Here is a 113,959-nt window from a genome sequence, read left to right as displayed (position 1 = left end):
GGTCACCGCGCTTGAAGGCAGCGGCGCCGATGCGAAGGCGCAGGTGAAGTTCAAGCGGCACGGCGAAAAATGGCTCGCGCTGGCGGTCGCGAAACTGCAGGCGGTGGAATGATGAGCATCGACATGGTTGAAACGGTATCGACGCGTCCGCTCGGCATTCTGGCCGCGCTGCCCGAGGAACTCGGCGACCTGATCGCCGCGATGCGCGCCGACGGCGTGATGAAGACGATCACGCTCGGCCGCCGCGACTACCACGTCGGCACCGTGCACGGCGCGGCCTGCGTCGTCACGCTCGCGCGGGTCGGCAAGGTCGCGGCTTCCGCCACCGTCAGTGCGCTGATCCATGTGTTCGGTGTGTCCGGCGTCGTGTTCACCGGTGTCGCCGGCGGCGTGTCGCGCACGGTGCGTATCGGCGACGTCGTCGTCGCCGATACGCTGCTGCAGCACGATCTCGATGCGTCGCCGCTGTTTCCGCGCTACGAGGTGCCGCTGCTCGGCATCACGCGGTTCGCGACCGACGGCGCGCTGACGGCCCGCCTGAAGGCCGCGTGCACGCTGTTCGTCGCCGAGGAGGGCGCGCAGTTCGCCGCGCGTTTCGGGCTCGCCGGCGGGACGCTGCATGGCGGGCTGATCATCAGCGGCGACCGCTTCGTGTCGAGCGAGCGGGAAGTCGTCGCGCTGCGCGACGCGCTGCCGGACGCGCTCGCGGTCGAGATGGAAGGCGCGGCGATCGCGCAGGTGTGTGCCGAACACGACGTGCCGTTCGCCATCGTGCGCACGATCTCCGATACGGCCGACGATCACGCGACGCAGTCGTTCTCGCACTTCCTGTCGGCGATCGCGAGCAGCTATTCGTCCGGCATCCTCAAGCGGTTCCTGACGTTGCATGCGACGGAGAATGGTGCAGCCATCGTGTAGGCAAGTCCTGAAGTCGCAGGCCGGTGCCACGATTCCGGGCACCGGGATGACGTACTACGGTCGAGTGATCGTCCAATGAAAGTGCTTGTCCGCCTGCTTGCAGCGATCGTCTTGACGATCCCGGTCTATCTCGGCCTGGCGAATTCCCCGCTGGATGAATGGTTTCAAAGCGGGGCGGGGTGGCGAGCGTTCGAGCCGCTGTTCCGCGTGTTCGAAACGCTCGGTGTTCACGGCCAGGGCGACATCCTGATCAGCACCATGCTCGGCGTCAGCTTCGTGATCGCGATCGTGCTGGTCTGGCTGGGTGCGCGAATGTTCGGTCGCGGCACACGAGAACCCCGGCACTGATAACCGCTCAACGAAACGTTTCGCAAGGTTGTTGAGCCAACGGCCGCGGCACTCAAGCCGCGGCCGTTTCGTCACGCCTTCTTGCGCCGGCTGCTTTCGAGGTTCGGCAAGAACACCGTCAGCACGCCGATCAGCGGCAGGAACGAGCACACCTTGTAGACGAACGTGATGCTCGTCGCGTCGGCGAGCTGGCCGAGCACGGCGGCGCCCACGCCGCCCAGGCCGAACGCGAAGCCGAAGAACAGGCCGGCGACCATCCCGACCTTGCCGGGCATCAGCTCCGTCGCATAGACGAGGATCGCGGCGAACGCCGACGCCAGCACGACGCCGATGATCACGCTCAGCACGCTCGTCCAGAACAGGTTCGCGTACGGCAGCAGCAGCGTGAACGGCGCGACGCCGAGGATCGACACCCAGATCACGTACTTGCGGCCGATCCGGTCGCCGACCGGCCCGCCGATCAGCGTGCCGGCCGCGACCGCCGCGAGGAACACGAACAGGTGGATCTGCGCGGCCTGCACCGACAGGTGGAACTTGTCGATCAGGTAGAACGTGAAATAGCTGTTGATGCTCGCGAGATAGAAGTACTTCGAGAACACCAGCAGCACCAGCACGCCGATCGCGGCGAGCACGCGGCCCGGCGACAGCGTCGGATGGCCGGCCGGCGCCGCCTTCTTCTTCATCGACGGATGCTTCTTGTACCAGTGGCCGATCTGCGTGAGCACGACCATCGCGACGAGCGCGGCCGCCGAGAACCACGCGATGCTGTGCTGGCCGTGCGGGATGATCACGAGCGCGGCGAGCAGCGGGCCGAGTGCCGAACCGGCGTTGCCGCCGACCTGGAACAGCGACTGCGCGAGCCCGTGCTGGCCGCCCGACGCCATCCGCGCGACGCGTGACGATTCCGGATGGAACACCGACGAGCCGCAGCCGACCAGCGCCGCCGCCGCCAGCAGCGTCGCGAAGTTCGGCGCGGCCGACATCAGCAGCAGCCCCGCGAGCGTGAAGCCCATCCCGACCGGCAGCGAATAGGGCTTCGGCCGCTTGTCCGTATACAGGCCGACGAGCGGCTGCAGCAGCGACGCGGTGATCTGGTAGGTCAGCGTGATCAGGCCGATCTGCGCGAACGACAGCGCGAACTGGCTCTTGAGCATCGGATAGATCGCGAGGATCAACGACTGGATCATGTCGTTGAGCATGTGCGAGAAGCTGATCGCGCCGAGCACCGGATAGACGGTACGCGGGGCGCGTGGAGCAGACGGCTGGGCGGCGGCGGCGGTGCCGGCGCCCGTATCGAGGCTGGTTTCCATGTGAGCTGAGCGAGTTGAGGTGACGGGACGCGCTCTGATGGGGATCGGCGCGTTCGAATCGTTGTTGCGTCAAAGAAGTCTAATGTGGCGTATCGAGAATGTCCGGCCAAGTTTTGTCGCGATTCGGACATTGCTACGACGATTCGACCCATGGCCCCCTTTTTTGGCCGGGTATAACGCTGCGGCGTGTCCGCCTTTCGTCGCGCCGCGCGGGACCGGATCGGTGTTTGTCCGGACTCAAGGCGCGCCGATCGAGGCCGTAGAAGACGCAACGACAACACAGGCGCGCCGCGCCCGGCGCCGGCCACGAGCCGGACGGGGGCAGGACGCGCGGCATGACGGGCCATTGCGTGAATGCCGGCCGCCGGAACCGACCTTTCCGGCGGCACGATCAATACGGGGAAATATCGATGAAAGCAGCTTCATTGCATCCGCGGCCGGTTGCGGCCACAGCCGCGACCGACGCAGCCGCCAGGCCCGCCTCGCGGCACGCGCGCGCAGCCCGGCACGAACGCCGGACGTGGACCGTAAAAGCGACGTTGCGCGCCGCGTTCGCGATCCTGCTGGCCGGCACGCTCGCGATCGGCGTGTTCTCGCTGTGGCAGATCAGCCGGCTCAACGCGTCGATTGCGTCGGTCTACGAGCAGGGGCACGTCGCGAGCCGGGCGGCGGAGGAAGTGCGCGCCGAGGTGCTGCGCGCGAGCCGCGCGCAGAAGATGCTGCTGACCGCCACCACCGCGAAGGAACGCGACGACCTGGGCGCCGAAGTCGGCGCGGGGCTCGCGTCGATCGGCCAGGCGCTCGCGACGCTGCAGCATTACGCGGATCCGGCCGATGCGGACGATTCCGCACGACTGCGCGCGTTCTCGCTGGCGGTCGGCACGTGGAGCGGCCATCTGCGCGATTTCGTCGCGCTCGTGCAGGCGCAGCCGCTCGACCTGTCGCAGATGAACTGGCAGGTCGGCACGCAGGACGTGTCGCTGCTGGTCGAGACCGGCAAGCTCGAGAAGCTCGTCGCGATGCTCGTGAAGACGCGCGGCGCGAAGTCGAAGGCGACGCTCGATGCATCCGCAACGATCTTCTCGTCGTCGTTCGCGATGATCGCGGCGATGACGGCCGCGCTGATCGTGCTGGCGATCGCGATCGCCGAACGGGTCGTGCGCCGCCTCGCGTCGCAGCTCGGCGGCGAGCCTGCGGAGGCGAAGGCGATCGCCGCCGACATCGCGCGCGGCGACCTGACGCGGCCGATTCCGCTCGGCCGGCACGACCGCGACAGCATGGTGCGCGCGCTGTCCGACATGCAGTCCGGGCTTGCGGCGACCGTCGGCGAGATCGCCGTCAGCGCCGAGGCGATCGCGGCCGCGTCCGGCGAGATCTCGACCGGCAACCTCGACCTGTCGCGGCGCACGGAGCAGCAGGCCGTCGCGCTCGAGCGCACCGCGGCCAGCATGGAAGAGCTCACGTCGACCGTGCGGCAGAATGCCGAGAACGCACGTCAGGCGAGCGCGCTCGCGGCCAATGCGTCGGCCGTCGCGGAGGCGGGCGGCGAAGTCGTCGGCCGCGTGGTCGCGACGATGAGCGAGATCGACGACAGCGCGAAGAACATTCGCGACATCATCGGCACGATCGAGGGGATCGCGTTCCAGACCAACATTCTCGCGTTGAACGCGGCGGTCGAGGCGGCGCGCGCGGGTGAGCAGGGGCGCGGTTTTTCGGTGGTCGCGGGCGAGGTGCGGCTGCTCGCGCAGCGCGCGGCGACCGCGGCGAAGGAGATCCGTGCGCTGATCGGCGCGTCGGTCGAGCGCGTCGCGAACGGCGCGGCGCTCGCGCGCGATGCGGGCAGCACGATGGACGACGTGGTGCGGGCGGTCAAGCGCGTGACCGACATCATCGGCGAGATCTCGGCGGCGTCGGACGAGCAGAGCGCCGGGATCGACGAGATCGGCCGCGCGGTCACGCAGATGGATGCCGGCACGCAGCAGAACGCCGCGCTCGTCGAGCAGGCCGCCGCCGCGGCGAATGCGCTCGACGAACAGGCGCAGGCGCTCAAGTCGCTGGTCGGACGCTTTCGCATCGCGGCGTAGGCGTCCGGCCGTCGACGATTACGACTTCTTCCGCTGGTCCGGATCGATGATGACCGTGCAGGTCGTGCCCGCCGACAGCACCACGTCGGCCGGCACCTCGTCGATGCGGATGCGCACCGGCACGCGCTGCGCGAGGCGCACCCAGTTGAAGGTCGGGTTCACGTCCGCGACGAGGTCGCGGCTTTGCGGGTTGTCGCGATCGTAGATGCCGCGCGAAATGCTCTCGACGTGGCCCTTCATCACGCCGCCGCTCATCAGCCGCATCTCGGCCGGCGCGCCGACCTTCACGCGCGGCAGTTTGGTTTCCTCGAAGTAGCCGTAGACCCAGAACGAATGGCTGTCGACGATCGCGAGCTTCGCCTGGCCGGCCACCGCGTAGTTGCCCTTGAACGTCTGCAGGTTCGTGATGTAGCCGTCGACCGGTGCGACCACGCGCGTGCGTTCGAGGTTGAGCTTCGCGGCGTCGAGCGCGGCGATCGCCTGCTGGTACTGCGCATCGGCGCTCGACGCGCTGTGCGCCGCGTTCTCGCGGTTTTCCTTCGATACGACGAGCGCGTCGAGGTCGGCACGACGGGCCGCGTCGTCGCGGCGCATCTGCAGTTCCGCGCGGCGGGCGGCGACGGCCGCCTGCGCCTGCTCGACCGCGATCTGGTAGTGCGACGGGTCGATCTGCATGATCAGGTCGCCCTTTTTCACGAGCTGGTTGTCATGCACGGGCAGCTCGACGATCGCGCCCGACACGTCCGGCGCGACGTTGACGATCTCGGCACGAACGCGCCCGTCGCGCGTCCAGGGATCGTCCATGTAGTGCACCCAGAGCGAGCGCCCGATCAGGATCGCGACGAGAAGGATGATGGCGGTCGCGACGAAGCCGAAGAGTTTTCTGAGAATCATGATGGTTCGGAATCAACGGTAAACGGCAAGACTCAGTCCGCCGCAAATGCAGACGAGAAGGCACGCGCGAAACAGCGACGGGTGCCAGACGAGACGGTAGAGGCCCGTGTAGGCGAGCAGGCGGTCGACGGCCCAGGTCGCGAGCGCGCCCAGGACGAACATCAGGACCACCGTGGGCATGTAGGCATCGAGAATGGCGATTTCACGCGGCATCATGACGAGGCTCCTTGTTGGGGACGCACGGGGCGGTTGCGGTTGAGCGGCTCGAGCGGCGATTCCGGATCGAGCAGCGCCGTGCGTACGAAATGCAGATGGCTCAGGATGCGCTGCAGCCGGTGGCGCTCCTCGCGCGACGGCGTGAACGCATCGAGCGTTTGCCGGGTCGCGTCGATCGCGGCGTTGACCGCGGCGAGCGCCGCGTCGAAGCGCGCCGCGTCCGGCTTGCGGAACAGCGCGGACAGCGCGGCGCGCAGCGTCTCGATCGCGCGGCGCCACGGTGTCGTCGGCGCATAGCGCGGGTCGGACGGCAGCGTCGCCAGCTCCGCGCGCAGGTCGAGCGCGGCATTGCCCGTTTCCAGCACCGCGAACATCCAGCGCAGCGCGTCGCGCTGCACGTCGGGCTGGTCGGCCGACAGCGTGTGCGCCTGGTACATCAGGTCGCGCGCGCCGCTCTCGAAGCGCGTGCGCAAGCCGGCGAGCCGTGCGTGGCACGCCGCGACCACCTGGTGGCGCAGGTCGGCGAACAGCCGCTTCTTGTGCCACGGCGCGGTCGGCGGGAACAGCACCGCGAACGCGATCGCCGAGACCAGCATCGACAGCACCAGCGCGAGCGCGTCGTTCATGAAGCTCGTCGGGTCGTAGTGCGTGATGTTGTCGGGGCCGGCGAGGAAGCTGAAGAAGATCAGGTAGCCCATCCCGTAGCCGGCGAGCTTCGGCTTCAGCGTCATGAAGATGCCGATCGCGAGCAGCGGCGCGAGGGCCACGCACAGCAGCGGGAAGCCGTCGATGTGCGGGTAGATGCCGAACGTCAGCAGGAAGCCCGTGCAGACGGCCAGTGCGGTACCCATGCCCATCTGTGCGGACATCGCGGTCGGGCGCGGCGTCGACGACGCGAGCGCGCAGGTGGCCGCCGCCGTCAGCGTCAGCGTCACGCCGCTCGGCCACGCGGTCGCGATCCAGAACGCGCCGAGCACGAGGATCACGGTCGCGGTGCGAATCGCGGCGATCACCATCGCCGTCAGGTTGGTGCGCGGCTCGTAGCGCTCGATCCAGCGCTCGCGCTCGTGCGTCGCGGTCGACAGCGACGCGTAGGTCGCCGCGTATTCGTGCAGGTCCGTGATGAAGCGATACAGCAGTTCGGTGGCCGTGTCGAAGTCGAGCAGCGGGAAATCCGGCTGCGTCTCGAGCGCGGCGCGCGTCGCGCGGATGCGGCGCGGCAGCGCGTCGCGCCACGCGAGCAGTTGCTCGGCGGCGAGCGCGGCGTCGGCCGACGAGCGCACCGGCTCGCCGTTGCGCGTCAGAAGCGGCGCGATTTCGCGGAAATACGGTTCGATCGCATCGATCGCGGCCTGCGCGCCGGCCGCGCGCAGCCGGTTCATCAGCTGGTGCAGCGCGTGGAAGCGGCTCGATACGCTCATGAACTCGCTGTTCAGGCGCGCGAGACGGCCGCTGCGCATCCGCGTGTCCGGATCCTCGAACACGGCCATGCTGCGCGCCGCTTCGAAGCCGACCACGTCCGCGACGAAGCGCGTATGGATGGTTTCGATGTGCGCGCGGTCGAGCTGGCCCGACAGTGCCGCCGCGACGTAGTCGACGAAGCTGCTGAAGCGCTTGCGCACCGTCGTGCGCATCTGCTCGCCGGTGTACTGCGGAAACACCAGCGCGCTGACGACGCCTGCCGACACGATCCCGACCATGATCTCGGCGACCCGCGTCATCGCGCTCATGAACGCGCCGTCGGGGTGTTGCGATGCCGGCAGCCCGATCAGCGCGGTCGTGTAACCGGCGAGCAGGAAGCCGTAGCTGCGGAAATTGCGGTTGCGCGCGGCGCCGGCCGTGCACAGCGCGACCCACAGCGCGACGGCCAAGAGGAACAGCTGCGGCTGCTGCGGGAACAGCCCGACGAACGTGAGCGTCGCGATCAGCCCGAAGATCGTGCCGGCGACCCGGTAGAAGCTCTTCGCGAGCACCGCGCCGCTTTGCGGCTGCATCACGATGAACACCGTGGTCATCGCCGTCTTCGGCGCGGGCAGGTCGAGCCGCATCGACACGCCGGTCGCGATGAACGCGGCGAGCAGCGCCTTGAACAGGTAGAGCCACGCGGCGCCGTCGCTGCGGGCCCAGTCGCCGAAGGCGGCGTACCAGGCCGCGAGCGGGCCGCCGGCGTGCGTGGAAGCGGGGGAGGAGGCTGACATGACGGTCGCTCCGCGTACCGTGCGCCGGCGTGCGCTGCACCGGCCGAACCGGCCGTCGCGACCTGCGCGGGTGCGCGGGTGCGCGGGGCGCGGGCCGCGGCGGTTTCGCACCCGATGCGGCGGCCGGCGCGGCGGCCCGCGGCGGACGCGTCCGGCCCGGATGACGCCGAACTCCGCATCGTTGCGTCTGCGCCCGTCTCGACGCCCCGCCGAGCGCGGCCATAACTGTGCGTGCGCGGCGAGGCGTTCCGCGTCGATGCGGGCGGCCGTCTCCTGCGCGCGCAGCAACTGCTGCTGCGCGACGAGCACGTTCACGTAATCGGTCAGCCCGCGGCGGAAGCCTTCGCGCGACAGCTGGTAACTGCGGTCGTTGGCGGCCACCGAGCGCGCGGCGTCCTTCTTCTGCGTGTCGAGCGAGCGGATCCGCACGACCTGGTCGGCGATGTCCTTGAGCGCGCCGACGACCGTCTGGTTGTAGCGTTCGACCGCCTGGTCGTAGCCGGCATCGGCCGCGCCGAGTTGCGCGCGCAGCCGGCCGCCTTCGAAGATCGGCAGCGACAGCGCTGGGCCGGCCGTCCAGCCGCCGTTCATCGCGCGCAGGAAGTCGGTGAACGGCGCGGTCACGCCGAAGCCGCCGACCGTCGCGAGCAGGTCGATATTCGGGTAGAACGCGGCTTTCGCGACATCGATGCCGCGAGCCTGCGCGTCGACCGTCCAGCGGGCCGCGACGACGTCCGGGCGGCGCCCGAGCAGGTCGGCCGGCAGCGCGGACGGCAGGCCGGCCGGCGCATCGAGCGACAGGCTCGGCCGCTTGATCGCGTCGCCGGCGCCAGGGCCCTTGCCCGCGAGCGCGGCGAGCTGGTGGCGCGCGAGCTGGATCGCTTCTTCGTAGCTGTCGATCTGGCGCTCGTAGTCGGGCAGCGTCGATTCGGCCTGGCTGACTTCGAGCTGCGTGCCGAGGCCGGCCTGCAGGCGCTTGCGCGCGAGATCGGCCAGCGAGCGCTGGCGTTCGAACGTTTCGTGCGCAAGGTCGAGCAGCGCGTAGTTCATCGACATGCCGACATACGCGCGCACGACGTTGACCTCGAGCTCGAGCTTCGCCGCCCGTGCGTCGGCCGCGGTCGCATGCGCGGTGTCGAGCGCGCGCTCGGTCGCGTTCTTGTCCTTGCCCCACAGGTCGAGGTGGTACGACAGGCCGAGCGTGCCGGTGTTGTTCCAGGTGTCGGTGTCGGCGAGCGGCCCCGGGCCGTAGTAGACGTTGTCCGGCCAGTGCTGGCGCATCAGCGACAGATTGCCGTTGATCTGCGGCAGTTCCGCCGAGCGCGCCACGCGCGCCATCGCCTGCGCTTCGCGCACGCGCGCCTCGGCGGCCGCCAGGCTCGGGTTGCCGGCCTGCGCGGCGGCAATCCACGCATCGAGCTGCGGATCGCGGTATGCGCGCCACCAGTCGGACGCGGGCCAGCCCGCATCGTGGTCCGCCGCGCGGATCGCGGCACCGGCGTCGAGCGTGTTCGCTTCGATGCGGGCGGACTGCGGCTTGTTGTCGCCCATGCTCGCGCATCCGGCCATTATTAATGAGACTGCAAGAACCGCCAGTGCCAGCGTCCCTTTTGTTGCCGGAGACCGCACGATTTTCTCCCTTTCGGATATAGATGAGTCGGATGCGATTATATTTTTCAGTGATTCCTGAATAAATGGACAACGGTGCAAGTCATTTTTACGAATCCTGAGATAATATTTGTTGGCCCCTGTGCAACAATCCCTCCGGATTCATACGGGTAATGGGATGGATACGTTACAAAACATGCGGGTCTTCGTCCGCGTGGTCGACGCGGGCAGCTTTACCGCGGCCGCCCAGCAGATGAATTCGACCACCGCCTATGCGTCGCGCGCCGTGTCGGATCTCGAGGCGCACCTGCGCACGCGCCTCCTGAACCGGACGACACGCCGGATCGCGCTGACCGAAGCGGGCGAGCGCTACCTGCAGCGCTGCGAGCAGATCCTCGCGTACGTCGACCAGGCCGAAGCCGAAGCGGGCGACGCGCACGCGCGGCCGTCGGGCAAGCTGAAGGTGCATTGCTTCACGAGCCTCGGGCAGCACTATCTGGTGCCGGCCATCGCGCGCTATCGGCAGCGCTATCCGGACGTGCACGTCGAGCTGACGCTCGCGCAGCGCATGCCCGACCTGCTCGACGAGGGGTACGACGTCGCGATCGTGGTCGGCCGCGACCTGCCGGATTCGGGGCTCGTGTCGCAGCGGCTTGGCGAGAGCTACAGCGTCGTGTGCGCGTCGCCGGGCTATATCGACGCGCACGGCGTGCCGCAGACCCCGGCCGATCTCGAGCAGCACGTCTGTCTCGGGATGGTCGCGCCCGGTTTTCATTTCGACGAGTGGTCGCTGTCGGGGCCGCGCGGCGACGAAGTGGTTCCGGTCACGGCGCCGCCGTTCCGCGTGAACGTCGCCGAGGCGCTCGCGGTGGCCGTGCGGGAAGGGATGGGAATCGGCGGGTTGCCGCTCTATTCGGCGATCGGCGGGCTGCGCAGCGGACACATCGTGCGCGTGATGCCCGAATACCGGTCGCACGTGATGAACATCTACGCGCTGTATCCGTCGCGCCAGTACCTCGACGCGAAAATCCGCACCTGGGTCGATTTCCTGCGCGACGAGCTGCCGGCCACGCTGGAAGCCGACGAAGCCGCGCTCGCGCAGTTCACGGCTGCGACATGAGCGCGCGGTCGAGTGCAATCTGACGAGATTTGTCCTTCACGCAACATTTTTTTACCAACGGACCGCGGACAGTTTGATACTGTTTCAATCATCGAGATTTGGAACTGCCCACACCCGGAGTCGCAATGGATACGCAACTGATGATCGGCCTTGGAGTTTTGCTTGGTGCGGCTGCTGCCGCCGCGGCGACGCGCGATCTGCTGCGCGCGATGAAGGCACGGATGAAGCCGGTGCCGGTGCGGGTGCGCCCGTCGTCGAACGGCTCGCGCCGCGCCGATCGCTGATCGGGCGGCCTTTCAGCTCGGGGAGGGCCGCATCGCGCGGCCCGATGGCTTGGCGCTCAGCCGAGCTCGACCACCTTGTCCCACGCAAACGCGGGATTCTCCAGTTCGCCGGTGCGCCGGCGGATATAGCCGCGCGGGTTGCACACCACGCGCGTGCCGCTGTCGGTCACGTAATCGAATGAAGTATGCGTGTGGCCGTGGATCCACAGGTCCACGGGCGGCCGCACGAGTTCCGCCATGTCCGTGACGAATCCCGCCGACGCCAGGTCTTCCGCATAACGCTCCGCCAGCGAGCGCAGGTGCGGCGCATGATGCGTGACGACGATCGTGCGGCCCGCGAACGGTGTCGCGAGCCGTGCTTCCAGCCACGCGCGGCCTTGCCGGTGCAGCGCGATCGCGTCGGCCGGCGTGAAGTCCCGCTCCGGGGCTGCCGCCGCATGCAAGGACGCATCGTGCGGCCACGTCACCTGGATCAATCCCTTGAAATCGAGCATCACGCGCATGGCCGCGTCGATCGCGCGCGCGATGCTCGCCTGGTCGGCGCCGAACAGCGAGAAATCAGCCCACAGCGTCGTGCCGAGCACACGAAAGCGCTGCGCCGGATCGACGTACACGCCGTTGTTCAGGTAATGCACGTGGTCGAGCGTATGCGCGGCGTCGCGCATCGCGGTTTCGAGCGCGCCGAATTCCCCGTCGTAGTACTCGTGATTACCCGGCACGTAGATCACCGGCACGTCGGGATCGAACGTCTCGGCGGCCCAGCGCAGGCCTTCCGCGTGATTGTGGATATCACCGGCCAGCACGACGAGATCCGCGTCGGCATGCGCGATCGTGTCGGGCTGGTTGCATTCGAGATGCAGGTCGGACAGGACGCGGACTCTCATGGGCATCGCTCCGGGACGGGGGCTTCAGTGCAGGACCTTGCCGGGATTCATCAGCCCGCGCGGGTCGAGCGCGGTCTTCAGCGTGCGCATGAGCGCCGTTTCGACCGGCGACTTGTAGCGCTGCGCGTCGTCGATCTTCAGCTGGCCGATCCCGTGCTCCGCGCTGATCGTGCCGTGGTGACGGTGCACGTTGTCGTAGACGATGCGGTTGATCGGCTTCTGGAATGCCGCGAGGAATGCCTTCGGGTCGCCGCCTTCGGGCGTCTGCACGTTGTAGTGCAGGTTGCCGTCGCCGAGGTGGCCGAACGTGACCATCCGCGCGCCCGGCGCGGCCTGCTGGATCGCCGCGTCGGTTTCGTCGATGAAGCGCGCGATCGACGAGATCGGCACCGCGATGTCGTGCTTGATGTTGAGACCTTCGTCGGCCTGCGCGAGCGGGATGTGTTCGCGCAGGTCCCAGAACGCGCGCGATTGCGCGAGATTTTCCGCGACGACCGCGTCGACCACGAGCCCGGCCTCGAACGCCTCTTCCATCAGTTTTTCGAACAGCGCGCGCGCATGCGTTTCGCTTTCGTTGTCCGACAGTTCGAGCAGCACCGTCTGCGCATGCGTGCGGTCGAACGGATAGCGCAGTTGCGGATAGTGCTTGCCGACCAGCTGCATGCAGAAGTCGGACATCAGCTCGAAGCCGGTCAGCAGCGGGCCGGCCGCGCGTTGCGCGAGCGCGAGGAAGTCGAGCGCCGCGTGCGGCGACTCGAGCGCGGCCAGCGCCGTGACCTGCGCGGCCGGCAGCGGATGCAGCTTCAGCACGGCGGCCGTGATGATCCCGAGCGTGCCTTCGGCGCCGATGAACAGGTCGCGCAAGTCGTAGCCGGTGTTGTCCTTGCGCAGCCCGCGCAGGCCGTCCCAGATCTCGCCCTGCGGCGTCACGACCTCGAGCCCGAGGCACAGCTCGCGTGCGTTGCCGTAGCGCAGCACCGCGGTGCCGCCGGCGTTGGTCGACAGGTTGCCGCCGATCGTGCAGCTGCCTTCGGCGGCGAGGCTCAGCGCGAACAGCCGGCCGCCTTCGCGGGCGCGCGCCTGCACGTCGGCGAGGATCACGCCGGCGTCGACCGTGATCGTGTTGTTGTGCGGATCGAGGGCCCGCACGCGGTTCAGGCGCGCGAGGCTCAGCACGGCCTGGCTGCCGCTCGCGTCGGGCGTCGCGCCGCCGGCGAGCCCCGTGTTGCCGCCCTGCGGCACGAGCGCGACGCCGTGCGCGTTGGCGAGCCGGACGAGCGCGGCGACTTCCGCCGTATCGGCCGGTTTCAGCACCGCGCACGCACTGCCCTTGTAACGGCGGCGCCAGTCGGTCAGGAACGGTTCGGTGTCGTGCGGCTCGGTCAGCACGTAGGTGGCGCCGATCGCGTCTCGGCAGGCGGATACGAAGGCTTCGGAAGAATTCATACGTTCGGTCGCGTAAGGGTCAGGACGCGGCGCGCTGCTGCTTCGCCGCGCGCTTGAACGGCGCGACGTAGGCCAGCGCGGCCACGAAGAAGCCGACGGCGAGCGCGGTCTCGCACCAGCCGAGCGTCGCGGACAATCCGCGGTCGGACATGCCGCGCACGATGCCTTCGGCGAAATAGACGAGGATCAGCATGCTCGCCCACTGCATCGTATAGATGTTACGCCGCCAGACGCCGGGCAGCGCGAGCGCGAGCGGCACGGCCTTGAGCATCAGCGCCGAGCCTCCCGGGCGCAGCGGCGCGAGCCACAGTTCCCACGCGAGCGACAGCGCGATCAGCGCGACGAGGCACGCGGCCGCGGCCAGCGCGTAGCGCGGCCGGGCGGCGACGGGGGGACGGGCGGGGCGGGCAGGCGCGTTCATGCGGCCTCGGCGGCCCGGGCGTCGGCGAGGGCCGCTGCCGCACGCGCGAGCCGCACGCCAAGCGCGGCCGCGAGCGCCTTTTCGTCCGCCGACAGCCCCGCGGGCCCGCTGCGATCGTGCTGCGACACGTGCGACGCGCCGTACGGCGTGCCGCCGGTACGCGTCGTGCTGAGCGCGGATTCCGTGTACGGGATGCCGACGATCATCATCCCGTGATGCAGCAGCGGCAGCATCATCGACAGCAGCGTCGACTCCTGGCCGCCGTGCAGGCTGCCGGTGGACGTGAACACGCAGGCCGGCTTGCCGGTCAGCGCGCCCGACAGCCATTGCGGCGTCGTGCCGTCGAGGAAATACTTGAGCGAGGCGGCCATGTTGCCGAAGCGGGTCGGCGAGCCGAGCGCGAGGCCCGCGCACTCCTCGAGATCGCGCAACTCCGCATACGGCGGGCCGTCGTCGGGGATGTCGGAGGCGGTGGCTTCGCAGACCGTCGAGACGGGCGGCACGGTACGGATGCGGGCCTGCATGCCGGGCACGCTGTCGATGCCGTTCGCGATTGCGAGCGCGAGATCGCGCGTGGCGCCGTGGCGGCTGTAATAGAGGACGAGGATGTCTTTCATGGGCGACGGGGCCGCATGCGGCCGCGCGGATGCCCGGTGCAGTCGGCCCCTGCTGGATCGAGCGGCTATTATAGGGGCTGAAGTCGTCGCGCAGCGCGGCGGCGGCGCGCCACCGGGCGCGCGGCGTCAGCAGAGAAGGAGAAGCCGTTTGCCGAAGTTGAGCGTCGATCTCGACACCCTCAAGCGCCTCGCGCAGTTCGCGGCCCGGCGCAGCGCCGAGGATCGCATCCCGCAAGTGGCGGGCAGCCTCACGTTCACGACGATGCTGGCACTCGTGCCGCTCGTGACGGTCGCGTTTGCGCTGTTTACCGCGTTCCCGATGTTCGCGTCGTTCCAGATCTCGCTGCAGGGGTTCCTCGCGGATCACCTGATGCCCGCGCAGTTCAACGTCCAGATCTTCAAGTACCTGAACCAGTTCGCGTCGAAGGCCAAGGGGCTGACGACGGCCGGCCTGATCGTGCTCGTCGTCACGTCCGTGATGACGATGATGACGATCGAGTCCGCGTTCAACCTGATCTGGCGGGTGCGCAAGCCGCGGCCGTTCGCGCAGCGCGTGCTCGCGTACTGGGCGCTGATCACGCTCGGGCCCTTGCTGTTCGGCGTGAGCCTGTCGATCTCGTCGTACCTGTTTACGCAATCGCTGGCGTTCACCGGCGCCGCGCCGTCGACGTCGATCGTCGAATGGCTGCTCGCGTTCGTGTCGCTGCCGCTGACCGTGCTCGCGTTCACGCTGCTGTACGTGTATCTGCCGAACTGCACGGTCGCATGGCGCGACGCGGTGATCGGCGGGCTGTTCGCGGCCATCGCGTTCGAGCTCGCGAAGCGCGGCTTCGGCTATTACGTGCGGCGCATTCCGACCTATACGGCCGTCTACGGCGCGTTCGCGGCGCTGCCGGTGTTCCTGTTATGGGTGTATCTGAGCTGGTTCATCGCGCTGCTCGGCGCGATGGTGGCGTCCGCGCTGCCGGCGATCCGCGTCGGCCAGTTCCATCGCATCCACTATGCGGGCAGCGACCTGCTCGACGCGCTCGAATTGCTCGCGCGGCTGGCCGAGGCGCGCGCGGTCGGCAAGGCGGGCTATACGGCGATGCGGCTTGCGGCCATGTTGCGCTGCGACATGGAAACCGCGCAGCGGCTGCTGTCGACGATGGAGGAGCGGGAGTGGATCGCGCGGCTGGACAGCGGCGAACGCGCGCCGTGCTACATCCTGCTGGCGAATCCGGAGCGGCTGACGCTGGCGCAGCTGTTCGACGTGCTGGTGATCGACCGCACCGAACTGACCTATCAGCTGCAGCGACGCAGCAGCCACGTCGAAGGCGCGGCATTGCTCGAGGTGCTGTCGAACGACCGGTTCGACGTATCGCTTGCGTCGCTGATCGCCGCGCACCGGCTTGCGGGTGCGCCGGCCGCGGCGTGCCCGGCCGGTGCCCGGCGGGCGCCCGACCCGCACGCGCGGCCGCCGAAAACGGCGTGACGCGGTGCCGGGCGGGCGTTACAGCGGAATCTTGCCGGTGCAGATGTCCTTGAACATCACCCAGTCGCCCATCAGGCTGTAGATCGGGTGCCGGAACGTGGCGGGGCGGTTCTTCTCGAAGAAGAAGTGTCCGACCCACGCGAATCCGTAGCCGCACACGACCGCCGCCGGCAGCCACGGCCAGTGGCCCGTCGCGATCGCCATCGCGACGCAGCCGATCACGCCGAGCGAGCCGATGAAGTGCAGCCGGCGCGACGTCAGGTTCTGGTGTTCGTTCAGGTAGTACGGGTAGAAATCGGCGAAGCTGGCGAATTGCTCCGTATGCGTATGTGCCATGGCCGTCTCCTCGGGCCGCCGTCCATGGAGTCATTGTGCGGCGGCCGGCCGGTGTCCGCAAGCGGCGACGGCCGCACCGCGTGGGGCTGAGCTTTCCTTTTGACAGGCTTTCCGATAGGATCGAAAGCGGTTTTGCATTCAAGCATGAGGGGACTACGATGCGCGTCAGCGATATTCTGAAAGTGAAGGGCAACACGCTGTTTACGGTGACGCCCGATAAGCCGCTGCGCGAAGCGGTCGATACGATGGCCGAACACGATATCGGTTCGCTCGTCGTGATGGAGTACGGTGATCTCGTCGGGATGCTGACGTTCCGCGAGATCATCCTGCGCCTGCACGTGAACGGCGGCGCGATCGGCGACGTGCAGGTGCGCAAGGTGATGGACGAGCCGCTCACGTGCACGCCGGAAACCGACGTCAACGAAGTGCGCCGGATGATGCTCGAGCGCCACGCGCGCTACATGCCGGTGCTCGACAAGAAGGTGCTGATGGGCGTCATTTCGTTCTACGACGTCGCGAAGACGGTCGTCGAGGCGCAGAGCTTCGAGAACCGGATGCTGAAGGCGTACATCCGCGACTGGCCGGAATCGGAAGCCGAAGCGCAGAAGCCGTGAATCGCGTCGCGCCCGGTGCCATGACGCGCGGGCGCTGCCATTCGGCGTACGGCGGCGCAGGTTCAGCCTGCGCCGCCGTTTTTTCGACAACAACCCAAGGCCCGCGCAGCTTCGCCCAGACGATGCGCGCGTATTCCGCATGAGCGATCACACGCAAGTCTCTTCCGCATCGCGCGGCGAACGGCGCGCCCACGCGTCGCAGTTCGACCTGTTGCGCCAGCGCCGTTTCGCGCCGTTCTTCACGACCCAGTTCCTGGGCGCGCTGAACGACAACGTGTTCAAGATCGGCTTCACGTCGCTCGTCACCTATCACACCGCGCGCTTCTCCGGCGTCGACGCGAAGACGGCCGCGTTCCTGATCTCCGCGATCTTCATCCTGCCGTTCGTGCTGTTCTCGGCCACCTCCGGCCAGATCGCCGACAAATACGACAAGGCGACGCTCACGCGCTTCGTGAAGTCCTTCGAGATCGTGCTGATGCTGGTCGGCGCGGCCGGTTTCGTCACGCACAGCGCGACGCTGCTGTATCTGTGCACGTTCATGATGGGGATGCACTCGACGCTGTTCGGCCCCGTCAAGTATTCGTACCTGCCGCAGCATCTCGGCGACCACGAACTGGTCGGCGGCAACGGCCTCGTCGAGATGGGCACGTTCATCGCGATCCTGATCGGCACGATCATCGGCGGCGCGGCCGCGGGCATCGAAGGCAGCGGCGAGCGCGTGCTGGCGGTGAGCGTCGTCGTCATCGCGCTCGCGGGGCGGCTCGTCGCGCAGCGCGTGCCATCGACGCCCGCGCCGCAGCCCGATCTCGTGATCAACTGGAACCCGTTCAGCGAAACGTGGCGCAACCTCGGGCTCGCGCGGCAGAACCGCACCGTGTTCCTGAGCCTGCTCGGCATCTCGTGGCTGTGGTTCGTCGGCGCGACGTTCCTCACGTCGTTCTTCAATTTCGCGAAGGACGTGCTGTCCGCGAGCCCCGACGTCGTCACGGTCCTGCTCGCGACGTTCTCGGTCGGGATCGGCCTCGGCTCGCTGCTCTGCGAGCGGCTGTCGCAGCGCCGCGTCGAGATCGGCCTCGTGCCGCTCGGCTCGATCGGCATCAGCGTGTTCGCGATCGAGCTGTATTTCGCGAGCCGCTCGCTGCCGTCGCCCGGGCATCTGCTGTCGGTCGGGGAATTCCTCGCCGGCGCGCGTCACTGGCGCATCCTGGCCGACCTGTTCCTGCTCGCGATGTTCGGTGGCTTCTACAGCGTGCCGCTGTATGCGCTGATCCAGAGCCGCAGCGCGCCGACCCACCGTGCGCGGATCATCGCCGCGAACAACATCCTGAACGCGCTGTTCATGATCCTGTCGGCCCTGATGGCGATGGGGCTGACCAAGGCCGGGGTCGACATCCCCGGCCTGTTCCTCGTCACCGCGCTGCTGAATGTCGTGGTCGCGACGTACATCTACCTGCTCGTCCCCGAGTTCCTGCTGCGTTTCGTCGCGTGGGTGCTGGTGCACACGTTCTACCGGATTCGTCTCGTCCATGCGGAGCGGATCCCGGAAGAGGGCGCGGCCGTGCTCGTATGCAACCACGTGAGCTACGTCGATGCGCTCGTGCTGGCGGCTGCGAGCCCGCGGCCGATCCGGTTCGTGATGGATCACCGGATCTTCAAGGCGCGCTTCGCGAGCTGGGTGTTCCGGCATGCGAAGGCGATTCCGATCGCGCCGCGCCACGAGGATCCCGACATGCTCGCGCGCGCGTACGACGCATGCGAGGCCGCGCTGAAGGACGGCGAACTCGTGTGCATCTTCCCCGAGGGCAAGCTGACCAAGACGGGCGACATCAACACCTTCCACCACGGCATCACCGAGATCCTGGGCCGCACGCCGGCGCCCGTGATCCCGATGGCGCTGCGCGGGCTGTGGGGCAGCTATTTCTCCCGTCATGCCGATGCGCGCATGCCGCGGCCGATCAAGCGCGGCGTGATGAGCCGGCTGACGCTCGCGGTCGGCGAGCCGATCGCGGCCTCGGTCGCGACGCCCGAGGCGCTGCAGGCGGCGGTGACCGAGCTGCGCGGCGCGCGGAAGTAGGCAGGGCCGGCCCGGCGGCTTCGTATCGGGCAGCACACGGCTGCAAACCTGCCGGTTCGACCGGCAACGGCGCGGGTCGACGATTCTCGCGCCGGGCCGTCTGCGTGACCGGCCAGTATGGTCTGAACGGTTCACGCGGCCCGCGGGTCCGGGACGGCTGGCATAATAGCGGTTTACCTCTTTTCTCGACCGGCAAACGATCGGCCTGCCAGCGGCCCCGGCAGCGCATCGGTTTGTCCATTTCTCTTTGGGCGGTTCCATCATGTCCGGCAATACCCTCGGCACGCTTTTCACTGTCACGACCTTCGGCGAATCGCACGGTCCCGCGATCGGCTGCGTGATCGACGGCTGCCCGCCGGGAATGGGGCTGACCGAAGCCGACATCCAGGTCGAGCTCGATCGCCGCAAGCCCGGCACGTCGCGGCACGTGACGCAGCGCCAGGAAGCCGACGAGGTCGAGATCCTGTCCGGCGTGTTCGAAGGCGTGACGACCGGCACGCCGATCGCGCTGCTGATCCGCAACACCGACCAGCGCAGCAAGGATTACGGCAACATCGTCGAGACGTTCCGCCCCGGCCACGCCGACTACACCTACTGGCAGAAATACGGCATCCGCGACTACCGTGGCGGCGGCCGCTCGTCCGCGCGCCTGACCGCGCCGATCGTCGGCGCGGGCGCGGTCGCGAAGAAGTGGCTGCGCGAGCGCTTCGGCGTCGAAGTGCGCGGCTACATGAGCGGTCTCGGCGAGATCGACGTGCCGTTCGTCGACTGGTCGCACGTCCGCGAGAACCCGTTCTTTTCGCCGAACGCGGCGATCGTTCCGGAGCTGGAAGCCTACATGGACGCGCTGCGCAAGGACGGCGATTCGATCGGTGCACGCATCGACGTCGTCGCGTCGGGCGTGCCGGTCGGCTGGGGTGAACCGGTATTCGACCGGCTCGACGCGGACATCGCGAAGGCGATGATGAGCATCAACGCGGTGAAGGGCGTCGAGATCGGCGCGGGCTTCGACAGCGTCGCGCAGCGCGGCTCGGTGCACGGCGACGAACTGACGCCGGCCGGTTTCGTCGGCAACCATGCAGGCGGCGTGCTCGGCGGGATTTCGACGGGGCAGGACATCACCGTGTCGATCGCGATCAAGCCGACCTCGAGCATCCGCACGCCGCGCCGTTCGATCACGAAGTCCGGTGAAGAAGCGACCGTCGAAACCTTCGGCCGCCACGACCCGTGCGTCGGCATTCGCGCGACGCCGATCGCCGAGTCGATGCTCGCGCTGGTGCTGATCGACCACGCGCTGCGCCATCGCGCGCAGTGCGGCGACGTCGAGACGCCGACGCCGAAGATCGCGGGCAGCGCGACCTGATGCAACGGAGCCGGCACTCGCCGCTTCGACCGATTTAGCCGATTCGATGCGAAACGGGGCGCCTGCGGCGCCCCGTTTTCATTGGGCCGGCGCGTCCGGCGGCGCGGCCGATTCGCGCACCCGCAGCTCCGGCAGTACCGCGCAACCGGGCCCGGCTGCGCCGTTTTCGAGTGCGTCGAGCAACGCGCGGGCGGCCTTGCGGCCGATCGCATCGGTGTCGACCCACATCGTCGTCAGCGCCGGCCGGATTTCGCGAGCCAGCGCGACATCGTCGAACCCGGTGATCGACAGCTGCGAAGGCACGTCGATGCCCCGTGCCTGCGCCTCGAGCAGGGCGCCGAGCGCGAGTGCGTCGTTGCCGCAGATCACGGCCGTCGGGCGCGTCGCGCCGCTGTCGGCAATCGCGCGCAGGCTCGCCCGCCCGAACGCGATCGTGGCCGCGCCCTCGTGCTGGTGGATCGGCCTGACCGCGAGCCCGCGCGCGGCGAGCGTCTCGTGAATGCCGCGCAGGCGGGCCTGCACGCGGTCGTTGTCGGCCGAAGGCTGCATGATGATCGCGAAATCGCGATGCCCGAGCTCGAGCAGGTGCGTGGTCAGTCGCGCGAATGCCGCGCGGTTGTCGAAGCCGATGCAGCAGTGCGGGCTGTCGTCGCGGTAAGCATAGGTGACGACATACGGCACCCGATGCAGGTCGAGCAGTTCGAATACTTCCGGCGGATAGGCTTCGCCGACCAGCGACACCGCTTCGACGCCGCGTGACAGCATCGCGCGCACCTGCGCGAGCGCTTGCGCCGGATCGTAATTCGAGCAGCCCAGGAACAGGGTGATGCCGTGCTCGGCCATGACCGCCTGCATGCCCGCTACCTGCGATGCGAACACCTGGTCGTCGAGCGTCGGAATGATCGCCCCGGTGATGTGGGTGCGCGTGGAGGCGAGTGCGCGGCCGGCTGCATTGGGAATCCAGTTCAGCGCACGTGCCGCGTCGCGCACGCGCTGCTGCACGTCGGCCGAGACCTTGCCGGGATCGTTGTAGACGCGCGAAACGGTCGCGGTCGACACGCCGGCGAGTTTCGCGACGTCGCCGAGCACCGACCGGCCGCTGCCGCGGCGCGCGCGCGCCGTGCCACCACCGGATGAAGGGCTACTCATCGGTCATCCCCGGGCGCGGCTACCCTGCAGGCTCCGCGTGTGGTCAAAAACGCCATCGTTTACCCTCGATTCATCGTGGTCCCGCTTGCAATCCCGGTCTCGCCTGTGAGAATGTAAGCGCTATCTTGATGCTACTCCGTATTATGTCAGACACAGATTTCAACCGCATCGTGAAGTTTTCGTCGACGAAGGCCGATCAGGCCATTTTGTCCGTCGAAAATGTAAGCGGTTACATTCGATGATGACCCACACCAGACCACCCCGAATCGCTGTCGTCGGCAGCGTCAACGTCGACCTCGTCACGCATGCGCCGCGGCTGCCCGTGCCGGGCGAAACGCTGCTCGGCACCACGTTCCAGACCGTTCACGGCGGCAAGGGGGCGAACCAGGCGGTGGCCGCCGCGCGCCTCGGTGCGTCGGTCGCGATGATCGGCTGCGTCGGCAACGATGCGTTCGGCGCACGTCTGCACGACGCGCTGGCGGCGGAGCGCATCGACGTGACGCATCTGCACCGGATCGACGGCGAGGCAACCGGGGTCGCGACGATCACGGTCGATGCGCACGGCGCGAACAGCATCGTCGTCGTGCCCGGTGCAAACGCGCGCCTCGATGCCGAATTGATCGACCGGGCGCGCGACGCGATCGCCGGCGCGGCGCTGATGGTGTGCCAGCTCGAGGTGCCGATCGAGACCGTCGCGCGCGCCATCGGCAGTGCGATCGCGCATCGCACGCCGGTGCTGCTCAATCCGGCGCCGGCCCGGCCGCTGTTCGACGCATTGCTGGCCCGCATCGACTATCTCGTCGTCAACGAAACGGAAGCGGAGTCGCTGACCGGCATTGCCGTCGGCGACGACGCCTCCGCGGTGCGGGCCGCCGAAGCGCTGCGCGCGAAGGGCGTCGGCAACGTGCTGGTCACGCTGGGCGCGCGCGGCGTCTGCTGGCGCGGAAGTGCAGGGAGCGGCCGCCATCGGGCGATGGCGGTGGTCGCCGTCGATACGACGGCGGCCGGCGATACCTTCGTCGGCGGCTTCGCGGCCGCCCGGGCGAGCGGCGCGTCGATGGACGACGCGATCGCGTTCGGACAGCGTGCGGCCGCGATCAGCGTCACGCGCCACGGCGCGCAGACGTCGATTCCGACACGCGAAGAAGTGGAGCGTGGGGCCGCATAGATTCCGCGAAGACGGAACAGACCGAGGCCCGGAAACCATTCAGGACATGGAGACAAACGCAATGAACGAGAATCATGCTGTTCCGACGGCGCCGCCACGTATCCAGCGCGGACAACGTATTGCGCTCGCGCTGCTGATGGCGAGCGGGATCGTCAACTATCTCGACCGCGGCACGCTGGCCGTCGCGAGTTCGGCAATCCGGGGCGATCTCGGGCTGTCGCTCTCGCAGATGGGCTTGCTGCTGTCGGCGTTCTCGTGGAGCTACGCGCTGTGCCAGTTCCCGGTCGGCGGACTCGTCGATCGCATCGGGCCGCGCCGGCTGCTCGGCATCGGGCTGATCGTCTGGTCGCTCGCGCAGGCATCGGGCGGCATCGTGTCCACCTTCGGCTGGTTCATCGTCGCGCGCATCGTGCTGGGCATCGGCGAGGCGCCGCAGTTCCCGTCGGCGGCGCGGGTGGTGAGCAACTGGTTTCCGTTGCGCGCGCGCGGTACGCCGACCGGCATCTTCAACGCGGCGTCGCCGCTCGGCACCGCACTCGCGCCATTGCTGCTCGCGGTGCTCGTCGCGTCGTTCAACTGGCGCTGGGCATTCGTCGTGACGGGCGCGCTCGGCCTCGTCGTCGCCGTCGTCTGGTTTGCGTTGTACCGCGATCCGGCGCGCGCGCAATTGACCGCGGCGGAACGCGCATATCTCGATACCGATGCGCAGACGGCCGTCGCGATGCCGAAACTGACCTTCGCCGACTGGCGCAGCCTGTTTTCGCACGGCACGACCTGGGGCATGCTGCTCGGATTCTTCGGTTCCGTGTATCTGAACTGGGTCTACCTGACCTGGCTGCCGGGGTACCTGACGATGGAGCGTCACATGAGCCTCGTGCGCACCGGGTTTGCGGCATCCGTGCCATTCCTGTGCGGGTTCGTCGGTTCGCTCGTTGCCGGCTGGCTCTCGGATCTGGTGACGCGCCGCAGCCGCTCGCCGGTCGTGAGCCGGCGCAACGCGGTGGTCGTCGCGATGCTCGGGATGGTCGCGTTCACGATTCCGGCCGCGCTCGTGCAGAGCAACACGGTCGCGCTCGCATGCATTTCGGTCGTGATCTTTCTCGCCAATGCGGCGTCGGCATGCTCGTGGGCGCTCGCGACGGCGGCCGCCCCGCCGAGCCGTGTCGCATCGCTCGGCGCGATCCAGAATTTCGGCGGTTTCATCGGCGGTGCGCTCGCGCCGATCCTGACGGGGGTCATCGCGCAGAGGTGGTCGTTCGTGCCCGCGCTGCTGACGGCGGCGGCAATCGCATTCGCCGGCGCGATGGCTTACCTGCTGCTGGTGCGCAAACCGATTCCCGAGCAGTCCGCGAGCGCCGCGCCCGGACCGCTGCCGGCCTGAGTCCGTCGGCTACACCCCCGTATTCACTGAAGGAAGGAGAAACAGATGCAACCACATCGGCAATCGAGCGCAACCATCGAGGGGATCGTACCGGTGATGCTGACGCCGTTCGACGACGCCGGCGCGATCGACTACGCAGGCCTCGAGCGACTCGTCGAATGGTATCTGGCGCACGGCTCGGATGCGCTGTTCGCGGTCGCGCAATCGAGCGAGATGCAATTCCTGAGTCTTGCCGAGCGTGCGGAACTCGCGCGTTTCGTGGTCGAGCGGGTGGCCGGGCGCGTGCCCGTCGTCGCGTCCGGGCACATCAGCGACGATCTGGATGCGCAGGTCGCCGAGCTGCGTGCCGCGGCAGAATCGGGTGCGCAGGGCGTCGTGCTCGTGACCAACCGCCTCGATCCGCAGCGCAAGGGCAGCGCCGCGCTTCTCGACCATCTTCACAAGCTGCTCGCCCGGTTGCCGTCGGATCTGCCGCTCGGTTTGTACGAATGTCCGGCGCCTTATCGGCGACTGCTGTCCGATGACGAACTGCGTGCGTGCATCGACACCGGCCGCTTCGTGATGTTGAAGGACGTGAGCTGCGATCTGGAGACGGTGAAGCGACGCGTCGCACTCGCCGCGGGGTCGCCGCTGAAGATCCTCAATGCGAACGCCGCGATCGCATGGGATGCGATGAAGGCGGGTTCGGCCGGTTTCAACGGCGTGTTCACCAACTTCCATCCCGACCTGTACCGATGGTTGCGCACGCAGGGCGGCTCGGATCCGGCGCTGGCCGACGAGTTGTCGACGTTCCTGGTGCTCTCGGCGGTGTCGGAAGCGCTGGGCTACCCGGCGCTTGCGAAGATCTATCATCAACGGATCGGCACGTTCGGATCGATTCGTTGCCGCGCGATCGACTACGACGTGCGCGAGCGCTTCTGGGCGCTCGACGCGGTGCTCGACAAGATCGTGTCCGGTACCGAGCATTTCCGTCGGCGGATCGCGGCGCGTTAGCGCAGCCGATGCGGGCGCGGTGCATGAGTCGCGCGCCCGATGGAGAGCCGGGCGGCGTCGAATGTCGAACGTCGAACCGACGAAAAAAACGCCGCGCGAGGCGGCGTTCTTCGGCAGTTACATGTTCGGATAATTCGGCCCGCCGCCGCCTTCCGGCGTGACCCACACGATGTTCTGCGTCGGGTCCTTGATGTCGCAGGTCTTGCAGTGCACGCAGTTCTGCGCGTTGATCACGAGGCGGTCGCTGCCGTCGTCGTTCTTCACGAACTCGTACACCGCCGCCGGGCAGAAGCGCGCCTCCGGTCCCGCGTAGGTCCGCAGGTTCACGTTCACCGGCACGTTCGCGTCCTTCAAGGTCAGGTGCGCCGGCTGGTTCTCCTCGTGGTTCGTGTTCGAGATGAACACCGACGACAATCGGTCGAACGTCAGCTTGCCGTCCGGCTTCGGATACTCGATCGGCGTGCATTGCGATGCCGGCTTCAGCATCTCGTGGTCCGCATGCTTGTGGTGCAGTGTCCACGGCACGTTGCCGCCCATCAACTTCTGCTCGAGCCCGACCATCAGCGTGCCGAGGTACAGCCCCTTCGCCATCCACTGCTTGAAGTTGCGCGCGCGGTACAGCTCCGTGTACAGCCACGATTGCTTGAAGGCGTCCGGATACGCGTGGAGCTCGTCGCTCTGGCGGCCAGCCTGCAGCGCGTCGAACGCGGCGTCCGCCGCCAGCATGCCGGTCTTGATCGCCGCGTGGCTGCCCTTGATCCGCGATGCGTTCAGGAAGCCCGCGTCGTCGCCAATCAGCGCGCCGCCCGGGAACACCGTCTTCGGCAGCGACAGCAGGCCGCCGGCCGTGATCGCCCGCGCGCCGTACGACACGCGCTTGCCGCCTTCGAGGAACGCGCGGATCGACGGGTGCGTCTTGTAGCGCTGGAATTCCTCGAACGGCGACAGATACGGGTTCGTGTAGCCGAGGCCGACCACGAAGCCGACCACGACCTGGTTGTTGTCCATGTGATACAGGAACGAGCCGCCGTACGTATCCGACTTCAGCGGCCAGCCGGCCGTGTGGATCACGAGGCCCGGCTTGTGCTTCGCGGGATCGATTTCCCACAGTTCCTTGATGCCGATCCCGTACGCCTGCGGATCGGCGTTCGCGTCGAGCTTGAACTTCGAGATCAGCTGACGGCCGAGGTGGCCGCGGCAGCCTTCGGCGAACAGCGTGTACTTCGCGTGCAGTTCCATGCCGAGCTGGAAGTTCTCGGTCGGCTCGCCATCCTTGCCCACGCCCATGTTGCCGGTGGCGACGCCTTTCACGGAACCGTCGTCGTTGTAGAGAATCTCCGCGGCCGGGAAGCCCGGGAAGATCTCGACGCCCAAGGCTTCCGCCTGCTGGCCGAGCCAGCGCGTGACGTTGCCCAGCGAGATCACGTAGTTGCCGTGGTTCTTGAAGTTGTCGGGCAGCGCCCAGTTGGGCGTCGTGACCGCGCTGCTCTCGGACAGGAACAGGAAGCGGTCTTCCGTCACCTCGACGTTCAGGGGCGCACCCTGTTCCTTCCAGTCGGGAAACAGCTCGGTGATCGCGCGCGGGTCCATCACCGCGCCCGACAGGATGTGCGCGCCGATCTCGGAACCCTTCTCGAGCACGCACACGCCGATCTCGGTGCCTTTCTCGGCGGCCAGCTGCTTGAGCCGGATCGCGGCCGACAGCCCGGCCGGGCCGCCGCCGACGATCACGACGTCGTATTCCATCGATTCGCGCGGGCCGTATTGCTCGATGAGGCTTGCGGGGGTCATTGGCGTTCCTCTAACCGTTAGAATGCTTTTATTCGGGAGCGTATTGTCTGCGAAACGAAACGCTTGCCGCAACAGCATGCGGATACATTAGCACGATCGTTCTATTTTATGTGCTAGGGTTATGCTGCGTGGGACAGGGCGCCCGCAGCGGCGAAACGACATCGAAAGGGGATGTGCAATGGGTCGATCGATCAATCTGGAAGGCAAGGTCGCGTTGGTCACGGGCGCATCGAGCGGCCTCGGGCAACGCTTTGCGCAGGTGCTGTCGCAGGCCGGCGCGAAGGTCGTGCTCGCGAGCCGCCGCGTCGAGCGCCTGAAGGAACTGCGCGCGGAGATCGAGGCGGCGGGCGGTGCCGCGCACGTGGTGTCGCTCGACGTCACCGACGTGCAGAGCATCAAGGCGGCCATCGCGCACGCGGAGACGGAAGCCGGCACGATCGACATCCTCGTGAACAATTCGGGCGTCTCGACGATGCAGAAGCTCGTCGACGTCACGCCGTCCGATTTCGAGTTCGTGTTCGACACCAATACGCGCGGCGCGTTTTTCGTCGCGCAGGAAGTCGCGAAGCGGATGATCATGCGCGCGAACGGCAACGGCAAACCGCCTTACCGGATCATCAACATCGCGTCGGTGGCGGGGCTGCGCGTGTTTCCGCAGATCGGGCTGTATGCGATGAGCAAGTCGGCGGTCGTGCAGATGACGCGCGCGATGGCGCTCGAATGGGGCCGCCACGGGATCAACGTCAACGCGATCTGCCCGGGCTATATCGATACCGAAATCAATCATTACCTGTGGGAAACCGAGCAGGGCCAGAAGCTGCAGTCGATGCTGCCGCGCCGGCGCGTCGGCAAGCCGCAGGATCTCGACGGGCTGTTGTTGCTGCTCGCGGCCGACGAGTCGCAGTTCATCAATGGCTCGATTATCTCCGCCGACGATGGCTTCGGCCTCGCCTGAGTGGATGACATTCAGCAACAAAGAAGACTGCAATGAGCGAATATTCCCCCGTATTTGAAATGTCGATGCCGATCCGCTGGGGCGACATGGATGCGTTCGGCCACGTGAACAACACGGTCTATTTCCGCTACATGGAACAGGCGCGGATCTCGTGGTTCGAGGAACTCGGCATCGCGGGCGGCAACGGCGAGGGGCAGGGGCCCGTGATCGTCACGGCGTCGATGGAGTTCCTGAAGCAACTGCACTATCCGGGCGACGTGATCGCGAAGATGTCGGCCGCGAAGCCGGGCCGCAGCAGCTTCGACACCGGTTTCGAGCTGACGCGCGCGGACGATCCGCAGCACGTCTATGCGCGCGGCAACGCGCGCTGCGTGTGGGTCGACTACGCGCTCGGCAAGTCGGTGCCGCTGCCGCAACTGCTGCGCGATACGATCGAGCGCGCGCTCGCGGCGCAGGTCGGCTGAGCGCGGCGGCGCCGAAGCCGGCGCCCGGTGTGTCGCCATTTCCCGATGATCTCCCGAATCGGCCGCTTCACGCGGCCGATTGCCATTCCGGCGCGCGTTTTACTGGCCGAGCAGGCGCTGCAGCAGCTCCGGCGTATTGTTCGTGCCGTACTTGCGCATCAGCCGCGCCCGATAGATGTCGACCGTGCGCGAACTGATGTCGAGCACGCGCCCGATCTGCTTGCTGGTCTTGCCGGTCGCGAGCTGCGCGGCGATCTCGCGTTCGCGCGGCGTCAGCTCGACGGCGACCCGGCGCGTCGCGCTCAAGTCCTCGAAGGTCCAGACGCCCGCCGCGAGCGGCGCGGTGCGGTCGAGCGCGCGGCCCGTCACGTGGCACCAGAACAGCTCGCCGTCGGCCCGTTTCATGATTCTGTCATCGGCGTAGGTGCCGTTCGCGATCATCACGCGCGAGATGCGCTCGCCGATGCGCTGGAATTCGTCCGGCGACGGATACAGCACCTCGTACGACTTGCCGATCAGGTCGGCCCGCGCGCAGCGGAAGATCGCCGCGAGCGCGTCGTTGCAGTCCTCGATCACGCGGTCGCGCGACATCACGAGGCCGAGCGGCGCGAGGTGAAAGGCAGTCTGGTAATCGAGAGCGGGCATGGCGCGGGCAAGCGGAGGCAAATGCTTATGTATTTTTGCGTATTGTGCCGTATCGGCGTCACATCGTACCCTTTCAGGCATCTCGCGGCGGTGTGCCGCGATATAAAAACAGCGCGCCTCGACGCAGGTATCGCCGTGCATGCATAGAATGATGCGGCGGGCTTGCGGCCCAGTGGGCGCGTGAACCGGTTTTGCTGGTTTCCATAGAGGAAGGGACATACAGATGAACAAAGTCTATCCAAGCGCGGCCGCCGCGCTGGAAGGGATCGTCCGCGACGGACAGACCTTCGCGGTGGGCGGCTTCGGCCTGTGCGGGATTCCCGAGGCGCTGATCGCGGCGCTGCGCGATTCCGGCGTCAAGGGCATCACCTGCATCAGCAACAACGCAGGCGTCGACGGCTTCGGTCTCGGCCTGTTGCTGGAAACGCGCCAGATCCGGAAGATGATCTCGTCGTACGTCGGCGAGAACAAGGAGTTCGAGCGCCAGTACCTGGCCGGCGAACTCGAGCTCGAATTCACGCCGCAGGGCACGCTCGCCGAGAAGCTGCGCGCGGGCGGCGCCGGCATCCCCGCCTTTTTCACGAACACCGGCTACGGCACCGTGATCGCGGAAGGCAAGGAAACGCGCCAGTTCGGCGATCGCCACTACGTGCTCGAGCCGTCGCTGACGGCCGACGTCGCGCTGGTGAAGGCATGGAAGGCCGACAAGTCCGGCAACCTGATCTATCGCCGCACCGCGCGCAACTTCAACCCGATGTGCGCGATGGCGGGCAAGATCACCGTGGCGGAAGTCGAGGAGATCGTCGAGAACGGCGAGCTCGATCCGGACCATGTCCACACGCCGGGGATCTTCGTGCAGCGCATCGTGCTGAACGCGACGCCCGAAAAACGCATCGAACAACGCGTCGTACGCGCGAAAGGAGACTGACATGGCCTGGAATCGTGACCAGATGGCCGCGCGCGCGGCGAAGGAACTGCAGGACGGCTTCTATGTGAACCTCGGCATCGGCCTGCCGACGCTCGTCGCGAACCACGTGCCGGAAGGCGTCGAAGTGTGGCTGCAGTCGGAGAACGGGCTGCTCGGCATCGGCCCGTCGCCGACGGAAGACGAGGTCGACGCCGACCTGATCAACGCCGGCAAGCAGACCGTCACGACGCTGCCGGGCTCGTCGATCTTCTCGTCGGCCGATTCGTTCGCGATGATTCGCGGCGGCCACATCAACCTCGCGATCCTCGGCGCGATGCAGGTCAGCAAGAAGGGCGACCTCGCGAACTGGATGATCCCGGGCAAGATGATCAAGGGGATGGGCGGTGCGATGGACCTCGTCGCGGGCGTGAAGCGCGTCGTCGTGCTGATGGAGCACGTCGCGAAGGGCGATCAGCACAAGATCCTCGACGAATGCAACCTGCCGCTGACGGGTGTCGGCGTAGTCGACCTGATCATCACCGATCTCGGCGTGATCGAAGTGACGCCCAATGGCCTGAAGGTGCTCGAGCTCGCCGACGGTGTGAGCGCGGAAGAGATCCAGGCGAAGACCGGCGCGCCGCTCGACGTGAGCGCGGTCGCGTAAGCGCCGGCCTTTCGTCTCGACGCTCGACGCCCCGCGTTCCCCGGTGGAACGCGGGGCGTTTTGTCATGACCGCATACGTCACCCGAATCACGCTAATCACGCGATCGCGCCGCCGCCGTCGACCAGCACCGTCGAGCCGGTTGCATAAGGCGTTGCCGCCAGATACACGATCGCATTCGCGACGTCCTCCGGTCGGCCCACGCGGCGTGCCGGGAGGCGCTGCGCGGCGCCTGCGTACATCGCGTCGCGCGCATCGGGGGCGAGCTTGTCCCACAGCGGCGTCGCGATCAGGCCCGGTGATACGGTATTCACCCGCACGGGCGACAGCTCGAGCGCAAGGCCGCGGGCGAGCGCCTCGAGTGCCGCGTTGATGGCCCCCTGCAGTACCGACGACGCGTTCGGTCGCACGCTGAGGTAGCCCGACACGAACGTCAGCGAACCGCCGGGTGCGATATCGATCGAGCGTGCGACGCGGTATGCGCCCCAGAACTTGCTGTCCATCGCGGCCTGCGCGTCGGCAAGCGGCAGTGCGCGGACCGGGCCCGTCGCTGTCTTCGCGGCCGAAATCACGACGTGGTCGAACTGGCCGGCGCGCGCGCAGAACGCATCGACGGCCGCCGTATCCGTGATGTCGAGCGCTTCGGTGCGTACTTGCGCGCCCGGCGCGGCATCTGCACCGACCCTGTCCGGGTTGCGCGATGCGATCGTCACGACAGCGCCGAGTCGTGCGAATGCGGTCGCGGCGGCGGCACCGATGCCGGAGCTGCCGCCGACGACGAGTACCTTCTTTCCGTGGAGTGAGTCGTTCATGGTGGTCCTTCCGAGGTGAGGGGGTGAGCAGGTGAGCGCAATCCGGTCAGATCGTTTCGGCTTCGCGCAACGTCGACGGGCTGCGCAGCGCAAAGCGGGCGATGTCGTCCTTGCGCATGAAGGCAACGCCCGGATGCGATCGAGCGTAGTGCAGGAATGCGTCCCAGGCGCGGACCATCTGCGGCGTGCCGCTGATCCGGTCGTGCGCGCTGATCGACATCAATCGCCGCCGCTGGCCGGCTTCCGCGTACAACTGGTCGAAATCGAGCTTGATCTGCTCGAGAAACATCGTCGGCGAGTAATTGCGGCCTTCGATCAGCAGGATGTCGTTGTTGCGCAACGTGTATGGAACGACCACGAAATCGCGGCCGTCGACGGTTTCGATGAAGGGCTCGTCGCGGCTGACGTCGTCGATGTGATACACGTAGCCGAGTTCCTGCAGCAGCGGCAGCGTGTGCGGTCCGCGCCGCAGCCAGTTGCAGTTGTAGCCGACCGGGCGCCGTCCCGTCGCCGCTTCGACCATGTCGCGGGCTTCGGTGAGGAAGCGGCGCTCGTCGTCGCGGCTCATCGCGAATTGCGACCGCCAGGTCGGGCCGTGCGCGGCCGCTTCGTGGCCGCGCGACACGATCTCGCGTGCCAGTTCGGGATGCCGGCGCACGGCTTCCCCGATCATGTGCGACGTGACCTTCACGCCATGCCGGTCCCACAGGTCGAGAAGACGCGGGATCCCTTCACGGTAGCCATATGCGAACCACGTGGCCGACGCGAGGTCGACCGGGACCGACGGTGGAAACTCGACGGACGGGAACGGGCTGTCCGCGCCCTTGGGCGGTTGTCCGCCGGCCTCGAACTGCATCGAGATCGAGATGACGAGTCGCGTGTTGTCCGGCCAGAACCCGCTGGCGTTGGTCCCGGCAGCATCCGATATCGGCGCGGCAGTTGCCGACCGGGAGGCGCCCGCGGCCAGCGCGATGCCGGCGGCCGCCCCGGCGCCTGCTTGCGCAAGAAACTTGCGGCGCGCCGGACGCACTGCCAAAGAATCGTAGTCGCTGTCAGTCATCGTCCCCTCCGTCAGCCGACGAGCCCGAGCTGACGCATCAGCGTCAGGTTGTCCTCGATGTGCCAGTTTTCCGCTATCCGGCCTTGGTCGATGCGGTAGATGTCGGTCGCGATGAAGTCGATCGCCTGTCCGCTTCCGGTCGTTCCGTTGAACGTGCCGGTGAAATGGCCGCGAAAGTGCAGGTGCACGACGACACGGTCGCCCGCCACGATCATCTGTTCGATGTCGCAATGCAGGTCCGGGATGGCCGTGCGCATCGTCCTGGACGCCGCGAGTGGCCCCGCTACGCCTTGTTCACGGCCGGCCGGCAACGTCCGGTCGACGAAATCGGCCGCGAGTGCGGCGCGGGCGAGGGTCGCATCACCGGTATCCCAGAACGTGCCGTAGCGACGCGCGGCGAGGATCTGCGCGCGCGCCTGCGTAGCCGGCACGTCGGTCGCGACGGTCAGGCCGTGTGGGTCGAGAAGGTCGGCGGCGCGGGCCGCGACAGGCGACAGCGCGGTGACGCAGGCCGCCGCGGCGATGACGCGGGTGAGCGGGCGCGCGATCGAAGGAAGGATCGACATGGTTTCGGATGTCCTGTGAATGGCGTCGCGGGACGACGCGGAACAGGTATGGTAGGTTTCCGTTCTGAACCCAAATACGGTCTGAAAGCGAATGGATTATTCGAAAAAAGGAAAGGTCGAGGCGAAGCGGGTGCCGCGATGCTGATCGACGATCTCCCGGCGCTCGATACCTTCGCGAGAATCGTGTCGGCCGGTAGCCTGTCCGCGGCGGCGCGCGAGCTGGACTTGTCGCTGTCCGTCGTCAGCAAGCGGCTCGCGCATCTCGAGTCGCAGCTCGGCGTGCGTCTGCTGCACCGGACGACGCGACAGCAGACGCTGACCGACGACGGTGCGCAGTTCCATGCGCAGGTGCTGCGCATCCTGGCCGAGGTCGATCGCGCCGAAACGCTGATGAGCGATCGTCGCGGCACGGTCAGCGGCGTGCTGCGCCTGACGGCGCCCGGCGAACTCGGCCGGCTGCGGATCGCGCCGCTCGTCGCCGCGTTTCAACGACAACATCCGGAGTTGACCGTGCACCTGATGCTGACCGACGCGATCGTGGATCTGCTCGCGCAGGACATCGACGTTGCCGTGCGGATCGGCAGCCTCGCCGATTCGACGATGATCGCGCGCGAGCTGGCGCCGAATCATCGCGTGCTGTGCGCGTCGTCGAGCTATCTCGCCGTGCACGGGCTGCCGGCCCATCCCGCCGAGCTTCGCATGCACCGATGCATCGTGATGGGCGACCAGCCGCGTGCGGAGTGGCGGTTCGACGGCGTACAGGGCGCGGTTGCGGTCGAGGTGACGGCCGCGCTGCTGACGAACGACGGCGGTGCGGCTCGTACGTTGGCGCTGGAGGGCGCGGGCATCGCGCTGAAGTCGATCTGGGATGTCGGTGCCGACCTCGACGCGGGCCGGCTCGTCCGCGTGCTGCCGGCATTCGCCGCACCCGCGGCACCGCTTCATGCGGTCTATCCCGGCGGGCGTCACGTGCCGTTGCGCGTGCGGGCATTCGTCGACTTCCTGCGCGAGCAGTTGCGCGCCTCGTGGCGCCGCGGCGCGTGAGCCGGTGCGAACGATGCGCCGGATGACCGCAGGCGCGTGACGCCCCGCCGTTAAGAAGCGGTTTACAATCGTTTGCATCGGGCGGTGCAAGCATTGCCCGCCGCACCGTCCACGTTCGACAGGATGCCAACGATGCCAACAACCTCAGCGAATCCTCCGGTTCCCCGTCAGCGACGCGTGCAGTGTGCGAGCGCCGCAGGCCTTCACCACGTCGCCTATACCGAATGGGGCGATCCCGCCAATCCGCGCGTGCTGGTCTGCGTGCACGGCCTGACCCGTTCGGGGCGCGACTTCGACCGGCTCGCCGCTGCGCTGTCCGATACGTATCGCGTCGTCTGCCCCGACGTCGTCGGGCGCGGGCGCTCCGACTGGCTCGCCGATCCGCGGCTTTATGCGATTCCGCAATATGTGGCCGACATGGTGACGCTGATCGCGCGGCTCGACGTCGAGTCGGTCGACTGGTTCGGCACGTCGATGGGCGGGCTGATCGGCATGGCGCTCGCGGGGCTGCCCGGTTCGCCGCTGCGCCGGATGATCGTCAACGACGTCGGCCCGCGCATCGAGCCCGATTCGCTGACGCGCATCGGCGAATACCTCGGCGTGCAGCCGCGCTTCGCGACGGAGCAGGAGGGCATCGACTATCTGACGTCGCTGTCGCTGCCGTTCGGCGCATTGAGCGGCGACGAGTGGCGCGAGATCAACGGGCCGTTGCTGCGCGAGCTGCCCGACGGCGGCTGGACGATGCGCTACGATCCGCGCATCGCGGAGCCGTTCAAGGCGACGACGCCCGAACTGGCCGCGCTCGGCGAGGCCGCGCTGTGGCGCGCGATCGAGACCACCGACGCGTCGCTGCTGGTCGTGCGCGGCGAGCGTTCCGACCTGCTGTCGCGCGACACGGCGGCCGAGATGGTGCGGCGCGGCCGGCACGTGACGCAAGCCGAGATCCAGGACGCGGGCCATGCGCCGGCGTTCATCAGCGCCGACCAGATTGCGCTCGCCCGCCGGTTTTTCGTCGAAGGCGGCGCATAAACGCGTCATAATATGCGGTTCGGCGGCACGCGGGCCGTGTCGTCGCCGATTCTTCACCCACTCACACGACCGGAACATTCCATGGCAGTCATTCGTCACCACGTCGGGGCCCGTCTCTCCGAAACCGCGATCCACAACGGTACCGTGTATCTGGCCGGCCAGATTGCCGAAGACACCACCCAGGACATCAAGGGCCAGACGCGCGAAGTGCTCGGCCACATCGACCGCCTGCTCGCCGAAGCGAACAGCGACAAGGCGCATCTGCTGTCGGTGCAGATCTACATTTCGGATCTCGCGAACTTCGAAGGCATGAATGCGGAGTGGGACGCGTGGGTCGCGCCCGGCAATACGCCGCCGCGCGCGACCGTCGAGGCGAAGCTCGCGGATCCGGCGCTGCTCGTCGAGATCGTCGTCGTCGCCGCGCAGCGGAGCTGAGCGAAGCATCACGATGACCGCAATACGCCAGGCCGTGCAATGACCGAGTCCGTTTCCGCTTCTTCCGTCGCGGCGCCGTCGTTCGACGACGTGCTCGCGTTCGTGCGCGAGCGGGCCGGCGACGCGCGCCTGTCGACGGGCGAATTGCTCGCCGATCATTCGGCGGGCACGGCGTCGATCATGCGCACGCTGAACGTCGACCCGCACGCGATGCAGGCGGCTGCGCTGTTCGTGCTGACGCCGCACCTGAACGACCCGGAGCGGGAGTTGACCGAACGCTTCGGCGAAGAGGTTGCGCGGCTCGTATCCGACGTGCGCAAGCTGCTGCGGCTCGGCACCGTGAGCCTGCGCGCCGCGCAGAACGCGATGCCCGACGCCGGGCGCGACGCCGCGGAAGAGCGGCGCACGCAGATCGAGGCGCTGCGCAAGATGCTGCTCGCGTTCGCGCAGGACATCCGCGTGGTGCTGATCCGGCTGGCGTCGCGGCTGCAGTCGCTGCGCTACTACGCGGCGGCGAAGATCGACCCGCCGCCCGACGTCGCACGCGAGACGCTCGAGATCTATGCGCCGCTCGCGAACCGTCTCGGTATCTGGCAACTGAAGTGGGAGCTCGAGGACCTCGCGTTCCGCTTCGAGGATCCGGTCACCTACAAGCGCATCGCCAAGCTGCTCGACGAGAAGCGCATCGAACGCGAGGCGTACGTCGCGCAGGCGATCGAGCGGCTGCAGCACGAACTGGCGGAAGCGCACATCCCGGCCGACGTGAGCGGTCGGCCGAAGCACATCTACAGCATCTGGCGCAAGATGCGCGGCAAGGAGCTCGACTTCTCCGAGCTGTACGACGTGCGCGCATTTCGCGTGATCGTGCCGGACATCAAGGATTGCTACGCGGTGCTCGGCATCGTGCATCACCTGTGGCAGCCGGTGCCGAAGGAATTCGACGACTACATCTCGCGCCCCAAGCCGAACGGCTACAAGTCGCTGCATACGGTCGTGATCGGCGACGACGGCCGCGCATTCGAAGTACAGATCCGCACTCAGGAAATGCACCGCTTCGCGGAGTACGGCGTCGCCGCGCACTGGCGCTACAAGGAAGCGGGCGCGCGCGGCTATGGCGGCCAGTTCTCGGCGAGCGACAAGTACGACGAGAAGATCGCGTGGCTGCGCCAGCTGCTCGCATGGAAGGACGACGTCGAGGACGGCACCGAAGTCTCGGGCGACAAGGCGTGGGCGCAGCTGCGCGAGACGTCGCTCGACGACGACCATATCTACGTGCTGACGCCGCAGGCGCGCGTGATCGCGCTGCCGCAGGGCGCGACGCCGGTCGATTTCGCGTATCACCTGCACAGCGAGCTCGGCCATCGCTGCCGCGGCGCGCGCGTCGACGGCGTGATGGTGCCGCTGAACACGTCGCTCGCGAACGGCCAGACGGTCGAGATCGTCGCGGTGAAGGAGGGCGGGCCGTCGCGCGACTGGCTGAACCTGCAGCTCGGCTACCTGAAGAGCCCGCGCGCGCGACAGAAGGTGCGTGCGTGGTTCAATTCGATCGAGCAGGAAGAGAACATCGCGCACGGTCGCGCGCTCGTCGAAAAGACGCTGCAGCGCGAAGGCAAGACGTCGGTCAACCTCGACAATCTGGCCGCGAAGCTCGGCTTCAAGTCGCCCGATGAGTTGTTCTCGGTCGTCGGCAAGGAGGAATTCAGCCTGCGCAACGTCGAGCACGCGCTGTCCGATGCGCCGCCGCCCGACCATGCGCCCGAGGCGCCTGCCGATTTCGAGAAGCGCAGCAGCGGGGCGAGCGTCGCGCACGGCGCGTCGACCGGCGTGCTGGTGGTCGGTGTCGATGCGTTGCTGACGCAGCTTGCGCGCTGCTGCCGTCCGGCGCCGCCCGACCCGATCAGTGGTTTCGTGACGCGCGGCAAGGGGATGTCGATTCACCGCAGCGACTGCCCGACGTTCCGGCGGATGGCCGAGCGGGCGCCGGAGCGCGTACTGCAGACGACCTGGTCGGCCGACGTGCTGGGCGGCCGTGGCGTGTCCGTCTATCCGGTCGACCTGATGATCGAGGCGAGCGACAGGCAAGGCTTGCTGCGCGATATCTCCGAAGTGTTCGCGCGCGAGAAGATGAACGTGGTGGGCGTGAAGACGCAGAGCCGCCGCAATGCGGCATTCATGCAGTTCACGGTCGAGGTGTCGAATTCCGCGCAGGTGCAGCGGGCGTGCACGCTGCTCGGCGAAGTGCCGGGCGTCGTGCGGGCGGGGCGCAAGGCTTGATGTCCCTGTAATGGGGTTGGAGCCCGATCATTTTGCTGCGGCCGCATAAAAACGCTTGCCAAGTCTGCGTTAGCTCCATATAATCTTAGCTTCTCTAGGCTCGTAGCTCAGCTGGTTAGAGCACCACCTTGACATGGTGGGGGTCGTTGGTTCGAGTCCAATCGAGCCTACCAACGAATTGAGAATGCCCGGTTTTTTCGGGTGTTCGATGCAGTAAATAACTCAACGCGAACAAGGCGAATACGGTTATGACACCGCGAACGTTGACCGAAACCTTTTCGGAGCGACGCTAGTCGAGGAACGTTTTCGCCCTTTCAGTTTGAGTGAAGTATCGAATGCGGCCCCTCGAAAGCGGGGCCGCATTTTTTTTGTCGCGAAATTTTCGCGCGTGACTTTGATATCGCGTGTTTGGTTTGCCGCCCACTGTCGGCATCACGGAGATTGCTATGGTTTCGATACGCTTGCCTGACGGCTCAGTTCGACAATACGAGCATCCGGTGACAGTTGCCGAGGTTGCGGCCTCGATCGGTCCCGGCCTTGCGAAGGCTGCGCTTGGTGGCAAGCTCGATGGCGAGCTGGTCGATACGTCCACGGTCATCGATCGCGACGCATCGCTCGCGATCGTCACGGACAAGGATGCCGACGGTCTCGACATCATTCGTCACTCGACCGCGCACTTGCTCGCCTATGCGGTGAAGGATCTGTATCCGGATGCGCAGGTGACGATCGGTCCGGTGATCGACAACGGCTTCTACTACGACTTCTCGTACAACCGCCCGTTTACGCCTGAAGATCTGGAAAAGATCGAAAAGCGCATGCAGGAACTCGCGAAGAAGGACGAGCCGGTGACGCGCCGCGTCGTGTCGCGCGACGAGGCGGCCGGCTATTTCCGCAGCCTCGGCGAGAAGTACAAGGCCGAGATCATCGAATCGATTCCGCAAAGCGACGAAATCAAGCTGTACTCGCACGGCGGCTTCACCGACCTCTGTCGTGGCCCGCACGTGCCGTCGACCGGCAAGCTGAAGGTCTTCAAGCTGATGAAGGTCGCGGGCGCGTACTGGCGCGGCGACTCGAAGAACGAGCAGCTGCAGCGCATCTACGGGACGGCCTGGACGAAGAAGGAAGACCAGGATCAATACCTGCACATGCTCGAGGAAGCGGAAAAGCGCGACCACCGCAAGCTCGGCAAGCAGCTCGACCTGTTCCACATGCAGGAAGAGTCGCCGGGCATGGTGTTCTGGCATCCGAAGGGCTGGGCGCTGTGGCAGCAGGTCGAGCAGTACATGCGCCGCCGCGTGAACGAAGCCGGCTACCTCGAGATCAAGACGCCGATGATCATGGACCGCTCGCTGTGGGAAGCGTCGGGTCACTGGCAGAACTACCGCGAGAACATGTTCACGACGGAGTCGGAGAAGCGCGACTACGCGATCAAGCCGATGAACTGTCCGGGGCACGTCCAGGTGTTCAAGCACGGCCTGCGCTCGTACCGCGACCTGCCGCTGCGCTACGCGGAATTCGGCTCGTGCCATCGCAACGAGGCGTCGGGCGCGTTGCATGGCCTGATGCGCGTGCGCGGCTTCGTGCAGGACGATGCGCACATCTTCTGTACGGAAGACCAGATCATTGCCGAGTCGATCGCGTTCAACAAGCTCGCGATGAGCGTGTACGGCGATTTCGGCTTCGAGCACATCGACATCAAGCTGTCGCTGCGTCCCGAGCAGCGCATGGGTTCCGATGAAACGTGGGACCGTGCCGAGCAAGGGCTGCGCGAAGCGCTGACGGCCTGCGGCCTGTCGTGGGAAGAGCTGCCGGGCGAGGGTGCGTTCTATGGCCCGAAGATCGAGTACCACATCAAGGATGCGCTCGGCCGTTCGTGGCAGTGCGGCACGCTGCAGCTCGACATGATGCTGCCGGAGCGCCTCGGCGCCGAGTACGTTGCGGAAGACAACAGCCGCCGCCGGCCGGTGATGCTGCACCGCGCGATCGTCGGTTCGATGGAGCGATTCCTCGGCATTTTGATCGAGCACCACGCCGGTGCAATGCCGGTCTGGCTCGCGCCGTACCAGGCAATTGTGCTCAATATCGCCGAAAGTCAGGCCGAATATGCACAATCTCTGACCCAAACGTTGCAAAAACAAGGGGTTAGAGTGGTGGCCGATTTGCGCAACGAGAAGATTAGCTATAAAATACGCGAGCACACGCTGGAAAAGGTGCCTTATCTCCTCGTCGTGGGCGATAAGGAGCGTGATGCGCAAACGGTAGCCGTGCGTGCCCGTGGCGGCGTCGATCTTGGCGTTATGCCGATCGAAGCCTTCGTTGAGCGTCTGCAGGAAGACCTGCGCTCGTTCAAGTAACCGCCCTGGCAGCGCGGCTCGTTTTTTTAATTTTTAGAGGAAACGTAACATCGCTACTGATAAGTCGTCGCACCGCATCAACGGTGAAATCACTGCGCCGGAAGTGCGTCTGGTCGGGATCGAGAACGAACCGCTCGGTATCGTAAAACTCGCTGATGCTTTCCGTAAATCGGAAGAACTGGATGTTGACCTGGTGGAAATCGCGCCGCAAGCGGTTCCGCCGGTTTGCCGTCTGATGGATTACGGCAAGTTCAAGTACCAGGAATCGAAGAAGCAGCACGAAGCGAAGCTGAAGCAAAAGGTCATCCAGGTGAAGGAAGTCAAATTCCGCCCGGGTACCGATGACGGTGACTACAACGTCAAGCTTCGCAACCTCGTGCGCTTCCTCGAAGAGGGCGACAAGACGAAGATCACGTTGCGTTTCCGCGGCCGCGAAATGGCTCACCAGGAGATCGGCATGCGGATGCTTGAGCGTCTGCGCACGGATCTCGAGGAAGTCGGCCAGGTCGAGCAGATGCCGAAGATGGAAGGGCGCCAGATGATCATGGTGCTCTCGCCGAAGAAAAAGAAGTAACGGGCCCGCGCGCCACGCGCGCAGGTTCGAAAGTGGTTCGGTGCGTGGCCCGCTCAGGGCGGCGCACCAACAATGACGGCGGCTGCGCAAGCGGTTCGCCGTACACAAGTGGACTGGGTTTCGAAGGGCGGGTCAAGGGCGCAAGCCAACCGCACACCCATCGCCATCAAATAAACTGGAGTTGTTCGTCATGCCTAAGATGAAGACCAAGAAGAGTGCTGCAAAGCGCTTCGTGGTGCGTCCGGGCGGTACCGTCAAGCGCGGTCAAGCCTTCAAGCGTCACATCCTGACCAAGAAAACCACGAAGAACAAGCGTCACCTGCGCGGCGCAACGGCAGTTCATGATTCCGATCTGAACTCCGTCCGCGCGATGCTGCCGTTCGCGTAACCCCTCAACTGATACTCTAAGGAGAGAAACATGCCTCGAGTCAAACGTGGGGTAACCGCACGGGCCCGCCACAAGAAGATCATCAACCTGGCCAAGGGTTATCGCGGCCGTCGCAATAACGTCTACCGCATCGCCAAGCAGGCGGTGATGCGCGCTGGTCAGTACGCGTACCGCGATCGCCGCAACAAGAAGCGTGTGTTCCGCGCACTGTGGATCACGCGTATCAACGCGGCAGTTCGCCAGCACGACATGACCTACAGCGTGTTCATCAACGGCCTGAAGAAGGCGTCGATCGAACTCGACCGTAAGGTCCTGGCCGACATGGCGGTGTTCGACAAGGCTGCTTTTGCTGCGATCGTCAAGCAGGTGAAAGCCGCCGTTGCAGCCTAATTGCGAAATTAGCACTGCGTGGTTAGTTGCAGCGACGTTCCGGTAGTCTCGGCCGCTGCAGCGAAAACGGGGCTCTTCCGAGCCCCTTTTTTGTTTGGTGGAGCAGTTTCGCTCGCCAAGACCGAATGACGTTGGAAATGATGGGATCTATGGATCTGGACCAGATTGTCGCCGACGCGCAGCAGTCCTTCGAACAGGCTGCCGACATCACCACGCTCGAAAACGAGAAAGCACGCTTTCTCGGCAAGTCGGGTGCGCTGACCGAGTTGCTCAAGGGCCTCGGCAAGCTCGATCCCGAAGCACGCAAGACCGAAGGCGCACGCATCAACGTCGCGAAGCAGCAGGTTGAAGCCGCGCTGACCGCACGCCGCCAGGCGCTCGCCGACGCGCTGTTGAACCAGCGCCTCGCCGCCGAGGCGATCGACGTGACGCTGCCGGGCCGCGGCGCCGGCGCAGGCAGCCTGCACCCCGTGATGCGCACGTGGGAGCGCGTCGAACAGATTTTCCGCTCGATCGGCTTCGACGTGGCCGACGGTCCCGAAATCGAGACCGACTGGTACAACTTCACGTCGCTGAACAGCCCGGAAAACCATCCGGCGCGTTCGATGCAGGACACCTTCTACGTCGAAGGCAAGGATGCCGACGGCCGCCAGCTGCTGCTGCGCACGCACACGAGCCCGATGCAGGTGCGTTACGCGCGCATGAACCGCCCGCCGATCAAGGTGATCGCGCCGGGCCGCACGTATCGCGTCGACAGCGATGCGACCCACTCGCCGATGTTCAATCAGGTCGAGGGGCTGTGGATCGACGAGAACATCAGCTTCGCCGACCTCAAGGGCGTCTATACCGACTTCCTGAAGAAATTCTTCGAGCGCGACGACATCCTCGTGCGCTTCCGTCCGTCGTATTTCCCGTTCACGGAACCGTCGGCCGAGATCGACATGATGTTCGAGCACGGCAAGAACGCCGGCAAATGGCTCGAGATCTCGGGCTCGGGGCAGGTGCATCCGACCGTGATCCGCAACATGGGCCTCGATCCCGAGCGCTACATCGGCTTTGCGTTCGGCAGCGGCCTCGAGCGCCTGACGATGCTGCGCTACGGCGTGCAGGATCTCCGGCTGTTCTTCGAGAACGATCTGCGTTTCCTGCGCCAGTTCGCATAACGCACGCGCCGCGCCGACATGTGCCCGCGCATGCCCCGCCGGACGTTTCCGACGGGGGGCCGGGCGCCGATCTAACCTGTTTCGAACGTAGACATCCATGCAATTCCCTGAATCCTGGTTGAGAACCTTTGTCGACCCGCAGCTGACGACCGACGAACTGTCGCACGCGCTGACGATGGCGGGGCTCGAAGTCGAATCGCTGAGCAAGGCTGCGCCGCCGACGTCGAAGATCGTCGTCGGCCGCGTGCTCGAAGTCGTCAAGCATCCGGATGCGGACAAGCTCAATGTCTGCCAGGTCGACGCCGGCACCGGCGCGACGCTGAATATCGTGTGCGGCGCACCGAACGTGGCGCCTGGCATCAAGGTGCCGGTCGCGCTGGTCGGCGCGGAACTGCCGCCGGCGGAAGAGGGCGGCAAGCCGTTCGCGATCAAGCTGTCGAAGCTGCGCGGCGTGGAGAGCCAGGGGATGCTGTGCTCGGCGCGCGAACTGAAGTTGTCCGAGGACCACAGCGGCCTGCTGATCCTGCCGGAAGACACGCCGGTCGGCCAGGACATCCGCGATACGCTCAATCTCGACGACACGATCTTCGAAATCAAGCTGACGCCGAACAAGGCCGATTGCCTGTCGGTGTTCGGCATCGCGCGCGAGACGGCCGCGATCACCGGCGCGCCGCTGACGCCGGTCGATATCCGTCCGGTGCGCGTCGAGCTCGACGAAACGCTGCCCGTGCGCATCGCTGCGCCCGATCTGTGCGGCCGCTTCTCGGGTCGTGTGATCCGCGGCGTGAACGCGCATGCGAAGACGCCGCAATGGATGGTCGAGCGCCTCGAGCGCTCGGGCCAGCGCAGCGTGTCGGCGCTCGTCGACATCTCGAACTACGTGATGTTCGAGCTCGGCCGTCCGTCGCACGTGTTCGATCTGGACAAGATCCACGGCGGCATCGAAGTGCGCTGGGGCAAGCGCGGCGAGTCGCTGAAGCTGCTGAACGGCAACACGGTCGAACTCGACGAAACGGTCGGCGTGATTGCGGACGACCGTCAGGTCGAAAGCCTCGCGGGCATCATGGGCGGCGACAGCACGGCCGTCACGCTCGATACGACCAACATCTACCTGGAAGCCGCATTCTGGTGGCCGGACAGCATCCGTGGCCGCGCGCGCAAGTACAACTTCTCGACCGATGCGGCCCATCGGTTCGAGCGCGGCGTCGACTACGCGACGACCGTCGAACACGTCGAGCGCATCACGCAGCTGATTCTCGAAATCTGCGGCGGCAAGGCCGGCCCGGTCGACGACCAGGCGGTGAACCTGCCGCAGCGCGCGCCGGTGAAAATGCGCGTATCGCGCGCGAACCGCATCATCGGCGTGAAGATCGATGCCGACGAGATTGCGAACATCTTCACGCGCCTGCGCCTGCCGTTCGAGCGTGACGACGACGCGTTCCTGGTCACGCCGCCGTCGCACCGCTTCGACATCGAGATCGAGGAAGACCTGATCGAGGAAGTGGCACGCATTTACGGTTTCGAGAAGATTCCCGCGCGTCCGCCGGTCGCAACGAGCGAGATGCGCGCGACCAACGAGACGCGGCGTTCGATCCACGACATCCGTCATGCGCTCGCGGCGCGCGACTATGCGGAAACGGTCAACTTCAGCTTCGTCGATGCGGAGTGGGAGCACGACTTCGCCGGCAACGACAATCCGATCCGCCTGCTGAACCCGATCGCGAGCCAGCTGTCGGTGATGCGCACGACGCTGTTCGGCAGCCTGATCTCCGTGCTGCGCCACAACCTGAACCGTCGCGCGGATCGCGTGCGCGTGTTCGAGACGGGCCGCGTGTTCCTCGCCGATTCGTCGGTGAAGGCCGGCGAGCTGACCGTCGAAGGCTACACGCAGCCGAAGCGTGTCGGCGCGCTCGCGTACGGCCCGGCAGTCGACGAGCAGTGGGGCGTCGCGACCCGCGCGGTCGATTTCTTCGACGTGAAGGGCGATCTCGAGGCGCTGCTCGCGCCGGCCGCCGCGCGCTTCGTGAAGGCCGAGCATCCGGCCCTTCATCCGGGCCGCAGTGCGCGCATCGAAGTGGATGGCCGCGCGGTCGGCTGGATCGGCGAGCTGCATCCGCGCCTGATGCAGAAGTACGAGCTGCCGCACGCGCCGGTGATGTTCGAAATCGACGCGGATGCGCTGATCGCGCGTGCACTGCCGGCGCCGACCGACGTGTCGAAATTCCCGCCGGTACGGCGCGATATCGCCGTTGTCGTCGATCAGGCGGTCGAGGTTCAGGCACTTTTCGACGAAATGAAGAAGGCGCTGGCCGAAGACGCCTGCCGATTCGTTCAGAAGGTTGTACTCTTCGACGAATTTCGTGCAAAATCAAATACTTCCGGTGGTCTTGCCGCGCACGAGAAGAGCCTTGCCTTCCGCGTGACGCTGCAGGATACGGCTGGCACGCTACAGGACGAGGTCGTCGATCAGGCGATCCAGACGCTGGTCGAGCGGATGGCTCGTGCGGGTGCCCGCCTGCGCGGCTAAGGAGAGGGGCCGCCCGTTCGCGGGTGGCGCTTCCCCATCGTAAGTTTTGGTTTAACGCGCTGTATGGCAGATATGAACGACATGACCTCGAGTGAATTCGAAGCCCTCCTGACGGCGCAACGCAGCGCCATGAACCGCGACGCTTCGGCGCCGGCGTCCACCGAGACGCCGACGCTGACGAAAGCGGAGCTGGCGGAGCTGCTGTTCGACAGCGTCGGGCTGAACAAGCGTGAAGCGAAGGACATGGTCGAGGCGTTTTTCGAAGTGATCCGCGACGCGCTCGAAAACGGCGAAAGCGTCAAGCTGTCGGGGTTCGGCAACTTCCAGCTGCGCGACAAGCCGCAGCGTCCGGGCCGCAACCCGAAGACGGGCGAGGCGATTCCGATCGCGGCCCGCCGGGTGGTAACCTTCCACGCGAGCCAGAAGCTGAAGGCGCTGGTCGAAAACGGCGCGGAGTAACGCCCGCGCGCCGAAGTCTCCGCGCGGCCGCCGCGCATTCTTTACCGACGGTTAACCGACGATGACCACTACGGTTGAGAAAGTCGTCTTGCCTCCGATTCCCGCGAAGCGCTATTTCACGATCGGTGAAGTCAGCGAACTGTGCGGGGTCAAGCCGCACGTGCTGCGTTATTGGGAACAGGAATTCACGCAGTTGCGGCCGGTGAAGCGGCGTGGCAATCGCCGATACTATCAGCACCACGAAGTGCTGCTGATCCGGCGGATTCGCGAGTTGCTGTACGAACAGGGATTCACGATCAACGGCGCGCGCAACCGGCTCGATTCGCCGGGCGGCGAGCGCGCTGCCGCGGCGCCGGCCGAGCCCGATGTGCCGGCCGGCGACGCGCGAGTATCGGGCAAGCCGGGTGCAACGGTCGACGTGATCGCGTTGCGGCAGGCGCTCCTCGACGTGATCGACGGACTCAAACACGACTGAGCGCAACGCTCGAATCAACAAGAAACCCGGTCGGCGATGCGCCGCCGGGTTTTTTTCATGCACGCGGGCTCGTGCTCGGCGGGTCAGCGCGATGCGAGCGGGTTCGGCTTGCCCATGTCGACGACCAGCGTGCCGTCCGGCAGCATCCGCACCGAGCCCTGCGCGACCTGGCTGCGGTAGCCGTACAGGTCGAAACGCATTGGGCCGGCCTCGGCCGAGTTCCGGATCAGCGCGCGCACGTTAAGTTCGAGCACGTTGAACATCTTCATGTCGCCGCCTTCCATCCACATGTAGCTCGGCGCGTCGATCTGCGGCCGCTTCGTCGCGGGCGCGTCGGCGGCACGCCGGAACGTGAGGCGCAGCCCGTCGCGTTCGACCGTCGCCTGGCCGAGTTTGCCGTTCAGGACCGGCGGCGGAAACACGGTGTACTGGTCGAGCACCAGCGTGTCGCCGCGCAGCTCCGCGCCGCGGCGCTGCAGCGGCGTCAGCGACGCGAGCTCGATGCCGAGCGAGCGCAGCAGCTTCGCCTGCGGGATGCCGAGCACCGATACCTGCGCCGGCTTGAACGCGAGGTGCCGGTCGTCGAGTACCGACAGCGTGCCCTTCATGTCGGTCGGCAGCCACACGCCGGGCACGTGATTCCAGAGCTTGATGCCGCCCTGGACGCGCAATTCCTGGCCATCCGCGCTCAACTGCAAGTCGTTCAGCGAGCGCGGGGAGTAGTCGAGCAGGTAGTTGTTGAAGAGCGCCGACATCGCCTTCCACGATTCGACCACCGTCCCGCCGAGAATGCGGATGTCGTACTGGTTCGGATCGTCGAGATCGACCGGTTCGCCCGGGCGTTTCGCGATCAGCTGCACGTCGAGATCCTCGACATGGAAGCCGATGTCGCCGGACAGGTTGAAGTCGACGTTGTGCAGGTGGATCGTCGGGTTGCGGTTCGACACGTGCCGTTCGTTGAACGGGGCGGTCGACGAGCGCCGCATCGCGACTTTCTGCATGCCGGGTTGCGGCGCGCTGGCCGCGAGTGCAAACGCTTCCCAGTGCTGGCGCGAGTCGCGCAACGCATTCTGCTGCGCGGCGAGGAAGCTGTCGTTCAGGCGAGCGGCCGCATTGCCGAGCGCGGCGCCGCTCGCGGGGCCCGCGTACGACGGCATCCGGATCGCCATCGCGCCGCTTTCGTCGAAATTGAAATAGCCGGCCGAAACCTGGTCGCGATAGTGGTACAGGTCGAACACGAAGTGCTGGTCGCGCTTCGTCGGATCGACCGGGCCGATCAGGATGTCGGCGTTCATCGGCATCGAGCGCATGAATTTCACGTCGCCGCCGCGGATGTACATCGCCTGTTGCGGCGCGTTCGCGGGGAGCGCGAAGCCGGCATGCGAGCCGTCGTCGAGCGTCAGGTCGAGGCCGGCCGGTGTTACGCGCAGCGCGGTGATCCGGATCTTCAGCCGTGGCGGCGGCATCAGCTTGTCGACCGACATCACGAGGTCGTCGCCGGCGAGCCGCGCGATCGGTGTTTCCACCTTCAGCAGATCGGCCATCTTCACGTTGGCCGCGCGCATGACCGGCTGCGCGTTGATGCCCGACACGCGCACGCCGGTCGGGTGGAATACGAGCTGGCTGCCGTCGCGGATCGCGAGCGTGCCGGTCAGCGAGAACGGCACCCAGCCGTCGCGCTGCATCTCGCCTTGAAGATGGATCACGCCGTCGCCGGCCGATACGGCGAGCTTGCGCAGCGGCGCGTTGCGGTAACCGAAGATGTAAGTGTCGAAGAGCGCGGTCAGCTTTGCGTTGTCGAGCGTGACCGCGCCTTCGTGTACGTCGATCTCGAAGCTCGTCGGGTCGTCGAATACGATGGGGGCGCCGGCCTGCGTCGGCACGAGCGTCGCGGACAGTTGATGGATGAAGAAGCCGAGGTTGTTGACGATGCGGAAATCGACGTCGCGCAGGAACGTCATCGCGCCGTTCTGGCCCGAGTCGCGCAGCGTGAAGGGGCGCGGTTGCGTGAGCTTGATCGACGCGAGCGACGGCACCGTGCGGGCGATCTGCTGTTCGTGAGCGAGGCGTTCGGCTTTGGCGCGCTCGATCTTCGTCGATGCGACCGACGCGTTGCCGTCGCGCTGCGCGGCCGGTTCCGCGCAGCCGGTGCAGAGCAGCGCGAGCGCAAGCGCACCGCAGCCGAATGCGCGAGCGGTGCCGTGTGAAACCGGGGCGGCCGCGCGTCGCAGGCCGGCCATCCAGTCGAAACTTGCCAAGGGCGTGCGATGGCCGCGCCGGACCGAATTCCGCATCGTCTGTCTCCATGTCTTGTCGTGACCGGCGAGGGCGCGCGATCGATGCGCGGCGCAGTCGTCGATGCCGTGCAGTGTGGCATAGCGCGCTAGAGCGGCGTTACCAAACAGCGGGCGTGCGGGCAACATCGGTCGGCGCACGACAGGGCAAAGGATTCGCGGCGTCGGGGCGGCGATATCAAACGCTCGTTTGGTTTTGCGGTCGAGGCGGGCGGCGCGCATTGAGCCGGATCGGCAAACCCGGCGTCGGCGTGGGTTGACGCCGGGTCACTTGCCGGATGAAGGCCGTGTCCGATCCGTGCGCGGCGGCAGCGCGATGACAGCCGCGCTGTCGCCAGTGCCGCCTGCATGGTCGGTCAGACCAGCATGCGCTGCCGGATCGCATTCTGCGTCGACGCGTCGAGCTGCAGGCCGTTCTCGATGTATGACGTCATCGAGCCATACGACGCGACGACCTGATCGAACGCCGCCTGCAGATAGGCGGCTTGCGCGCCTTGCAGCGCGGCCATCATGTCGGCCGCATCCTGCCCGCCGCGCTTTTGCGCCTGCGCGACATAGGCGGCGATTTCCGACGCGCTGTAGACGTTGGTCAGCAGATAGTCGGCGAGAATCGTCTGCGGGCGGACACCGAGGATCGTGTGCAGGATGGCCGTCGCCCAGCCGGTGCGATCCTTGCCGGCCGTACAGTGGAAGACCAGATTGCCGCCGGATGAGGCGAAGCCGGCAAACAACGCGTGGTAGCTCGTGCGTGCGGTTTCCGACGTCACGAACGCCCGATACATGCTCATCATGAAGGCCGTAGCCGTCGCGCCGCTGGTCGGCAGCGGACCGAGATTGGCGGCGCCGAGCACGTTGAGGTTCTGCCAAATGGCGCCCGCCAACGGTACATCCGGCTGCGCTTGGATCTCGGAGGTCGTGCGCAGGTCGCACACCTGCGTGATGCCGAGCGTATCGACCGTTGCGACGTCGGCCGCGGACAACGTGAGCGCGGACGACCGGTAGATCACGCCTTTTTTCATCGCTGCGCCGCTCGGGGTGGCATAGCCCGTTCCGTCCGGTCCTGCGGTATCGCGAAAATTCGCTACCGAGGCGAGCCTGGGCGTCGTGACGGGGGCGATCGCGATCGAATCGCCGCCGCACGCGGACAGAAACGACGCGCTTCCCAGCGCGATGCCGAACGTGCCGGCGCCCAGCCGGAGAAAGTGTCGTCGGGAAATTTCGTTTTTCTGATGCATTCACTGACCTTTGTCGGAGACTGTCACGGGAAGTTGCGACCGCCGTTGCGATCGAAGTCGCTGCCGGCCCGGCCCGGCCCGGCGCGCCGCGCGGCAACGCGCAGATCTGCGATCTCGATCGGCCTGCAGTCGGACGATGCGCCGGGCGCGTCGATCTCGCGCCGGGTAAGCGCACGGTAGCGATCCGCGGCGAAACGGCCATCGTCCTTTTCGACTAGGACGCGATGCGGGCGCGGTGCAATTCGCGCAACTTGCGATGCGTGCGACGGCTGCGGCGCGGTAAGATCGGCGTCAGTGGCTTGATGATCGAAGCATGGTGGCCGACACGGGGGAGGCGTCATGGATCTGAAGGAACTCGACGTATTGGGAGCGGACGTCGGCGATCACTGGTACTACGCGTCGAAGGCGAGCGCGATTCGCCGGTTTCTGGGCGCGGCGGATGCGAACCGGATACTCGATGTCGGCGCGGGCTCGGGTTTCTTTTCGAAACATTTGCTCGAGCGCACGCAGGCGACGGAAGCGTGGTGTGTCGACACGAGCTACGCCGACGATACCGACGGCGAGGCGGCAGGCAAGCCCGTCCATTTTCGCCGCGCCGTCAATCGGCTCGATGCCGATCTCGTGTTGCTGATGGACGTGCTCGAGCACGTCGACGACGATGTCGGGCTGCTTGCACAATATGTGGCCGGCGTGCCGAAGGGCAGCCGCTTCCTGATCACCGTTCCCGCGTTTCAGTTCCTCTGGAGCGCGCACGACGACTTTCTTGAACACAAGCGCAGGTATACGCTCGACGGCCTCGAAGACGTCGTGCGCCGTGCGGGGCTCGAGGTCGAGCGCGGCGCTTACTACTTCGGCTTCACGTTTCCGCTCGCGGCGGCATTGCGACTGAGCGAGCGGGCGCGTCGCCAGCCACGCGAACCCGCGTCGCAACTGCGTCGGCACCATCCGGTAGTCAATGGTTTGCTCAAGCTGATCTGCCGCGCCGAGCTGCCGATGTTCCGGTTCAACCGGTTGGCGGGGCTCACGGTGATCTGTGTCGCGCGCAGCGCGTGAGCGTCAGGCGGATCGTGTGGACGGACGACGGACCGGCGGGGCGTCATGTGCGTCGCCGTTCGTGTCGAATCCGTCACGCCACGGTGCGCCACAAAAAATTTCGGCAGGGACATGCACAAAATGCATGCGACCCGTTCTAAATCGGCCAACTCTCTGTTATAATTTTTTTCTTTCGGGGCGTAGCGCAGCCTGGTAGCGTACCTGCATGGGGTGCAGGTGGTCGGAGGTTCAAATCCTCTCGCCCCGACCAGATAAGAACCCGCGTCAGCTCAGGCTGACGCGGGTTTTTTCTTGCCCGTCGCTTTTTTGCACATCCCGGCGCGGCCCCGGTAAAATGCAAGGTTGATCCACGGAAAGCGCCGTGATTTAGCGGAAGAGGATTCCCCGAACATGACTGATCTTCGTCTTACCATGCGGTTCGCTGCAGTGCTCGCCACCGGCGCGCTCGTCGCCGGTTGCGGTACGTCGTCGCCCACGAAAGTGGACTACAAGAGCGATTCGAAATCGAAGGAAGCGTCGCTCGCAGTGCCGCCCAACATGCTCGACGAGACGGCCGATCAGCGTTCGCTGCCGCCGCAGGGCGGTGCGACTTCCCTGTCCGCGCTTCAGCAGGTCCAGCACACGGCGCCCGCGACGGATACCGTCGCGCCCGCCGTGGCCGGCATGCATATCCAGCGCGACGGCACCGAGAGCTGGCTCGTGATCGACGGCAAGAAGCCCGCCGACATCTGGCCGCAAGTGCGCCGCTTCTGGCAGGAGCAGGGCTTCCTGCTGGTCGTCGACCAGCGCGACAAGGGCGTGATGGAAACCGACTGGAACGAGACCCATCCGCAGATCAACGACGGCCTGATCCGCAGCGTGATCTCGAAAGCGATGGGCAATTCGTACGTGACGGCCGAGCGCAACAAGTACCGCACGCGCCTCGATTCGGCGCCGAACGGCGGTACCTATGTGTTCGTCAGCCAGAAGGGCATGCGCGAGGCGATCACCGGCGCGAACAACGATTCGAGCAAGTGGGAAGCGAAGCCGAACGATCCGGCGCTCGAGACGGAATACCTGAAGCGGCTGATGGCGGTGCTCGCGCAGAACGAGCAGCGTGCGAAGAACGGCGAGCCGCCGGTCGCGAACATCAACGACAACACGGTGCCGAAGGACAAGAAGGCCGATACCGACGCGTCGAAGGCGGCCGCCGCGGCGATCGCTGCGCAGAACGTCGCGCGTACGTCGTCGCAAGCGAACGACGTCGACACGAGCGCGGTGCCGTCCGAAGTCACGCTCGGCGAGCCGTACGACCGGTCGTGGCTGCACGTCGGCCTCGCACTCGATCGCGCGAACTTCACGGTCGACGATCGCGATCGCACGAAGGGTCTGTATTTCGTGCGTTATGTCGATCCGAAGGATCTGAGCGCGGCCGAGCAGGGCTTCTGGAGCCAACTGTTCCACGGCAAGAAGGAAAAGCAGGCGAAGCAGTATCGCGTCAACGTGAAGGCGCTGACGGCCGACCAGACGCGTGTGGCAGTCGTCGACGATTCGGGTGCGATCGATTCGTCGTCGCCGGCCCGGCAGATCATGGGGCTGCTCGTGAATCAGCTGCGCTGATCGCGGTACGATCCCGCTCGTCGAACAAGCCCGCCGCCCGGCGGGCTTTTTTTATGGTCGCGCGCCGTGACGTCGGCGTGTGCGGGACGTTCGGCTGCTCCGCCTTGTGACGTTACGTAACATCCGCGCGTTACGGCGGCGGAACGGGTGTTACATCGTCATGGTCCCAGAAAATATCCTTATGGATCAATGACGTGCTTTCGAAAATGCACCTGGCACGCAAACTGCTTTACTAGTTCGAATCGTTAGGACAGGGAGGGTGGTGCCAGAGACCGGGCAGGCGTCGAGAACGCCCGACCAACGGTTTCGACGTCCCCAGATGCCGGCGCTGCGAGCGCGGGCACAACCGATGATGATCCGCGCCGCGCGCGGGTCCCGGTGGCCCCGTCGCCTATCCTCGTAGGGCGACGGTTTCGCCCGCGCTTCGTATGAAGCGCGGGCAATTTTTTTGGTGGGGCCGCAATGCGAGGGCGCCGATCCGGCCTGTGCGGGATTCGGTGATTCGCAATCAATTCGAGTGGGGGCGGCGTGGTTCGCATCCGGCGAGCGCCGGTAGGGCGAGGTCGCGTTGGCCGCGTGCGAGCGTTCCGCTCACACGCCGCTCAATCGCGAAACGGACGCGGACCGGCTCGATCGGCCCGGGATTCGCGTGCCGTCGCAGCGCGTGCGAGCAGGGCGGTGCGGCCGGACGCGTTGCCGGCCGCCGCGACGCGTCAGTGCGACGCGCTGGGTACGTCGAGGATCAGGATGATCGTCCAGTCGGCATCGCCGTCGTGGTGATACTGGCGTTCGGCGACGATGAACGGTTGCTGCTTGCCTTGCGGGCCGAGGAAAAGCACGTCGCCCTCCATCGGCAGGCACTCGATCGGCGGCAGCGCGAGAAAGGCGTCGTCCGAGCCGCGCGGCATCAGTTGCTTGATCTTGCGAGTGGCTGCTTCGGTCCACTCGATGTCGAGTTGAATGTTGCTCATGCTGTCCTCCGCACCGGGGTGCGCACGGGTGGAAAATTTCGGTGCGCGACTTTAGCACAGCGCGCAGGCGCCGCAACCAAAAAAGCCGAACCCGGTTGCCCGGATTCGGCTTTTCGCTTGTGCGGTGCCGCCGAACTTACTGGCTGGCAGCGTCTGCCGGAGCGGCCTTGGCGGCCTTCTTGCCAGCCTTCTTGCCAGCCTTCTTCGCTGCCTTGTGGTGAGCAGCCTTCTTGCCGTGGTGCTCTTCCTGCGCCGCCGGCTGTGCAGCCTCGGCTGCTTGCTGCTGTTGCAGTGCCTGTGCGCGCTGCTCGATCTCGGCGATCTTCGCCGGGTCGGTGATGGTCTGGATTTGCGTGCTCTCTTGCGCATACGCTGCGCCAGTCAGCGCCGACATCGCGACCAGAATAGCCAGGGACGTCTTCTTCATTGCTTTACCTCCGCTAAGTGGTGATGAACCCGAATGTTGCCGTTTTGTCTGGCGACTGCAATCGAGTGCGTGTCGAGTGTAACAAAAGTGACGGATCAATGTGCACCGGATCGAGGCACAGCGCAAGGCCCCGTTGAAGTCGCGCAACACTTCGTGCATTCCGTCATGCGCATGCCATCCCGGGGCGGCACCGTCGCGTTCGCCGCCGGTGCAAGCGTCGCCATCAAAACCAGCCGAGCCATCGGTAGACGTGGAACTGTGCGATGCCGATCAGTTCGTGCAATGCCTGATTCGCGTCTTCCAGGTTGTGCCAGCGGGGCAGCCAGCCCGTTTGCGCGCGCCGGCGGTTCGCATAAACGGGTTGCGGATCGATGCCGAAGCGGCGGAAATCGAGCAATGCGCGGCGCATCTGATAGGACGACGTGACGAGAATGCGCGTGTCGTCATGTTGTGAGCGTAGTATAGATGCAGTGAATTTCGCATTTTCGTAGGTGGTACGGCTGTTCGGCTCGAGGACGAGGTCGCTGGAAGCGACACCCGCCGCGACCAGCAGGCGCCCGTAGACGGCCGCCTCGGTTTCGCCGTGACGTTGCGGGTCGCCGCCCGACATCACCACGGTGCAGCGGGCGGCCTGCTGCCGGCACATGCGGTAGAGCGCCGCGGTCTCGCGGATGCGTGCTTCCCCGTCGGGAGGCGGTCGAAGGCCGGTGTCGCTGCGCCGCGTGCCGGCGCCGATGATGATCAGTGTGGTCCGGCCATGCATGTCGGGGCGCTCGACCGGCGTCACGCCCGCCTCGGTCCACGCGATGAGCGGCGCGGCGAGCCAGCCTGTCGCGAGCAGCCAGAACAGCGCGACGCTCGCGATCGCGGTGAGTCGCCGCCGCTTGCGGCAGAGCATGAAACCGATGAAGAGAAGTACAAATGAATCGAACAGAATCAATTTGATTGGGGTATGGTGTCTTTTTATGGACGGCTGACGATCCGGCCCTGACGCGACGCCGAACGTCGGCCCCCAGAATCGGTGGCGGTATCGGCGGGCGGAGCTCCCGCCCGGCGCGCCGCTTCGCATTGTCGCTGCACTTTAAGAAAGAATCGAGATGACCACGTATTCCAACGAAGCGGTGCTCGACGCATTGAGACGAGTGCAGTACCGCCAGGTACCGTGGGCGCGCCGCCCGGGCGTGTTCGAGTATCTCCGGTCGCTGGGGCTGATGGACACGGTCAGGCAGAAGACCGTTGCTCCCGCACCGGGTTTCCATGCGCCGGTCGACATCGCGGTGCTGACCGACAACGGTCGTGCCGAATGCGCGCGCCTCGAGCGTGACGAGAAACTGCTTTCCTGGACCGATCGCCGTATGGACGACTACGCATTGAGCGAAGCGAGCGCCGTGGCGATTCTCGAAAGCCGCCTGTAGCGGCGCACTCCCGTTCTCGCGCGCCGTCCACCGGCGACGCAAAAAAAAGCCCGTATCGCGAGGATACGGGCGTACCGGATACTTTTGCTGTTGCCACGCTGTGCTCATGGCAACGAATGTGACTCGTCGCATGTCGGGCAGTTCCCGAATCCGGTAATTTTCTTTGACGAATTCCTGCGGACTACGGATGACGCGGCAGGTCGGACGGCTGCGAGCCAGTGCGCGCGCGCGCGTTGCTGGCGATGTCGCCGCGCAAATCGCCGCGCGGCACGGTCTGCCGATTGGGCGGCGCGGCGGGCGGTTGCTGGCGAAGGGTGTTCCGATGATCCTGCTGGTGGTGAGGCGGCTTCGCGCGATCGTCCGCGCGAGCGGGGGCGGTCAGCGCCAGCGAAATGACAATGCCGCATGCGACGAGCAGTGACATTGGTTTCATGGCGGGGCTCCCTTCAAGCCACCGGCGCGGCCTGTTGATATTTCGCTAAGGTAAGCGTGGGAGTGCAGGCTTGCTGTAAATAATCGTAAATAGATGTATCGCCGCACGACAGGCGTAATCGACGGCGACGCGAGCGCCGCGCAAAAGCGCGTGGCACTGAAAGAAACCGGGCGGCCGAAGCCGCCCGATCGAGCATGCGTTACGCCATCTTCACGGGGGCGCGCCAGGATTCCGGGTTGGTCCAGAAGGCGCCGCGCAGCCGGTCGCGGCTCGGCGGTGCTGGCGGCTTCGTCGCGCTCGCCCCGATGCGCCCGCGCAGCGAGATCTGGCGGCCGCTCGTGCCGAGTCGCTTGACGATTTCGGCGAGCGTGCCGTCTGCCTGCCATTCGTCGAAGCGACGGCGGCAGGTCGGCGGCGACGGATAGCGGCCCGGCAGCTTCGACCAGCCTTCACCCGTCGACAGTACCCACAGCACGGCGTTTACCACCGAACGGGCCTCCACGCGGGGACGGCCGCGCCGTTCACTGCGTGCGGGTTCCGAGCAAAACAGACCTTCGACCAGCGCCCACTCGTTATCTCTCAAATCGTCGAACAGCATCATGTCCTCACCTCAGCGAAGCTAACTCCGGTGCGCTGCCCTGCGCCGCGCACTCTTCAAGCACTCGAGCGTCGAGTGCCGGGTGGGGGCTTCCGGTTGGCCGGCAGCGGCGTTTCTGCCCTCTGTCCGACTCGACCTGCGCCCTGTACGTCAGATAAAGCACGATGTGTGCCATGTCTGAGGCGATTCCCGCGAGAGCCGCTTGGCAGCGGGCTGACGGCTAAGTCAGCTAGGGGCGTATAAGACGCCAAAATAACCCGCCAGCAAATCAGGACAATCACCAATCTTGTGCAAGTCGCCCGTGCTACGTGCGTTTGCGTCGATATTGCACCGCAGCGAAACATGTGCTGCCGGTGCCGGATTCGCACATCGAAGACGATGGCGCGCATTAAAATCGCGCATCGGTATCGACGATTGATGAGGAGAGGGGATGAACGTTACGCTGCGCCAGCTTCGCGTATTCATCGAGGTTGCGCGGCTCCGGAGCTTCAGTCGCGCGGGCGACGAGATCGGGCTCACGCAGTCCGCGGTTAGCCGTTGCGTGCGCGAACTCGAGACCGAGCTCGGACTGAAGCTGATCGACCGGACGACGCGCGACGTGCAGTTGACCGACGTCGGGACGAACCTGATCGCGAGCGTGTCCCGCCTGATCGCCGATCTCGACGACACGCTGCGCGAGATTCGCGAGATCGGCGAGCAGCGGCGGGGGCGCGTGATCGTCGCTGCGAGCCCGACGATCGCGTGCCGGCTGATGCCGCGCGTCGTCGCGTCGTGCGAGCGCCAGTTCCCGTTCGTCACGCTCGGCCTGCGTGACGACGTGCAGAGCGACGTCCTGCGCAAGGTGAAGTCGAGCGAAGTCGATTTCGGCGTCGTCATCGGGCCGCTCACCGTTGCCGATCTCGTGTGCGAACCGTTGATGACCGACTCGTTCTGCCTGGTCGCGCGCGCCGATCATCCGCTCGCGGCGCGGGCCGAGGTGCCGTGGACGGCGCTCGACGGCGAGCGTCTCGTGCTGCTCGACCATGCGTCCGGAAGCCGGCCGCTGATCGACGCTGCGCTGGCCGCCCATCGGGTCAATGCGACGGTCATGCAGGAGCTCGGGCATTCGGCGACGGTGTTCGGGCTCGTCGAGGCCGGCGTCGGCGTGAGCGTGCAGCCGTGGCTGTCGCTGCCGCTGCCGGCCGGATCGACGCTGGTCGCGCGGCCGCTGACGCCGCGTACCGAGCGCACCGTCGAACTGGTGCGCCGCCGCGACCGCTCGCTGTCGCCGGCCGCGCAGGCGATCTGGGAACTCGTGCGCCAGATGCCGGCGCGGGCGGAGGATCTCGACTGAAAGGGTGCGGATCGGGCGCGCACGCCGGTACACTACGCGGATCGTGTTCCTCGGTGGCGGTTCTCGATGACGCATTCCGCAGATGTCGGCCCGGCGACGGGCGAGCCGGCGGCGCGCAGCGCAGTTCAGGCGCTGCGTCCGTCGCTGATCCGGGAAGTGGCGAACGCCGGCTTCGGCGTACCCGACGTGCTGCCGTTCTGGTTCGGCGAGTCCGATCGCGTGACGCCCGCATTCATTCGCGACGCGGCTGCCGCCGCACTGCGCGACGGTGCGACCTTCTACACGCACAACCTCGGCACCGTGCCTCTGCGCAACGCGATTGCGACCTATGTTGGTGCGCGTCACGGTGCGACGGCGGCCGATACGATCGCCGTGACGAGTTCGGGCGTGAGCGCGCTGATGCTGGCTGCGCAGTTGCTGGTCGGCCCGGGCGACCGCGTCGTCGCCGTCACGCCGCTCTGGCCGAATCTCGTCGAGATCCCGAAGATCCTCGGTGCACAGGTCGAGTGCGTGTCGCTCCGCCATGGCGATGCGGGCTGGCGGCTCGACGTCGACCGGCTGATCGCGGCGCTGACGCCCGGCACGCGGATGCTGTTCGTCAACTCGCCGAACAATCCGACCGGCTGGGTGATGTCCCGCGACGACCAGCAGGCCGTGCTCGCGCATTGCCGGCGCCACGGCATCTGGGTGGTCGCCGACGAGGTGTACGAACGGCTCGTGTTCGGCACGGACGGCGCGGCGTCGTTCCTGGACATCGCATCGCGCGACGAGCGGGTAATCGTCGTGAATTCGTTCTCGAAGGCCTGGGCGATGACGGGCTGGCGGCTCGGATGGCTGGTCGCGCCGGCGTCGGTGATGGGCGATCTGTCGAAGCTGGTCGAGTACAACACGTCGTGCGCGCCGGGTTTCATCCAGGCCGCGGGAGAAGTCGCGCTGCGTGACGGCGAGCCGTTCGTGCAGTCGTTCGTCGCGGCGCTGCGCGGTGCGCGTGACCACCTGGTCGCCGCGCTGCGCACGTTGCCGGGCGTCGACGTGCCGCCTCCGCCGGGTGCGATGTCCCTGTTCCTGCGGTTGCCGGGCGCGGACGACAGTCTTGCGTTCTGCAAGTCGCTGGTGCGCGAGGCGGGGCTCGGGCTGGCGCCCGGCCGCGCGTTCGGCCCGGAGGGGGAAGGGTTCGTGCGCTGGTGCTACGCGTGCGATCCGGTGCGGCTCGAGGCAGGCGTCGAGCGCTTGCGGGCGTTCCTCGCGCGCGGCGCAGGCCTGCGTTGAAGCGGGGACGGAGCGGGTGCGGCGTGCGGGCGGCGGGCCTTTCGGCTCATCTTTACGCACCGGGCAATTTTGCGTAAGATGGCGCTCAGTCACGCGGTTCCGTCGTTGAACCGTGCTGTTCCGTCCGGTTTGGGCCTGGCTTGAAGTTGGTTCGCCGCCCCCGGTTCGTGCTCCCATCAATATGACCGATCAGAATCGGGCGAGCGCGTCTTCCGTTCCTTTCGTCTGTTTGTTGATCCGGTTCGTTTGACCACAGGGTCTGGCCTAGCTGCATGAATACCCAAGAGGCGAAGATCGTCCTCGAGACTGCTTTGATCTGTGCGCAGGAACCGCTGAAGCTCGGCGATTTGCGCAAGCTCTTTGCCGACGGCGTGTCGGCTGACACGGTCCGCACGTTGCTCGAAGATCTGAAACAGGATTGGTCCGGCCGCGGTGTCGAACTGGTGGCGCTGGCAACCGGATGGCGCTTCCAGAGCAAGCCGGCGATGCGCCATTACCTGGACCGACTGCATCCCGAGAAGCCGCCGAAATATTCGCGTGCGGTGCTCGAGACGCTCGCGATCATTGCGTATCGGCAACCCGTCACGCGCGGCGACATCGAAGAGATTCGCGGCGTCACGGTCAATACGCAGGTGGTCAAGCAGCTCGAGGATCGCGGCTGGATCGAGGTGATCGGGCATCGCGACGTGCCGGGCCGCCCGGCGCTGTACGCGACGACCAAGCAGTTCCTCGACGATCTCGGCCTGAAGGCGCTCGACGACCTGCCGGCGCTCGAGGAGCCGGCAGCGAACATCGAAGCCGCGCTGCTCGCGCAGCAGGCGATGGACTTCGACGGCGATGCGCCGGCGGCGGACGCGGTGCCGGAAGCCGGCGAAGCGGCGGCCGACGAGCCGCACGTTCAGCCGGATGAATTGCCGGGCGACGCCGCAACGGAAGGCGCGCCGACGCAGGAAATGCCGAACCGCGATACGCTGGAAGCGGATCGCGTTCAGAGCGAACAGGGCGGCGCCGAAGCAGCGCCGGCCGGCGGGCAGCCCGAGCCGCTGCACGCGGTGTGGAACGAGGAAGATCGCAAGCCGGCTGCCGACGCGGTTGCCGGAGACGGAGCGGAAGCGGCCGGCGACATACCGGGCGAGGCTGGCCAGGCCGACGCCTCACGCTCCCGTCCCGCGGACGGCGAGTTGCTGGACGATACGTCCGACAGCCTCGCCGACGCCGTACGCAGTGCCAGCGCGCCCATCGGCGCCGACGCACTGCCGGACGACGAAGCAGAACCCGAACAGCGCCGCGCCTGATCGCGGCCGACTTCTTGCCGCGCCCGAGTCGGGCGCGAGACCTGACATTTTGAGGTTGTTTTGACTGATATCCACGATATTGAATCGTCCGCGCCTGCCGTGCAGGCCGCGCGTGCCGACGATGCGCCGGAGCAGGACGCTCCGGCCGCGGGTGGTGACGAGCGTCCCCGCCGCGGCCTGCGGCGCGGCCCGCGCAGCCTGATCGCGCGTCGCCGCGCGGCAGCCAAGTCGAAGGGCGATGGCGAGTCGCAGGGCGGCGAGGGCGCGGAAGCGCAGCCGGCCGACGCGGCGGAAGCGCAGCCCGCACGCGCGCCGCGCAAGGAAGGTGCGGCCAAGGGTGGCCGCAAGCCGGCCGGCAAGCGCGAAGGCGCAGCCAAGGGTGCCCAGGGCGGGCAAGGCGGCCAGGGGCGACGCGGCGGTTCGGCGAAGGCCGAGGGCGGCGCGGCGAAGGCCGAAGGCGACGCAGCGTCGCAGGACGATCTGTTCGCCTATGTGACGTCGCCGGCATTCGACGCGGACAATTCGGCGGGCGGCAGCGGCGTACGTGCGCCGATGCTGCGTCGCGGCCGCAGCCAGCCGGCGAACAAGCGCGTGCTGTCGCCGGACGACGACGCACCGAAGCTCCACAAGGTGCTCGCGGAAGCCGGCATGGGTTCGCGCCGCGAAATGGAAGAGCTGATCGTCGCCGGCCGCGTGTCGGTGAACGGTGAGCCCGCGCATATCGGCCAGCGCATCATGCCGACCGACCAGGTTCGCATCAACGGCAAGCCGGTCAAGCGCAAGCTGCCGAACAAGCCGCCGCGCGTGCTGCTGTACCACAAGCCGACCGGCGAGATCGTCAGCCACGCGGACCCGGAAGGTCGTCCGTCGGTGTTCGACCGCCTGCCGCCGATGAAGACGGCGAAATGGCTCGCGGTGGGCCGTCTCGACTTCAACACCGAAGGCCTGCTGATGCTGACGACGTCGGGCGATCTCGCGAACCGCTTCATGCATCCGCGCTACAGCGTCGAACGCGAGTACGCGGTGCGCGTCGTCGGCGAACTGTCCGAAGGGATGCGGCAGAAGCTGCTGCATGGCGTCGAGCTCGATGACGGCCCGGCGAACTTCCTGCGCATCCGCGACGGTGGCGGCGAAGGCACGAACCACTGGTATCACGTTGCGCTGGCCGAAGGCCGCAACCGCGAAGTGCGCCGGATGTTCGAGGCGGCCGGCCTGATGGTGAGCCGCCTGATCCGTACGCGTCACGGTCCGATCCCGCTGCCGCGCGGCCTGAAGCGCGGTCGCTGGGAAGAGCTTGACGAGGCGCAGGTGCGCAAGCTGATGGCGACTGTCGGCCTGAAGGCGCCGTCCGAGGAAAAGGGCAAGCGCGGTGGTGGCGGGCAGGCTGAGCGCCGCCAGCCGGATCCGATGCAGACGTCGATGGGCTTCATCGGCCGCGAGCCGGTGCTGACGACGCATGGTCAGCTCGACCAGCCGCGTCGCGGTGGCGGCCGGCGCGGCGCCCCGGGCCTGCCCGGCCTGAGCGGTTACGGCAGCTTGCCGGTTTCGCCGTCGGGTTATGGCAACCGCTCGGGTGGCGGTCGCGATGTCGACGGCAATCGTGCGTCGTATGGCGCGGGCCCCAAGCGTGAAGGCGCTGGCGGCAAGCGCGGCGGCGGCAAGGGCGGCAACCGCAATCCCAACGGCAATCGCGCCGAAGGCGCCGGCAACGGCGGCGGCGGTGCGCGCGGCGGTCAGCGTCCGCAGCGCAATCGCTCGCGGGGCCGCTGAGCGTTTGTGGCGTCCGGCGGCATGAAGCCGCCGGTGTGCCGGCGAAATCGGCATGAGTCCGGTTGGGTCGGCACCTCGCCCTGCGTGGTTTGCTTTTGACTGTATATATATCGCGCTGCCGGATTGTGCCGCCTGGTCGGACAGTCCGGTTTCGCATTTTTGGTCGGTAAAGGCGGGCTGGACGCTGCTTTTACCGGCTGGCTTGGCGTTTGCGCCAAAAATCGCTATAATCGCGGAGTCGCTGGGCGTACGGATTCAATGTGCGGCTCAGGTGCGACCACCAGTAAGAAGATGGGCGTTCCGCCCATTTTTTTTTGCTGAAACGGTTAGGCATCTCGGGTAGCGCTTCCTGCGCCGGCTAAGGCGCGCGCCCGCGGGTGAATCGCGAGCGGCGGGCGCGAACACCTGAGAGGACACTGTGCAACTGACGGAACTGATAGAAACCACGGTCACCGGGCTCGGCTACGAGCTGGTGGATCTCGAGCGCACCGGGCGCGGCATGCTTTGCATCTACATCGATCAGCCTGCCGGCATCTCGCTCGAAGATTGCGAAAAGGTCACGCGTCAGCTCCAGCACGTCTTGACGGTCGAAAACATCGATTACGAACGGCTCGAAGTCTCGTCCCCGGGGCTCGACCGCCCGTTGAAGAAGCTGGCCGACTTCGAGCGCTTCGCCGGCAGCGAAGTTTCCGTGACCTTGAAAAAGCCGCTGGACGGGCGCAAGACGTACCGGGGCATTCTGCACGCGCCGAATGGCGAAACGATCGGTTTGGAATTTGAGAGGAAGAAGGGCGAGGCAGCCATGCTGGATTTCACGCTGGCCGATATCGACAAAGCCCGCCTGATTCCGCAAGTTGACTTTAGGAGCCGCAAATAATGAGTCGCGAAGTGTTGATGCTGGTGGATGCGCTGGCGCGCGAGAAAAACGTCGACAAGGATGTGGTGCTGGGCGCCCTCGAGGCCGCGCTCGCTTCCGCTTCCAAGAAGCTGTTCGACGAAGGCGCCGAAATCCGCGTCCATATCGATCGCGAAAGCGGCGAGCACGAAACCTTCCGTCGCTGGCTCGTCGTGCCCGACGAGGCAGGCTTGCAGGAGCCGGATCGCGAGATCCTGCTGTTCGAAGCACGTGAGCAGAAGCCCGACGTCGAAGTCGGCGAATTCATCGAGGAGCCGGTGCCGTCGATCGAGTTCGGCCGTATCGGCGCGCAGGCCGCGAAGCAGGTGATCCTGCAGAAGGTGCGCGATGCCGAACGCGAGCAGATCCTGAACGACTACCTCGAGCGCGGCGAAAAGATCATGACCGGCACGGTGAAGCGCCTCGACAAGGGCAACTTCATCGTCGAATCGGGCCGTGTCGAAGCGCTGCTGCGCCGCGACCAGCTGATCCCGAAGGAAAACCTGCGCGTGGGCGACCGCGTGCGTGCCTACATCGCGAAGGTCGACCGCACCGCGCGCGGCCCGCAGATCGAACTCTCGCGCACTGCGCCCGAGTTCCTGATGAAGCTGTTCGAGATGGAAGTGCCGGAAATCGAGCAGGGCCTGCTCGAGATCAAGGCAGCCGCTCGCGATCCGGGCGTGCGCGCGAAGATCGGCGTGATCGCCTACGACAAGCGGATCGATCCGATCGGCACCTGCGTCGGCATCCGCGGCTCCCGCGTGCAGGCCGTGCGCAACGAGCTCGGTGGCGAAAACATCGACATCGTGCTATGGTCCGAGGATCCCGCCCAGTTCGTGATCGGCGCGCTCGCGCCGGCAGCCGTCCAGTCGATCGTCGTCGATGAAGAAAAGCACTCGATGGACGTCGTCGTCGACGAGAACGAGCTGGCTGTCGCGATCGGCCGCAGCGGTCAGAACGTTCGCCTTGCCAGCGAACTGACCGGCTGGCAGATCAACATCATGACGCCGGACGAATCCGCCCTGAAGCAGGGTGAAGAGCGCGACCGACTGCGTTCGCTGTTCATGGCGCGTCTCGACGTCGACGAAGAAGTTGCCGACATCCTGATCGACGAAGGCTTCACGAGCCTCGAAGAGATCGCGTACGTGCCGCTCAACGAAATGCTCGAAATCGAGGCGTTCGACGAGGACACCGTGCACGAACTGCGCAACCGCGCACGCGACGCTCTGTTGACGATGGCGATCGCGAACGAAGAAAAGGTTGAAAATGCAGCGCTGGATTTGAAGGGCCTCGACGGCATCACGCCGGAGTTGCTCGCGAAGCTGGCCGAACACGGCATGCAGACGCGCGACGATGTCGCCGAGCTGGCCGTGGATGAACTGGTCGATATGACCGGGATGGAAGAGGATGCCGCTAAGGCGTTGATCATGAAAGCACGTGAACACTGGTTCCAGTGAGAAATGACCATGGCGCACTGATTTGATGGCGGCCGTATGGCCTGACCCGATGCTAACCGCAAGGAATCGGTCCTTGCACTAAGAGGAATGAATGGCGAGTAACAACGTAGCCCAATTTGCCGCGGAACTGAAAATGCCTGCTGGTGTGCTGCTCGAACAGCTGCAGGCAGCGGGCGTCCAGAAAGCGAGTGAAGACGATGCGCTGTCCGAAGCGGACAAGGCGCGTCTGCTCGATCATTTGCGCAAGTCACACGGCGCAACCGACGGCGACAAGCGCAAGATCACGCTGACCCGCAAGCATACGTCGGAGATCAAGCAATCTGACGCGACGGGCAAGGCTCGCACCATTCAGGTCGAGGTCCGCAAGAAGCGTACGTTCGTCAAGCGCGACGACGTGGCCGAGGGTGCGGAACAGGGTCAGGCGCAGGTCGCCGAAGCGGACGACGATGCGGAGCTGAAGCGTCGCGAGGAAGAAGCGCGCCGCGAGGCCGAGCTGCTCGAGAAGCAGGCGCAGGAACTGCGCGAGCGTCAGGAGCGCCTCGAGCGCGAGGAAGCCGAGCGCCGTGCCCGTGAGGAAGCGGCCGAAGCCGAGCGCCGCCGTGCCGAGGAAGAAGCGGCGGCGAAGCGTGCCGCGGCCGAAGCCGCAGCGGCACAGCAGGCGGCTGCCCAGCAGGCCGCCGAGGCTCAGCAGGAAGCAGCCGGTGCGCAGTCCGCGCAGGATGAAGCACGCGCGGCCGCCGAACGTGCGGCCCAGCGCGAAGCGGCGAAGAAGGCCGAGGATGCTGCCCGCGAGGCGGCGGACAAGGCGCGCGCCGAGCAGGAAGAGATCAGCAAGCGTCGCGCGGCGGCAGAAGCCGAAGCACGCGCGATCCGCGAAATGATGAACACGCCGCGCAAGGCCGTGGTCAAGGCAGTCGAGCCGCCGAAGCCGGTGGAACCGCCGAAGCCGGCCGAAGCGAAGGGCACGCTGCACAAGCCGGCAAAGCCGGCGGGCGCAGCTGCGCAAGCACGCCCGGCCGTGAAGAAGCCGGCCGGTGCAGCGCCGGCGGCCACGACGGCACCGGCAGGCGCGGGCGACCGCAACAAGAAGCCGGGCGGCGGCAAGGGCGGCTGGCAGGACGACGCAGCGAAGCGCCGCGGCATCAAGACGCGCGGCGATTCGAGCGGCGGCGTCGACCGCGGCTGGCGCGGCGGCCCGAAGGGTCGCGGCCGTCACCAGGACAGCGCATCGACGTTCCAGGCACCGACCGAACCGATCGTGCGTGAAGTGCACGTGCCGGAAACCATCTCGGTTGCCGATCTCGCGCACAAGATGTCGATCAAGGCCTCCGAAGTCATCAAGGTGATGATGAAGATGGGCCAGATGGTCACGATCAACCAGGTGCTGGACCAGGAAACGGCGATGATCGTCGTCGAGGAACTGGGCCACCGCGCGGTTGCCGCGAAGCTGGACGATCCGGAAGCACTGCTCGTCGAAGGCGAGACCGGTACCGATGCGGAACAGCTGCCGCGTCCGCCGGTCGTCACCGTGATGGGTCACGTCGACCACGGCAAGACCTCGCTGCTCGACCACATCCGCCGCGCGAAGGTTGCAGCGGGCGAAGCGGGCGGCATTACGCAGCACATCGGCGCATACCACGTCGAAACGCCGCGCGGCGTCATCACGTTCCTCGATACGCCGGGTCACGAAGCGTTCACGGCAATGCGTGCACGCGGCGCGAAGGCGACCGACATCGTGGTGCTGGTGGTGGCAGCCGACGACGGCGTGATGCCGCAGACGAAGGAAGCCATCGCGCACGCGAAGGCGGGTGGCGTGCCGATCGTCGTGGCGATCAACAAGATCGACAAGCCGGAAGCGAACCCGGACCGCGTCAAGCAGGAACTGGTCGCGGAAGGCGTCGTGCCGGAAGAATACGGTGGCGATTCGCCGTTCGTGCCGGTGTCGGCCAAGACGGGCGTCGGTATCGACGACCTGCTCGAGAACGTGCTGCTGCAGGCCGAAGTGCTGGAACTGAAGGCACCGGTCGAGGCGCCGGCGAAGGGCATCGTGATCGAAGCGAAGCTGGACAAGGGCAAGGGCCCGGTCGCGACGATCCTGGTGCAGTCGGGTACGCTGAATCGCGGCGACATCGTGCTCGCAGGCACGGCTTACGGCCGCGTGCGTGCGATGCTCGACGAGAACGGCAAGCCGACGAAGGAAGCCGGCCCGTCGATCCCGGTCGAAATCCAGGGTCTGTCGGAAGTGCCGGGTGCAGGCGAGGAAGTGATCGTGCTGCCGGACGAGCGCAAGGCGCGCGAAATCGCGCTGTTCCGTCAGGGCAAGTTCCGCGACGTCAAGCTGGCGAAGCAGCAGGCCGCGAAGCTGGAAAGCATGCTCGAGCAGATGGGCGAAGGCGAAGTGCAGAACCTGCCGCTCATCATCAAGGCAGACGTGCAGGGCTCGCAGGAAGCGCTCGTGCAGTCGCTGCTCAAGCTGTCGACCGACGAAGTGCGCGTGCAGATCGTGCACAGCGCGGTGGGCGGCATCAGCGAGAACGACGTCAACCTGGCAACGGCATCGAAGGCGGTCATCATCGGCTTCAATACGCGTGCGGATGCACAGGCGCGCAAGCTGGCCGAAGCGAACGGTATCGACATCCGCTACTACAACATCATCTACGACGCAGTGGATGAGGTGAAGGCCGCGATGTCGGGCATGCTGGCGCCGGAGAAGCGCGAAGTCGTGACCGGCATGGTCGAGGTGCGCCAGGTGTTCAAGGTGCCGAAGGTCGGTACGGTTGCCGGCTGTATGGTCACCGACGGTATCGTCAAGCGCTCGTCGTCGGTTCGCGTGCTGCGCAACAACGTCGTGATCTTCACGGGCGAACTCGAATCGCTGAAGCGCTTCAAGGACGACGTGAAGGAAGTCAAGCAAGGCTTCGAGTGCGGTATGTCGGTGAAGAACTTCAACGACATCATCGAAGGCGACCAGTTCGAAGTCTTCGAAGTGACCGAAGTCGCACGGACGCTGTAATCGTCGCGTATCGGCTCATGGGGCGGGGCAGGCTTGGGCCTGTCCCGCCCATTTTCATGGTGGCGCGCCAACGGCGCGTCGCTTTATCCTGATAAACGGATCACGGATCGATCATGTCCAGGAAACGTACTTCCCCCAATCGCAACGTTCAGATCGCCGACCAGATTCAGCGCGATCTGTCCGAACTCATCATGCGCGAGGTCAAAGACCCGCGCATCGGTATCGTGACCATCCAGAGCGTCGAGCTCACGCCGGACTACGCGCACGCGAAGGTCTATTTCACGGCGCTGACCGGCGATCCGGACAAGACGCAGGAAGCGCTGAACCACGCGTCGGGCCACCTGCACAACCTGCTGTTCAAGCGCCTGCACATTCATACGGTGCCGACGCTGCACTTCCATTACGACCAGACGATCGAGAAGGCCGTGGAAATGTCGCGCCTGATCAAGGAAGCCAACTCGACGCGCGCGAAGGACGACGACGAAGCCGACGCGCCCGCGAAGGACGATTGAGCGCGCACGCCCCATGACGACTGCAGCTCCCCAGCGTCCACGCGTGCCGCGGCGCGCGCTGGACGGCGTCCTTCTGCTCGACAAGCCGGTCGGCCTGTCGAGCAACGACGCCCTGATTCGCGCGAAGCGCCTGCTTCTCGCGAAGAAAGCCGGCCATACCGGCACGCTCGATCCGCTGGCCTCGGGCCTGTTGCCGCTGTGCTTCGGCGAAGCGACGAAGTTCTCGCAGGACTTGCTGGAAGCGGACAAGACCTACGAAGCGACGATGCGTCTCGGCGTGCGCACGACCACCGGCGACGCGGAAGGCGACGTGCTCGACACGCGCGCCGTCGAATGCGACCGTGCGGCGGTCGAAGCGGCGCTCGCGCGCTTTACCGGCGAGATCGTGCAGGTGCCGCCGATGTATTCGGCGCTCAAGCGCGACGGCAAGCCGCTGTACGAATACGCGCGTGCGGGCCAGACCGTCGAGCGGGAAGGCCGCAACGTGACGATCCATGCGCTCGATCTGCTGGCCTGTGAATTGCCGGACGTGACGTTCCGCGTGACCTGCAGCAAGGGCACGTATGTGCGCACGCTGGCCGAAGACATCGGCGAAGCGCTCGGCTGCGGCGCACATCTGACGATGCTGCGTCGCACGGGTGTCGGCGCGCTGACGCTCGAACATGCGGTGACGCTCGACGCGCTGTCCGACGCTGCCGAAGCGGCGCGCGACGCCTGGCTTCAGCCGGTCGACGCGTTGCTGTCGACGTTTCCGCTGGTACGTCTCGACGAAACCAGCGCGAAGCGATTCCTGCACGGCCAGCGCCTGCCGCTGTCGGCGGTCGATCCGATCGATGCGGCCGAGGGCGAGCGTGTGCGCGTGTACGACGCGCAGCGACTGCTCGGCGTGGCGCGCAAGGCCAACGGCGTGCTCGCGCCCGAACGCCTCGTCGTGACGGCTGCGTAACGCGCGACGCGCAAGCGCCGTCGTCGGAACGAAAAAAACCCGGTCGATTTCGACCGGGTTTTTTGTTGGGCGCGCTCGTTCGAGCGCGGTGCTCAGTGTGCAGCCGACGCCGCCGCACCCGCATCGCCGCCGCCCGCGCGCTCCGGCTTCGTGATCCAGATCAGTCCGATCAGCAGCACGAAGATCGCCGCCGAGATGTAGAACAGATCGTTCACGCCGAGTTGCGCGGCCTGCTGCGTGGCCATGTTGTTGATGAGGCCGTGCGCCTGGTCCTGCGTCAGCCCGAGGCTGCGCATCTGCGTGACGGCCTGGTTGAACGTCGGGTTGTACGGGTTCGCCTGCTCGACCAACTGCGCGTGATGGAAGTTGTTGCGGTGGTCCCACGCGGTCTGGAAGATCGATGTGCCGATGCCGCCGCACATGATCCGCACGAAGTTCGACAGGCCGGACGCCGCGGGAATGCGGTTGCCGGGCAGGCCGGACAGCGTGATCGACACGAGCGGGATGAAGAAGCCCGCCATCGCGATACCCTGCACGAGCGTCGGCAGCGTCAGCGACCATTCGTCGACGCCCGTCGTGTATCGCGAACGCATCCAGAAGCACAGCGCAAACGTCAGGAACGACGCCGTCGAGATGAAGCGCGGATCGGTACGCGGCAGATACTTCCCGGTGAGTGGCGACAACAGGATCGCGAACAACCCGACCGGCGCCATCACGAGGCCGGCGTCGGTCGCGGTGTAGCCGATTTGCGTCTGCAGCCACAGCGGCAACAGCACGAGATTGCCGAAGTACAGGCCGTACCCGATCGACAGTGCGACTGTGCCGCCGGTGAAGTTCCGCATGCGGAACAGCGACAGGTCGACGACCGGGTGCTCGGCGGTCAGCTCCCAGATCACGAAGAACGCGAACGCAATGACAGCGGTCAGCGCGAGCACGATGATGGTCGTCGACGCGAACCAGTCGAGATCCTTGCCCTTGTCGAGCATGATCTGCAGCGAGCCGACCCAGATGACCAGCAGCGCGAGGCCCACGCCGTCGATCGGCGCGCGGCGCACGGCCGACTCCCGATTGCGATAGATCGCCCACGTCGCGGCGGCGGCGGCGATGCCGACCGGGATGTTGACGTAGAAGATCCACGGCCACGAATAGTTGTCCGAGATCCAGCCGCCGAGAATCGGGCCCGCGACGGGTGCGATCAGCGTCGTCATCGCCCATAGTGCGAGCGCCATCGGTGCCTTCGCGCGCGGATAGCTCGACAGCAGCAGCGCTTGCGACAGCGGAATCATCGGGCCCGCGACCGCGCCCTGCAGCACGCGCGAGCCGAGCAGGAACGGCAGGTTCGGCGACAGCCCGCACATCCACGACGAGATGACGAACAGGATGATCGACGCGAGGAACAGGCGGACCTGACCGAAGCGGTCGGTCAGCCAGCCCGTCAGCGGCACGGAGATCGCGTTCGCGACGGCGAACGACGTGATGACCCACGTACCCTGGTCGGACGACACGCCGAGGTCGCCCGAGATGGTCGGGATCGCGACGTTCGCGATGGACGTGTCGAGCACGTTCATGAACACCGCGAGCGATACCGCGATCGTCCCGAGCACGAGTTGCCCGCCCTGCAGCGGCGGGTGGGAGACAGGAGCCTGTGCCATGTCGATAGTTTTCCGGAGTCGGAACCGTTACATCATCTTGGCGGCGGCGTTCGACTTCGCCGCGGCCGGTGCCGGCGCGTTGCCGCCGGCGTTCTCGGCGATGATGCGCGCGATCTCGGCGTCGGCTTCGTCGCCGTACTTCGCGAACACGTTCGTTTCGTAGACCGTGTTCTGCGCGTTGGCGAGCTGGTCGCCGCGCTCGTCCTTGATGTCGACGTCGACCTGCATCGACAGGCCGATGCGCAGCGGATGCTTCTCGAGTTCCTTCGGATCGATCTCGATACGCACCGGCAGGCGCTGCACGACCTTGATCCAGTTGCCCGTCGCGTTCTGCGCCGGCAGCAGCGAGAATGCCGAACCCGTGCCGGCCGAGAAGCCGACGACCTTGCCGTGGTAGACGGCCGACGAGCCGTAGATGTCGGCGGTCAATTCGACCGGCTGGCCGATACGCATGTGCTTGAGCTGGACTTCCTTGAAGTTCGCGTCGACCCACACCGCGTTCAGCGGCACGACCGACATCAGCGGGTTGCCCGGCGACACGCGCTGGCCGACCTGAACCGAGCGCTTTGCGACATAGCCGGTCACCGGTGCGGGCAACACGTTGCGCGCGTTCGCGAGGTACGCGTCGCGAACCTTCGCTGCCGCGGCCATCACGTTCGGGTGCGACGCGATCGTCGTGTTCGCGGTCAGTGCGCGGTTCGATGCGAGCTGCTGTTGCGCCGCGTCGACCGACGCCTGCGCGGCGCGCACCGCGTCGCGTGCATGGGAGATTTCTTCCTGCGACACGGCGCCCGTCTGCGCGACGGCCATCCGGCGGCGCAGGTCGTCCTGCGCCTTCGACAGGTCGGACTGGCGCAGCGCGACTTGCGCGCGGTACTGGTCGTCGTTGACGAACAGGCCGCGCACCTGGCGCACCGTTTGCGCGAGGTTGGCCTCGGCCTGCTGCAGCGCGACCTGCGAGTCGGCCGGGTCGAGCACGACCAGCGGATCGCCGGCCTTGACCGTCTGCGTATCGTCGGCCTTCACGGCGATCACGGTACCCGTGACCTGCGGCGTGATCTGCACGACGTTGCCGTTCACGTATGCGTCGTCCGTCTCTTCATGGAAGCGCGCGACGAGGAAGTAGTACAGACCGTACGCGATGGCCGCGATCACGATGACCGCGATCAGCAGCGTCATCATCCGTTTGCGCTTCCCGTTGTTCTGCGGCTGTGCGCTGGCGGCGTTTTGTTGAGGGTCGCTCATGGCGATTTTCTCCGTCCGTTATTTCGAGTGTCTGCGTAGTGGTGGCGCCGGATCAGTTGGCGGCCTGTCTTGTCTGCTTGTCGGCGTCGGGCGCGGCGAGCCGCGTGCCGGTCGCGTCGAACCCGCCGCCGAGCGCCTTGATCAGCGCGAGCTGCATGTCGCGCCGGCGCATCTTCAGGTTGGTCACCGTCTGTTCCGATGCGAGGCGGTTGGTGTCCGCGGTCAGCACCTGGAGCTGCGGCGACAGGCCGGCCTTGTAGCGGATCACGGCGAGGTCGTACGCCCGCGTCGACGCATCGAGCGCACGCTGCGCGTCATCCATCTGGCGATCGACCGCACGGATCGACGCGACCTGCGTCGCGACGTCGTTCAGCGCGCTGATCAGCGTCTGGTTGTAGTTCGCGACCGACAGGTCGAAGTCCGCGTAGCGGCCCTTGAGCTGCGCGCGCAACGCACCGGCATCGAAGATCGGCAGGTGGATGGCCGGCCCGAACTGCGCCTGGCGGCTCGCGAAATTCAGGAATTTGCCCCAGCCGAACGCATCGAAGCCGAAGCCGGCCGCGAGGTTCACGTCGGGGAAGAATTCGGCCTTCGCTTCCTTCACGTCGTGCATCGCGGCCTCGACCTGCCAGCGCGCGGCGACGATGTCGGGGCGGCGCGACACGAGGTCGGCCGGCAGGTTGCCGGGCAGTGCGACTTCGCCGGTCGGGTTCATCACCGGCGCGGCGATCTGCAGTCCGCGATCCGGCCCCTTGCCGAGCAGCGCGGCGAGCTGGTAGCGCACGGTCGTGATCTGGCCGTCGAGGTCGGACAGCGATGCCTGGGTCGTCGCGATGTTGCCGCGCGCCGTCTGGCGTTCCACGTTGGTGTCGAGACCGGCCGACACGCGGCCGTCGGTGATCTTGCCGACCGTCTGGCGGTTGGCGATCTCGCGCTGCGCGATGTCGCGCAGCGCATACAGCTGGGCGAGCGAGTTGTAGGTGCGGGCCACCGACGACGCGAGCGTGATGCGCGCCTGTTGCATGTCGGCCTCGGCGGCCTTTTCCTGCGACACGGCGGTGTGCAGGCGCTCGCGGTTCTTGCCCCACAGGTCGAGATCCCACGACGCGCTCGCGAGTGCGTTGTTCTCGCTGTACCACTGGCCGCCGTACGGGGGCGGGAACAGCGCGTTCGACGAATACAGCTCGCGTGTCCACGAGTAGCTGGCTTCGGCCTTCGGCATCAGGTTCGAGCGCGACGACTCGATGTACGACGACGCCTTCGCGATGCGCGCCTGTGCCTGCGCGATCGACGGGTTGCCCTGGAGCGCCTCGTCGATCAGCTTCGGCAACTGCGGATCGCCGAACTGGTTGGCCCAGTCGAGCGCCGGCCACTGGCCGCCCTGGGCCGGCAGGCTCTGGGCGGTTTCGAATTGCGATGCGGGTGCGATCTGCTTGTCGCTCTTGATGCCGATGTAGTTTGCGCAGCCCGCCAGCGCCAGCGCGGCAACCGCGGCGGCGACGGCGGCGCGGCACGACCCGGCGCGCACGGACAACGGGGAGGATTTCATCGCGCTGTTCCCTGACTCGGAATGAATGATGGACACTGCAAGGATTTCCTTACATTAATCTGTCAAAAGTAATTGTTATGGCAACTATTACGTGATGCTGCCGCCCGCGGTTTCGCAGTAGTTGCTGAGAATGCGGCGCAACATGCTCTTCAGGAACCCGACTTCTTCCGGCGTAAATCCGTCCAGCAGCTCGTCGAGCACGCTACGGAACACCGGCGGCAGACGCTCGGCAAGCGCGCGGCCTTCATCGGTCAGCTCGAGCCGTACGACCCGTCGATCCTCGATGCTGCGCACGCGGGACAGCAGGCCGCGTTTCTCGACGCGATCGAGCAGGCGCGTGACCGCGCTCGCGTCGATCCCGTATTCCCGCGCGAGTTCGGCGGCCGTCGAGCACTTTCCGACGGCGATCATGAACAGCATGCTCGCCTGCGTGCCCGTAATGCCGAGCTCTTCCTGCGTGCGCTGCGTGACGAGGTTGGTCATCACCGACTTCACACGCGACATCAGATAACCGACGCTGTCGTTCATCTGATACGAGGACAGCGGCGAAACGGGCGGTTGGGAAGGAGAATCCGACATAAAACCCTGAAGCTGCAATAGTTGACTAGGCAGCAGTATAGGCGCTATTTGCTTGCCGCGGCAAATATTAATCGAACGAGCGGGCGGGCGCTGCGCGGCCCGAAATTCCCTTGCGGGCGTCAGGGTCTTCGTTCGTGGGCGGTGTGTCGGCAGGCGGAATCGTCCTCTGCGAGGCGAGGGCGGGGCGCATCATCTTTCGCGTTGCAACACACGGTCCGGCTCTCGACATTCTCACGTGCTATAATTTGAGGCTTTCCAAGCTGCAACGCGCACGCACGTGTCCCGGTGACTGACGAGCGTGCGCGTTTGCGCGTTCAACGATTTCCAGGTTTCTATGACCCGCGCCCTTCGCAATATCGCCATCATCGCTCACGTCGACCACGGCAAGACCACGCTCGTCGACCAACTGCTCCGCCAGTCCGGCACCTTCCGCGAGAACCAGCAGATTGCCGAGCGAGTGATGGACTCGAACGACATCGAAAAAGAGCGCGGGATCACGATTCTCGCGAAGAACTGCGCGGTCGAATACGAAGGCACGCACATCAACATCGTCGACACGCCGGGGCACGCGGACTTCGGTGGCGAGGTGGAGCGTGTGCTGTCGATGGTCGACTCGGTGCTGCTGCTCGTCGACGCGGTCGAGGGCCCGATGCCGCAAACGCGCTTCGTCACGAAGAAGGCGCTGGCGCTGGGCCTGAAGCCGATCGTGGTCGTCAACAAGATCGACCGTCCGGGCGCGCGGATCGACTGGGTCATCAACCAGACCTTCGACCTGTTCGACAAGCTCGGCGCGACCGAAGAGCAGCTCGACTTCCCGATCGTCTACGCATCGGGCCTGAACGGCTATGCGTCGCTCGATCCGGCGACCCGCGAAGGCGACATGCGCCCGCTGTTCGAGGCGATCCTCGCGCACGTGCCGGTTCGCCCGGCCGATCCGGAAGCGCCGCTGCAACTCCAGATCACGTCGCTCGACTACTCGACGTACGTCGGCCGGATCGGCGTCGGCCGCATCACGCGCGGCCGCATCAAGCCGGGCCAGCCGGTCGTGATGCGCTTCGGTCCGGAAGGCGACGTGCTGAACCGCAAGATCAACCAGGTGCTGTCGTTCAAGGGCCTCGAGCGCGTGCAGGTCGAGTCGGCCGAAGCCGGCGACATCGTGCTGATCAACGGTATTGAAGACGTCGGCATCGGCGCGACGATCTGCGCGGTCGACACGCCGGAAGCGCTGCCGATGATCACGGTCGACGAGCCGACGCTGACGATGAACTTCCTCGTCAACTCGTCGCCGCTGGCCGGCCGCGAAGGCAAGTTCGTGACGAGCCGCCAGATCCGCGACCGCCTGATGAAGGAACTGAACCACAACGTCGCGCTGCGCGTGAAGGACACGGGCGACGAAACGGTGTTCGAAGTGTCGGGCCGCGGCGAACTGCACCTGACGATTCTCGTCGAGAACATGCGCCGTGAAGGGTATGAGCTGGCCGTGTCGCGTCCGCGCGTCGTGATGCAGGAAATCGACGGTGTGCGCCACGAGCCGTACGAGCTGCTGACGGTCGACGTCGAAGACGAACACCAGGGCGGCGTGATGGAAGAGCTCGGTCGCCGCAAGGGCGAAATGCTCGACATGGCATCGGACGGCCGCGGCCGCACGCGCCTGGAATACAAGATCTCGGCACGTGGCCTGATCGGCTTCCAGAGCGAATTCCTGACGCTCACGCGCGGCACGGGCCTGATGAGCCACATCTTCGACTCGTACGCACCGGTCAAGGACGGCTCGGTCTTCGAGCGCCGCAACGGCGTGCTGATCTCGCAGGATGACGGCGCCGCGGTCGCCTACGCACTGTGGAAGCTGCAGGATCGCGGCCGCATGTTCGTGAAGCCGGGCGACGCGCTGTATGAGGGCATGATCATCGGCATCCACAGCCGCGACAACGACCTCGTCGTGAACCCGATCAAGGGCAAGCAACTGACCAACGTGCGCGCGTCGGGCACCGACGAAGCCGTGCGCCTCGTGCCGCCGGTCCAGATGTCGCTCGAATACGCGGTCGAATTCATCGACGACGACGAACTCGTGGAAGTGACGCCGCAGTCGATCCGCCTGCGCAAGCGCTTCCTGAAGGAGCACGAGCGTCGCCGCGCGAGCCGCGAAGGCGCGGTCGACTAAGTTCGATCGTTCCCTTGCATGATGAAAAAGGCTGCCTTCGGGCGGCCTTTTTTGCATCTGCGCGATGCGCAATCGGGCGGGCTGCAAAACACTGTTCCCGCGGGTCGTGGCAATCCGGCAAAACCCCGTCGCGCGGTGCTTTCGGGCACATTTCGTCGTGAACTTCGGTAACGGTTCTGTGATATGCTGCGCGCACGCAAGTTTTAGGTCCTTCCAAGCAAGACTTGATTCGCAATCCGCTAAACGGTCAGGCCGTGTCGCGGAAGGTTGAGTAACCCGCTATTTCTCGAGAAGCTCGAAGAAAGGTGAGCGTAAAATGTCAGATGTAATGAAGCAGTTTCAGCTGAACTCCTATCTGTTCGGCGGCAATGCTTCGTACGTTGAAGAACTGTACGATGCATACCTCAACAATCCGGCATCGGTGCCGGAGAACTGGCGAGAGTATTTCGACGCGCTGCAGAACGTGCCTGCAACCGACGGCTCGAATGCCAATGACGTCGCTCATTTTCCGATCGTCGAATCGTTCGCCGAGCGCGCGAAGGCCAATGCCTTCATCCCGCGCGAAAGCACCAGCAATCTGGCGACCGCGCGCAAGCAGGTCCACGTCCAGTCCCTCATCAGCGCATATCGCTTCCTCGGCTCGCAATGGGCCAATCTGGATCCGCTGAAGCGTCGCGAACGTCCCGCCATTCCCGAACTCGAACCCGCGTTCTACGACTTCTCCGAAGGCGACCTCGACCAGACGTACAGCGCAAGCAACCTGTATTTCGGCTTCGACCAGGCTTCGCTGCGCGACATCGTCAAGGGCCTGCGTGACACGTATTGCGGCACGATCGGCGCCGAATACATGTACATCAGCGATCCGGAGCAGAAGCGCTGGTGGCAGGAGCGCCTGGAATCGACCCGCGCGACGCCGTCCTTCTCGATCGACAAGAAGAAGCACATCCTGAATCGCCTGACGGCAGCGGAAGGCCTCGAGCGCTATCTGCACACCAAGTACGTCGGCCAGAAGCGCTTCTCGCTCGAAGGCGGCGAAAGCTTCATCGCGGCGATGGACGAAGTCGTCCAGCACGCGGGCAAGCGCGGCGTGCAGGAAATCATCATCGGCATGGCCCACCGCGGCCGTCTGAACGTGCTGGTCAACACGCTGGGCAAGATGCCGGCCGACCTGTTCGCCGAATTCGAAGGCAAGCACGTCGACGACCTGCCGGCCGGTGACGTGAAGTACCACAAGGGCTTCTCGTCGGACGTGTCGACCGAAGGCGGTCCGGTCCACCTGTCGCTCGCGTTCAACCCGTCGCACCTCGAAATCGTGAACCCGGTGGTCGAAGGTTCCGCGAAGGCGCGGATGGACCGTCGCGGCGACGAAGACGGCCTGCAAGTGCTGCCGGTGCAGATCCACGGCGACGCGGCCTTCGCCGGCCAGGGCGTCGTGATGGAAACGCTGAACCTCGCGCAGACGCGCGGTTACGGCACGCACGGCACGCTGCACATCGTCATCAACAACCAGATCGGCTTCACGACGTCGGACCCGCGCGATGCGCGCTCGACGCTGTACTGTACCGACGTGGTCAAGATGATCGAAGCGCCGGTGCTGCACGTGAACGGCGACGATCCGGAAGCCGTCGTGCTCGCGATCCAGATCGCGATCGACTACCGGATGCAGTTCCACAAGGATGTCGTGATCGACATCGTCTGCTTCCGCAAGCTGGGTCACAACGAGCAGGACACGCCGGCGGTCACGCAGCCGCTGATGTACAAGAAGATCGCGCAGCACCCGGGCACCCGTGCGCTGTATGCCGAGAAGCTCGTGCAGCAGGGCGTGATCACCGCGGAAGACGCCGACAACTACGTGAAGGCGTACCGCAAGGCGATGGACGACGGCCACCACACCGTCGATCCGGTCCTGTCGAACTACAAGAGCAAGTACGCGGTCGACTGGGTTCCGTTCCTGAACCGCAAGTGGACGGACGCAGCCGATACGGCCGTGCCGCTCGCCGAACTGAAGCGCCTCGGCGAACGCATCACGACGGTCCCGGAAAACTTCAAGGTCCACCCGCTCGTCGAGCGCGTGATCAACGACCGCCGCAACATGGCGCGCGGCGACCAGCCGCTCGACTGGGGCATGGGCGAACACCTCGCGTTCGCGTCGCTCGTCGCATCGGGCTACTCGGTGCGCCTGACGGGCCAGGACTCGGGCCGCGGCACGTTCACGCACCGTCACGCGGTGCTGCACGACCAGAACCGCGAGCGCTGGAACGACGGCACGTACGTGCCGCTGCAGAACATCGCCGACGGTCAGGCGAAGTTCACGGTGATCGACTCGGTGCTGTCGGAAGAGGCGGTGCTGGGCTTCGAATACGGTTACTCGACCGCCGAGCCGAACACGCTCGTGCTGTGGGAAGCGCAGTTCGGCGACTTCGTCAACGGCGCGCAGGTCGTGATCGACCAGTTCATCTCGTCGGGCGAAGTGAAGTGGGGCCGCGTGTCGGGTCTCACGATGCTGCTGCCGCACGGCTACGAAGGCCAGGGTCCGGAACACTCGTCGACGCGTATCGAGCGTTTCCTGCAACTGTGTGCCGATCACAACATGCAGGTCGTCCAGCCGACGACGCCGGCGCAGATTTTCCACCTGCTGCGTCGCCAGATGATCCGCCTGTTCCGCAAGCCGCTGATCGTCGCCACGCCGAAGTCGCTGCTGCGTCACAAGGAAGCGGTGTCGGACCTGTCGGAACTCGCGAAGGGTTCGTTCCAGCCGGTGCTGGGCGAAACCGACGGCGGCATCGACGCGAAGAAGGTCAAGCGCGTGCTGGCTTGCTCGGGCCGCGTGTACTACGACCTCGTCGCGCATCGCCGCGAAGCGAAGGCGAACGACGTCGCGATCATCCGTATCGAGCAGCTGTATCCGTTCGCGCACAAGCAGTTCGAAGCCGAAATGAAGAAGTACGAGAACGCGACTGAAGTGGTCTGGGTGCAGGACGAGCCGCAGAACCAGGGTCCCTGGTTCTACGTCGAGCACCACCTGAAGGAAGGCATGAAGGAAGGGCAGAAGCTGGCATACAGCGGCCGTCCGGCTTCGGCCTCGCCGGCGGTTGGCTACTACGCGAAGCACTACGAGCAGCAGAAGGCCCTCATCGAAGGTGCATTCGGCCGCCTGAAGAGCGCATCGATCGCGAAATAACCGACGTCAAGCGAAACGGGAAGGCGCACTGCGCTTTCCCGTCTCTTTTGGCCTGCCGGGCGCGTCGCGCGCCGCACCGGCCGAAGGAATCGCACGAACCTCGTCATACCCCAGATTAAGCATCCAGGAAAATCACATGGCTATCGTAGAAGTCAAAGTCCCCCAGCTTTCGGAGTCGGTTTCGGAAGCCACCATGCTGCAGTGGAAGAAGAAGCCGGGCGAAGCAGTCGCGCAGGACGAAATCCTGATCGAACTCGAGACCGACAAGGTCGTGCTCGAAGTGCCGGCACCGGCCGCGGGCGTGCTCGCGCAAGTGCTGCAGAACGACGGTGACACCGTGGTCGCCGACCAGATCATCGCGACGATCGACACCGAAGCGAAGGCAGGTGCTGCCGAAGCAGCGGCAGGCGCCGCCGAAGTGAAGCCGGCGGCAGCCCCTGCTGCAGCCGCACCGGCAGCACAGCCGGCTGTCGCGACCGCGTCGAGCTCGGCCGCCGCATCGCCGGCCGCAGCGAAGCTGCTGGCCGAGAAGGGCCTGTCGGCAGGCGACGTCGCAGGTTCGGGCCGTGACGGCCGTGTCACGAAGGGCGACGCGCTGGCCGCAGGCAGCGCACCGAAGGCTGCTCCGGCCGCCGCACCGGCGAAGGCCGCTGCTGCGAAGCCGGCGCTGCCGGAAGTGAAGGTGCCGGCATCGGCAGCGACGTGGCTGAACGATCGTCCGGAACAGCGCGTGCCGATGTCGCGCCTGCGTGCGCGTATCGCCGAGCGCCTGCTCGAGTCGCAGCAGACCAACGCGATCCTGACGACGTTCAACGAAGTGAACATGGCTCCGGTCATGGAACTGCGCAACAAGTACAAGGACAAGTTCGAGAAGGAACATGGCGTGAAGCTCGGCTTCATGTCGTTCTTCGTGAAGGCGGCCGTGCACGCGCTGAAGAAGTTCCCGCTGGTGAACGCGTCGATCGACGGTAACGACATCGTCTACCACGGCTACTTCGACATCGGTATCGCGGTCGGTTCGCCGCGCGGCCTGGTCGTGCCGATCCTGCGCAACGCCGATCAACTGAGCCTCGCCGAGATCGAGAAGAAGATCGCCGAATTCGGCCAGAAGGCGAAGGACGGCAAGCTGTCGATCGAGGAAATGACGGGCGGTACGTTCTCGATCTCGAACGGCGGCGTGTTCGGCTCGATGCTGTCGACCCCGATCATCAACCCGCCGCAATCGGCCATCCTCGGCGTGCACGCGACGAAGGAACGCCCGGTTGTCGAAAACGGCCAGATCGTGATCCGTCCGATCAACTACCTGGCCCTGTCGTACGACCACCGCATCATCGACGGCCGCGAAGCAGTCCTGTCGCTCGTCGCGATGAAGGATGCGCTGGAAGATCCGGCACGCCTGCTGCTCGACCTGTAAGCCGAGTCTCACTGCATTGACCCGCCCCGCACGCTCGCGCACTTGCGCGAGCGTGCGGGCGTACAAGTAGAAAGGATTGTCATGTCCAAGGAATTTGACGTCGTCGTGATCGGCGCCGGCCCCGGCGGCTACATCGCCGCGATTCGCGCCGCGCAGCTCGGCAAGACCGTTGCCTGTATCGAGAAGTGGAAGAACCCGGCCGGCGCGCTGAAGCTCGGCGGTACCTGCCTGAACGTCGGCTGCATCCCGTCGAAGGCGCTGCTCGCCTCGTCGGAAGAGTTCGAGAACACGTCGCATCACCTGGCCGACCACGGCATCACGGTCGACGGCGTGAAGATCGACGTCGCGAAGATGCTCGGCCGCAAGGATGCGATCGTCGAGAAGATGACGAGCGGGATCGAGTTCCTGTTCAAGAAGAACAAGATCACCTGGCTGAAGGGCCATGGCAAGTTCACCGGCAAGACCGATGCCGGCGTGCAGATCGAAGTGAGCGGCGAGGGTGAAACCGAAGTCGTCACCGCGAAGAACGTGATCATCGCGACGGGCTCGAAGGCGCGTCACCTGCCGGGTATCCCGGTCGACAACAAGATCGTGTCGGACAACGAAGGTGCGCTGACGTTCGACTCGGTGCCGAAGAAGCTCGCCGTGATCGGCGCAGGCGTGATCGGCCTCGAGCTCGGCTCGGTGTGGCGTCGCCTGGGTGCCGAAGTGACGGTGCTCGAAGCGCTGCCGGCATTCCTCGGCGCAGCCGACGAAGCGCTCGCGAAGGAAGCGGCCAAGCTGTTCAAGAAGCAGGGCCTCGACATCCATCTCGGCGTGAAGATCGGCGAAGTGAAGACGACCGCCGACGGCGTGTCGATCGCTTACACGGACAAGGACGGCAACGCGCAGACGCTCGACGCCGACCGCCTGATCGTGTCGGTCGGCCGCGTGCCGAACACCGACAACCTCGGCCTCGAGGCAATCGGCCTGAAGGCGAACGAGCGTGGCTTCATCGACGTGGACGACCACTGCCGTACCGCGGTGCCGAACGTCTACGCGATCGGCGACGTGGTGCGCGGCCCGATGCTCGCGCACAAGGCGGAAGACGAAGGCGTGCTGGTCGCGGAAGTGATCGACGGCCAGAAGCCGCACATCGACTACAACTGCATTCCGTGGGTGATCTACACGTACCCGGAAATCGCATGGGTCGGCAAGACGGAACAGCAGCTGAAGGCCGAAGGCCGCGAGATCAAGTCGGGCAAGTTCCCGTTCTCGATCAACGGCCGTGCGCTCGGCATGAACGCGCCGGACGGCTTCGTGAAGATGATCGCGGACGCGAAGACCGACGAACTGCTCGGCGTGCACGTGATCGCCGCGAACGCGTCGGACCTGATCGCGGAAGCCGTGGTGGCGATGGAGTTCAAGGCGGCGTCGGAAGACATCGCCCGCATCTGCCATCCGCACCCGTCGATGTCGGAAGTGATGCGCGAAGCGGCGCTCGCCGTCGACAAGCGCTCGCTGAACAGCTGAGCGCGGTATAGCGCCGGCCGGCCATTGGCCGGTGCAGCCGTCTCATGACGAAGGCGGGCGGGGGTTTCCCGCTCGCCTTCGTTCTTTCCGGTTTGCCCGATGAACGTCACCGAATACTACACGCGCGAACTGACCACGCGCGGCTATCAGTCCGATCCCGCCCAGCGCGCGGCCGTCGACCGCCTGCAGCGCTGTTTCGACGAGTGGGTCGAGTACAAGGCGCGTCGCTCGAACGCGTTCAAGAAGCTCATCAATCATCCGGACCTCCCGCGCGGCGTCTACATGTGGGGCGGCGTCGGCCGCGGCAAGAGCTTCCTGATGGACAGCTTCTATGCGGTGGTGCCCGTGCAGCGCAAGACGCGCCTGCATTTCCACGAATTCATGCGTGAAGTCCACCGCGAACTCGAGGAGCTGAAAGGGCAGGCCGATCCGCTCGACGAGCTCGCGCGGCGCATCGCGAAACGCTACCGGCTGATCTGTTTCGACGAATTCCACGTGTCGGACATCGCCGACGCGATGATCCTGTATCGGCTGCTCGATCGCCTCTTCAACAACGGCGTGCAGTTCGTGATGACGTCCAACTACGATCCCGACGATCTGTATCCCGATGGCCTGCATCGCGACCGCATGCTGCCGGCGATCGCGCTGATCAAGCAAAAGCTCGACGTGCTGAACGTCGACGCGGGCGTCGACTATCGCCAGCGCACGCTGGCGCAGGTGCAGATGTACCACACGCCGCTCGGCGCGGACGCCGATCGCGAACTGCGTCATGCGTTCGCGAAGCTCGCCGCGGTGCCGGACGAAAGCCCGATCCTGCATATCGAGAAGCGCGAGTTGAAGGCGCTCCGCAAGGCCGACGGGGTCGTCTGGTTCGACTTCGCGACGCTGTGCGGCGGCCCGCGTTCACAGAACGACTATCTCGAGCTTGCCAGCCGCTTCCATGCGATCGTGCTGTCGGAAGTGCCGCAGATGTCGCCGCGGATGGCGTCCGAGGCGCGACGCTTCACCTGGCTCATCGACGTGCTGTACGACCACAAGGTCAAGCTGCTGATGTCCGCGGCGGTGCCGGCGGAGCAGCTGTACGTCGAAGGGCCGATGGCGAACGAGTTCACGCGCACGGTGTCGCGGATCGTCGAGATGCAGTCGAAGGAATACCTCGAAACGCCGCGTCGTATCGTCGATACTTCGCTGACCTGATCGCGGTTGCCGGCGAGCGGCGGGTTTCAAAGGTCAATTCCGGTCAAATTCCCGCAATCTCCGGGTATTTTCGGACTTGTCTTATGTTCACGGTTGAGGTCAGCCGATATCGTTGCGTCATGGTTCCCAAGGCTGGAGATATCCATGACACCGTATCGCGATCTGACCGACCATGAGTGGCGCTGCGTCGCGCCGTTTTTGCCCGAAATGCAGCCGCGCACCGAGTTGCGCGGCCGACCATTGGCCAACACACGCGCCGTCCTGAACGGCGTGCTGTGGATCATCTATAGCGGCGCGACCTGGTCCGCGATGCCGCGTCGTTACCCTTCGTACCAAACCTGCCACCGCCGTTTCAAGGTCTGGCACGAGACCGGCACGCTGCGGCAGGTGATGCACGCATTGTATGGCGACGCAGGCGCGAATCTGTGCGACCAGCTGGCCACGCGGATGCGCAAGCACGCGCAATCGAAGGCGGCGGCGGTACGCAGTGCCGTGGCGCCGGTTTATCGCACGCCGCGCAGCTACACGGCGGATGCGCTGAAGCGCGCAGCGTGATGTCGATCGGTTTCATGCACGTCGGCGTCAAAACAAAATCGGCCTGACGACGTCGTCGCAGGCCGATTTTTTTATCGCGTCGCGCGTGTCGACGCGCGTTGCGTCATTGTGCGCGAACCCAGGTCTGCGACCGGCCGAGCAGCGATACGCCGATATAGCCGCGCACGACGAGCTTCTGGCCGCCGTCTTCGAGCGACATCTTGCACTTGTAGACCTTGCCGTTCTCCGGGTCGAGAATGTTGCCGCCGTCCCAGTGATCGCCGTCCTTCTTCATCGCCTTGATGATCGTCATGCCCTTGATGAGCTGATCCTTGCGCTCGTCCGTGCATGCGGTGCAGCGGCGATCGGGCGTGTCATTGGCGCCGAGGCCCTTGACGACCTTGCCCGACAGCGAGCCTTCGCCGTCGTCGGCGATCTGCACGAGCGCCTTCGGCTGATGCGTGTTGTCGTCGATCGTCTGCCACATCCCGACGGGGCTGTCGGCCTGGGCGAAGGTGGGGGCGGCGCAAGCGAGCAGGGCACTCGCGATGGCCAGTGCGCGCAACGGGCGGGTCAGTTGAATCATCGTCTTCCTCCTTGTTTCATGTCGTGTTCGATGCGCCCGCACGACCGTCTGCATGGGACGGTGGCATGTTGCGAGCTTTGCCAGAATACGTGAAACCGCACGCTGCGTTTGATAGAGGGGGTTCTAATCCAAACGGCCCGCGAGACGCAGGCTGTCTGGTGACCGATCAGTTGAGCTGATACGAGAACGCGGCATTCACGCGCGGGCTGCGCGATGCGCTTTCAACCGGTGCATCGCCGACCGGCTTCGCGATATTCAGATCGAGACTGTAGTAGCGGCTGTCGGTAAACCGCACGCCGATACCGACCGACGACAGGCGGCTCGGCGACGGCGTGCCGGTATGCAGGTACACGCGCGCCATGTCGTACGCGATGTACGGCGTGATCGATTTCATGTACGTCCAGCCCGGCGTGAATCCGCGGTTGACCTCCAGCGACATCCCCCAGCCCGAGTCGCCCGACGTTTCGCCGGGCTGGTAGCCGAGCGCATAGCGCGTCGAACCGAACGAGATCTGCTCCGACGTCGGCAGCGAGTCGGGGCTGTACTGGCCGGTCAGCGAGACCGACGTGCCGATCTTGAACGGCCATTCATTGGTTTGCGTGAAGGTCGCGCCGGTGCGCACGAACGTCAGCGAGATCGGGCTGTCCACCGACGTCGTGTTCGAGCCGATCGTGATGTCCTGCGATTTCGACGCGCCGAGAATGTTGAAGCCCTTCGCGACGTTCACGCTCAGCTTCTGTACCTGCTTGGCCGATACGCTCGTATAGTCGAGCTGCATCTGCAGCACGCGGACCTGCGAGCGTGTATCGATGCTGTTGCCGCTGATCTTGTTCTGGTAGCGGTCTTCGTTGTGCGACGCATAGCCCGACACGGTGCCGAGCAGGCTGCGCTGGTTGTTCAGCAGCAACGGATAGGATGCCGAAAGACCGAGCTTCTCGTTCTTGACGGTGCGCTCGACGGTCGACGGCAGGCCCGGGTTGTCGGTCGGCTTGCCGCGATACGTGCTGGCGTCGAGGCGCGTGACCAGGCCGCTGCTGCCGACCGGCACGGCGCCGCTGAATGCGACGTAGGTCTGCTTGTCGCGTCCGGGCGGCACCAGCGCGGAAATGCTCAATTGCTCGCCGAACGACGTGAGGCCGTTCTCCGTTGCGGTGATGAGCCCCTGCACGCCCGGGTGATTGAAATCGATGCCGGTGCTGATGTTGAATGCCTTGCGGTCGACGGCCAGTTCGAGCGTCGTTGCGCCGTCGGTCGTCTGCGGCGGTGGCACGTTGGCCTTCACCGACACGCCGGGCAGGAGGCCGAACGTGTTCACGTAGCGTTCGAACGTCGCGCGGCGCAGCGGGCGATCGGCCGTGATGTGCGCGGCGATCGCGCGGATCTTCGATTCCATCGCGCCGGGCTTGCCGGTCACCTTGACGTCCGACACATAGCCTTCGACGACCGTGACGCGCACGACGCCGTTCTCGAACGTCTGCGCGGGAATGAACGCGAACGACAGCGCATAGCCGCGATCCTGGTACAGCTTGGTCACGCCGTTGGCGGTTTCGATCAGCTCGCCGATCGTGATGTCCTTGCCGACGAGGGGCGTGAAGCGACGCGAGATTTCGTCGAACGGCACCGACTTCACGCCTTCCACCTGGAACGTCGTCGGCGTCAGGTGCCGCGACAGCAGTTCCTGCAGTTGCGGTGCCTGCGGCGCGACCTGCACGGTGACGCTCGGGCCTTTCTGCGGTGCGTTGATCTGGGGGAGGGAATCAAGCGGGTTACCAGCCGCGCGCGTTTGTGCATGTGCCGTGCCTGCTGCCGCGATAGCGAGCAGCATCATCCATCTGTCGAGTCTGGATTTCATTGTTTCTTCCTCGTAGGCCTTGCTTTCGTCTTCTTTCTAATGCGGGCGCGGACACCAGGGTGTCGCGCCCGCGTGCCGCATTGCCGGTTGTATTGGTACGGCCGCGCCTCGTGCTCCGCTGCAAGGCGCGATCGTCCTCCTTACTTGCCGACGCTACCCAGCGTGCCCAGCAGCCCCGTGACCGGTGCCAGCAGACCCGTCGAACTGCCCGACGATGCCGCACCCGTCACGCTGCCGACCAGCGACGTGACTGGTGCGAGCGGGCTCGACGAACCCCCGGTTCCCGCTGCACCGCCGACTGTTCCGGTGACAGTATTCAGCAAACCGGTGACGGGCGCGAGAGGGTTTGCCCCGCCTGCACCACCCGTTGCGCCGCCCAGCGTGCCCGTGACCGTCGACACGAGGCCCGTGACGGGCGCGAGCGGATTGCTGCCCGAGCTGCCCGTTGCGCCGCCGACCGCACCCGTGAGCGAACCGAGCGGCGTCGAACCGAGGCCGGACAGCAGGCCGCCGAGCGGGTTCGTCGAGCCGGAACCCGACGACGTGCCGTTCTGGACCGTAGCCGTCGAGCCGCCGACGAGGCTGGTGAGCAGGCCGGGGATCGGTGCCGCGCCGTTCGGACCGTTCGGGTTCACGAGGCCGCCCGCGTTGGTCACGGTGTTGCCGACCGCGGTGACGAGCTGGCCGACGTCGCCGACGAGCGGCTGGTTAGACGTGCTTGCGACCTTCGTGCCCGCCGAGCTGATTGCACCGCCGACCTGACCGAGCAGGCCCGACACGGGCTGCCCGAGGCCGGTGGTCGTGCCGACCTGTTGCGTGACCTGGCCTGCGGTGATCACCAGCGGCGTGATCGCCGAGCTGAGCGGTTGCGTAACCTGCTGCACGGCACCCGACGACAGCGTCGAACCGATCGTCGTGCCGGCTGCCGAGAGGCCGTTGGCAACCGTGTCGAGCACGGTTCCGACCGGCGTCGTGACAGGGGCGAGCGGCGCGAGCTGACCCGTGCCGAGCGCCTTGACCGTCGAACTCAGCCCGGACACGGTGTTGCTCGTCGCGCCCACGACGTTCCCGAGGCCGGCGACCGTCGTGCCGACGGGATCCTTGATCGAGCCGGTCTGTCCCAGCCCGTTGCTCAACGCATCGGCAGCCGCGTTGATGATCGTGCCGGTGCTCGAGACGGTGCTGCCGACACCCTTCGTCACGCCGTCGCCGAGGCCGGGCACGCTGATGTTGCCGACCGTGCTGCCGAGGTCGGTTGCCGTCTGGCCGATCGTGCTGACAGCGCCCTTGGTGCCGGTGGACGAGCCGCTGGTGCCGCTCGTACCACTGGTGCCGCTCGTGCCGCTGCTGCTGCCGGCATTGCTGCTCGTCGGCGGCGTGCTGACGCTGTTGCCGCCGCAGGCGGCCAGCAGGCACGCTGCGGCGAAAGCGGTGAGGGGCGCGCGCCATTGGCGCAGGGCGGCCGTCGTGATGGAACGTTGCTGGGACATGATGGACTCCTCGCTGTCTTGTCGATGAATGGATGTTCGATTACTTGCCGTGCGTGCCGCCGAGCAGGCCGCCGAGCAGCGACGTGACAGGCGCGAGCGGGTTCGAGCCCGAGCCCGAATTCGTGACCGTGCCGGTGCTGCCGCTCAGTGCCGGGGCACCGACCGTGCTGGTGACCGCGGACACGACGCCCGTCACGGGAGCGAGCGGGTGCTGCCGCCCGCGCCGCCCGTTGCGCCGCCGAGCGCGCCGGTGACGGTGGAGACGAGGCCGGTGACCGGAGCGAGCGGACCGCCGCTCGTGCCGCCCGTTGCGCCGCCGAGCGCGCCGGTGACGGTGGAGACGAGGCCGGTGACCGGAGCGAGCGGACCGCCGCTCGTGCCACCCGTTGGCGCCGCGAGTGCACCGGTGACGGTGGAGACGAGGCCGGTGACTGGAGCGAGCGGGCGCCCGCTCGTACCGCCGGCTGCGCCGCCGAGTGCGCCGGTGACGGTGGAGACGAGGCCGGTGACCGGAGCGAGCGGGCCGCCGCTCGTACCGCCGGCTGCGCCACCGAGTGTGCCGGTGACGGTGGAGACGAGGCCGGTGACCGGAGCGAGCGGGCCGCCGCTCGTACCGCCCGTTGCGCCGCCGAGCGTGCCGGTGACGGTCGTGAGCAGGCCCGTGAGCGGCGCGAGCGGGTTGGTCGCGCCGCCGGTGGCGCCCGTGAGCAGGCCGCCGACGGCCTTCACGGTATTGCCGGTCGACGAGACAGTGCTGCCGAGGCCGGTCGTGACGGGATTGCCGCCCGTCGACGCAATCACCGCGCCGGCCTGGTTCAGGCCGTTGCCGATCGTGCCGAGCAGCGTGTTGACAGGGGCGCCGAGGCCGGTGGCCGTCCCGATCGTCTGCGTCGTCTGACCGACCATCGTCGTGATCGGCGTGATCGCCGAGCTGACCGTCTGCGTGACCTGCTGGATCGGGCCGGTCGACAGCACGTTGGACAGCGTGGTGCCGCCGTTCGAAACCGCGTTGCCGACCTGCGTCACGAGGCCGCCGACGGCGCCGGTGACGGGAGCGAGTGGCGACAACGGGCCGCTGCCGAGGCTCGTGACCAGGTTGCCGGTCTGCGTGACTGCGCCGCCGAGCTGGTTCACCACGCCGCCGGTGCTGGCGACCGTGACGCCGACCGGGTCTTTCGTTGCGCCGAGCTGGCCGAGGCCGTTGCCGAGGCCATTGCCGAGTGCAGTGACCGCGCCGCCGACGTTCTGGATGATGCCGCCCGCCGCTTGCGTCGTGGCCGGGTTGACGCCGGGCAACGACTGGCCGGCGACGACGCCGCCGAGGTTTGACACGGTGCCACCGAGATTGGTGACGAGATTGCTGCCGCTTGCGAGGACCTGACCCACTGCGTTCGACGACACACCGGAGGTGCCGCTCGTTCCGCTGGACGTTCCGCTCGTCGTGCCGCTGGTGCTGCCGCTCGTCGAGCCGCTCGTGCTGCCACTGGTCGAGCCACTGGTGCCGCCCGACGTGCTGCCGCTCGTCGAACCGGACGTGCCGCCCGAGGTGCCGCCACCCGACGTCGAGACGGAGTCGCCACCGCCCGAGCTGGAGCCGCCGCTGAGCCCCTTGCTGATGGAACCGGAGCCGCCGCACGCGGAGAGGGAAAGCATGGCTGCCACGGTGGCCGCGATCATAGTCGTCCGGAGCGTGCCATGAGGGATAACCTTAATGTCCATTTCGTCCTCGCATTGAAGCTGATGTTGTGTTGAGTGATGCGGGGATTACTCTGCAACTGTCGTGCCATTTCGATGGCCGACGGTTCGACGATTGGTTTTAAACGGGGCAATTCCTTGTCGGAAAAGGGATTTAGGCAAACTGAAAGATTGTTGAATCTGTTTAAGAACGGTCGAATGAGAACGGTTTCGGCCGTTTCGTAACGTAACGTCACAACATTGGCGTTACGCGTGCGGCGTAACGTGGGCGGGCGTGCAGGCCTGGCGGGCGCTCCGGCTGTTTTACTGGTGGATTAGGTGTGCACATCTAACCTATCGTAAGTCCTATGTGTAAGTCGTACCGAAACGCCGTACAAATACGGCTGTGCTCCCGGAAAGTTTTTTCGATCCGGTCTTAAAAGAGGTTGGAAGTTAAATACGATCGGATATAGAATCCGGAGCAGGTGTAAGGAAATGTACAGCTCGGTACACGACGTTCGAGGAGGGTCACTATCGCGAATGTTAACTTGCATCAAATTGTGATACATACCCCTCGGGGTGACATATAAAGAAAGCGCATCCGGTTGTCGTTACTTAGTTGTAGCGAACGACGCGGGGCAAGGGCCAGATATACGGGAACTACAACGTATAAAAGGCCAAAAAACGTACATACAGGCACGAGGAATTAAAAAATGAAAGCACTCATCAAGCGCTTCCTCAAGGAAGAAGACGGGGTTACCGCGATCGAGTATGGGCTGATTGCGGGTCTGATTGCGGTGGCAATCATCGCGAGCGTTTCGACGATCGGTTCGAATCTTGGAACCATGTTCTCCACTATCTCCAGTTGCGTGACAACGCCTGCTACCTGTAAGGCCAGTTGATCTCCGTGTTCCGCCGGGGCGGCGGGCGAGCGCACTGCAGTCAGTTCGCTCTTCGTCCGGCGGACAGTCGGTTGTTGTCATGGCGCATCTTTTGTGCGGCGGGATCTTCCTCGCTTGGGCGACGCTTGTCGGAACCGCTGATATTCGGTGTCGGCGTATTCCGAATTCACTCGTTATTGCGGGTTTGGCAGGCGCATTGGTCGGCGCGGTCATCGGTGGAAATCCGTTCGGGGTTACGGCGCTTCAGTCACTGGCCGGTGCGTCGGTGGGCGTTGTCTGCTTTTCTCCCCTCTTCGCGTTACGTGTAATGGGTGCTGCAGACGTCAAGGTATTCGGCGTGCTTGGTGCGTGGTGTGGCGTGCAGGCGTTGCCGTGGTTCTGGATTATCGCGAGCATCGCTGCGGGTCTCCACGCGCTCTGGCTAATGGTGCTGTCACGGACTTCGATTGCCATGCTGTGCAAACGGAGTACGCCAGCGATGGCACTCGGTGGCCGTCGAGCGACGCCTTATGCAGCGTTTCTTGTGATACCCGCTGCTGTGTGGCTTCTGCATTTTATGCATGTGAGGGGAGTGTGATGGCTCGGTGGGCGCAAGCGCGCCAGTCGCCCGCGTGGCGGCGGCAACGGGGAGTGGCAGCGATCGAGTTCGCATTCGTATTTCCGTTGTTCTTCTTGATCTTTTACGCGATCGTTACGTTCGGGATGGTTTTTATCATCCAGCAAAGCCTGACATTCGCGGCATCCGAAGGCGCGCGCGCTGCGTTGAACTACACGTCGGCGCCGTGCGACCGCCTGCAGGTCAATGCGCGAAACGCCGTGACGCAAGCGTTGGGCGGCGCACCGTGGTCGAAGAACGTCAGTTTCGCCGCGCAGGTGTCCACTTCGGTACCGTCGCCCACGTCGACGCCCGGCGTGACCTGCGGCGGGACATTCACATCGACGTCCACCGCCGCATTCAACGTGATGGTGACAACGACCTATTCATACGCGGCGAATCCGCTGATCCCGTGGATATTCCTGTTCACTGCGCCGCAGCTGCAGAGTAGTGCGACCGTGCAAGTTCAGCCAAGCATGCTCTGAATCGCAATCCTATTTAATCGAGTCGCCCGATCGTCATCACGCTCCTGAACCTGGTTCCGGCATTCCCATATCAACATGGCCAACAATCTGACAAAAATCATCGCGGGGTTGCTGATTGCGATCGCTGTTCTGCTTGGAATCTACGCTTGGATGCTTGGACGCAGTACGCCTAGTCCCATCCCCGTGCAACAGGCTGTCGCTGCGAGCCCGGTGTCAGTGGTTATCGCGACGCGCGCGCTGCCGATGGGGCAGCCGATTGCCGCCGATGCGTTGAAGGTTCAACCAGTTGCTCCTGCGCCGGCAGGTGCGTTTTCCGATCCGGCCGCCCTGGTCGGTCGCGTTCCGGTGAGAGACATCCCGGCGTCGGCACCGGTTGTGGCGGACGCACTGGTGTCGGGGCTTGCCGAGGACGTGCAGCCGGGCGAGCGCGCGATTGCGGTTCGTGTCGACGAGACCAATGCGGTCGGCAATCGCCTGCGGCCCGGCAACTTCGTCGACGTCTTCGTGAACCTGAAGCGTGAGGCGGGCAGCGGGATGCTCGACGGCGAAGTCTCGCAGACACAAGCGCGGCTCCTGATGTCGAAGGTGCGCGTGCTGTCGTTCGGCGACGCGACGCCGGAGCGCGACAGCGGCAGCAACACGAACGGCAATAACGGCCAGCCGAGCAATACGCGCATCGCGGTGCTCGCGGTGCCGACGGCGCAGGTCGATGCACTCACGCTCGGCGAGGCGAGCGGTCGGCTGACGCTCGCACTGCGCAATCCGCGCGACGACGAGCTTGCGATGCAGACGGTGGCGGTGCGTACGGACAACAAGTTGTCGCCCTCGGCGCTTGCCGCGGTCGGCGTATCGCTGCAACAGCTGTCCGGTACGTCGAGGACTGCGGTGGCCAACGTAAATGTGCCGCCGCTGCCATCGCGCTTGCCGCCGGCAGGGCGATCCGTCGGAGGCGGTAGCGGCGGCGGCGGCATCGAGCTGATCCGCGGCGGCCGCTCGGAAACGGTTGCATATTGAACAACATCGGTGGCCATCGATATCTGCGACGACAAGTAAAGGCCGTGCGACGGCCCAACAAACAATGAAAAACATACTGACTGCATTCGCGATTGCTCTCTGGACCTTGACATTCGCATCCACTGCAAGCGCGAGCGGCACGATTGAACTCGCGGTCGGCGCGCAGCGGCAGATTTCTGCAGGTCGTGCGCTGCAGCGTGTCGCAGTCGGCGATCCCGCGATCGCCGACGTGTTGATCATGAAGGGCAGTCGTACCGGTTCCGTGCTGCTGACCGCGAAAGCGCCGGGTACAACGAACGTGATGTTGTGGGAGCGCGGTCACGACGAGCCGACGGTGTGGAGTGTCGAAGTCGTCGATGCTGCTGCGCAAGCGGTGCTCGACGGTTCGACGCCGCAGGTGAAGGCATACGGCGGGACGTCGGTGCTGCGGGGAACGTCGGCATCGCTTGATGCACACGAACGTGCCGTGGCGGTCGCCAAGAACATGAGCCCGAAGGGCACGGTGATCGATCGTTCGACGCTGGCCGGCAAGAATGTCGTGCAGGTCGACGTGCGGGTGGTGGAATTCAGCCGCTCGGTGCTCAAGCAGGTCGGCTTCAACTTCTTCAAGCAGAGCAACGGCTTTTCGTTCGGCTCGTTTTCGCCGGGCGGCGTGCAGTCGTATAACGGCGCGTCGGGCCCGGGTACGGCCGGGTATATTCCGACGCTCGGCGCACCGGTTGCGTCTGCATTCAACCTGGTCGTGAATGCAGCAGGCCGCGGCATCTTCGCCGACCTGTCGTTGCTCGAAGCGAACAATCTGGCGCGCGTGCTCGCGGAGCCGACGCTCGTCGCGCTGTCCGGCCAGAGCGCCAGCTTCCTCGCGGGCGGCGAGATCCCGGTGCCGTCGCCGCAGGGGCTCGGCTCGACAGCGATCCAGTGGAAACAATACGGTGTGGGACTGTCGCTGACTCCGACGGTGCTGAGCCCAAGCCGGATCGCGCTGAAGGTCGCGCCGGAATCGAGCCAGCTCGATTTCGTGAACAGCGTGACGATCAGCGGTGTCGCCGTGCCGGGCATCACGACGCGCCGCGCCGATACGACGATCGAACTCGGCGACGGCGAGAGCTTCGTGATCGGCGGCCTGATCGACCGCCAGACACTGTCGAACGTGAGCAAGGTGCCGCTGCTCGGTGACCTGCCGATCATCGGTACGTTCTTCAAGAACCTGAACTACCAGCAGAACGACAAGGAATTGCTGATCATCGTGACACCGCATCTCGTCGCACCGATTGCGAAGGGGGCGGTGCTGCCTGCGACGCCCGGCGAATTGTCCGAGCAGCGCGACGGGCCGGTATGGCGATCCTACCTGGGCGGTGCGGCATCGCCGGATGCGGCACCGGGGTTTTCGAAATGAATTTGAGGCATTGCGCGTCGTGGCACACCGCTACGCCTTGCGTAATCGAGGGTGTTCGACATGAATGCACGAACCCAATCGTTGTGTGAACCCGCCGTGACCGACTACTTCGTTTGCGCATCGACAAAGGAAGCGCATGTGCGCTGGCTGGCCGATACGCTGGTGTCGGCCGGTGCGGTCGAGGCCGCGTCGCTGGAGCCGGGCGTGCTTGGTCAGCGCATCACGGGGCTCAACCCGGCCCTCGTGTTCATCGATTTCTCCGAACGTAGCGAAGCAGCGAGCGTCGCTGCGGCCGCGGTACGCGCGGCACATCCGGGGTTGCCGATTGTCGCGCTGGGCTCGCTCGCCCAGCCGGAGAGCACGCTCGCAGCACTGCGCGCGGGCGTGCGCGATTTCATCGACGTGTCGGCGTCGGCCGAGGATGCACTGCGGACGACGCGCGGATTGCTGTCCCACGTCGGCGAGCCGACGAGCCGCCACGGCAAGGTCGTCGCGTTGCTCGGCGCACGTGCCGGCATGGGCGTCAGCACGCTCGCCGCGAACCTCGCGGTCTGGCTGCAAAAGCGCGCGCTCGGGCCCGGTGCGGCTGGCGGCCCGGACGGCGGCGCGCCGGCCGGTCGCCAGACCGCGCTGGTCGATCTCGGGCTGCCGCCCGGTGACGGCGCGCTGTTCCTGAACACGCGCTGCGAATTCCATTTCATCGACGCCGTGCAGAATCTGCGCCGCATCGATCGCACTTTCGTGAACACCGCGCTCACGCGCCACCAAAGCGGCGTCGCGCTGACGACGCTGCCGCCGGACCTCGGCGCGTTGCGCGACGTGTCCTATGCGTCGTGCATCGGTTTGCTGAACCGCTTTCGCGCGTTCTTCGACCAGCAGGTCGTGGATCTGGGCGGGTTTTCGAATCGCGAGTTCGTCACGCAGATCGCCGCAGCGGCCGACGAGGCGTGGCTCGTGTGCGACCAGGGCGTCGCATCGATCGTGTCGGCGGCCGATCTGCTTACCGGACTGCGCGATGCGGGCGTCGATACCGACCGTGTGAAGCTTGTGGTCAACCAGTACGATCCCGCGCTGGACCTGATGCCTGGACAGATCGCGGAGCGTCTTGGCGTCGCGCTGGTCGGCACCTTGCCCGCGCGTCGCGTCGCGATTGGCCACGCAGCGAACCAGGGGCGGCTCGTTGTCGATGCGGCGGAGCGCGATCCTTACGTGCGCGCACTCGAATCCCTCGCGACGCGGTTGCCCGGCGTATCTGGCATGGCGGGCGCGTCGCGCGCGGCGCCCGGCCTGTCCGCACTCAAACGTTTCATTCAACCCTCGTCCAAGCGGTCATAACCGATGGCACACGACATTCAATTCGCCGACGGCGCAGCGCCGTTCTCCCAGACGCAGCAATTCCACGACATCAAGAATGCCGCGCACGAGCATTTGCTGACGCGCATCGAGGAACTGGGCGCCGAGTTCGGCCGATGGTCCCGCCAGGCGATCAATCAGTTCGTCGATCTCGAGATCGACAGCTTCGTGCGCCTGCGCCGCATTCCGCTCAACGAGAACGAGGTGCGTGCGATCGCCGAGGCGCTGACGAAGGAACTCGCGGGCTTCGGGCCGATCGAGGATCTGCTCGCGGATCCGGCGGTCGAGGACATCCTGATCAACGGCTACAACGACGTGTACGTGTCGCGTCACGGGATCCTAGCGAAGCTGCCGGTGCGCTTCACCGACAACGCGCATTTGCTGCGAATCGTGCGCCGGATCCTCGCGCCGATCGGGCGCCGTCTCGATGAATCGAACCCGATGGTCGACGCGCGACTGCCCGACGGCGGCCGCGTGAACGTCGTGATCGAGCCGCTGTCGATCGACGGCCCGATCGTGTCGATCCGGAAATTCCGCAAGGACCCGCTCAAGCCCTCGGACCTGCTCGGTAACGGCACGTACAACGAAGAGATCGGTGCATTGCTCGAGGCGGCGGTCGAGGCCCGCTGCAACGTGCTCGTGTCGGGTGGCACGAGCTCGGGCAAGACGTCGCTGCTCAATGCGCTCGCGTTCCACATTCCGGAGGCCGAGCGTGTCGTGACGATCGAGGATACGGCGGAACTGTCGCTGAACCATCCGCACGTCGTGCGGCTCGAAAGCCGGCCGGGCGGGTTCGACGGTAGTGGCGTCGTGACGATTCGCGATCTGTTGCGCAATACGCTGCGGATGCGTCCGGACCGGATCATCGTCGGCGAAGTGCGCGGCGGTGAAGTGCTCGAAATGCTTCAGGCCATGAACACGGGCCACGACGGCTCGATGGGCACCGTGCACGCGAGTTCGCCGCGCGAGTGCCTGTACCGTCTCGAGATGCTCGCCGGCTTCGCGGGCTTCCAGGGAACCGAATCGAGCCTGCGTCGCCAGATCGCGAACGCGATCGACTTCATCGTGCAGATCGGACGCCTGTCGAATGGGCGCCGCCGGATTCTGTCGATCACCGAGGTGACTGGGCTGTCCGACAACATCATCGCGACGCAGGAGCTGTATCGCTACGAAGCGCGCGTCACGCCGGAGGGCGAGGAAGTCGATCACTGGGAGTCGCTGGGCATTCATCCGCATTCGCCGAAGCTCGCGCGTTTTCGCCAGGCGTTGACGAACAGCGGACTGGGCGGTGGTGGGTTCGGCGGCGGCGGCTTCGGTCGCGGCGGGGGCTTCAATGTATAGCGCGATGATCTGGGTGCTCGCGGTCGCGATGCTGTGCGCGGCATCGGCATTGATGCTGTGGCGACATGCGGAAACCCGGCGTGTGCGTACCGATGCAAAGCGCTTCATCGACAGTCGGCTCGAGCCCGGTGCGCGCGCGGCGGCACCTGCCGCGAAACCGGCGGCATCCGCTGCGTCGCGCTCTGTGTCTTCATCCGGCGGCGTACGCAATGCGTCGTCGGATGCGTTCTGGACGCACTGGTACGGGGTGACGGCGGAATATTTGGCCAACCTCGTGAACCGCGCCGGGATCGAAGGCGCGCGCGGCAAGGCGGTCGGCGCACTGACCGCGCTCGTCGCGATTGCGGCAATCGCGGGCAGTCGCGGCGGCGCGCTCGCATGTTTCGCGGCGCTCGTCTGCGGAAGCGCGATTCTTGGCATCTGGCTCGCCTCGCGAATTCAGCGTCGGCGACTGAAGATCGTCCGGCAGATCCCGTCGTTTCTCGACGGGATCGTGCGACTGGTGACGCTCGGTAACAGCGTGCCGGCCGCATTTCAGGCAGCGCTGCTGACGACCGAGGAGCCGCTGCGGGGGTGTCTCGATCACGTCTCCCGGATGTTGCGCACAGGTGTCGAGATCGATCGCGCGATGCTCCATATCGCGAAGATATACCGGACGCAGGAATTCGAACTGCTCGGCTCGGTGCTGCGGCTGTCGGTCAAGTATGGCGGTCGTGCGGACGTGATGCTCGAACGTATGGCTGTGTTCATGCGCGATCTCGAGCAGGCCGAGCGCGAACTGACGGCGATGTCGGCGGAGACGCGGCTGTCCGCGTTCGTGCTCGTGATGCTGCCGATCGCGATCGGCAGTTTTGTCGTGATGACAAATCCGAAGTATCTGGAAGGCATGTGGATTGATCCGAACGGGCGCACGCTCCTCGTTTTCGCGTTCCTGATGCAGGTTGCCGGGAGCGTGTGGTTGTATCGAATGGCTCGACTCAGGTGATGCGATGACGGCAACTCAGATCGGCTCGATTGCCCTGGCGCTCGGCGCGGTGGGCGTGCTCTTGCTTGGCATGATCGCGTTGCTGCGTGCGAGCGCCACGTCGCGTGCCGAACGCGCGCTGGCCGATGCGCTCGACCAGCGCATGGCAGCACTCGAAGCGGCCAGGCTACGGACCTCGACGGAAGAACGTACAGAAGCGAGACCGGACACGCGTGGCCAGCAGCGCATCGAGCGGATGCTCGCACGATTGTCTGCGGCGGGGCTGCGCTGGCTCGATACCGGATTGGGCAAGCACATCGTCGCGGAAGAGGATCGTCGTCTGCTCGAGCAATGCGGATACGTCGACGCACGCACGCGCGGACTGTTCCTGAGCGCGCGGATCGCTTGCGGGATCGTGTTGCCGCTTGTGTTCGCGATATTGGCCAGTGGGCGAATGAAGGGCGGATACTGGATGATCGGGATGTTCGCCGCACTCGCGCTTGGCTTCATGTTACCGAAGCTTGTCGTGCAACGCCGTGCTGCGGCCCGTCGCCAAAGCGTCGTCGACGAACTACCGCTGTTCGTCGACATGCTGCGCTTGTTGCAGGGCGTCGGACTGTCGCTGGATCAAAGCCTGCAGGTCGTGACGAACGATTTCCGCGGGATGATGCCGGTGCTGTCGTCCGAGGTTGGAATCGCGCAGCGTCAGTTTGCGGCGGGCCGCACGCGCGACCAGTCGATGCAAAGGTTGTCGGGCGGCTTCGACAACGAGGACTTGCGCGCGATTGCCCGCTTGATGGTGCAGGTCGACAAGCATGGCGGCGCGGTACAGGAACCGCTCAAGCAGTTCGGTGACCGACTGCGAGAGACGCGCCGCGCGATGCTGCGCGAGCGCATCGGTCGATTGACCGTGAAGATGACGGGTGTCATGGTCCTGACGCTGTTGCCCGCACTGTTGATCGTGACGGCGGGCCCCGGCTTTCTGGCAGTGATGCATGCGCTGTCGGCGCATCATTGATGGGGGGAAGGAAAGACGATGAAGCGGATCGGCAGGATGGGGACGCAGGCAAGTATGGCGGCAGCGGTGCTGCTGCTCGGCGCTTGCGCGACCAAGGAAAGCGGGTACGGCGTCGGTGCGCAGGTCGAGCGCGCGGCGCTGATTCAGGCGGCCGACCAGAAGCAGGCGGTGCCGGATACGCCCGCGATGTATCTCGGTTTGATCCAGCGGATGCAGGCGCAGGGTCTCTTTTATGCGTCGCTTGCGCACATCGACGCATACGACAAGGCGTACGGCGTGTCACCGGACACGATCCTGCTGCGCGCGGACGCGCTGCGCATGACCGACCAGCCGGCCGCGAGCGCGGCGGCCTATACGCAGTTGCTGAAGACGCCGCTCGCCGCGCGCGGTTATCGCGGGCTCGGGTTGATCGCCGGTGCGGCCGGCGATTTCGGCCAGGCGGTACAGGCATTGACGCAGGCGTCCGAGCTTGCGCCGACCGACGCATCGCTGCTGTCCGATCTCGCCTATGCGAAATTGCGTAACGGCGATGTGGTCGGTGCGCGAGTGCCGCTGATGAAGGCCGCGGAACTGGATCAACGTAATCCGAAGATCGTCAGCAATCTCGCGCTGTATCTCCTAGCGGCCGGGCGCACACAGGACGCGCAGCGGCTGATGAGCCAGCAGCGTCTGGCGGCAGAAATCCGCAAGGACATCACGAGCGATGCCGCAAGGATTGTGGCCGCCGCACGGGCGCAGCAGCGTGCGGTTGCGACGCCGCCGGTCGTATCGCGGCGTGCTGCGAACGCGCCCATTACACCGATGGCAAACAATTTCGGCTATGACCAGACCGTGCCGCTACTGCAACGGTTTGCACAATGAACGACAGGCGGGGGAACGACATGAACAATAAACATTACCGAAACGAGTTTGCGCACCGCATCGTGGTGCTGGGCACGATCATGACGATGGCGATGGGGGCCGTAGCCGCACAGGCGCAAGACGCAACAGCGCCGGCCGCATCCGACGTCGACCATTCGACGAAACAATGGCTCTCGATCCAGCGGGACAACCGCGCTTCGGCACCGGTGCAGCCGATGCTCGGCGACGTCGCGTCGCTGGTCTACCAGCGCTACCTCGATTCGTTCAAGAACAAGATTCCGGAGTCGATGAGCACGCAGCTGGGCAGTTCGTCCGGCGGTATGTCGGGTAGTGGGCAGAGCACGCAGTAAGCAAGATGATGATGCACGCAGATCAAGCGCAGGGGGCTCGTCGGCGCGGTGCTCGCTGGCCGGGGAAGCGACGTCAACGCGGTTCCATCGTGGTCATGGCAGCGCTCTGGGTCACGGTCGCGATCGTCGTGCTCGGGGTCATCGACATCGCGAATCTGTATCTGCAGAAGCGGGATCTGCAGCGGGTCGCGGACCTGGCCGCGTTGGCGGCGGTGCAGCCGATGTCGAGCGATCCGACTGGTTGCCTGAGCGATGCGAAGAACAATGTAACCACGAGCGCGAACATCAACGACAAGGGTTATACGGTTACGCTGATAAGCGCCACGGCAACAGCAAATCCTACGGCGGGAAGGGACCAGATTGCCGTCAGTTGCGGGAGGTGGGATCCGTCGACCGCCTATGTGACGCCGGCGTCGGCCGCGGCGAATGCGGCGCAGGTGACGGCGTACCGGCAGGTGAGCTACTTCTTCCTTGGGCTGCTGAACAAGTTGAGCGGGCGGCAGGTCGTTGTTTCCGCAACGGCTACCGCACGCGCGGCGGCAATCGACACGTTCAGCGTGGGGTCGACGCTCGCGAGCCTGAATTCCTCGTCGTCCGCGATTCTTGACCCGCTGCTCACCGGATTGCTGGGCGCGTCGGCCAACGTCAATGTCGGTCTGGCGAGTTACCAGGCGTTGGCCGGGGCAAACGTTACGCTGGGTCAGTTGGCGAACGTCGCGACACAGCTCGGCACCGCGGGGATGTCGAGTCCAGCCAGCGTCGGGAAGTTGCTCGGTCTCAATCTGACCGTAGCGGATATCCTGAACCTCACCGCCACCGCGGTCGGCAGCAATACCACGGTGGGCACGGTACTCACCGCGCTGAAGAACAGTGTTGGCGCCAACGTCAATGCCAACAAGATCTCTTTGGGAAGTCTCCTTCAATACTCGGGCAGCAATGCGGAAGCGGCCGCGAACGCAAACATCAATGTGCTTCAACTGCTGCTGACGACGGCGGAGGTCGGGGCATACAACAGCGCGCTGACGGTGTCGGTCGGCCAAGGCAACTGCCCCGGCAGTCCGTTTTGCCCGCTCATTTCAGCGGTGTCGTCGCTGGTTCGAGTCAATAGCCTGCAATTGCAGGTGCTGGCACCGCCGTCGATCGGAATTGGCGAGGCCGGACAAGTAAACGGCATCTGGCGCACGCAGGCGTCGCAAGCGGAGATCGGACTCTACGTCGATGTGCAGGCGCTGTCGGATCCGCCTCCACTGGGAATTCCCGGCGTATTGACGCTTCAGCTGACGGGACCGCACTTGCCGCTCTACATCATCCTGGGCGGCCCAGGGCGCGCTTGGCTGGCCAATACGAGTTGCCAATCGACCCCTGCATCGAGCACCGCGACGTTCGGTGCGTTGCCGGGTGTAGCGATGATTTGCGCCGGACAAACAACTGGCGGCAAGCTGAACCTCAATTCACCGAGCTGTGCGTCCACCTCCGGCACGATTCCCGTTGCCAAGTTGTCGGGCGGGGGACTACTCGGCAATTTTTCGCTTCTGCAAGTCGTCCTGTCGGTATCGAATCCCGTCGCGTACGTTGGGAGTAGCGCCAGCACGCCCATCTACAGCGGGCCGCCATTGCCCTCGACCCCTGGCGCGCTGAACGCCAGCCTGTCATTGAGCGGGACGGGGATCGTCTATCAGAACAGTTCGCAATACTCGTTCTGCAATACCAAGCCGAGCAACGGCGCTTGTACGTCGTCCGCGTGGTCTCCCGGGCCCAACTGGACCACGTCGTCGACGGCGACCAACACACTCAACGTACAACTGACCAATCTGTTGAATCTACCGTCGCTTCAGCTGAATGTCTTGGGGCTGGATCTATCGATCCTGACCGTGATTCTTCAGCCGCTGACGGGGCAGCTCATTCCTTTGCTGCTCGGGCTCGTCAATCCGTTGCTCAATACGCTGGTGACACCACTGCTGACGGCATTAGGATTGCAGATCGGACAGCTGACCGTGATTCAACACGGCTTGACTTGCAACGCCCCGCAAATCGTTCATTGAAAGCATCAACGATGAGAACCCCCTCCGCAATCGCAGAACTCGACCTGTACGTCTGGGAAGGCAAGGCGGACATTGTCGACCGCGTTGCCCGCTGCATGGCGAGCTTCGACGTCGAAGTGATCCGCGCCGACAATGCGGAAATCTCGCCGGAGCGCGCCGCACTGCGGCCATCGCTCGCGATCATCAGCGTGACGATGATTGAAACCGGCGCGGCGTTCCTGCGCGACTGGCAGGCCAACATCGGCATGCCGGTCGTCTGGGTCGGCGCGGCGCGCGACCACGACGCGTCGCAGTATCCGCCCGACTATTCGCACATCCTGCCGCTCGACTTCACGTGCGCCGAGCTGCGCGGGATGATCGGCAAGCTCGTCACGCAGCTGCGCGCGCATGCGGCCGATACGCTGCGGCCGTCCGAACTCGTCGCGCACTCGGAGTCGATGCAGGCGCTGCTGCACGAGGTCGATATGTTCGCCGACTGCGACACCAACGTGCTGCTGCACGGCGAAACCGGCGTCGGCAAGGAACGCATCGCGCAATTGCTCCACGAAAAGCATTCGCGCTACCGCGACGGCGAATTCGTGCCGGTCAACTGCGGTGCGATTCCGGACGGCCTGTTCGAATCGCTGTTCTTCGGGCACGCAAAAGGCTCGTTTACCGGCGCGGTTGTTGCGCATAAAGGCTATTTCGAGCAGGCGGCGGGGGGCACGCTGTTCCTCGACGAAGTCGGCGATCTGCCGTTGTATCAGCAGGTCAAGCTGTTGCGCGTGCTCGAGGACGGCGCCGTGCTGCGGGTCGGCGCGACGACGCCGATCAAGGTCGATTTCCGTCTCGTCGCGGCCAGCAACAAGAAGCTGCCGCAGCTCGTGAAGGAAGGCCTGTTCCGCGCGGATCTTTATTACCGGCTCGCGGTGATCGAACTGAGCATTCCGTCGCTGGAAGAGCGGGGCGCGGTCGACAAGATCGCGCTGTTCAAGTCGTTCGTCGCGGAGGTGGTGGGCGACGAACGGCTCGCGCAACTGTCCGACCTGCCTTACTGGCTCGCGGATGCGGTCGCGGACAGCTATTTCCCCGGCAATGTGCGCGAACTGCGCAACCTTGCGGAGCGCGTCGGCGTGACGGTGCGGCAAACGGGCGGCTGGGACGCCGCGCGACTGCAGCGGCTGGTCGCGCATGCGCGCAATGCGGCGCAGCCGGTGCCGGCGGAGAGCGTGGCGGAGGTCTTCGTCGACCGCAGCAAGTGGGACATGAACGAGCGCAGCCGCGTGATCGCGGCCCTCGACGCAAACGGCTGGCGACGCCAGGATACGGCGCAGCAGCTCGGCATCAGCCGGAAGGTGCTGTGGGAAAAGATGCGCAAATATCAGATCTTCGACGAAGAGCCCGAGACCCGCGAAAGCGAATAATTAATGCGATAAAATCGCGCTGAATTACAACGACACGGGCAGGAATCAAAATTCATGAGCCATATGACGGGGTTGGGGCGGGCGTGGGTGTTGCTCGCGATGATGGGAGGCATGCAGGGCGCGTTCGCGCAGGGATTGGCGGGCAATGCATCGCCCGCGGTACAGCAGGCGTCGGCACCGGTGGCGGCGATTCCGGTGATTGATCAGCAGGTTCAAACCTCGATACAGCCGCAGGCAGGCGAGACGACGGGGCAGAGCACGGTTGACGAACTGCAGCGCCAGATCCAGGCGCATTCGCTGACGGAAATGCGCACCAGCTATAACGGCAGCTACGGCGCGAGCCAGCTGTTCAGCGTGAAGGACGGTTCCTATTTCGTCGCGCTGTTCCAGCAGAAGGCGTTCTGGCGCGTGATCAAGACTTACGACGAATCGCGCGCGGAAGCGATCTATCGCGATTTCTCGCGTCAGGCCGAACGGCTGTCCGTCAACGAGCTGCGTGCGGCGAAGCTGGAGTCGCAGAAGGTGCAGACGGATCGGCAGATCGAAGTCGCGCAGGAGCGGGCGCGGCGTCTGCAGGCCGATATCTCGATCGCCCGCGAGCAGCAGGCGGCGGTCGCGGATCGCCAGAAGAGCGTCCGCAACGAAACGGCGGCGCTGCAGGCGCAACAGGCGGCGCTTCAGTCGCAACTGCGCGCGTTGCAGCAGCAGGTGCGTTCGCTGCAGCGGGAGGCCGACGCAGGTTTGCCGACGACGGCACACTGAGCGATCACGGCACGGCCGGTGCGGCGACATGCCGCGCCGATCCGCCAGAAAAAAGGGCAAGCCGCCTGGCTTGCCCTTTTGTTTTACTGGCCGTCCGGCACGATTCGCCGGCGGCGCGTGACGATCACCGGCCCGTTGCCGCCGCGTGCGTCGGACGGCGACGTGTTGCCCGATGCGTCGCCGGCATCGCGCGGTGCGCCGTAGCTTTCGCGCGGGGCGCCATAGCCTTCGCGGGGCTCGCGCGGCGCGCCATAACCCTCGCGCGGTTCACGGGAACCGTAACCTTCACGCGGCTCGCGCGAGCCGTAGCCGCCGCCGTCGCCACGCGATTCGCGGGAGCCGCCATGCGAGCCGTACGGGCTGTGGCCGCCGCCTTCGCGGCCGCCCGGCCGACCGCCGGCCGCGGGCCGCGGGGACCGCCGCCGCCCGGGCGCGAGCCGCCCGTGTCGAGCTGGATCGTGGAAATCGCACGCTTGTAGATGCCTTGCAGACCCACGGGGGTGCGCAGCATCACCAGGTACTGGTCGAACGACTCGATACATCCCGTCAGACGAATGCCGTTGACGAGATAGATTTCAACACGCTTACGTTCCTTGCGCGCCGAATTGATGAAGTCGTTTTGCGGATGGGATTCTGCGGGATTGGCCATTGAGGTGCGGCAGGAGCCTGCGTCAGAGAATATGTTGTGCGTGTGTGTGGCGTGGTTGCCCACCAAGTGTTTGGCGGGATTTTACCCTGTTCGTTCCACCAGCGCGCAGTCGTGATTGTGTCGAACCGTAACCCACTATAGACGTTCCCGTGCATTTTCGCGATTCGGTCGAATGGCTAGTGCCGTTTCGTTACGTCGCGTTACGAATCTCGCAATGGCGTAGCACCTGGCGGCGCGCGGCGGGATTACATTCCACGCGCATGCCGGGCAGGCCGGCGGATCCGGGAAGGGGAACATGAACAAGAGGGGATTGGCGGTGTGGATCGGGAGTGTGGCGTTGCTCGCTTCCGGCAGTGCAATGGCGGGGCGCGTCGACCTGTCGGTGGGCATCGGCGTGCCGGTCGCACCGGTCTATGTCGAACCGGCGCCGGTCTATGTGGCGCCGCAGCCTGCGGTGGTCGCTTATCCGGGTTACGGATACGGCTACTACGGCGACGAGGACGACGACGGCTATCGGAAATGGCGCAAGCATTATTACAAGCATTGGCACAAGCATCATCACGACGACGATGATGATTGAGCGCGACGTGCGTGGCGCCGACGCCGGTGACGATCAGAACGCATAGTCCGGGTTCTTCGGGTCGAACGCGGATTCGTCGAGCGTCGCCGGCGCGATTTTCTCGATGACGATCCGTTCGAAGATCCTGCCGTCGTTGTCATAGGACTCGATGGTCCTGAAGTAGGGCGCGTGCAGGTCGAGCCCGAGGATTTCCTTTTTCGCGTAGAACTGCGGCCGGCCGGTCGGCGTCTCGTAGGTGAGCGCGACGACGCGCACGCCGCCGATCGTCTTCGCCTCCACCTGGGTCGGCCGCTGCACGCCGGCTTCCTGGTATTTCCTTCCTTCGGTCAGGTACAGGTTCGTGATGAACTCGGTGCCGAGATCCTGCACCTGGTGATTCGACTGCGCACGCGCGAGTGCACCGTCGAGCGCCGTCCACAACGGAATCTTGCCGAGCAGGCCGCCGAGATGGCCGTACATCTCGTCCTTGCGCCGCGTCGTGTCGTAGATCGTCTCCTGTCCCGCATGCGCGCCGCTCGCCAGCCATTTCGCATAAACGCGCAACGGTTCGCGGGTCGTCTTCACGAGCATGCGGTCGGGCGTGTCGGACCATTTCCCGCTGATGCGTTCCTGGCGCACCATCGTGAACTGGTACGACGGATAGCCGTTGGGACCATTGCGGATATAGAGCGGTACGGCGAGCGGATCGAGGGCCTTGAACAGCGCCGTGAGCGTCGCGTCGTCGAGTTGCGCGAGCGCGCCGCGCTGGGCGGCCGTGCGCAGCCAGCGCGCCTGCTGCGCGACCGGCTCGCGCGTGACCTTCGCCAGCTCCGCCGGCAGTGCGGCCTCCTGTACCGCGCTCGCGGCATCGGCGGTTTCCTCGGCGTGCAGGCCGGCTTGCGCGAGCGACAGCACGCACGCGAGTGCCGCGGCGGCGTACCGCGCGCGGCGCTTCGTTCCTTCGTTCATCGACAGCGTCTCCGGGCGCATTGGATCGTTCAGCCTTGCTTCGCGGCCTTGATCCTGGCGAGTTCCTCGTCGCGCAGCGCGCGGCGCAGGATCTTGCCGACGTTGGTCTGCGGCAGTGCGTCGCGGAACTCGACGAATTTCGGCATCTTGTAGCCGGTCAGGTTCTTGCGGCAGTGCGCGAGCACGTCGTCGACCGTCAGCGTCGGGTCGCGGCGCACGACGAAGACCTTGATCCGTTCGCCCTGTACTTCGTCCGGGATGCCGATCGCGGCGGCTTCGCTGATGCCCGGATGCATGACCAGCACTTCCTCGATCTCGTTCGGATACACGTTGAAACCCGACACGAGGATCATGTCCTTCTTGCGGTCGATGAGGCGGATGAAGCCGCGCTCGTCCATCACGCCGATGTCGCCGGTGCCGAGCCAGCCGTCGGCGTCGATCACCTTCGCGGTTTCGTCGGGCCGCTGCCAGTAGCCGCGCATCACCTGCGGGCCGTGCACGCACAGCTCGCCCGGCTCGCCGACGGCGGCCCAGGTGCCGTCCTCGCGGCGAAAGCGCACGAGTGTCGACGGGGCCGGCAGGCCGATCGAGCCGCTGAACCCGGCCATGTCGCTCAGGTTCACCGGATTCATCGTGACGATCGGCGAGCATTCGGTGAGCCCGTAGCCCTCGATGACCGGCCGGCCCGTGACTTGCTGAAAGCGCTCCGCGACCGCGCGCTGCATCGCCATGCCGCCCGCCATCGCGAGCTTGAGCTTCGAGAAGTCGCGCTTGCGGAATTCGTCGTTGTCGAGGAACGCGTTGTACAGCGTGTTGATCCCGGTGATCCCGGTGAACGTTTCGTTGCGGATGATCTTCATCACCATGTTCATGTCGCGCGGGTTCGCGATCAGGATGTTGCGTCCGCCGAGCCCCATGAAGATGAACGCGTTCACCGTCAGCGAATAGATGTGATAGAGCGGCAGCGGCGTAAGCACGGTCTCGACGTCGCCCGACACCTGGTCGGCGATCCACGCCTTCGCTTGCAGCAGGTTCGCGATCAGGTTGCCGTGCGTGAGCATCGCGCCTTTCGCGACGCCGGTCGTGCCGCCGGTGTACTGCAGGAACGCGAGATCGTCGCGGGTCGTCTGCACCGGCTGCGGTTTGCCGCGTGCGCCGAGTGCGAGGGCAGAGCGCAGCCGGATCGCCTGCGGCAGGTTGTAGGCCGGCACGAGCTTCTTCACGTGCTTCAGCACGAAATTGATCAGGCGTCCCTTCGCATTGAAACCGTCGGCGAGCAGGTCGCCGAGCGCGGTGACGATGATGTTCTTCACCTGCGTTTCCGGCAGCGCGTCCTGCAGCGTGCGCGCGAAGTTCTCGAACACGACGATCGTCTGCGCGCCGCTGTCCTTCAACTGGTGCGCGAGTTCGCGCGCGGTGTAGAGCGGATTGACGTTGACGACGATCGCGCCGGCCTTCAGCGTGCCGAACAGTGCGACCGGGTACTGGAACGTGTTCGGCAGCATGATCGCGACGCGGTCGCCCGGTTTTACGCCGGTGCTTTGCAGATACGACGCGAACGCATCGACTTTCTGCGCGAGCGTGCGGTAGGTCATCGATGCGCCGGCGCTCACGTAGGCGACCCGCTCGGCGAAGCGCGTCGTGCATTCGTCGAAGAACTGCACGAGCGATGCGTATTGCGTGACGTCGATCTCGTGCGGCACGCCGGGCGGATACGACGCGTACCAGATGCCGTCGCTGTTCGGCGGGAGCTGGGCCGCTGCGGTTGCTGCGGATGAGGCCATGATGTGTCTCCGGTGTCGGTACGAGTTAGCGCTTTAGCGCTTACTCGTACCCCATGCTTCGCGGTCGGCGAGAGTTAGCGCTTCAGCGCTTACTCTCGCCCCATGCTTTGCGGTCGGTGAGAGTTGGCGTTTCAGCGCTTACGCTCACCCCATGCTTTGCGGTCGGTGAGAGTTAGCACTTCAGCGCTTACTCCCGCCCCATGCTTCGCAGTCAGTGAGAGTCAGCACTCCAGCGCTTACTCGTACCCATGTTTTTCGTCGACGAAAGCAAGCCTGCCTTGGCTCCCGCCGCATGACATTCGTTCGGCCCGGGCCGGCGCATCAACGCCGGCCCGGGCCGCCCAAATCGTGAAACGCCGCCTGCGCGGCCTGGTGCGATCAGCTCGCCGAAGGCGCCGTCGCCGTATCGGCAGCAGCCGTGCTCGACGACAGCCCGAACGCTTCGCTCGCGCCCGCATCGTCGAGCACGGCCGCGAAGATCGACAACTGCGCGCTGTCGGGCATCGGTGCCTTCAGCGCGGCGACGATCAGCGAGGACAGCCGCGCGATCATCTGCACGTCGTTCATCGTGCGGCCTTGCGAGAATTCGTCGATCAGGCTTTCGGTTTCGGCACCGGCCAGCGCGCCGGACAGCGCGCCGATCGCGAAGTGCAGCCGCCAGCCGAGCTCGGTGCGCGGCAGATGCGGCAGCGCGCGCTGGAACGCATCGAAGAAGCGGCCGGCGACACTCGCGTAGTGCGCGGTCAGGAAGTTGCGCACGAACGGCGACGGATCGGTGTACGCGCGGCCGATCAGCCGCAGGAACGCGGGGCCGCCGCGCTCGGGGTCGCGCGACGCCTTCAGCGCGGGAATGAACATCGCGCCGAGTACGTGCTCGCAGGTGATGTGCGCACCGAGCTGCGCATCGAAGCGGTCGAGGATGCCGAGGCGTTCCAGGTTGAGCTGGTCGAGCCGACGCGACAGCATCGCGTGGATCAGCGCTTCCTTGCTGCCGAAGTGGTAGTTGACCGCGGCGAGGTTCACCGTCGCGCGCGACGTGATCTGCCGCATCGACATCGCTTCGAAGCCATGTTCGATGAACAGGTCCTCGGCCGCATCGAGAATGCGCGCCTTCGTCCCGCCGGTCTGCCGATTGCCGGATGACCGCGTCCCGGACGGTCGTCCCGCGGACGCTCGCCCCTCCTGACTGACTGCCATGTCCCGCCTCCCAATGCCGGTTGCCCGGCCGCGAACAGGTGATTTGATTGTCTGATTCAAACAGCCGTTTTTATTAAGATAAAAAAACGCGTGCGGCGCGGGCAAGCGCGGAATCTGGACAAATTCCTCTAGTTCGATGTGCGGATGCGGAAAGTCTGTCGCGTGGCCCCGGCGGGACGGGGCACGCGCGATGGTGCGTCGCGGCAATGCGCGGCTTCAGCCGGCGGTGGTACGCGTATTGACCGATTGCGTCATGTCGATGCCGCGCCGTTCGCGGCTGAACAGGATCAGCACGGCGATCACGACGGCGACGATGCCGGCCACGAGCGCCAGCGCGAAACTGTAGTTGTTGCCCTGGGAGACCGCGAGCGATGCCTGCATCGTCGCGTTGCCCGACGCGAGCAGGTTGCCGAGCTGGTAGACGACGCCGGGGAAGGTCGCGCGGATCTCGTCGGGCGAGATCTCGTTCAGGTGGACGGGGATCACGCCCCACGCACCCTGTACCGAGATCTGCATCAGGAACGCGCCGGCGGCGAGCGCGAGCTGGCCGCTCGAGAAAGCCCACAGCGGCAGCACCGGCAGCGCGATCAGCGCGGCGATGAAGATCGCGCGGCGGCGGCCGATCCGCTCCGAGATCGCGCCGAACGACAGGCCGCCGACGATCGCACCGATGTTCAGCACGATCGTGATCCACGACACGGTGTGCGGATCGAAGTGATGCTGTTCGCGCAGGAAGGTCGGGTAGAGATCCTGCGTGCCGTGCGAGAAGAAGTTGAACGCTGTCATCAGCACGATCGCGTAGATCGTGAGCTTCCAGTTCTGCTGCAGCGTGGCGCCGAGGCTCGGGCGCGGGCGCTTTTCCATCTGCTTCCAGGCCGGCGATTCGGGCACGTGCGTGCGCACGTACAGCACGAGCAGCGCAGGCAGCACGCCGACCATGAACATCCCGCGCCAGCCGATGGTCTGGTAGAGCAGGCCGAACACGACGGACGCCAGCAGGTAGCCGCTCGGATAACCGGCCTGCAGCAGGCCCGACACGAAGCCGCGCGCATGGGTCGGCACGGTTTCCATCGTCAGCGCGGAGCCGACGCCCCATTCGCCGCCCATCGCGATGCCGAACAGCGCGCGCAGCACGAGCAGCGCGGTGAGGCTCGGCGCGAAGCCCGACGCGAGCTCGAGCAGCGAATAGCATGCGATGTTGACCATCAGCGTCGGGCGGCGGCCGAAACGATCGGCGAGCCGCCCGAAGATCAGCGCGCCGATCGGGCGCATCGCGAGCGTGAGCGTAAGCGCAAACGCGACGGCGGGAATCGTCGACGCGAATTCGGCGGCGATGTCCTTCAGCACGAAGACCATCAGGAAAAAATCGAACGCGTCGAGTGTCCAGCCCAGGTAGGCGGCGATCGTGACGTTGCGTTGTTCGCGGGTCCAGCTCATGTCCGAGGTCTCCTCGTTGGCTTGTGCGCACACTCTGCCGGCAGATGCCGGCCCGGCTGGCGCGCGGCGCGGGGGCATGGATCGAGTGTAGGCCGCCGCGCCGTGCGATGTGGGGCGCGATAACCGCGCATCGGGAATAATCCCTACGAAATGAACTGTTGAGAAAACGGAAATGAGCGTGTGCGTGACGAGCGACAGTCGTCTGTATCATTCCGGAAGGTTTTTTGTATCAGATACGTAATGCACGCGATGCGCATCGCCACCGAATCAGGAGCCCCGATGACCGAACCGTCCGTTGCCGCGCTGCCCGCCCTGGAGACCGCGCGGCTGTGGCTGCGCCCGCGCGTGCTGGCCGACCTCGACACGAGCATCGCGATGGATCGCGATCCGGAGGTCACGCGCTACATCGCGGGGCCGTGGCACGACCCCGACGAACATCGCCGCTTCGTCACGCACCGGATCACGCGCGCCTATCCGCCGGGCCTCGGTTACTGGTCGATCTTCGAGAAGGCCGCGCCCGACGCGTTCATCGGCTGGATCCTGCTGATTCCCGATTATGCGGGCGGCGCGCGCGACGTCGAGATCGGCTGGCGACTCGTGCGCGCGGCGTGGGGGCGCGGCATCGCGTGCGAGGCCGCCGCGGCCGTCGTGCGTCACGCGTTCGACACCGTGCGGCTGCCGCGCGTGATCGCCGATATCGCGGAGGCGAATTCGGGTTCGCTGAACGTCGCGCGCAAGCTCGGGATGCGGCGCGTGAGCGTCGTTCACGATGGCATTCCTTACGTTCGCCATCGTCTCGAGCGCGACGACCTGCGTACATAGCGTCGCGTGCGGACGCGACCGGATGTCAGGGATGGTCAAGCGCACGCGCATCGAGGTCGCGACGTATTAACGGCTCGCACGATCAGGAGTATCGTTGCCGGAAATTCGTAACATGGGGTACGACCATGGCACTCGGCAACGACGTTCATCTCATTCCCGTCCGGCTCGACGCACTGCGTCCGACGCAAATGACGGTCGGCTATCGCGAAGTGAAAGCGAAGCGCAAGCACTGGAAGGCGCTCGACAAGCGCGCCCGCAAGGCGGCGATCGAGTCGCACTGGTTTCCGGCTGTCCTCGGCCCGGGCGGGCTGCACTACATCACCGACCATCACCATCTCGGCCTGGCGCTGATCGAGGAAGGGGAGGCGCGCGTGAACGCGATGCTGCTGAAGGATCTGTCCTGGCTCGACGACACGATCTTCTGGCGGATGATGGAACACAACCAGTGGGTGCATCCGTTCGGCGTGGACGGCTCGCGTCGCGACTACGCACAACTGCCGAAGGCGCTGACGGGGCTCGAGGACGATCCGTACCGAAGCCTCGCGGGCGAGTTGCGCACGGCCGGCGGCTACGCGAAGGATGCGACGCCGTTCAGCGAATTCCTGTGGGCCGACTACCTGCGCCAGCACGTGACGCTCGACCAGATCCGCAAGAACTTCGCGAAGGCGCTCGACATCTCGCTGCGCCGCGCACACGAGCAGGACGCGCGCTATCTGCCCGGCTGGTCGGGTGTCATCGCCGTCAAACCCTGACCCGCCCCCCGGCGCCTACCGCCTCATGACGACTGCCCCGACCCGTCCGGATGCCGGCTTGCAGCATCCCGAGCATTTTGCTGCACTCGATGCGGCGCCACCGCCGCCCACGCAGCGCATCGGCCTCGACGCGCTGGCCGGCCTGTCGATCGCCGGGTTGCTGATTCCCGAGGCGGTCGCATACGCGGGTCTCGCCAACCTGCCGCCGCAGGCCGGTCTGATCGCGCTGCTGTCGGGGCTCGTCGTCTATGCGCTGACCGGCAGCAGTCGCTTTGCGATCGTGTCGTCGACGTCGTCGTCGGCGGCCGTGCTCGCCGCGACCGTGCTGGCCGAGTCGGGAATGGCGCTTGCCGCGCAGCTCGCGCTCGCGGCCGCGCTCGTCGCGATGACCGGCGTGCTGTTCATCCTGGCTGGCGTCGCGCGGCTCGGGGGCATGTCGGATTTCGTCGCGCGACCGGTCCTGCGCGGTTTCACGTTCGGCCTGGCGCTGACGATCGTCATCAAGCAGCTGCCGAAGATTCTCGCGATCTCCGTGCAGCACAGCGATGCGCCGCGCGTCGCACTCGACCTCGTCACCGGCGCACCGCATGCAAACCTCGCGAGCGTCGCGCTCGGCGCGACCGCGCTCGCGCTGCTGTTCGTGCTCGGGCGGCGCTCGCGCGTGCCCGCGACGCTCGTCGTGATCGTGCTGTCGATCGCCGCCGGCTATGTGTTCGACTGGCAGCATTACGGGATCGCGATCGTCGGACACATCGATTTCCGGCATCTCGAATTCGGGCTGCCGCATCTCGACCGGAACGCATGGATGCAGACGGTCGAGCTCGCGTTCGCGCTGATGCTGATCCTGTATGCGGAGTCGTACGGATCGATTCGCAACTTCGCGCTGAAGCACGGCGACAGCGTGTCGGCGAACCGCGACCTGGTCGCGATCGGCTGCGCGAACCTCGTGTCGGGGCTGCTGCACGGAATGCCGGTCGGCGCGGGCTATTCGGCGACGTCCGCGAACGAGGCGGCCGGCGCGCAGTCGCGTTTCGCGGGCTTGTGGGCGGCCGGCGTGGTCGCGCTGATCGTGTGGCTGCTGCTGCCGCAACTCGCGCGCACGCCGGAGCCCGTGCTCGCGGCGATCGTGATCTTCGCGGTCAGCCACTCGCTGCATCCGTCGGTGTTCCGGCCGTATTGGGTCTGGCATCGCGACCGGCTCGTCGTGATCGCCGCGCTGCTCGCGGTGCTCGTGCTCGGCGTGCTGCACGGGCTGCTCGCGGCCATCGGCGTGAACCTGCTGCTGACGCTGCGCAAGTTGTCGGAGCCGAACGTGAGCGTACTCGGCCGGCTGCGCGACGGCCACGATTTCGTCGACGTCGCGAATCACGCCGATGCGAAGCCGATCCCCGGTGTGCTGATCGTGCGGCCCGAGGCGCAGCTGTTTTTCGCGAACGCCGATCGGATGCTCAATCGCGTGCGCGCGCTGATGAAGGCCGCGCCCGACACGCATACCGTGATGCTGAGTCTCGAGGAAACGCCGGACGTCGACGGCACGACGATCGAGTCGTTGCGCACGTTCGCCGCCGAATGCGCGGCACGCGGGCTGCAGTTCGCGATCGTGCGGCTCAAGGAGCACGCGTTGCATGCGCTGCGCCGCGCGACCGACGATACGCTGCGCGACGATGCGATGTCCGAACTGAGTGTCGACGAGAGCCTGCAACTGCTGCAGGCGCGCGTTAACGGCGGGAAGCGTGGTGCGTGACCGGGCAGCGCGCATGCTTCGCCTGGTGTTTTCCCGTGCTGCCAAATTGGCACGGCTGACCATGCCGGCGAAGGCGGTCGGCACGCCGAGCCGCGCGCCACGTTCCAGCATGAACCGCCGGCGACGCTGCGCCAATGCCGCGGGTCATCACGGATGAAGTCGGTCAGCGCTTCGCCGAATACGGCCCGGCGGGGGAACGTCGTCGTTGGGTCGAGACCATGTGCCGCGGCATGTCGCGCGGCGGTGCGGCGGTTGGGGTGAACGGACGGGCAGGGCCGGTGTCCGCACCCCGCACCGACCGGCGCCGCCAGGAATCGCGGGTCGCGTCGCGCGATCAGCGCGGGCTGCTCCAGCCTTTGTAGCCCTTCACGTTGTCGCGCGTGACGAGCGTCGGCTCGATCAGGATCATCGGGTTGGCCGGCTTCTGGCCGTTCATGATCCCGTAGCCGACGTTTACGGCCTGCTGCGCCATCGCCCACGGGTCCTGGCTCGACGACGCCTGCACGAGCGTGTTCGACTTCAGCGCGACTTCGATGTCGGGCGCG

General features: G+C 65.9%; 99 protein-coding genes, 2 tRNA genes and 5 pseudogenes (1 of these 106 cut by a window edge). 67 read left to right on the top strand and 39 right to left on the bottom strand.

Going from position 1 to position 113,959, the window contains the following annotated elements; all coding sequences use genetic code 11:
- The 3 genes from PL79_RS22775 to PL79_RS22765 all read left to right on the top strand — a co-directional run.
- A protein-coding gene (locus PL79_RS22775; protein WP_044846081.1) for a UvrD-helicase domain-containing protein crosses the window boundary here: on the top strand, positions 1-112 show its end. The gene continues 2,252 nt to the left of window position 1, outside the view; 112 of the gene's 2,364 nt are visible here — the last part of the coding sequence; its start codon lies off the left edge, out of view; its stop codon occupies positions 110-112.
- Complete coding sequence (locus tag PL79_RS22770; protein WP_044846080.1) at positions 109-918, top strand: 5'-methylthioadenosine/adenosylhomocysteine nucleosidase; 810 nt, start codon at positions 109-111, stop codon at positions 916-918. Before PL79_RS22775 ends, PL79_RS22770 begins: the two co-directional genes overlap by 4 nt.
- A 75-nt stretch (positions 919-993) precedes the next feature.
- Complete coding sequence (locus PL79_RS22765) at positions 994-1,266, top strand: hypothetical protein (protein WP_044846079.1); 273 nt, start codon at positions 994-996, stop codon at positions 1,264-1,266.
- A 71-nt stretch (positions 1,267-1,337) separates the two neighbouring features.
- On the opposite strand, the gene PL79_RS22760 is transcribed toward PL79_RS22765, so the two are convergent.
- The gene (locus PL79_RS22760; protein ID WP_044846078.1) at positions 1,338-2,576 is read right to left on the bottom strand and encodes an MFS transporter; all 1,239 of its coding nucleotides are present in this window, start codon (positions 2,574-2,576) and stop codon (positions 1,338-1,340) included.
- Between the two features lie 410 nt (positions 2,577-2,986).
- Between PL79_RS22760 and PL79_RS22755 the strand changes: the two genes are divergently transcribed.
- Complete coding sequence (locus PL79_RS22755; protein ID WP_044846077.1) at positions 2,987-4,660, top strand: methyl-accepting chemotaxis protein; 1,674 nt, start codon at positions 2,987-2,989, stop codon at positions 4,658-4,660.
- Positions 4,661-4,678: 18 nt separating this feature from the next.
- On the opposite strand, the gene PL79_RS22750 is transcribed toward PL79_RS22755, so the two are convergent.
- The 4 genes and pseudogenes from PL79_RS22750 to PL79_RS22735 all read right to left on the bottom strand — a co-directional run.
- Positions 4,679-5,554 (bottom strand): efflux RND transporter periplasmic adaptor subunit, encoded by an 876-nt coding sequence (locus PL79_RS22750; RefSeq protein ID WP_044846076.1) that lies wholly within the window; start codon positions 5,552-5,554, stop codon positions 4,679-4,681.
- Positions 5,555-5,566: 12 nt separating this feature from the next.
- Positions 5,567-5,770 carry a DUF1656 domain-containing protein gene (locus tag PL79_RS22745; protein ID WP_011351756.1) on the bottom strand — a complete coding sequence of 68 codons (204 nt, stop codon included), beginning with the start codon at positions 5,768-5,770 and terminating at the stop codon, positions 5,567-5,569.
- Positions 5,767-7,968 carry an FUSC family protein gene (locus PL79_RS22740; RefSeq protein WP_044846075.1) on the bottom strand — a complete coding sequence of 734 codons (2,202 nt, stop codon included), beginning with the start codon at positions 7,966-7,968 and terminating at the stop codon, positions 5,767-5,769. Before PL79_RS22740 ends, PL79_RS22745 begins: the two co-directional genes overlap by 4 nt.
- A gap of 182 nt (positions 7,969-8,150) precedes the next feature.
- Positions 8,151-9,537 (bottom strand): annotated as a pseudogene (locus PL79_RS22735) (efflux transporter outer membrane subunit); the annotation flags it as partial.
- 217 nt (positions 9,538-9,754) lie between these two features.
- Here PL79_RS22735 and PL79_RS22725 point away from each other — a divergent pair.
- Entirely contained in the window at positions 9,755-10,696 is a 942-nt protein-coding gene (locus PL79_RS22725) for a LysR family transcriptional regulator (RefSeq protein WP_044846073.1), read from the top strand.
- 125 nt (positions 10,697-10,821) lie between these two features.
- Positions 10,822-10,980, top strand: a complete 159-nt coding sequence (locus PL79_RS36230; protein ID WP_170296438.1) for a hypothetical protein — start codon at positions 10,822-10,824, stop codon at positions 10,978-10,980.
- A gap of 56 nt (positions 10,981-11,036) precedes the next feature.
- Here the strand turns inward: PL79_RS36230 and PL79_RS22720 are convergent, their stop codons facing one another.
- The 4 genes from PL79_RS22720 to wrbA are packed head-to-tail and all read right to left on the bottom strand — an operon-like array spanning position 11,037 to position 14,348.
- On the bottom strand, positions 11,037-11,864 hold the full coding sequence (locus PL79_RS22720) for a metallophosphoesterase (protein ID WP_044846072.1): 828 nt from the start codon (positions 11,862-11,864) through the stop codon (positions 11,037-11,039).
- 24 nt (positions 11,865-11,888) lie between these two features.
- Complete coding sequence (locus tag PL79_RS22715) at positions 11,889-13,310, bottom strand: FAD-binding oxidoreductase (RefSeq protein WP_044846071.1); 1,422 nt, start codon at positions 13,308-13,310, stop codon at positions 11,889-11,891.
- A 19-nt stretch (positions 13,311-13,329) separates the two neighbouring features.
- Positions 13,330-13,731, bottom strand: a complete 402-nt coding sequence (locus tag PL79_RS22710; RefSeq protein WP_044846070.1) for a DUF2069 domain-containing protein — start codon at positions 13,729-13,731, stop codon at positions 13,330-13,332.
- Positions 13,728-14,348, bottom strand: coding sequence for an NAD(P)H:quinone oxidoreductase (gene wrbA, locus PL79_RS22705; RefSeq protein WP_044846069.1), 621 nt, complete (start codon positions 14,346-14,348; stop codon positions 13,728-13,730). The genes PL79_RS22710 and wrbA overlap by 4 nt, the downstream gene beginning before the upstream one ends.
- 148 nt (positions 14,349-14,496) lie before the next feature.
- Between wrbA and PL79_RS22700 the strand changes: the two genes are divergently transcribed.
- Positions 14,497-15,822 (top strand): YihY family inner membrane protein, encoded by a 1,326-nt coding sequence (locus PL79_RS22700; protein ID WP_135801124.1) that lies wholly within the window; start codon positions 14,497-14,499, stop codon positions 15,820-15,822.
- Positions 15,823-15,840: 18 nt separating this feature from the next.
- On the opposite strand, the gene PL79_RS22695 is transcribed toward PL79_RS22700, so the two are convergent.
- Positions 15,841-16,158, bottom strand: a complete 318-nt coding sequence (locus PL79_RS22695) for an Mpo1-like protein (RefSeq protein ID WP_044846067.1) — start codon at positions 16,156-16,158, stop codon at positions 15,841-15,843.
- A 158-nt stretch (positions 16,159-16,316) separates the two neighbouring features.
- On the opposite strand from PL79_RS22695, the gene PL79_RS22690 reads away from it, so the two are divergent.
- The 3 genes from PL79_RS22690 (at position 16,317) to aroC (ending at position 20,209) form a co-directional block, all read left to right on the top strand.
- Complete coding sequence (locus PL79_RS22690) at positions 16,317-16,772, top strand: CBS domain-containing protein (protein ID WP_044846066.1); 456 nt, start codon at positions 16,317-16,319, stop codon at positions 16,770-16,772.
- 139 nt (positions 16,773-16,911) lie between these two features.
- On the top strand, positions 16,912-18,846 hold the full coding sequence (locus PL79_RS22685) for an MFS transporter (protein ID WP_044846065.1): 1,935 nt from the start codon (positions 16,912-16,914) through the stop codon (positions 18,844-18,846).
- A 262-nt stretch (positions 18,847-19,108) separates the two neighbouring features.
- The gene (gene aroC, locus PL79_RS22680) at positions 19,109-20,209 is read left to right on the top strand and encodes a chorismate synthase (protein ID WP_044846064.1); all 1,101 of its coding nucleotides are present in this window, start codon (positions 19,109-19,111) and stop codon (positions 20,207-20,209) included.
- A gap of 78 nt (positions 20,210-20,287) precedes the next feature.
- Here aroC and PL79_RS22675 read toward each other — a convergent pair whose 3' ends face one another.
- On the bottom strand, positions 20,288-21,358 hold the full coding sequence (locus PL79_RS22675) for a LacI family DNA-binding transcriptional regulator (protein WP_044846063.1): 1,071 nt from the start codon (positions 21,356-21,358) through the stop codon (positions 20,288-20,290).
- A gap of 238 nt (positions 21,359-21,596) precedes the next feature.
- On the opposite strand from PL79_RS22675, the gene rbsK reads away from it, so the two are divergent.
- From rbsK to PL79_RS22660, 3 genes are all read left to right on the top strand, one after another.
- Positions 21,597-22,526 carry a ribokinase gene (gene rbsK / locus PL79_RS22670; RefSeq protein WP_044846062.1) on the top strand — a complete coding sequence of 310 codons (930 nt, stop codon included), beginning with the start codon at positions 21,597-21,599 and terminating at the stop codon, positions 22,524-22,526.
- 61 nt (positions 22,527-22,587) lie between these two features.
- Positions 22,588-23,907 (top strand): MFS transporter, encoded by a 1,320-nt coding sequence (locus PL79_RS22665; protein ID WP_044846061.1) that lies wholly within the window; start codon positions 22,588-22,590, stop codon positions 23,905-23,907.
- A 45-nt stretch (positions 23,908-23,952) separates the two neighbouring features.
- Positions 23,953-24,900 (top strand): dihydrodipicolinate synthase family protein, encoded by a 948-nt coding sequence (locus PL79_RS22660; RefSeq protein WP_044846060.1) that lies wholly within the window; start codon positions 23,953-23,955, stop codon positions 24,898-24,900.
- Between the two features lie 117 nt (positions 24,901-25,017).
- Here the strand turns inward: PL79_RS22660 and PL79_RS22655 are convergent, their stop codons facing one another.
- Positions 25,018-26,691 (bottom strand): electron transfer flavoprotein-ubiquinone oxidoreductase, encoded by a 1,674-nt coding sequence (locus PL79_RS22655; protein ID WP_044846059.1) that lies wholly within the window; start codon positions 26,689-26,691, stop codon positions 25,018-25,020.
- A 178-nt stretch (positions 26,692-26,869) separates the two neighbouring features.
- On the opposite strand from PL79_RS22655, the gene PL79_RS22650 reads away from it, so the two are divergent.
- Both PL79_RS22650 and PL79_RS22645 read left to right on the top strand, forming a co-directional pair.
- A complete protein-coding gene (locus tag PL79_RS22650) occupies positions 26,870-27,646 on the top strand; it encodes an SDR family oxidoreductase (protein ID WP_044846058.1) in 777 nt (258 codons plus the stop codon).
- 32 nt (positions 27,647-27,678) lie between these two features.
- Positions 27,679-28,110, top strand: coding sequence for an acyl-CoA thioesterase (locus tag PL79_RS22645; protein ID WP_044846057.1), 432 nt, complete (start codon positions 27,679-27,681; stop codon positions 28,108-28,110).
- Positions 28,111-28,209: 99 nt separating this feature from the next.
- Here PL79_RS22645 and PL79_RS22640 read toward each other — a convergent pair whose 3' ends face one another.
- On the bottom strand, positions 28,210-28,755 hold the full coding sequence (locus tag PL79_RS22640) for a LuxR C-terminal-related transcriptional regulator (protein WP_044846056.1): 546 nt from the start codon (positions 28,753-28,755) through the stop codon (positions 28,210-28,212).
- 223 nt (positions 28,756-28,978) lie between these two features.
- On the opposite strand from PL79_RS22640, the gene PL79_RS22635 reads away from it, so the two are divergent.
- A complete protein-coding gene (locus PL79_RS22635) occupies positions 28,979-29,683 on the top strand; it encodes a CoA transferase subunit A (protein ID WP_044846055.1) in 705 nt (234 codons plus the stop codon).
- A gap of 1 nt (position 29,684) precedes the next feature.
- Positions 29,685-30,326, top strand: coding sequence for a CoA transferase subunit B (locus tag PL79_RS22630; protein ID WP_044846054.1), 642 nt, complete (start codon positions 29,685-29,687; stop codon positions 30,324-30,326).
- 96 nt (positions 30,327-30,422) lie between these two features.
- Here PL79_RS22630 and PL79_RS22625 read toward each other — a convergent pair whose 3' ends face one another.
- From PL79_RS22625 to PL79_RS22615, 3 genes are read right to left on the bottom strand one after another with little or no spacing between them, the layout of a single operon-like run.
- Positions 30,423-31,136 carry an SDR family oxidoreductase gene (locus PL79_RS22625; RefSeq protein ID WP_044846053.1) on the bottom strand — a complete coding sequence of 238 codons (714 nt, stop codon included), beginning with the start codon at positions 31,134-31,136 and terminating at the stop codon, positions 30,423-30,425.
- A gap of 46 nt (positions 31,137-31,182) precedes the next feature.
- Positions 31,183-32,196: a polysaccharide deacetylase family protein gene (locus PL79_RS22620; RefSeq protein WP_044846052.1), complete on the bottom strand. Its 1,014-nt coding sequence runs from the start codon at positions 32,194-32,196 to the stop codon at positions 31,183-31,185.
- 11 nt (positions 32,197-32,207) lie between these two features.
- The gene (locus PL79_RS22615; RefSeq protein ID WP_044846051.1) at positions 32,208-32,762 is read right to left on the bottom strand and encodes an ester cyclase; all 555 of its coding nucleotides are present in this window, start codon (positions 32,760-32,762) and stop codon (positions 32,208-32,210) included.
- Between the two features lie 138 nt (positions 32,763-32,900).
- Here PL79_RS22615 and PL79_RS22610 point away from each other — a divergent pair, with 138 nt between their 5' ends.
- From PL79_RS22610 to PL79_RS22545, 13 genes are all read left to right on the top strand, one after another.
- Positions 32,901-33,806, top strand: a complete 906-nt coding sequence (locus PL79_RS22610; RefSeq protein WP_044846050.1) for a LysR family transcriptional regulator — start codon at positions 32,901-32,903, stop codon at positions 33,804-33,806.
- A gap of 132 nt (positions 33,807-33,938) precedes the next feature.
- Positions 33,939-34,835 (top strand): alpha/beta fold hydrolase, encoded by an 897-nt coding sequence (locus tag PL79_RS22605; RefSeq protein WP_044846049.1) that lies wholly within the window; start codon positions 33,939-33,941, stop codon positions 34,833-34,835.
- Between the two features lie 81 nt (positions 34,836-34,916).
- On the top strand, positions 34,917-35,270 hold the full coding sequence (locus tag PL79_RS22600; protein ID WP_006758848.1) for a RidA family protein: 354 nt from the start codon (positions 34,917-34,919) through the stop codon (positions 35,268-35,270).
- Positions 35,271-35,309: 39 nt separating this feature from the next.
- Entirely contained in the window at positions 35,310-37,544 is a 2,235-nt protein-coding gene (locus tag PL79_RS22595; protein WP_044846048.1) for a RelA/SpoT family protein, read from the top strand.
- A gap of 96 nt (positions 37,545-37,640) precedes the next feature.
- Positions 37,641-37,717: transfer RNA gene (locus tag PL79_RS22590), tRNA-Val, on the top strand.
- A 273-nt stretch (positions 37,718-37,990) separates the two neighbouring features.
- Positions 37,991-39,898: a threonine--tRNA ligase gene (gene thrS, locus PL79_RS22580; protein WP_044846047.1), complete on the top strand. Its 1,908-nt coding sequence runs from the start codon at positions 37,991-37,993 to the stop codon at positions 39,896-39,898.
- A gap of 49 nt (positions 39,899-39,947) precedes the next feature.
- On the top strand, positions 39,948-40,472 hold the full coding sequence (infC, locus tag PL79_RS22575; protein ID WP_071734130.1) for a translation initiation factor IF-3: 525 nt from the start codon (positions 39,948-39,950) through the stop codon (positions 40,470-40,472).
- Between the two features lie 190 nt (positions 40,473-40,662).
- Entirely contained in the window at positions 40,663-40,860 is a 198-nt protein-coding gene (gene rpmI / locus PL79_RS22570; RefSeq protein WP_004191477.1) for a 50S ribosomal protein L35, read from the top strand.
- A gap of 30 nt (positions 40,861-40,890) precedes the next feature.
- On the top strand, positions 40,891-41,250 hold the full coding sequence (rplT, locus tag PL79_RS22565) for a 50S ribosomal protein L20 (protein WP_004192938.1): 360 nt from the start codon (positions 40,891-40,893) through the stop codon (positions 41,248-41,250).
- A 149-nt stretch (positions 41,251-41,399) separates the two neighbouring features.
- The gene (gene pheS, locus PL79_RS22560) at positions 41,400-42,413 is read left to right on the top strand and encodes a phenylalanine--tRNA ligase subunit alpha (protein ID WP_006753318.1); all 1,014 of its coding nucleotides are present in this window, start codon (positions 41,400-41,402) and stop codon (positions 42,411-42,413) included.
- Positions 42,414-42,510: 97 nt separating this feature from the next.
- Positions 42,511-44,940 (top strand): phenylalanine--tRNA ligase subunit beta, encoded by a 2,430-nt coding sequence (gene pheT, locus PL79_RS22555; RefSeq protein ID WP_044846046.1) that lies wholly within the window; start codon positions 42,511-42,513, stop codon positions 44,938-44,940.
- A gap of 72 nt (positions 44,941-45,012) precedes the next feature.
- The gene (locus PL79_RS22550; RefSeq protein ID WP_006486093.1) at positions 45,013-45,399 is read left to right on the top strand and encodes an integration host factor subunit alpha; all 387 of its coding nucleotides are present in this window, start codon (positions 45,013-45,015) and stop codon (positions 45,397-45,399) included.
- Between the two features lie 61 nt (positions 45,400-45,460).
- Positions 45,461-45,874: a MerR family transcriptional regulator gene (locus PL79_RS22545; RefSeq protein WP_044846045.1), complete on the top strand. Its 414-nt coding sequence runs from the start codon at positions 45,461-45,463 to the stop codon at positions 45,872-45,874.
- Between the two features lie 83 nt (positions 45,875-45,957).
- Here the strand turns inward: PL79_RS22545 and PL79_RS22540 are convergent, their stop codons facing one another.
- Together PL79_RS22540 and PL79_RS22535 are read right to left on the bottom strand one after the other, a co-directional pair.
- Positions 45,958-48,168: a lipoprotein gene (locus PL79_RS22540; protein ID WP_044846136.1), complete on the bottom strand. Its 2,211-nt coding sequence runs from the start codon at positions 48,166-48,168 to the stop codon at positions 45,958-45,960.
- Between the two features lie 356 nt (positions 48,169-48,524).
- On the bottom strand, positions 48,525-49,286 hold the full coding sequence (locus PL79_RS22535; RefSeq protein WP_235879318.1) for a tyrosine-protein phosphatase: 762 nt from the start codon (positions 49,284-49,286) through the stop codon (positions 48,525-48,527).
- A 456-nt stretch (positions 49,287-49,742) separates the two neighbouring features.
- Between PL79_RS22535 and PL79_RS22530 the strand changes: the two genes are divergently transcribed.
- The 3 genes from PL79_RS22530 to bamC all read left to right on the top strand — a co-directional run bounded on the left by PL79_RS22530 (position 49,743) and on the right by bamC (position 52,055).
- Entirely contained in the window at positions 49,743-50,456 is a 714-nt protein-coding gene (locus PL79_RS22530) for a methyltransferase domain-containing protein (RefSeq protein ID WP_044846043.1), read from the top strand.
- Between the two features lie 173 nt (positions 50,457-50,629).
- Positions 50,630-50,706 (top strand) — tRNA-Pro (locus PL79_RS22525).
- Positions 50,707-50,846: 140 nt separating this feature from the next.
- Positions 50,847-52,055, top strand: coding sequence for an outer membrane protein assembly factor BamC (gene bamC, locus PL79_RS22520; protein WP_044846042.1), 1,209 nt, complete (start codon positions 50,847-50,849; stop codon positions 52,053-52,055).
- Between the two features lie 713 nt (positions 52,056-52,768).
- Here bamC and PL79_RS22515 read toward each other — a convergent pair.
- From PL79_RS22515 to PL79_RS22505, 3 genes are all read right to left on the bottom strand, one after another.
- Positions 52,769-53,026: a hypothetical protein gene (locus PL79_RS22515; protein WP_006486090.1), complete on the bottom strand. Its 258-nt coding sequence runs from the start codon at positions 53,024-53,026 to the stop codon at positions 52,769-52,771.
- Between the two features lie 136 nt (positions 53,027-53,162).
- Positions 53,163-53,453 carry a hypothetical protein gene (locus PL79_RS22510; RefSeq protein WP_044846041.1) on the bottom strand — a complete coding sequence of 97 codons (291 nt, stop codon included), beginning with the start codon at positions 53,451-53,453 and terminating at the stop codon, positions 53,163-53,165.
- Between the two features lie 223 nt (positions 53,454-53,676).
- Positions 53,677-54,393: a YdcF family protein gene (locus tag PL79_RS22505; protein WP_044846040.1), complete on the bottom strand. Its 717-nt coding sequence runs from the start codon at positions 54,391-54,393 to the stop codon at positions 53,677-53,679.
- A gap of 157 nt (positions 54,394-54,550) precedes the next feature.
- Between PL79_RS22505 and PL79_RS22500 the strand changes: the two genes are divergently transcribed.
- Positions 54,551-54,868, top strand: coding sequence for a hypothetical protein (locus PL79_RS22500; RefSeq protein ID WP_044846039.1), 318 nt, complete (start codon positions 54,551-54,553; stop codon positions 54,866-54,868).
- 181 nt (positions 54,869-55,049) lie between these two features.
- Here PL79_RS22500 and PL79_RS36710 read toward each other — a convergent pair whose 3' ends face one another.
- Positions 55,050-55,301 (bottom strand): hypothetical protein, encoded by a 252-nt coding sequence (locus tag PL79_RS36710; RefSeq protein WP_044846038.1) that lies wholly within the window; start codon positions 55,299-55,301, stop codon positions 55,050-55,052.
- Positions 55,302-55,503: 202 nt separating this feature from the next.
- Positions 55,504-55,899: pseudogene (locus PL79_RS22490) on the bottom strand (transposase); the annotation flags it as partial.
- A gap of 430 nt (positions 55,900-56,329) precedes the next feature.
- On the opposite strand from PL79_RS22490, the gene PL79_RS22485 reads away from it, so the two are divergent.
- From PL79_RS22485 to truB, 9 genes are all read left to right on the top strand, one after another.
- On the top strand, positions 56,330-57,232 hold the full coding sequence (locus PL79_RS22485) for a LysR family transcriptional regulator (protein WP_044846037.1): 903 nt from the start codon (positions 56,330-56,332) through the stop codon (positions 57,230-57,232).
- 66 nt (positions 57,233-57,298) lie between these two features.
- Positions 57,299-58,501: a pyridoxal phosphate-dependent aminotransferase gene (locus tag PL79_RS22480; RefSeq protein ID WP_044846036.1), complete on the top strand. Its 1,203-nt coding sequence runs from the start codon at positions 57,299-57,301 to the stop codon at positions 58,499-58,501.
- 272 nt (positions 58,502-58,773) lie between these two features.
- The gene (scpB, locus tag PL79_RS22475) at positions 58,774-59,796 is read left to right on the top strand and encodes an SMC-Scp complex subunit ScpB (protein WP_044846035.1); all 1,023 of its coding nucleotides are present in this window, start codon (positions 58,774-58,776) and stop codon (positions 59,794-59,796) included.
- A gap of 60 nt (positions 59,797-59,856) precedes the next feature.
- Positions 59,857-61,566, top strand: coding sequence for a 23S rRNA pseudouridine(2605) synthase RluB (gene rluB / locus PL79_RS22470; RefSeq protein ID WP_044846034.1), 1,710 nt, complete (start codon positions 59,857-59,859; stop codon positions 61,564-61,566).
- Positions 61,567-61,984: 418 nt separating this feature from the next.
- On the top strand, positions 61,985-62,443 hold the full coding sequence (gene rimP / locus PL79_RS22465) for a ribosome maturation factor RimP (RefSeq protein ID WP_014897219.1): 459 nt from the start codon (positions 61,985-61,987) through the stop codon (positions 62,441-62,443).
- Complete coding sequence (gene nusA, locus PL79_RS22460; RefSeq protein ID WP_044846033.1) at positions 62,443-63,918, top strand: transcription termination factor NusA; 1,476 nt, start codon at positions 62,443-62,445, stop codon at positions 63,916-63,918. The genes rimP and nusA overlap by 1 nt, the downstream gene beginning before the upstream one ends.
- 91 nt (positions 63,919-64,009) lie before the next feature.
- Positions 64,010-66,931: a translation initiation factor IF-2 gene (infB, locus tag PL79_RS22455; protein WP_044846032.1), complete on the top strand. Its 2,922-nt coding sequence runs from the start codon at positions 64,010-64,012 to the stop codon at positions 66,929-66,931.
- Between the two features lie 113 nt (positions 66,932-67,044).
- Complete coding sequence (gene rbfA / locus PL79_RS22450; protein WP_006495346.1) at positions 67,045-67,443, top strand: 30S ribosome-binding factor RbfA; 399 nt, start codon at positions 67,045-67,047, stop codon at positions 67,441-67,443.
- Between the two features lie 13 nt (positions 67,444-67,456).
- Positions 67,457-68,389, top strand: coding sequence for a tRNA pseudouridine(55) synthase TruB (gene truB / locus PL79_RS22445; protein ID WP_044846031.1), 933 nt, complete (start codon positions 67,457-67,459; stop codon positions 68,387-68,389).
- A gap of 92 nt (positions 68,390-68,481) precedes the next feature.
- Here the strand turns inward: truB and PL79_RS22440 are convergent, their stop codons facing one another.
- From PL79_RS22440 to PL79_RS22425, 4 genes are all read right to left on the bottom strand, one after another.
- On the bottom strand, positions 68,482-70,041 hold the full coding sequence (locus tag PL79_RS22440; RefSeq protein WP_044846030.1) for a DHA2 family efflux MFS transporter permease subunit: 1,560 nt from the start codon (positions 70,039-70,041) through the stop codon (positions 68,482-68,484).
- Positions 70,042-70,068: 27 nt separating this feature from the next.
- Complete coding sequence (locus PL79_RS22435; protein WP_044846029.1) at positions 70,069-71,286, bottom strand: HlyD family secretion protein; 1,218 nt, start codon at positions 71,284-71,286, stop codon at positions 70,069-70,071.
- A 52-nt stretch (positions 71,287-71,338) separates the two neighbouring features.
- Positions 71,339-72,835, bottom strand: coding sequence for an efflux transporter outer membrane subunit (locus tag PL79_RS22430; protein WP_044846028.1), 1,497 nt, complete (start codon positions 72,833-72,835; stop codon positions 71,339-71,341).
- Positions 72,836-72,922: 87 nt separating this feature from the next.
- Positions 72,923-73,414: a MarR family winged helix-turn-helix transcriptional regulator gene (locus PL79_RS22425; RefSeq protein ID WP_014897211.1), complete on the bottom strand. Its 492-nt coding sequence runs from the start codon at positions 73,412-73,414 to the stop codon at positions 72,923-72,925.
- 334 nt (positions 73,415-73,748) lie between these two features.
- Here PL79_RS22425 and typA point away from each other — a divergent pair, with 334 nt between their 5' ends.
- The 6 genes from typA (at position 73,749) to PL79_RS22395 (ending at position 83,434) form a co-directional block, all read left to right on the top strand.
- Complete coding sequence (typA, locus tag PL79_RS22420) at positions 73,749-75,575, top strand: translational GTPase TypA (RefSeq protein WP_044846027.1); 1,827 nt, start codon at positions 73,749-73,751, stop codon at positions 75,573-75,575.
- 316 nt (positions 75,576-75,891) lie between these two features.
- Positions 75,892-78,756 carry a 2-oxoglutarate dehydrogenase E1 component gene (locus PL79_RS22415; protein ID WP_044846026.1) on the top strand — a complete coding sequence of 955 codons (2,865 nt, stop codon included), beginning with the start codon at positions 75,892-75,894 and terminating at the stop codon, positions 78,754-78,756.
- Between the two features lie 136 nt (positions 78,757-78,892).
- The gene (odhB, locus tag PL79_RS22410; RefSeq protein ID WP_044846025.1) at positions 78,893-80,170 is read left to right on the top strand and encodes a 2-oxoglutarate dehydrogenase complex dihydrolipoyllysine-residue succinyltransferase; all 1,278 of its coding nucleotides are present in this window, start codon (positions 78,893-78,895) and stop codon (positions 80,168-80,170) included.
- 81 nt (positions 80,171-80,251) lie between these two features.
- Positions 80,252-81,682, top strand: a complete 1,431-nt coding sequence (gene lpdA / locus PL79_RS22405) for a dihydrolipoyl dehydrogenase (RefSeq protein WP_044846024.1) — start codon at positions 80,252-80,254, stop codon at positions 81,680-81,682.
- 99 nt (positions 81,683-81,781) lie between these two features.
- Complete coding sequence (gene zapE, locus PL79_RS22400) at positions 81,782-82,879, top strand: cell division protein ZapE (protein ID WP_044846023.1); 1,098 nt, start codon at positions 81,782-81,784, stop codon at positions 82,877-82,879.
- A gap of 144 nt (positions 82,880-83,023) precedes the next feature.
- A complete protein-coding gene (locus PL79_RS22395) occupies positions 83,024-83,434 on the top strand; it encodes a transposase (protein WP_044846022.1) in 411 nt (136 codons plus the stop codon).
- Positions 83,435-83,537: 103 nt separating this feature from the next.
- Here the strand turns inward: PL79_RS22395 and PL79_RS22390 are convergent, their stop codons facing one another.
- The 5 genes from PL79_RS22390 to PL79_RS22375 all read right to left on the bottom strand — a co-directional run bounded on the left by PL79_RS22390 (position 83,538) and on the right by PL79_RS22375 (position 89,060).
- Positions 83,538-83,999, bottom strand: coding sequence for a DUF2147 domain-containing protein (locus PL79_RS22390; RefSeq protein ID WP_044846021.1), 462 nt, complete (start codon positions 83,997-83,999; stop codon positions 83,538-83,540).
- Between the two features lie 166 nt (positions 84,000-84,165).
- A complete protein-coding gene (locus tag PL79_RS22385; RefSeq protein WP_044846020.1) occupies positions 84,166-85,851 on the bottom strand; it encodes a ShlB/FhaC/HecB family hemolysin secretion/activation protein in 1,686 nt (561 codons plus the stop codon).
- A 140-nt stretch (positions 85,852-85,991) separates the two neighbouring features.
- Positions 85,992-87,341 (bottom strand): collagen-like triple helix repeat-containing protein, encoded by a 1,350-nt coding sequence (locus PL79_RS22380; RefSeq protein ID WP_044846019.1) that lies wholly within the window; start codon positions 87,339-87,341, stop codon positions 85,992-85,994.
- A 40-nt stretch (positions 87,342-87,381) separates the two neighbouring features.
- Positions 87,382-87,525 carry a hypothetical protein gene (locus PL79_RS37225; protein WP_442861568.1) on the bottom strand — a complete coding sequence of 48 codons (144 nt, stop codon included), beginning with the start codon at positions 87,523-87,525 and terminating at the stop codon, positions 87,382-87,384.
- Positions 87,526-87,533: 8 nt separating this feature from the next.
- Complete coding sequence (locus PL79_RS22375; protein ID WP_442861567.1) at positions 87,534-89,060, bottom strand: collagen-like triple helix repeat-containing protein; 1,527 nt, start codon at positions 89,058-89,060, stop codon at positions 87,534-87,536.
- Positions 89,061-89,728: 668 nt separating this feature from the next.
- Here PL79_RS22375 and PL79_RS22365 point away from each other — a divergent pair.
- The 14 genes from PL79_RS22365 (at position 89,729) to PL79_RS22300 (ending at position 103,501) form a co-directional block, all read left to right on the top strand.
- On the top strand, positions 89,729-89,917 hold the full coding sequence (locus PL79_RS22365) for a Flp family type IVb pilin (protein ID WP_044846017.1): 189 nt from the start codon (positions 89,729-89,731) through the stop codon (positions 89,915-89,917).
- 79 nt (positions 89,918-89,996) lie between these two features.
- Positions 89,997-90,494: an A24 family peptidase gene (locus PL79_RS22360; RefSeq protein WP_082088584.1), complete on the top strand. Its 498-nt coding sequence runs from the start codon at positions 89,997-89,999 to the stop codon at positions 90,492-90,494.
- Complete coding sequence (locus tag PL79_RS22355; RefSeq protein WP_044846016.1) at positions 90,494-90,997, top strand: TadE/TadG family type IV pilus assembly protein; 504 nt, start codon at positions 90,494-90,496, stop codon at positions 90,995-90,997. Before PL79_RS22360 ends, PL79_RS22355 begins: the two co-directional genes overlap by 1 nt.
- A 75-nt stretch (positions 90,998-91,072) precedes the next feature.
- On the top strand, positions 91,073-92,011 hold the full coding sequence (cpaB, locus tag PL79_RS22350; RefSeq protein WP_044846015.1) for a Flp pilus assembly protein CpaB: 939 nt from the start codon (positions 91,073-91,075) through the stop codon (positions 92,009-92,011).
- A 64-nt stretch (positions 92,012-92,075) separates the two neighbouring features.
- Positions 92,076-93,407 (top strand): type II and III secretion system protein family protein, encoded by a 1,332-nt coding sequence (locus PL79_RS22345; RefSeq protein WP_044846014.1) that lies wholly within the window; start codon positions 92,076-92,078, stop codon positions 93,405-93,407.
- Positions 93,408-93,467: 60 nt separating this feature from the next.
- Complete coding sequence (locus PL79_RS22340) at positions 93,468-94,742, top strand: fimbrial protein (protein ID WP_044846135.1); 1,275 nt, start codon at positions 93,468-93,470, stop codon at positions 94,740-94,742.
- A gap of 3 nt (positions 94,743-94,745) precedes the next feature.
- Positions 94,746-96,101, top strand: coding sequence for a CpaF family protein (locus tag PL79_RS22335; protein WP_044846013.1), 1,356 nt, complete (start codon positions 94,746-94,748; stop codon positions 96,099-96,101).
- A complete protein-coding gene (locus tag PL79_RS22330) occupies positions 96,094-97,086 on the top strand; it encodes a type II secretion system F family protein (RefSeq protein WP_044846012.1) in 993 nt (330 codons plus the stop codon). The genes PL79_RS22335 and PL79_RS22330 overlap by 8 nt, the downstream gene beginning before the upstream one ends.
- 4 nt (positions 97,087-97,090) lie before the next feature.
- Positions 97,091-98,083: a type II secretion system F family protein gene (locus PL79_RS22325; RefSeq protein ID WP_044846011.1), complete on the top strand. Its 993-nt coding sequence runs from the start codon at positions 97,091-97,093 to the stop codon at positions 98,081-98,083.
- Between the two features lie 18 nt (positions 98,084-98,101).
- On the top strand, positions 98,102-98,944 hold the full coding sequence (locus PL79_RS22320; protein ID WP_044846010.1) for a pilus assembly protein: 843 nt from the start codon (positions 98,102-98,104) through the stop codon (positions 98,942-98,944).
- Positions 98,945-98,964: 20 nt separating this feature from the next.
- Positions 98,965-99,294, top strand: coding sequence for a DUF3613 domain-containing protein (locus PL79_RS22315; RefSeq protein WP_044846009.1), 330 nt, complete (start codon positions 98,965-98,967; stop codon positions 99,292-99,294).
- A gap of 5 nt (positions 99,295-99,299) precedes the next feature.
- Positions 99,300-101,336 (top strand): pilus assembly protein TadG-related protein, encoded by a 2,037-nt coding sequence (locus PL79_RS22310; protein ID WP_082088583.1) that lies wholly within the window; start codon positions 99,300-99,302, stop codon positions 101,334-101,336.
- An 11-nt stretch (positions 101,337-101,347) separates the two neighbouring features.
- The gene (locus PL79_RS22305; protein WP_044846007.1) at positions 101,348-102,739 is read left to right on the top strand and encodes a sigma 54-interacting transcriptional regulator; all 1,392 of its coding nucleotides are present in this window, start codon (positions 101,348-101,350) and stop codon (positions 102,737-102,739) included.
- A 54-nt stretch (positions 102,740-102,793) separates the two neighbouring features.
- A complete protein-coding gene (locus PL79_RS22300) occupies positions 102,794-103,501 on the top strand; it encodes a DUF2968 domain-containing protein (RefSeq protein WP_044846006.1) in 708 nt (235 codons plus the stop codon).
- A gap of 83 nt (positions 103,502-103,584) precedes the next feature.
- On the opposite strand, the pseudogene hfq reads toward PL79_RS22300, so the two are convergent.
- A pseudogene (gene hfq, locus PL79_RS22295) lies at positions 103,585-104,150 on the bottom strand (RNA chaperone Hfq).
- A 295-nt stretch (positions 104,151-104,445) separates the two neighbouring features.
- Between hfq and PL79_RS22290 the strand changes: the two are divergent.
- Complete coding sequence (locus PL79_RS22290; protein WP_044846004.1) at positions 104,446-104,730, top strand: PXPV repeat protein; 285 nt, start codon at positions 104,446-104,448, stop codon at positions 104,728-104,730.
- A 33-nt stretch (positions 104,731-104,763) separates the two neighbouring features.
- Here PL79_RS22290 and PL79_RS22285 read toward each other — a convergent pair whose 3' ends face one another.
- The 4 genes from PL79_RS22285 to PL79_RS22270 all read right to left on the bottom strand — a co-directional run bounded on the left by PL79_RS22285 (position 104,764) and on the right by PL79_RS22270 (position 110,096).
- Positions 104,764-105,678, bottom strand: coding sequence for a DUF1571 domain-containing protein (locus PL79_RS22285; RefSeq protein ID WP_044846134.1), 915 nt, complete (start codon positions 105,676-105,678; stop codon positions 104,764-104,766).
- Between the two features lie 29 nt (positions 105,679-105,707).
- Entirely contained in the window at positions 105,708-107,462 is a 1,755-nt protein-coding gene (locus PL79_RS22280; protein WP_044846003.1) for an AMP-binding protein, read from the bottom strand.
- A 378-nt stretch (positions 107,463-107,840) separates the two neighbouring features.
- Complete coding sequence (locus PL79_RS22275) at positions 107,841-108,659, bottom strand: TetR/AcrR family transcriptional regulator (protein ID WP_044849270.1); 819 nt, start codon at positions 108,657-108,659, stop codon at positions 107,841-107,843.
- 216 nt (positions 108,660-108,875) lie between these two features.
- Complete coding sequence (locus PL79_RS22270) at positions 108,876-110,096, bottom strand: MFS transporter (RefSeq protein ID WP_044849269.1); 1,221 nt, start codon at positions 110,094-110,096, stop codon at positions 108,876-108,878.
- Positions 110,097-110,375: 279 nt separating this feature from the next.
- Between PL79_RS22270 and PL79_RS22265 the strand changes: the two genes are divergently transcribed.
- The 3 genes from PL79_RS22265 to PL79_RS22255 all read left to right on the top strand — a co-directional run bounded on the left by PL79_RS22265 (position 110,376) and on the right by PL79_RS22255 (position 113,414).
- Entirely contained in the window at positions 110,376-110,918 is a 543-nt protein-coding gene (locus PL79_RS22265; protein ID WP_044849268.1) for a GNAT family N-acetyltransferase, read from the top strand.
- Positions 110,919-111,043: 125 nt separating this feature from the next.
- Positions 111,044-111,670, top strand: coding sequence for a ParB-like protein (locus PL79_RS22260; protein WP_044849267.1), 627 nt, complete (start codon positions 111,044-111,046; stop codon positions 111,668-111,670).
- Positions 111,671-111,695: 25 nt separating this feature from the next.
- The gene (locus tag PL79_RS22255) at positions 111,696-113,414 is read left to right on the top strand and encodes a SulP family inorganic anion transporter (protein ID WP_044849266.1); all 1,719 of its coding nucleotides are present in this window, start codon (positions 111,696-111,698) and stop codon (positions 113,412-113,414) included.
- A gap of 6 nt (positions 113,415-113,420) precedes the next feature.
- On the opposite strand, the pseudogene PL79_RS36705 reads toward PL79_RS22255, so the two are convergent.
- Together PL79_RS36705 and PL79_RS22245 are read right to left on the bottom strand one after the other, a co-directional pair.
- A pseudogene (locus PL79_RS36705) lies at positions 113,421-113,581 on the bottom strand (carbohydrate kinase); the annotation flags it as partial.
- Positions 113,582-113,748: 167 nt separating this feature from the next.
- Positions 113,749-113,959: pseudogene (locus tag PL79_RS22245) on the bottom strand (ABC transporter); the annotation flags it as partial.

Source organism: Burkholderia sp. USMB20 (assembly GCF_000949135.2).
Taxonomy (GTDB): Bacteria; Pseudomonadota; Gammaproteobacteria; order Burkholderiales; family Burkholderiaceae; genus Burkholderia.
The sequence above is the reverse complement of the archived record's forward strand: the minus strand, read 5'-3'. Positions and strand labels throughout refer to the sequence as shown.

What these genes read in the sequence shown, in the direction of transcription:
- PL79_RS22280 (WP_044846003.1), bottom strand. Translation starts at nt 107,462, where the DNA reads ATGGCCTCATCCGCAGCAACCGCAGCGGCCCAGCTCCCGCCGAACAGC.
- PL79_RS22760 (WP_044846078.1), bottom strand. Translation starts at nt 2,576, where the DNA reads ATGGAAACCAGCCTCGATACGGGCGCCGGCACCGCCGCCGCCGCCCAG.
- PL79_RS22625 (WP_044846053.1), bottom strand. Translation starts at nt 31,136, where the DNA reads ATGAACGACTCACTCCACGGAAAGAAGGTACTCGTCGTCGGCGGCAGC.
- PL79_RS22395 (WP_044846022.1), top strand. Translation starts at nt 83,024, where the DNA reads ATGACACCGTATCGCGATCTGACCGACCATGAGTGGCGCTGCGTCGCG.
- PL79_RS22320 (WP_044846010.1), top strand. Translation starts at nt 98,102, where the DNA reads ATGAAGCGGATCGGCAGGATGGGGACGCAGGCAAGTATGGCGGCAGCG.
- rbfA (WP_006495346.1), top strand. Translation starts at nt 67,045, where the DNA reads ATGTCCAGGAAACGTACTTCCCCCAATCGCAACGTTCAGATCGCCGAC.
- wrbA (WP_044846069.1), bottom strand. Translation starts at nt 14,348, where the DNA reads ATGAAAGACATCCTCGTCCTCTATTACAGCCGCCACGGCGCCACGCGC.
- PL79_RS22685 (WP_044846065.1), top strand. Translation starts at nt 16,912, where the DNA reads ATGAGCGATCACACGCAAGTCTCTTCCGCATCGCGCGGCGAACGGCGC.
- PL79_RS22500 (WP_044846039.1), top strand. Translation starts at nt 54,551, where the DNA reads ATGACCACGTATTCCAACGAAGCGGTGCTCGACGCATTGAGACGAGTG.
- PL79_RS22425 (WP_014897211.1), bottom strand. Translation starts at nt 73,414, where the DNA reads ATGTCGGATTCTCCTTCCCAACCGCCCGTTTCGCCGCTGTCCTCGTAT.
- PL79_RS22715 (WP_044846071.1), bottom strand. Translation starts at nt 13,310, where the DNA reads ATGAATTCTTCCGAAGCCTTCGTATCCGCCTGCCGAGACGCGATCGGC.
- PL79_RS22725 (WP_044846073.1), top strand. Translation starts at nt 9,755, where the DNA reads ATGGATACGTTACAAAACATGCGGGTCTTCGTCCGCGTGGTCGACGCG.
- PL79_RS22695 (WP_044846067.1), bottom strand. Translation starts at nt 16,158, where the DNA reads ATGGCACATACGCATACGGAGCAATTCGCCAGCTTCGCCGATTTCTAC.
- aroC (WP_044846064.1), top strand. Translation starts at nt 19,109, where the DNA reads ATGTCCGGCAATACCCTCGGCACGCTTTTCACTGTCACGACCTTCGGC.
- PL79_RS22665 (WP_044846061.1), top strand. Translation starts at nt 22,588, where the DNA reads ATGAACGAGAATCATGCTGTTCCGACGGCGCCGCCACGTATCCAGCGC.
- PL79_RS22620 (WP_044846052.1), bottom strand. Translation starts at nt 32,196, where the DNA reads ATGACTGACAGCGACTACGATTCTTTGGCAGTGCGTCCGGCGCGCCGC.
- PL79_RS22440 (WP_044846030.1), bottom strand. Translation starts at nt 70,041, where the DNA reads ATGGCACAGGCTCCTGTCTCCCACCCGCCGCTGCAGGGCGGGCAACTC.
- PL79_RS22325 (WP_044846011.1), top strand. Translation starts at nt 97,091, where the DNA reads ATGACGGCAACTCAGATCGGCTCGATTGCCCTGGCGCTCGGCGCGGTG.
- PL79_RS22380 (WP_044846019.1), bottom strand. Translation starts at nt 87,341, where the DNA reads ATGTCCCAGCAACGTTCCATCACGACGGCCGCCCTGCGCCAATGGCGC.
- PL79_RS22640 (WP_044846056.1), bottom strand. Translation starts at nt 28,755, where the DNA reads ATGCCCGCTCTCGATTACCAGACTGCCTTTCACCTCGCGCCGCTCGGC.
- PL79_RS22310 (WP_082088583.1), top strand. Translation starts at nt 99,300, where the DNA reads ATGATGATGCACGCAGATCAAGCGCAGGGGGCTCGTCGGCGCGGTGCT.
- PL79_RS22305 (WP_044846007.1), top strand. Translation starts at nt 101,348, where the DNA reads ATGAGAACCCCCTCCGCAATCGCAGAACTCGACCTGTACGTCTGGGAA.
- PL79_RS22545 (WP_044846045.1), top strand. Translation starts at nt 45,461, where the DNA reads ATGACCACTACGGTTGAGAAAGTCGTCTTGCCTCCGATTCCCGCGAAG.
- zapE (WP_044846023.1), top strand. Translation starts at nt 81,782, where the DNA reads ATGAACGTCACCGAATACTACACGCGCGAACTGACCACGCGCGGCTAT.
- PL79_RS22755 (WP_044846077.1), top strand. Translation starts at nt 2,987, where the DNA reads ATGAAAGCAGCTTCATTGCATCCGCGGCCGGTTGCGGCCACAGCCGCG.
- PL79_RS22385 (WP_044846020.1), bottom strand. Translation starts at nt 85,851, where the DNA reads ATGAAATCCAGACTCGACAGATGGATGATGCTGCTCGCTATCGCGGCA.
- PL79_RS22710 (WP_044846070.1), bottom strand. Translation starts at nt 13,731, where the DNA reads ATGAACGCGCCTGCCCGCCCCGCCCGTCCCCCCGTCGCCGCCCGGCCG.
- PL79_RS22290 (WP_044846004.1), top strand. Translation starts at nt 104,446, where the DNA reads ATGAACAAGAGGGGATTGGCGGTGTGGATCGGGAGTGTGGCGTTGCTC.
- PL79_RS22480 (WP_044846036.1), top strand. Translation starts at nt 57,299, where the DNA reads ATGACGCATTCCGCAGATGTCGGCCCGGCGACGGGCGAGCCGGCGGCG.
- PL79_RS36230 (WP_170296438.1), top strand. Translation starts at nt 10,822, where the DNA reads ATGGATACGCAACTGATGATCGGCCTTGGAGTTTTGCTTGGTGCGGCT.
- PL79_RS22330 (WP_044846012.1), top strand. Translation starts at nt 96,094, where the DNA reads ATGTATAGCGCGATGATCTGGGTGCTCGCGGTCGCGATGCTGTGCGCG.
- PL79_RS22660 (WP_044846060.1), top strand. Translation starts at nt 23,953, where the DNA reads ATGCAACCACATCGGCAATCGAGCGCAACCATCGAGGGGATCGTACCG.
- pheS (WP_006753318.1), top strand. Translation starts at nt 41,400, where the DNA reads ATGGATCTGGACCAGATTGTCGCCGACGCGCAGCAGTCCTTCGAACAG.
- PL79_RS22315 (WP_044846009.1), top strand. Translation starts at nt 98,965, where the DNA reads ATGAACAATAAACATTACCGAAACGAGTTTGCGCACCGCATCGTGGTG.
- PL79_RS22610 (WP_044846050.1), top strand. Translation starts at nt 32,901, where the DNA reads ATGCTGATCGACGATCTCCCGGCGCTCGATACCTTCGCGAGAATCGTG.
- PL79_RS22770 (WP_044846080.1), top strand. Translation starts at nt 109, where the DNA reads ATGATGAGCATCGACATGGTTGAAACGGTATCGACGCGTCCGCTCGGC.
- PL79_RS22690 (WP_044846066.1), top strand. Translation starts at nt 16,317, where the DNA reads ATGCGCGTCAGCGATATTCTGAAAGTGAAGGGCAACACGCTGTTTACG.
- PL79_RS22605 (WP_044846049.1), top strand. Translation starts at nt 33,939, where the DNA reads ATGCCAACAACCTCAGCGAATCCTCCGGTTCCCCGTCAGCGACGCGTG.
- PL79_RS22630 (WP_044846054.1), top strand. Translation starts at nt 29,685, where the DNA reads ATGGCCTGGAATCGTGACCAGATGGCCGCGCGCGCGGCGAAGGAACTG.
- scpB (WP_044846035.1), top strand. Translation starts at nt 58,774, where the DNA reads ATGAATACCCAAGAGGCGAAGATCGTCCTCGAGACTGCTTTGATCTGT.
- PL79_RS22275 (WP_044849270.1), bottom strand. Translation starts at nt 108,659, where the DNA reads ATGGCAGTCAGTCAGGAGGGGCGAGCGTCCGCGGGACGACCGTCCGGG.
- cpaB (WP_044846015.1), top strand. Translation starts at nt 91,073, where the DNA reads ATGGCCAACAATCTGACAAAAATCATCGCGGGGTTGCTGATTGCGATC.
- typA (WP_044846027.1), top strand. Translation starts at nt 73,749, where the DNA reads ATGACCCGCGCCCTTCGCAATATCGCCATCATCGCTCACGTCGACCAC.
- PL79_RS22515 (WP_006486090.1), bottom strand. Translation starts at nt 53,026, where the DNA reads ATGAGCAACATTCAACTCGACATCGAGTGGACCGAAGCAGCCACTCGC.
- bamC (WP_044846042.1), top strand. Translation starts at nt 50,847, where the DNA reads ATGACTGATCTTCGTCTTACCATGCGGTTCGCTGCAGTGCTCGCCACC.
- PL79_RS22265 (WP_044849268.1), top strand. Translation starts at nt 110,376, where the DNA reads ATGACCGAACCGTCCGTTGCCGCGCTGCCCGCCCTGGAGACCGCGCGG.
- PL79_RS22375 (WP_442861567.1), bottom strand. Translation starts at nt 89,060, where the DNA reads ATGGACATTAAGGTTATCCCTCATGGCACGCTCCGGACGACTATGATC.
- rpmI (WP_004191477.1), top strand. Translation starts at nt 40,663, where the DNA reads ATGCCTAAGATGAAGACCAAGAAGAGTGCTGCAAAGCGCTTCGTGGTG.
- nusA (WP_044846033.1), top strand. Translation starts at nt 62,443, where the DNA reads ATGAGTCGCGAAGTGTTGATGCTGGTGGATGCGCTGGCGCGCGAGAAA.
- PL79_RS22285 (WP_044846134.1), bottom strand. Translation starts at nt 105,678, where the DNA reads ATGAACGAAGGAACGAAGCGCCGCGCGCGGTACGCCGCCGCGGCACTC.
- PL79_RS22745 (WP_011351756.1), bottom strand. Translation starts at nt 5,770, where the DNA reads ATGATGCCGCGTGAAATCGCCATTCTCGATGCCTACATGCCCACGGTG.
- PL79_RS22600 (WP_006758848.1), top strand. Translation starts at nt 34,917, where the DNA reads ATGGCAGTCATTCGTCACCACGTCGGGGCCCGTCTCTCCGAAACCGCG.
- PL79_RS22270 (WP_044849269.1), bottom strand. Translation starts at nt 110,096, where the DNA reads ATGAGCTGGACCCGCGAACAACGCAACGTCACGATCGCCGCCTACCTG.
- PL79_RS22340 (WP_044846135.1), top strand. Translation starts at nt 93,468, where the DNA reads ATGAATGCACGAACCCAATCGTTGTGTGAACCCGCCGTGACCGACTAC.
- PL79_RS22540 (WP_044846136.1), bottom strand. Translation starts at nt 48,168, where the DNA reads ATGCGGAATTCGGTCCGGCGCGGCCATCGCACGCCCTTGGCAAGTTTC.
- PL79_RS22550 (WP_006486093.1), top strand. Translation starts at nt 45,013, where the DNA reads ATGAACGACATGACCTCGAGTGAATTCGAAGCCCTCCTGACGGCGCAA.
- thrS (WP_044846047.1), top strand. Translation starts at nt 37,991, where the DNA reads ATGGTTTCGATACGCTTGCCTGACGGCTCAGTTCGACAATACGAGCAT.
- truB (WP_044846031.1), top strand. Translation starts at nt 67,457, where the DNA reads ATGACGACTGCAGCTCCCCAGCGTCCACGCGTGCCGCGGCGCGCGCTG.
- PL79_RS22345 (WP_044846014.1), top strand. Translation starts at nt 92,076, where the DNA reads ATGAAAAACATACTGACTGCATTCGCGATTGCTCTCTGGACCTTGACA.
- PL79_RS22530 (WP_044846043.1), top strand. Translation starts at nt 49,743, where the DNA reads ATGGATCTGAAGGAACTCGACGTATTGGGAGCGGACGTCGGCGATCAC.
- PL79_RS22260 (WP_044849267.1), top strand. Translation starts at nt 111,044, where the DNA reads ATGGCACTCGGCAACGACGTTCATCTCATTCCCGTCCGGCTCGACGCA.
- PL79_RS22390 (WP_044846021.1), bottom strand. Translation starts at nt 83,999, where the DNA reads ATGATTCAACTGACCCGCCCGTTGCGCGCACTGGCCATCGCGAGTGCC.
- PL79_RS22595 (WP_044846048.1), top strand. Translation starts at nt 35,310, where the DNA reads ATGACCGAGTCCGTTTCCGCTTCTTCCGTCGCGGCGCCGTCGTTCGAC.
- PL79_RS22335 (WP_044846013.1), top strand. Translation starts at nt 94,746, where the DNA reads ATGGCACACGACATTCAATTCGCCGACGGCGCAGCGCCGTTCTCCCAG.
- rbsK (WP_044846062.1), top strand. Translation starts at nt 21,597, where the DNA reads ATGATGACCCACACCAGACCACCCCGAATCGCTGTCGTCGGCAGCGTC.
- PL79_RS22365 (WP_044846017.1), top strand. Translation starts at nt 89,729, where the DNA reads ATGAAAGCACTCATCAAGCGCTTCCTCAAGGAAGAAGACGGGGTTACC.
- PL79_RS22645 (WP_044846057.1), top strand. Translation starts at nt 27,679, where the DNA reads ATGAGCGAATATTCCCCCGTATTTGAAATGTCGATGCCGATCCGCTGG.
- PL79_RS22750 (WP_044846076.1), bottom strand. Translation starts at nt 5,554, where the DNA reads ATGATTCTCAGAAAACTCTTCGGCTTCGTCGCGACCGCCATCATCCTT.
- infB (WP_044846032.1), top strand. Translation starts at nt 64,010, where the DNA reads ATGGCGAGTAACAACGTAGCCCAATTTGCCGCGGAACTGAAAATGCCT.
- rplT (WP_004192938.1), top strand. Translation starts at nt 40,891, where the DNA reads ATGCCTCGAGTCAAACGTGGGGTAACCGCACGGGCCCGCCACAAGAAG.
- PL79_RS22720 (WP_044846072.1), bottom strand. Translation starts at nt 11,864, where the DNA reads ATGAGAGTCCGCGTCCTGTCCGACCTGCATCTCGAATGCAACCAGCCC.
- pheT (WP_044846046.1), top strand. Translation starts at nt 42,511, where the DNA reads ATGCAATTCCCTGAATCCTGGTTGAGAACCTTTGTCGACCCGCAGCTG.
- PL79_RS22255 (WP_044849266.1), top strand. Translation starts at nt 111,696, where the DNA reads ATGACGACTGCCCCGACCCGTCCGGATGCCGGCTTGCAGCATCCCGAG.
- PL79_RS22765 (WP_044846079.1), top strand. Translation starts at nt 994, where the DNA reads ATGAAAGTGCTTGTCCGCCTGCTTGCAGCGATCGTCTTGACGATCCCG.
- PL79_RS22415 (WP_044846026.1), top strand. Translation starts at nt 75,892, where the DNA reads ATGTCAGATGTAATGAAGCAGTTTCAGCTGAACTCCTATCTGTTCGGC.
- PL79_RS22675 (WP_044846063.1), bottom strand. Translation starts at nt 21,358, where the DNA reads ATGAGTAGCCCTTCATCCGGTGGTGGCACGGCGCGCGCGCGCCGCGGC.
- PL79_RS22435 (WP_044846029.1), bottom strand. Translation starts at nt 71,286, where the DNA reads ATGAGCGACCCTCAACAAAACGCCGCCAGCGCACAGCCGCAGAACAAC.
- PL79_RS22740 (WP_044846075.1), bottom strand. Translation starts at nt 7,968, where the DNA reads ATGTCAGCCTCCTCCCCCGCTTCCACGCACGCCGGCGGCCCGCTCGCG.
- PL79_RS22635 (WP_044846055.1), top strand. Translation starts at nt 28,979, where the DNA reads ATGAACAAAGTCTATCCAAGCGCGGCCGCCGCGCTGGAAGGGATCGTC.
- PL79_RS22510 (WP_044846041.1), bottom strand. Translation starts at nt 53,453, where the DNA reads ATGAAGAAGACGTCCCTGGCTATTCTGGTCGCGATGTCGGCGCTGACT.
- PL79_RS22430 (WP_044846028.1), bottom strand. Translation starts at nt 72,835, where the DNA reads ATGAAATCCTCCCCGTTGTCCGTGCGCGCCGGGTCGTGCCGCGCCGCC.
- PL79_RS22360 (WP_082088584.1), top strand. Translation starts at nt 89,997, where the DNA reads ATGGCGCATCTTTTGTGCGGCGGGATCTTCCTCGCTTGGGCGACGCTT.
- PL79_RS22485 (WP_044846037.1), top strand. Translation starts at nt 56,330, where the DNA reads ATGAACGTTACGCTGCGCCAGCTTCGCGTATTCATCGAGGTTGCGCGG.
- odhB (WP_044846025.1), top strand. Translation starts at nt 78,893, where the DNA reads ATGGCTATCGTAGAAGTCAAAGTCCCCCAGCTTTCGGAGTCGGTTTCG.
- PL79_RS22650 (WP_044846058.1), top strand. Translation starts at nt 26,870, where the DNA reads ATGGGTCGATCGATCAATCTGGAAGGCAAGGTCGCGTTGGTCACGGGC.
- PL79_RS22655 (WP_044846059.1), bottom strand. Translation starts at nt 26,691, where the DNA reads ATGACCCCCGCAAGCCTCATCGAGCAATACGGCCCGCGCGAATCGATG.
- PL79_RS22615 (WP_044846051.1), bottom strand. Translation starts at nt 32,762, where the DNA reads ATGTCGATCCTTCCTTCGATCGCGCGCCCGCTCACCCGCGTCATCGCC.
- PL79_RS22355 (WP_044846016.1), top strand. Translation starts at nt 90,494, where the DNA reads ATGGCTCGGTGGGCGCAAGCGCGCCAGTCGCCCGCGTGGCGGCGGCAA.
- lpdA (WP_044846024.1), top strand. Translation starts at nt 80,252, where the DNA reads ATGTCCAAGGAATTTGACGTCGTCGTGATCGGCGCCGGCCCCGGCGGC.
- PL79_RS22300 (WP_044846006.1), top strand. Translation starts at nt 102,794, where the DNA reads ATGAGCCATATGACGGGGTTGGGGCGGGCGTGGGTGTTGCTCGCGATG.
- PL79_RS36710 (WP_044846038.1), bottom strand. Translation starts at nt 55,301, where the DNA reads ATGAAACCAATGTCACTGCTCGTCGCATGCGGCATTGTCATTTCGCTG.